Consider the following 115,343-nt stretch of genomic DNA (forward strand, 5'->3'; position numbering starts at 1 on the left):
GGACAATTTGATTAAAGAAGGTATTGCCGAACAGCGGATATGCTTTACCGGGAATGTGATGATCGACACGCTTCTGGCTAACTGCCAACAAGCCTCCTCTTTGGCGGAAACATTGCAGCGATACGGTTCTAGGCAGATTGTTTCGGAAAAAGCCTATGCCTTGTTAACACTGCACAGACCATCCAACGTTGACGACCCCGAAACACTGGCGCGCTTGGTTCGGGTGGTAGGGGATATCAGTGAAAAACTCCCGGTGATATTTCCGGTCCACCCACGTACACAGCAAAAAATTGTGGAAGCGGGTTTGCTGCAAATATTGCCGCAACAGAGGGTGATTATGTTGCCTCCGGTGGCATATTTGGAAATGCTCGGTTTGATGCAATCCGCCCAATTGGTTTTGACTGACTCCGGTGGTTTACAGGAAGAAACCACCGCATTGGGTGTACCTTGTGTGACTTTGCGGGAAAATACCGAAAGGCCGATCACGATCACCGAGGGTACTAATACTATTGTGGGAACTGATCGGGCTAAAATCATGCAATGCGTTGATGATATTTTGCTCACGGGTGGTAAAAGTGGCCGAGTCCCGGAATATTGGGATGGTAAAGCCGCTGGTCGCATCGTCGATGAAATTGTGCGTCGTTATGAGTTGGCAGGGTAAGGCTATATGAATTTGCCTGTACGGGTTAATGCCATGACGGTCGATGTCGAGGATTATTTTCAGGTCTCGGCTTTTGAGGCGAATATTCAGCGTAGTCAGTGGGATGCTCTGCCGCACCGGGTAGAACAGAATACCCAGAGGATTTTGGATTTGTTTGCGCAACATCAGGTAAAAGCCACTTTTTTTACCTTGGGCTGGGTGGCTGAGCGTTATCCGCAATTGGTGCGCCGGATTGTCGATGAAGGGCACGAACTTGCTTCCCACGGTTATCAGCACACTCGGGTAACCGAACAAACACCGGAGCAGTTCAGGCAAGACCTTAGAATTAGCCGGCAGATTCTGGAAGATATTGGCGGCCAGTCCGTTGTGGGTTATCGGGCGGCAAGTTATTCGATAGGTGCCAAAAATCTCTGGGCGTTGGAAGTGCTGGAAGACGAAGGCTTTCAATACAGTTCCAGCATTTACCCGGTAAAGCATGACTTATACGGCATGCCAGGAGCTCCTCGATTCGCTTACAGGCCGGATAACGCGCCCAAACTGCTGGAAATACCAATTACTACGTTGAAAATACTGGATCGCAATATCCCCTGCGGCGGCGGCGGGTTTTTTAGATTATATCCGTATCAGTTTTCAAAATGGGCTTACCGTCACCTCAACAATCACGAAAACCAGTCTGGAATTTTTTATTTTCACCCTTGGGAAATAGATCCCGAACAGCCGCGGCAGCATGATTTGTCGTTCAAGACCCGTTTCAGACATTATTTGAATCTCGATAGAATGCAAAATCGCCTTAACAGCTTACTGACCGATTTTGCTTGGGATACCATGCAGAGCGTGTTTCTAAGCAAACAAACAGACAAATCATCATAGTCAGTCATGATCAAATTACTTGAGCCAGCCCAAAGAGAGCGTTGGGATCACTATGTCATGGCTGCGGTCGATGGCAGCTTTTTTCATTTATCAGCATGGCAGCAGGTAATTAAACAAGCCTTCGGCCACGATACTTACTATTTCTACGCAGAACAAGATGGTGAAATCACCGGTATTTTACCCTTGACCCATGTCAATAGCTTGTTATTCGGCAATTCTCTGGTTTCAAACGCGTTTTGTGTATACGGCGGAATTGTTGCCAGTAACGATGAGGCTTTTGCAGCCTTGCAAACCAAAGCCCAAGAACTGGCCAGAGAATTGGGCGTGGATAGTCTGGAAATGAGAAATCGACAACAGAAGCATCCTGATTGGCCGCACAAGGAACTCTACGTCACGTTTAGAAAAGAACTCGATCCAGATGTCGAAAAAAATCTAAATGCGATCCCACGTAAGCAGCGGGCGATGGTGCGGGCGGGCATCAAAGCCGGTCTTACAAGTGTCATAGACGACAATGTCGAACGTTTATATCGCGCCTATTCTGAAAGTGTCAGGAACCTTGGCACCCCGGTATTTCCGAAAAAATATTTTCAAATTTTGCAGGATGTATTCGGCGAGAGTTGCGAGGTGTTAACGATAGAGCACGAAGGTCAGCTGGTCGCCAGTGTGATGAGTTTTTATTTTAAGGACGAGGTTTTGCCTTATTATGGCGGCGGCACCGACGCGGCCCGTGATTTGAAAGGCAACGATTTCATGTATTGGGAAGTGATGCGGCGTGCGGTGGAAAAGGGATGCCGAGTTTTCGATTACGGTCGCAGTAAAGTTGGCACAGGCTCTTATCGCTTTAAAAAGCACTGGGGTTTCGAACCGGAACCTCTCTATTACGAGGTTGATTTGGTTAAAGCGAAACAAATACCCGAAATCAATCCGCTCAATCCTAAATACCGCTTGTTTATTGCGGCTTGGAAGCGCTTGCCTTTGCCGGTTAGTCAGCTAGTTGGCCCTTGGCTTGCCAAGGACTTAGGCTAATGGAAAAGCCTAAATTACTTTACTTAGTCCATCGTATTCCTTATCCACCTAATAAGGGCGATAAAATTCGTTCTTTTCATTTTTTGCTCGCTTTGGCGGTCGAATACCGGATATTCCTCGGTACCTTTATCGATGACCCTGATGATAAGCAACATATCGACGCCTTAAAGTCTTTCAGTGCAGATACCCGCTGTATCGAATTAAATCCCCAGAGCGGTAAAATTAAAAGTTTGATAGGCTTGCTGAATGGAGAAGCCTTGAGTTTGCCGTATTACCGTAACTGCGAATTGCAGGAATGGGTAGATAAGACTATCCACGAACAGGGTATCGAGCGGGTAATGATCTTTTCGTCGCCAATGGCGCAATATGTTGAGAAATATACCAACTTGCATTGGGTGGCGGATTTTGTCGATGTTGATTCCGATAAATGGCGGCAATACGCGCTTAGCAAGCATTGGCCAGCAAATTGGATCTATCGGCGAGAAGCCGAGAAATTGTTGACTTATGAGCGCCGTATCGCCAGTAGGGCCGATGCAACAATATTCGTATCCGAACAAGAAGCAGGTTTGTTCAAAACGTTGGCGCCTGAATCGGCAAGCAAAATTGGTTTTGTAAACAACGGAGTGGATACGGATAGGTTCGATCCGGGTTTGTCATGGCAAACGCCGTTCCTGGCCGATCAGCAGGCTATTGTATTCACTGGCGCCATGGATTATTGGGCTAATGTTGATGCAGTCAAATGGTTTGCCGAGCAGGTATTTCCTGTTATTAAAAACCAATTGCCGGAAGTTCGTTTTTATATAGTGGGTTCCAAACCCGCCAAAGAAGTGTTGCAGCTGGCGGAAAACGAGCCTGCCGTAATTGTGACCGGTCGGGTTGACGATGTCAGGCCCTATGTTGCTCACGCGGATGTTGTCGTTGCGCCCTTACGCATTGCCAGAGGCATTCAAAACAAAGTCCTGGAAGCCATGGCGATGGCCAAGCCGATAGTGGCTACCTCGGCAGCTATGGAAGGCATTCCGGGTGGGGCAGATTTGCATGTGGCGATAGCCGACGCTCCGGAAGACTTTGCCAGCCAAGTTTTACGGTTTTTGGAGCAGCCGGTCGAATCCGCTAACGTCAATCGCCACTATGTAGAAAGCGATTTCAGTTGGGAGCAGAACGGCCAACGCTTGTGCCGATTGTTAGCGCGTGAGACTGCATAAATGTCCAGACCGTTGCCGCCCTTAATCGTGCACATCATTTATCGGCTAGGCATTGGCGGGCTGGAGAACGGTCTGGTCAATATCATTAACAATTTGCCGGAAAACAATTACCGGCATGCCATTATCTGTTTGGCGGATAGCACCGAATTCAGCCAACGTATCAAGCGGCAAGATGTGATCGTTCATCAGTTGCATAAGCGCCCAGGACAGGATTGGGCATCGTTTTATACAGTCTATCGCTTGTTGAAACAATGGCAACCCGCTATCGTGCATACCCGTAATTTAGCGGCAATCGAATATCAGGCTTGCGCGTTGTTAGCCGGCGTGCCTTATCGGGTGCATGGCGAGCATGGCTGGGATGTCTTCGATCCCGACGGTAGTAACGTCAAATATCAATGGCTAAGGCGGGGTTTAGGTTCAATCATCCATCGCTTCATTCCTTTGTCACAGCATTTGCAGGACTATTTGCTGAATCGAGTGGGCATTCCTTCGGCTAAAGTCACGCGCATCTGTAACGGCGTCGATACCAAAACATTTTATCCTCGTGCCGGAGTTAGACAAATACCGGAGGGTTGCTCGCTGAATTTGGATGAAAAGTTGGTGATTGGCACGGTCGGACGTATGCACGGCGTGAAAGATCAATTGACGCTGGTTAGGGCATTTATCGATGCCTGTGAAAACTCTCCGGAATTTGCCCAAATTGCCCGTTTGTTTTTGGTTGGTGACGGGCCTTTGCGAGCCGAAGCGATTGAATTGTTAAATACCGCCAGCCTGATCGATAAAGTCTGGTTACCCGGTGAGCGCAACGACATCCCGGAAATCCTGCGCAGTCTGGATATTTTCGTATTGCCGTCAAAGGCAGAAGGTATTTCCAACACTATACTGGAAGCGATGGCAAGTGGATTGCCGGTTATCGCTACTCGAGTCGGCGGCAACCCCGAGCTGGTGCTGGACGGAAAAACCGGGTGTCTGGTAGAAAAAGCGGATGTAAAGGGCATGTCATCCGCGATGCGCGAGTTGGTGCTGGGTGACGGCAAACGGAGGCAATTCGGCGAAGCTTCGCTTGAGCGGATTCAGGCGGAATTTTCAATCGATAGCATGGTGAACCGCTATCGGCAAGTTTATGACAAGCAGTAAATGATTCAGAGAGAACTCATATGTGCGGCATAGTCGGTATTTTCGATATTACAGGTGCTAGTGAAATAGACCGCAATTTGTTGTCGCGGATGAACGAATCCCAGTTTCACCGGGGGCCAGACGAAGGCGGTTTGCATACCGAGCCCGGTTTGGGTTTTGGGCATCGCAGACTGTCCATTATTGACTTGTCCAGCGGTCAGCAACCCATGCATAGTCAGGATGGCAATGTGGTGCTGACCTATAACGGCGAGGTCTATAATTTTCCGGAATTGCGAGAAGAATTGGAGGCATTGGGCTTTAGCTTCAGGACACATTGTGATACAGAAGTCATTCTCTATGCTTGGCAAGCTTGGGGTGAGTCTTGCGTGGAACGCTTGCGCGGCATGTTTGCATTTGGGATTTGGGATAGGCCACGGCAGACCTTATTTTTGGCCAGAGATCGTCTCGGTGTAAAACCACTGTTTTATGCCGAATTAAGTAACGGTCAGTTCATTTTCGGTTCCGAACTGAAAGCATTGAAACAACACCCTTTACTGCCTAAAAATGTTGACCCTACTGCGGTAGAAGACTATTTCGGCTTTGGATATATTCCCGATCCAAAAACCATATATAAAGGTGTTTATAAGCTTGAGCCCGGATATTGTCTAACGATTAAACGAGGGCAGAATGGCTTTCGACCTAATCAATATTGGGACGTTAAATTTCAGACAGCTTCTGCGGGCAACGTAGCCGAAGCCGGTGAAGAGTTAATCGAGCGCTTGCGAGAAGCCGTGAAAATTAGAATGGTCGCTGATGTGCCATTGGGGGCATTTCTGTCGGGCGGCGTTGACTCCAGTGGTGTCGTGGCATTGATGGCGGGACTATCCAAAGATCCGGTCAATACTTGTTCGATTTCCTTTGGCGATCCTAAATTTAACGAAGCGCAATTTGCTGCTCAGGTTGCGGACCGTTACCACACCGCACACCGAGTTGAACAAGTCGATCCCGAAGACTTTAGTTTGATTGATCAATTGTCCGGTTTGTATGACGAGCCATATGCGGACAGTTCTGCGTTACCTACTTACCGGGTTTGCGAATTGGCCAAGAAACAGGTGACGGTGGTGTTGTCCGGCGATGGCGGCGACGAAAATCTGGCCGGTTACAGACGCTATCGCTGGCATACCTATGAAGAGAGGATGAGGGCATTATTGCCTGATGCGTTGCGGATGCCTTTGTTCTCTACCTTAGGCAAGGTATATCCGAAGCTGGATTGGGCGCCAAAGGTATTGAGGGCGAAGACCACGCTCGAGTCTATCGGTAGAGACTCGATGGCGGGTTATTTTCATAGTGTGTCGGTACTCTCCAACGGCATGCGCAGCCAATTATTTAGCGATAGTCTAAAGAGCGAGTTGCAGGGTTATCAAGCTATTGAAGTATTCCGTCGGTATAGTCAGCAAGCCCCTGATCATCCATTGTCAATGGTGCAATATTTGGATTTAAAAACTTATCTGGCTGGCGATATTCTGACTAAAGTTGATCGGGCAAGTATGGCTCATGCCCTGGAAGTGCGAGTACCTCTGTTGGATCATAAACTAGTCGAATGGATGGCGACCTTGCCGCCCGATTTAAAGCTACATGGGCGAGAAGGTAAATATCTTTTTAAGAAAGCGTTGGAACCTTATTTGCCCAGTGATATTCTTTACCGGCCCAAAATGGGGTTTGCAGTGCCATTGAGTAGTTGGTTTAGAGGGCCGTTAAAGCTGCGTGTTCAGCAGGCCTTACTGGGGGAAACTCTGAAAAGCACTGGGTGGTTCGATGAAGCTTATTTGCATCATTTGGTTAGTCAGCACCAGTCCGGACTGCGCGATTACAGCGCGTCGATTTGGTCATTGCTGATGTTTGAAGCGTTTCTTCGAAATAGTTAAATGATCGACTTTCAAATTCTGGATCTGTACCTGTGTGCAATAGACAGATACAAGGTATTTTGCTAGAGTGCGAACCAATTCAAAGTTTAATTTAAGAGGGTTCCAGATGAACAGAATAGATGAACAGAAACGTACTGCAGAAGAATCCCAGAACGTTGGTAGATCACTTGATAAATCCAGAAGATCTTTCGCCAAAGCCGGGGTGGTCGCGCCAGTTTTAATGACGCTCACAAGTAAAACAGCTTTAGGCAGTGTGTATCAGTGTACTATCTCAGGAGTACAATCAGGCAATGTGTCGAGTCATTCCGAGGACATGTCGGTTTGTAGGGCCGGGCATACAGCGTTAGCCTGGAGGGGTAATGTCGATACCATTGATGTAAATACTCAGTCTGGCACCCATCCAAATATCAACGACTGGATCGCCGCGAGGATCAATCCTTTTTTGGTTAATAAATCGTGGCCGAAAAATACCACTAACTATACTTACAAGTATTATAAATCTAATAGTTGGGTAAACGCTTCAACACCCGCCCAAATCAAGATGTGTCAACTGATAGTCAATAACTTTCCTAAGACCGGCGTCAATGTAGATAGCTCAGGAAAGACCACTGAAACTTATAGTGCAACTACTTTTTCATCCGTATTTGGTTCGGCATCAGCTGCGACCACGTTTTTTGAAACATTGTTTTATAGTCCTAGTGTGGACATCCGGGGAGCCGCTAGTGTTGATTATCTCAACTCTAGCTTAGGTTTAATACCTGATGTAAGCGCCGAAGACATCAAAAAACTTTACCTTCTGGGAATTAATTCAGCAAACAGTTTTTATGACGGGAGTTTGTTAGTTTCTAATTCTGAAGCGGCTAAGGAGTTACTTAGAAGTCTGGTTCCTCTTTAATTTGTGGCTTGGACTCTTTCCTCAAGTTTTCCTGTTCAGATAGTATTGCTTGATAAGCAGGCCATAGTATTTCATCATGGTAGTGGAGAAACTCATCGTTTAGATGAGGAGGCAAGCTTAATTTTATTGACGATTATGGATTCCCAAGCACCGATTTGTGAATCAGCCTTGCTAGGTATGGCTATTGATGCAGGGTTACAGAGAGTTGATCAGCAATCTTTAGCGGGAATGTTAGGCGTATTGCAGAGCCTTCATGTTGTTGAAAATATATAAATATTTTGAGCGGACCTAATTCCACTTCATCTTTGATAGCGTCTGGGCAATTTGTCGTCAGGATTGGTCCTTTTTCAATTAGAATTCATTCTGCTATATCGTCAGTTCAGCAAGGTATCCTTGAGCTTTACTCTGACTATGCGATATTGCCCCCAGATACTTTTTGCGACTTTTATGTTCGCTTAATTCAGCCAGCCGGCGTAAGACGTTTCTTTCGCAAACAGGTGCTATTTGCCTTTGATCAATTTATTCCTTTCAAGCCTTTGCCTTATGCGCAGGCATTTCCATTTTTTGAATGGGGATTGAACTGGTGTATATCCGGCTACTCACACCGGTTTCTAATCGTTCACGCCGCCGTGGTGGAACGAAACGGTAAAGCATTAATTTTACCTGGTGCGCCGGGGTCAGGTAAGAGCACATTGTGCGCAGCATTAATCAACAATGGTTGGCGACTATTATCTGATGAATTGACTTTGGTGGATCGCGCAACCGGTTATGTTGTTCCCGTACCGCGTCCGGTTAGTTTGAAAAACGAATCTATATCGTTGGTAGCGGATACTTTTCCATTTTGCCAGTTCAGTCCTGTTGTTCACGATACTTTGAAAGGATCGGTTTGCCTGATGAAGCCACCCACCGACTCTGTGTCAGCAGCTGACCAAACCGCCCTGCCATGCTTGGTTGTATTTCCGAAATATCAGGCAGAATCATCCTTGAGTTTATCCGCGGTGCCAAAGGCCGAGGCGTTCATGCGGCTGGCGGACCTTTCATTCAATTACAGTGTACTAGGTGCTCAGGGTTTTGAAACCATGGGGGGTCTGGTAAACAGCTGTCAGGCGTATGATTTCATTTACGACGGCGATTTTAACCAAGCATCTGATTTATTTGTGCAATTATTGGATGATGTACGGTAGAGAGTCGCAAGATGCCTGATTTGTTGAATGAATACTTGATGATCAAGGCCAAGGATAGTATTGATTCGAATTCCGATTGGGAGCTGTTGTTAAGGCAAGCGAGGAGTGCCGGAGTATTGTCCAGACTGGCATTCTTCTGGAAAAAATTTCGATTGTTCAACCCTCCACAGCATTTTTCTTATCATCTCGAGTCAGCTGAGACTTATTGGTTGTCTCAAAAACGCATCGTCAATTGGGAGCTATATAATCTATCGCAGGTCTTTAAGCTTTTGAATATTCGGTTGATTTTGTTGAAAGGCACCGCTTATTCGGCATCGGAATTGAATGCTGGTATGGGACGCGTATTCAGCGACATCGACATATTGGTGCCTAAATATCAGCTGAAAACGGTTAAAGATGCCTTGAAATGGCATGGATGGCTTCCTGAGCCCATGGATAATTATGATCGGCGCTATTACGAGCGGTGGATGCATGAATTGCCGCCACTTAGGCATATCAAGCGTGGGACTTCGCTGGATATTCATCACAACATACTCCCGCAAACCTGCAATTTATATCCCGATGCCGAGTTGTTGCTAAAAGCCGCTGTAAAGATAACCGATACCGATTATTGGGTTTTGGCTCCTGAAGATATGGTTCTCCATAGCGCCAGCCATTTATTCTGGGGCGGAGAGTTTGAAAATGGTTTGCGCGATTTGAGCGATATAGATTTGCTTCTACGCGAGTTTAGTGGCAACGATCCAGGTTTTTGGGACAACCTGCATAATCGAGCAGAAATGTTGGGATTGGGTAAGCCTTTGTTTTACGCCCTCCGCTACGCCACTAAAATATTGGGAACCCCGATTCCTGATAGTGCCATTGAGGCTTCTACTATCTATGCGGGACGCGGAAAAAACCGAGTTATGGACTATCTTTTCTTGCAAGCCCTAAAGCCACACCATCGTAGCTGCGCGGATAGCCTGACCGGCTTTGCTCGTTGGCTGTTGTTTCTTCGCTCGCATTGGTTAAAAATGCCCTTGCATATACTAGTGCCGCATTTAATCAGAAAGGCTTGGTTTCGGCTGGCCGACAATACTAAAAAAACATAAATTATGGCAATCATGTCGAACCAGGCAAGTTGCCAATAGGAACATTCCTTAACCCGTTCTTGACATGAAGATATTACATATATTGGATCACTCCATTCCTTTGCACAGCGGATACACCTTCCGTACTCGTGCGATTCTCGAACAACAACGCAAACTGGGATGGGAGACGTTTCACGTCACATCCGCCAAACATCAAGTCGCGGAAGCTCCCGTTGAAACCGTTGATGGACTTACCTTTTATCGATCTGTTATCCCGCAAGGTTTGGCAGCGAAATTGCCGGTTTTAAATCAGTGGACCATCGTACAGTCGTTGGCGGAGCGGTTGGATGAAATTATTCCGCAGATCAAGCCGGACATTCTGCACGCCCATTCGCCCGCGTTGAACGGGCTTGCGGCATTAAAAGTAGCTAAGAAATATGGGCTGCCGTTGGTCTACGAATGCCGGGCATTTTGGGAAGATGCGGCCGTCGATCATGGCACCACCCGAGAAGGTAGTTTACGTTACCGATTGACTAAGGCTTTGGAGACGCATGTTTTTAAGCATGCCGATGCGGTGACGACTATTTGCGAGGGTCTGCGCCGGGATATTATCGGGCGCGGAGTCGCGGAGGAAAAAATTACCGTGATTCCCAACGCCGTCGATATCGATAAATTTACCTACGGCGAGGCAGCCGAGCCAGATTTGCAAGCAGAGTTGGGTTTGAACGGCAAAATTGTGCTCGGTTTTATCGGGTCTTTTTATGCTTATGAGGGGTTATTGCTATTGCTGGATGCATTGCCGGCGATTATTCAACAACAGCCTGATGTGCGCTTGTTGTTAGTGGGCGGAGGGCCGCAACAGCAACAAATCTTGCAGAAAATTGAGACGCTGGGCTTGCAGGATTGGGTCATTCTGCCCGGACGTGTCGCTCATGATCAAGTGCAGCGCTATTACAATCTGGTCGATATCTTTGTTTATCCGCGCTTGGCGATGCGTTTAACTGATTTGGTGACGCCTTTAAAACCTCTGGAAGCGATGGCGCAAGGCCGATTGTTGGTGGCGTCGGATGTCGGTGGGCATCATGAGTTAATTCGAGACAGGGAAACTGGCTATCTCTTCAAAGCTGGAGAAAAAACCGCTTTGGCGCAAGCGGTGTTGGCGGTCCTCGATCAGCAAGATCAATGGGAGCAAGTTCGGCGAGCCGGCAGGCGCTATGTCGAAGAAGAGCGTAATTGGCAGCGAAGTGTCAGTCATTATCAGGCTGTTTACGGCAGGATAATGGCGGGTAAAGATGGCAGATAACTCGCCAAGGCTGATTGTTTTCAGTTCTTTGTATCCCAGCCGTGTCAGACCTAACGCTGGCGTTTTTATTCGCGAGCGTATGTCCAAAGTGGCCCATCATTGTTCTTTGATTGTCATTTCCCCGGTGCCTTGGTTTCCACTGCAAAGCCTGATTCAATGGTTTAAACCGAATTACCGGCCGCAACCGGATAAGTACGAAAATCAAGACGGTATTTCCGTCTATTTTCCGCGCTTTTTGTCGATACCCGGAATCGGACGTTCTTGGGACGGTTTTTTTATGGCGCTGTGTAGTTTGGTGATTTGTCGTCAGTTAAAAAAGAGCTTCGCATTTAATTTGATCGATGCACACTTCGCATACCCTGACGGGTATGCTGCCACGTTACTCGGTAAATGGTTTAAGGTGCCGGTCACCATCACTTTACGCGGCACAGAAGTGCCGTTGTCTAACATTCCCAGTCGCCTCCAACGATTGTTGAGAGCCCTTAATGATGCCGCCCGAGTATTTTCGGTATCGGATTCTTTAAAGCGACACGTAGTGAATTTAGGCGCCGACGCGCAGAAAATATGGGTGGTGGGCAACGGTATCGATACCGCAAAATTTTTTCCTGTCGATAAGAAACAGGCGCGGCAAGCTTGGCAAATTCCTGAAGACGTTCAGGTCTTGATTTCGGTCGGCGGATTGGTTGATAGAAAAGGCTTCCATCGGGTGATCGAAATTTTGCCGGCATTAATCGAAAAATATCCGAGATTGCTATACTTGATCGTTGGAGGCGCTAGTCCGGAAGGCAATATTCGTAATCGCCTGGAGCAGCAGGTAGAAACGCTTAATCTTCGTCAGCATGTTCGTTTTCTGGGGGCGATGCCAGCCGAACAATTGCATGGTCCCTTATCGGCGGCTGACATATTCGTACTCGCAACCGCCAACGAAGGGTGGGCTAACGTGTTTTTGGAGGCCATGGCTTGTGGTTTGCCGGTGGTTAGCACCGATGTTGGCGGCAATCGCGAGGTGGTTGCTGATGAAACGCTGGGCACTATCGTGCCGTTTGGGGATGCTGAGGCATTATTGTTAGCGCTTGATGATGCTCTGCAGCGGCAGTGGGGCCGGCAAGCTATTGTAAATTATGCGGCTGATAACTCTTGGGATAAGCGGGTGGATATTTTGTTGGCGGAATTCAAAAAACTGGTGGAGTCATGAGCTTTTATACGTCTTTTTGTTCAACGGTGATCTTTCCGCTTCACGAAGCCTTAAAAAAGCACACTACCGTCCAGGTTAGGCGCGGCATGGAGCGCAGTCAGTGGCTAAAACCCGACGAGATTAGACAGTTGCAATTGCAACATTTACGCGTGTTTCTGCAAGATGTACAAGTTCATGTACCTTACTACAGGCAGTTGTTCGCTAACTTGGGGTTTGAGCCGGCGAACATCGATAGTGTGCAAAAATTAGCCGCGCTGCCGTTGTTGAGTAAGCCGGAAATCAGGCAACATCTTGATGAAATGAAAGCCAACGATGCTCTAAGGCTCGCGCGTTTCAATACTGGCGGTTCCAGTGGAGAGCCATTGATTTTTTACATCGGTAGCCGCCGAGTTAGTCACGATGTCGCAGCAAAATGGCGAGCCACTCGTTGGTGGGGTGTCGATATAGGCGATCCGGAAGCTGTAATCTGGGGGTCTCCAATTGAACTAGGTGCGCAGGATAAAATTCGCCTGTTACGCGATAAATTGTTGCGTACGCATCTGATTCCAGCGTTCGAAATGTCGTCGGAAAAGTTGGATGGCTTTGTTCGACAAATCCAGCAGATTCGCCCGAAAATGTTATTTGGTTATCCTTCTGCATTGGCCCACATTGCCAGTCATGCCGAGAAGAGGGGCGTAGCATTGAATAATTTGGGGATTAAAGTGGCTTTCGTGACATCGGAACGGCTTTACGATCACCAGCGGACAAAAATAGAAAGCGTGTTTGCTTGTCCGGTCGCGAATGGTTACGGTGGGCGTGATGCCGGCTTTATCGCGCATCAGTGTCCCGAAGGCAGTATGCATATTACCGCTGAAGACATTGTCGTCGAGATTGTAGACAAACAAGGCCAGCTTTTACCTAATGGGGAGCTCGGTGAAATTGTGGTTACGCATATGGCGACCAGAGATTTTCCATTTATTCGCTATCGTACCGGCGATATGGGAATATTGTCGGATAAAATTTGTGCCTGCGGGCGCGGACTACCAGTACTGGAGGAGATTCAAGGTCGAACCACCGACTTTGTAGTTGCTCAGGATGGAACGGTATTGCATGGGTTGGCATTGATTTATGTGCTGCGCGATTTAGAAGGCGTTGATTCATTTAAAATCACCCAGGATAGTTTGGATAAAACCACCGTGCAAATTGTTAAAACCCTTAAATATCAAGCTGCTTACGAACAAAAAATCATCGACGAATTTAAAAAACGTTTGGGACAAGCAGTTACTATCAAGATCGAATACACTGATTACATTCCCAAGGAACGCTCAGGAAAGTTCCGTTATGTGATCAGTCACGTCAAGGCTTAATTACACTTAACACTATGACAAAATTTGCGGGATGGATGGGGAGCGGTCTCCAGAAAGATGAATCTATCGCCTTGCTGGGGCAAATGACGGCGGCAGATTCGACATTTAGTGTTCGGCATGGTCAGAATTATGCCTTTTCAACCACCGCCACCGATATTGCGGACCGTAATGGGACGTTGTTGCTTGCCCCGCAATCCGGTTCGCGATTAGCTTGCTCACAGGGTTTGTTGGACGCCTATTTAAGTCGCGGCGTCGATTTTTTAGTCGGTTTGCCGGAAGCTGATACCTTGCTGCTTATTGATACCAATCAGCAGCTACTGATGTTGGCTACCGATCCGATCGGTCTCAGTAACATCTATTACGCAGAAATTGCCGACGGCCTAATATTTGGCTCAAGTGCTGATTTTGTAGTGCGTCATCCTCAGGTCAGTAACGGCATTGCGCCGCAAGCGGTATTTGATTACATCTATCTCAACCATTGTCCCAGCCCCACAACGATTTATCGGCAGGTTAAAAAGCTGGAAGGCGGGCAATGCCTGGTTTATCACAACGGACGAATCAGCTTAAAACGCTACTGGCTACCGGTATTTCATGAGCAATCCTGCGATTTGCAGCAAGCCGGCCTGGAATTGCAGCAGCAGTTGATCGAAGCGGTTAGAAGTATGGCCGATACCGAAGACAATACCGGTGCGTTTCTGAGTGGCGGGCTGGATAGTTCCAGTGTGGTGGGTGCCTTAGCTAAGGTATTTCCAGGCAAGGCTAAAACCTTTTCGATGGGTTTTGACGCTGACGGCTACGATGAAATTGAGTACGCCATTATTGCAGTGCAACGTTTCAATACGCGGCAACACCAGTATTACGTCACTCCCGAGGATACCGTTAATGCCGTGCCGGCAATAGCGGCTTACTACGATGAGCCGTTTGGGAATGCGTCGGCCTTGGCAGCGTATTATTGCGCGAAGTTGGCTAAGGATCACGGTGTTGACCGTTTGCTTGCGGGTGATGGTGGGGACGAGATTTTTGCGGGTAACGAGCGTTACGCCAAGCAAATGTTGTTTGAGAATTATCACCGCTTACCAAAATTTCTCAGCGCCGGCCTCGAAGCGACATTAAATGGCCTGCCAGACGTAATAGCTAAGCAGAAGTTGCCGTTTAAGGCAAAACGCTATATCGATCAAGCGAACGCAGCGATGCCAGACCGCTTACAGGACTACAATTTTTTGCATAGGCATGCTGCGGCAGACATTTTTCAAGCTGATTTTTTAGCGGAAATTGATACTTCTGCGCCCTTGCGCCAGTTTAGGGAAGACTATTGGCGGCCGGAGTCTGCTACTACCTTGAACCGTATGTTGTATCTGGATTGGAAAAATACGCTCCACGATAACGATTTGGTCAAAGTCAATAGAATGTGCGAAATGGCAGGTGTTGAAGTTTGCTACCCCTTGTTGGATCGACGCATTCTCGACTTATCTTGCCGAATTCCCTCGAATGACAAGTTGCGTGGACAAAAACTGCGCTGGTTTTACAAACAGGCCATGATGGATTTCCTTCCGGAGCGGATTATCAATAAGCCTAAGCACGGCTTTGGGTTGCCTTTCGGCGTTTGGCTGAAGGACCATCAGCCGCTTAAGCAACTGGCTTATGGCGCAATAAATGATTTGAAGCGGCGCGAGTTTTTTAAACCGGACTTTTTGGATCATGCTGTCGAGATGCATCAAAGCGTGCATGCCGCCTATTATGGTGATTTAGTGTGGATGTTGATGATGCTGGAGCTTTGGTTTGCCGGTAAGGGTTTGTAATAAACCGATTTGTATTGTTTAGTGAATCATCGGCGGTGACAAAAAACGTCAGTTATGAACAAAAACTACTTGCTTTATAGGGTTGTGGCTACAGGCGAGCTTCGCAGTTATCAGGGTTTTTGATAGAAAACATTTTAATCAAGATATTGAAAATCATAGGAAATATGCTCTATTCTGTCGTTTGATCTTGTTGTGTAAGTAATTGGCATACTAATTGTTTATAACTTTAAGAGTTTTAAATCCCGTTCATCATAAAAAAGAAGGTAGTTATGAATAAGCAAATGCAAAAAGTACAACAAGGTTTTACCTTGATCGAGTTAATGATCGTGGTCGCGATCATTGGTATTCTGGCTGCTATCGCGATTCCGGCTTATCAAGATTACACCGTCAAATCTAAAGTGTCTGAAGGTCCTAGTTTGGCTTCGCCAGCCCTAACTGCTGGTGGTGTGGCTTGTAGTGAGCAAACCTTAGCGGCAAGCCAAACTAACGCTACTTTCGGCCTTGCCACAGCTAATTCAATATTTGGCACTTACGTGAGATCAGTAACAATTACTGCATCTTCTGCATCAACTGCTCGAGTGACGATTGCTTACAATACCATCGGCACATCTGTTGCGGGGGGAGCTACTGTAGTGTATCAGGGTACCTGTACTCCAGCAGTCGGAATGAAGTGGGCTGTTCTTCCCACGGGCTCTGGAAGTACTGTTCTACAAAAATATTTGCCTAAGTCATAACTTGGCAGGTGTTCTTTGGATAGCGAAAGGGGCTTCGGCCCCTTTTGTTTTTTATGCGATTTTGATTAGAGAGTTTAATGGAAAAGTCGAGTAACGGAGGCACGCTAGCAAGACTGGCAGTTCTGCTGTTTTTGTCGGTTGTAATATACGGAATCTATTTTCCAGGCCGAAATGGTCCGTTCCTTGCCGATGATTATCCAAATATCGTCGATAACAACGGGGTCTTAATTGAAAGTCTTAGTTTTGAAGGTTTGGCTTCTGCTTGGAGTGCTAACACAAGCGGTCCTTTTAAGCGCCCTCTAGCCAGTCTCAGCTTTGCATTAAATTACTTTTACGCTGGTCAGCAATTTGATCCGATCCCTTTCAAGCTGACCAATATTGGCATCCACGCCATTAACAGCTATTTGGTATTTTTGCTTGCTTGCAGTTTGTTCAAGGCGGCTTTGCTAGATGCTCCCGTTCGAAAATTGGCTTTCCTTTCCGCTCTAATTTGGGCGGTTCACCCGCTGCAACTGACTTCGGTGCTGTATGTCGTACAGCGCATGAACAGCATGGCCTGTATGTTTATGCTGAGCGGATTTTTAGTATTTTTAAAAGGCAGGTTACAGCTAGAAAAGCCTGCTGGCGTTCTATTTATGGTGCTGGGCTGCGTGCTTGGCACTGGATTAGGGGTTTTATCCAAGGAAAATGCGTTGCTGTTGCCGCTATTGATGTTTGTCAGTGAAGTAACCTTGTTACCTCCGATCCCAATTGAGTCCCGTTTTAAATTGTATGGCTATTATCTAGTCAGCGTCATATTGCCGGTATTGTTTGGAGCGGCTTATTTGCTAACTCATCCGGAATATGTGTTGGGCGGTTATTTAACGCGCGAATTTACCCTGGTGGAACGCTTGATGTCCGAAGCCAGAATACTGTTCTATTACCTGGGATTGCTATTCTATCCAGATAATACTCAGCTCAGTTTGGCACACGATGATTTTGTTTTGAGCAAGGGCCTGTTTCAGCCTATTGGTACCTTGCTGTCGATTGCCGGTATTGTAGTGTTGATAGTGGTAGCGATTTATAACGCCTGTCAAAAAAAGGCTCGTTTTTTGAATTTTGCGATTCTTTGGTTTTTTGTCGGACATGCTATGGAGTCCACTATATTTCCGTTGGAATTGATATACGAGCATCGCAATTATCTGCCCAGTATCGGAATTACTTTAGCGCTAGTGGCTTTGTTGCACGAAGTACTAACGAAGCACATCAGCAATGGGCTGCTCAATGTTTTGTACGCCTGTATTATTGGCAGTCTGGCTTTGGCTACTCATACACGTGCCGCAATCTGGTCAAATCTCGACAGTTTTAGCTACTTTGAGGTGCGCAATCATCCGGGCTCGGTGCGGGCTAATAGCGCTTATGCCAATAGTCTCGAACTAAAGCGAGGCCCGAATGCAGAAACTTATCAGCATTATCTAACTGCCTCCAAACTGAACGTTTTTGAAGTGTCGACCTTGATTGAAATGTTCATGGAGCTTAACAGGTTAATAGGCTTTCAAGGTGTCGCTAAAGATCAAAAATACGCTGCGTTACCTATGCGATACGATGAGCCGTTGGTTCTCGATGTTAGGTATATGGAAGCATTGAGAGATTTGGTGCATAAGGAAATTCTGCACAGAATATCGGATAAGTCTCACCCATTACGCACTATGGATTCGATAAGGACTGCGGCCACTTGCTTGATCAATGGCGATTATGAGTGCAAAACGATTGCGGCAAACGTTTTGGAATGGTCAGACGCTGCGTTGATGCAGCCAAACTTCACCGACAAACCGATGATGCACCTGATCAAAGCAAAGGTCTATTTCACTCAGGGGCAAACCGAAAATACATTTGCGGAAATGGATAAAGCCATTGCACTGGACCCAAACAGAATGTATTTCCGTGCCGAAAAAGCCTATTTGTTTATCGAGTTAAACGAATACGTCAAGGCCGAGGATGTAATTCGCCAAGCTGAGCTGTTGGGTGTGGCAAATGGTTTTGATGCTAAGGAATTTCAAAAACTTAGGGATGCGATTGTTTATAAAAAATCAATTGCCCACACGCCAAAAATGATGATTTCGCCACCCTGATATTATTCAGCATCCCTAGGTCAAATTCACTAAAATACCCGCATAGATTTTCAATCTGTTTTGCTGGGATTAGCTTGACGCTATTCGAGGTCGAGCAAATTGCCACCAACAGCCCTCAAAGCCTGGGATTATGCGGATACTCAATATAGTCTTTAAAAATATCAATTCACTGGAAGGCGAGGGGCGAGTCGATTTCGACCAGGGGCCGATTGCCGATAGCGGTGTGTTTGCCATCACCGGGCCCAACGGTTCGGGCAAGACCAGTATCCTCGATGTCATCACGCTAGGCCTATACGGTGAAACATTTCGTTTCGACAAGCCTGCTGAGCATGTAATCACCAAGCAGGCAAACGATAGCTTCGCACAGGTTGAATTTGCTTTGGATGGCGAAAGGTTTCGTTCCTCTTGGCATGTAAAACGGCCTGCTGATGCTAATCACGATCAGGTCTTACAGCCGGAAATGAGCTTGACTAAGCTAAACGATGATTCGGAGTTACTAGCCAGGACACCAAATACAGTACGGACCAAAATTGCCGAATTGACGGGCATGGACTTTCATAAATTCAGCAAATCCATGGTCTTGCCGCAGGGCGACTTTGCTGCTTTTTTGAATGCGCTAGATAGCGAGCGCATGGACATTCTCGAAAAAATCAGCGGTACCCACATCTATGCCGAGTATCGCCAGCGGACTGAAGATAACTTTCATAAATCGCTTAAGCGTTTAACACAGCTGCAGCAGGATATTGATCTGATTCCTTTACTCAGTCCGGAAGCCTTGCAAGCCGGTGAGCAAGACTTGCAGGATTTCAAGGATCAAGTTGCTGAGTTAAAAATCCAACAAAAGCAGTTGCAACAGCAACTATTGACAATCGAAAACATTCATTCACTTGAAGGCCGCCAAAGACAACTTCTCGAAAAGTCAAAAAAAGTTGAAGCGCAAATTAAGCTGTTACAAGACGATTTTCAGAAAATTGCCGACTTTCAGCAAGCGACGCAGTTTCGCGAAGAAGTAATTTTATTGGATGGTAAGCAGGGGCAGATTGTCCAAAGTCAGGCGACCTTGGATGCTTATCGTCAGGAGCTGAATGCGCTACAGCGCCAACTCGGCGCAGATGTCAGTAACGCAATTGCCCCAAGCCTGAGCGGTAAAAGTATAGAGGAGCAAAAACAGGCTATTGACGCGCTGAAATTGAAAGTGGGTGATCTGAAGCTGGAGTTGCCGCGTGAAGCCGAACTGGTACAGACGCTACAACAGCAATTGGATGAAAGAAAGGCCAGTCTAGCGGAAATAGACGGCTGGTTGCAAGAACATCAGGTGGACGCTAGTTTGCAGTCTGACTTTCCCGACGTGGTGCAGTTACGTAATCTCCGGACAGAACTGGCGGAGTTGGCCGGTAAGCAGAAGACACAAGCCAATCGGACTAAAAACACGGCAGCGGCGTTGAAAAAAAACCAGACAGCTTTGCGCGATACTAAAACTGCGGTCGCCGAATTGAGTGAGCGTATTGAAGCTGCACGCAAAACCTTGCTGGAGTTGGCGCAAGGCAAAAGTTTCGAGGAGTTGAAGGAATTACTGGTAGAGCAGCAAACACGGGTCAATGATTTTCAGGAGCTACACTCGCTGGCTGCGGTTAACGCCAAATTTACCAAAAAAAGTTTTTTTAGTTGGTTCTCTCGTAGTAAAGCGCCGGAACTACCCGATGAGGCCCGCTTGCAAGCCAGATTGGATGTGTTGCGAGACGAGATGGATCGTGAAGAGAATATCGGCAAAGCACTGGAGCAAGCTGTCCTTAATGAAGCATTGCTGAAAAAATATAGCGGTGATCGCGGCAAGTTAGTTGACGGTAAACCGTGTTTTTTATGTGGTTCATTAGATCATCCTTATGTCTCTAAACCGCCAATCCAAACCAACTCTAAAAAGGCCTTAGTCGATCAGCGCGGCAAGATGCAGGCTTTAAAAGCTGCGATAGATAGTGTCTCCGGCCAGTTGGCAGTAGCAAAAAAGCAAGGCACACAATTGTCAGCGCGTCAGCAAAGACTACAGCAAATGCGCTCGCAATGGTTGGTTTTGAGTAACCGTTTAAATGTCGTCAGTGCAGAGTTGGATATAAACAATTTGTCTTTGCAAAAACGCTTGTGGGACGCAGAAACCCAGGAGTTGGAGAAAATCAAAAACCTGGTCAATGATCACGCGCAGTTGCAGCGTAATGTGGCTAAGTGGACTGCCGAGGTAGAAGCCAAGCAGGCTTTGGTGGAAAAATTAACGGCGTCGGTGGAACAGCTTGATGCGACCTGGCGTAATCGGCCGCAGGAATACATCGAATCGGAACAGCTTTTCGCTGGTCGTACCGCGGAACAAAAAGCGCTTCTAGATAAACTTGAAAAGCAGTTGGCTTTATTGGGTGAGAAGCTCCCTGGAAAAGGCAAAGAAAATATAGTCTTCGATAAGCTCAATACCCGGCGCCAGGATTACCAAATCAGAGAGTTACGTCAGAAAGGCTTGCTCGAGGAAATTGCTAGCTTGCAAGATAGACTGCACGCCAGCCAAGCAAAGATAGCCAGTTATCAAGAACAGATGGCAGGCGCTTTGAGTAGCTTGCAAACTGAAGAATCGCTGGGATTGCATCTGCTTATCTTGGAGAAGCAAAAACTCATTGTAGAACTGGAGCGACAAATAGCTACCCAGCAACTCGAACTGGATGCAATGCGGCGAGTACTGGCTAATAAAATTGCGGGTGGCGTTTTTGCTGATGTAGACAGGTTGCGCTCGGCTTTAGAGCTGATCGATAGACGGGCGGAAATAGAGCAGACACTGGAGCAGCATAATACGCAATTGGCAGCAATCGGCGAAGAAGTGGCTGAACTGGCAGTCGAGTTACAAAATGAATTGGCGGTTATGCCGCCCCACTTAAACGAAGCGGATATTTTAGCAATGCAACGTCAGCTATCCCAGAAAATCGATATTGCTGAACAAGAAGTGGCTACGTTGAATACTAAGCTGGATAAACAATCTTCTTATCAAGAAAAACATCAGAGCCTCCAGGCGCTTTTGGCTGAGCAATTGGTGATACACGCGCAAGCCGAAGCGGAAATGAAGTTGATTAACGACGAGCAGGGTGGTTTCCGGCGGCGTATTCAACAGTTGTTGGTAGATAATTTGTTGTCGCAAGCCAACCGAATTTTGGAAAAACTGAGCGGGCGTTACTATATTCGTAGTTTAGCCAGCAATAACGGGTTAGCGTTGGAGGTTGAAGACACCAAACAAAAAAACCTGCGTCGCTTGCCGAAAACCTTGTCTGGCGGCGAGAGCTTTGTGGTGAGTTTGGCCTTAGCCTTGGCTTTATCCGAGATTGCCAACAATGGCAAGGCTATCGATTCGTTGTTTCTGGATGAGGGCTTTGGCAATTTAGATGCGGAAGCCTTATATCTGGCCATGAGTGCCTTAGAAGGCTTGAAAACTCAAGGTAAAACGGTCGGCGTCATTTCTCATGTCGAAGCGGTCAAAAAGCGCATTAAAACGCAGATCGAATTGGTAAAAAAAGCTAACGGTATGAGCGAGTTGAAAATGGTTGCTTGATGAAATGGTGGAGTCGGCGAGCGCTCCACCACAAAATTATGCGATTAATTGCTGGGGCGGAAGGCTTTGCCGTACGTAGTTTCAGCGTTGAAATTGTCCCAAACATATAAAGGATGGACGATAGGCTGCGTGGGGATTGGCGAGGAAACCAAATCCAGCACACCGACGCCGATTCTCCCGCCCATGTTCAATAATCCTTTAAATGTACCGCCGATAAAGCCGTAAATAACATTGCTTTGATTGTTGATTAAAATAATGTTTTTCGGTATTTCCAGAGAAGATGTCGCTATGTTCGCCAAGCCGGTGGTCAATTTTCTCCCGAAGGTTGCGCCGTAGGTTTCGGCCTCTTCCGCCTGGGTTGGCAAGCTTGTCAATAGGAAAGCTGCCAATAAAACAGTGGCCAGGGTGCGGGTATTTCGTTTCATGACTTATCCTGTATATTAGAACGAATGTAAGCTCTGCTGGCCGAGCTGGATTAACCGGTGCGGCTAGCATTTAAAAAAAAGTATAGCAGAGCCCTGAACTGTTTACTTTTTCAATGCCTTGGCAAATGCATTGCTCATACTGTTTTGTAGCACGGGTTGCGGTTTAGGCTTATGAGCGGTTTTTTGCGGCTTTTCTTTTGGAACAACATCCCCGGCGTCGACGTTTTTCCGCATGCTCAGAGATATACGCTGGCGTGCCACATCGACTTCCAATACGCGTACTTTTACCATATCGCCGGTTTTTACCACGCTACGCGGGTCCTTGACAAAGTCGTCCGCCAAATGCGAGATATGCACTAAGCCGTCTTGGTGTACGCCAATATCGACAAAAGCACCGAAATTGGCGACGTTGGTCACGACGCCATCTAGTGTCATGCCGGGTTCTAGATCGGTAATTTTTTCGACCCCATCCTTGAATTGTACGCTTTTAAACTCCGGGCGCGGGTCACGGCCTGGCTTTTCCAACTCCTGCAAAATATCCGAGACGGTGGGAACGCCAAAATTTGCGTTGGCATAGTTTGCCGGATTCAGGCTGCGTAAAAATTGGCTTTGACCGATCAAGTCGGGGATAGACTTGCCGGTATCATCAAGGATTGCATTGACCACAGGGTAGGCTTCCGGATGAACGGACGAGGCGTCAAGCGGGTTGTCGCCGGTCATGATTCGGAGAAAGCCGGCGGCTTGTTCGAATGCTTTATCGCCTAGGCGTGGTACTTTTTTCAGCTGATTGCGGTTCGTAAACGGGCCATTGGCATCGCGAAACGCGACAATGTTTTCACTGATACTACTGCTTAGTCCGGATACTTGTTTCAGCAAGGCTACCGAAGCTGTATTGACGTCTACGCCGACAGCGTTCACGCAATCCTCTACCACGGTATCGAGCATACGAGCCAACTGCACCTGGTTGACATCATGTTGATATTGACCAACGCCTATCGATTTTGGATCGATTTTTACCAGCTCCGCTAGTGGGTCTTGTAGTCTACGGGCTATCGATACTGCACCGCGTAACGATACGTCGAGGTCAGGAAATTCCTTAGCAGCCAGTTCAGATGCCGAATAGACCGACGCGCCGGCTTCGGAAACTGTGATTTTTTGAAAATTCAGCTCTTTATGCTGCTTCATCAAGTCCGCAACCAATTGATCCGTTTCCCGAGAAGCAGTGCCATTGCCGATACTTACCAGCTGTACTTGGTGCTGCTTAATCAATTTAGCCAGAACCGCTATCGATTGATCCCACTGGTTTTTGGGTTGATGCGGGTAAATGGTTTCTGTGGTCAACAACTTACCGGTTGCGTCAACCACTGCAACTTTGACGCCTGTGCGAATGCCGGGATCCAGGCCCATGGTTGCTTTGGGACCGGCTGGTGCCGCCAGCATCAAGTCGCGCAAATTGCTGGCAAATACTCTAATGGCTTCTTGCTCGGCGGCTTCGCGCAGTCTTAGCTTTAGATCCATATCGATGCGGGTAAACAGCTTGATCTTCCAGGCAAAGCGGGCGGTCTCGGCTAGCCAGGCATCGGCGGGTTTTGTTATGTCTTTAATTTGCAGGCGTTGGCTGACGAACTGGGCACATAATTGATGCTCTTCTTGATCTAGTTCTGCCGGTTTTAGGGTTAAAGATAGTAAATCTTCGTTGCGGCCCCGGAACAAAGCTAATGCGCGATGCGATGGAATTTTGTTGATCGCTTCGCTGTAGTCGAAATAGTCCTTAAATTTTACCGCTTCTGCTTCTTTGCCGGCCACGACGCTAGCGTGCAGGATGCCCTTATTCCAAACGCGTTCACGCAATTCAGTTAGTAGTTCGGCATCTTCGGAAATACGCTCCATGATGATCTGACGGGCGCCCTCCAGGGCCGCCGTGACATCAGCGACACCTTTTTCAGCGTCGATATAGGTAGCTGCGATTTGTTCGGGGATTAGGCTGCGATTATCTAAGATGGTGTCGGCTAATGGTTCAAGGCCGGCTTCGCGAGCAATTTGCGCTTTGGTGCGGCGTTTGGGCTTATAGGGCAGGTATAGATCTTCCAAGATTGTCTTGGTGTCGGCGTCGAGTATCGCTAGTTCCAGTTCTGGGGTGAGCTTTCCTTGCGAGCGAATGGTGTCGAGAATTGAGTCGCGTCGGCTGTTAAGCTCCCGCAGATATATCAATCTTTCCTCGAGGTTTCGCAATTGCGTGTCGTCTAAGCCGCCAGTTACTTCTTTGCGATAACGAGCAATAAACGGTACAGTGGCCCCATCGTCCAGTAGGGCGGCGGCAGCGGCGACTTGTTGGGGCTTAACTGAAAGTTCTTCGGCAATGCGTTGGATAACGTCCATCTGTAGGTGAATTAGAATTGGTAAAAAGCTCAATTCTACAGTAGGGCGAGATGTTGAAAAAGCGAACTATCAGAAATGGAGTGAGAAACCGGTAGGCACAAAAAAGGCGCCAACCGATATTTCGGGTGGCGCCTAAGTTGCTAAGCAAAAATTATTTTGCTTGGCTTAATACGTCATTGTTAAAGTCTTTGTGCTTTGCCAAAACTTGAGCTTCAGCTTGGGCAGAAGTTTCGCCGCCGTATTGAAGATGTTTGGTTTCGTCTGCTTTCAGCATAACGACGCCGGCAATAGCAATTGCAGTAACGACAGCAACTACAGTAAAGGTATTGTCTTTTTCTTGTTCAGCCATTTTTATAATCCTCATCTTGTTGTTGTAATAATTAGCCCTAAAAGGGGCAACTCGAGTTGTATGTCGAAGTTAGTATTATTGTTGGTCGACGGTGCATTTTTTACACTCAAAACTGTTTTGTGTCAAAACAATATTTTTGCGATTAATCTTGCTGTTCTATGCTTATTTTTTATTTCTAATAAAATCAAATGATTACCGGATTCTTCTGATAGAAAGTCATCCTGTCTTCATGCGCTATAGTTGTTGATTATCTGATTCGGCGCGGCTTGTGACGCATAAAGTCAACAAACCCTAAGTCGATAATGCGGGGCATAAGTCGAGGAATGTCGTGGGGAATCCGCGTAGCTTGTCGGGGTGTTCGGCAATGCGATGAAGAAGGGGGGGGCTGTAAACTCGGTCATCGCGCAGGTTGCATGATAGGATTGAGCTTTAAATCTGACAGCCTGTTTGTTCTCGCCGAGTGTGTTGTTCGAGCGGGTGGAATGGGGAAAACAATTGTTAATTAACTAGGGGGTATTCATGCTTAAACATATACATCTTCTTTTCGTGGCAGTTTTGGTTATCAGTTTTATCGGTCGAGTGGCGCTCGCCGAGTTAAAGCCAGCTCTGTTGGAGCAGAAATGGCTAAAGATTAGTCCGCACATTATTGCGAGTTTGGTCTTGTTGACTGGATTTGCCTTGGTTTTTCAAGGGGGTTGGTTATCAAGCGAATTTGCTTGGATTGTCGCCAAATTATTGATGTTGGTGGTTTACATAGGCTTGGGGATTTTGGCGATTCGCCAATCGGGACGTACGCGCTGGTTGGCTTTCGGTGGCGCATTGTTTTGTCTGTATTACATCTCCAAGGTCGCTGTGACTAAGCAAGTTTTTTTCTTTTTTTAGGTGCTGGCCTAAAAGTTGAGATTTATGCTGGAGGCCCTGTTTTTAGCCGGTTTAAGATAGTTTTGGCTGGCGTAAAAATAGTTATTGACAGTTTGTAAAACCTGTAGACTAACGAAAAAAGCTTGTCAAAGCGTTTTTATTCGGATAACCTCAAACCTCCTGTCAATACTCAACGTAAGGAGGGTAGGATGCGAAAAACGAAATTGACGGCAATTTTATTGCTTTCAGCGAGTCTAGCGTCTTTTAGCTCTGTAGGTTTAGCGAAAACAGAAAGGAACGGTTTTCTTTCCCTTGAACAAAGCGGCGTCGCATCGTATTACAGCGACAAAATGCATGGTCAGCGGACAGCAAACGGTGAATTTTATGATAAAAACGCATTAACTGCGGCTCATGCGAGCCTGCCGTTTGGTTCTTTGGTGCGTGTCGTTAATCTAAGTAATAATCGTAGTGTCGAGTTGCGGATAAATAGCCGTGCTCACAAAGCCAATAAACGGTTGCTTGATGTATCCAAAAGGGCTGCAAGCCAGCTTGGTTTCATCCAAGCTGGCTTGGCAAAAGTCAAACTTGAAGTTCTGCGTGTAGGCGACGCCTAAGTTGCCTGCCGCGATGTAATCCGGTCTATCGGCCGGATTACATCTTCCCTACCTTATCCTGAAGCCTTGTTAAACGGTTTCTGATCTAATCGCTTTAAAACCAATATCCGTTCGAAAATACACATCCTGCCAGTCGATTTGTCGGCATAACTCGTAGGCTTTTTCTTGGGCTTGAGTAATGCTGTCGCCCAATGCGCAGGCGCATAGTACGCGGCCACCTGCGGTGACTACTTGGTCGCCGACTTGTTTGGTGCCTGCATGAAACACTTTGCAATCGCTACTGATATCACTTGGTAAACCATTAATCGGATTGCCTTTGGCATAGTCGTCGGGGTAGCCGCCCGCTGCCAGCACCACACCCAATGAGGGGCGTTCGTCCCACTCTGTAGTCGTATGATCAAGATTTTTGTCTATAGCGGCAAGACAAAGCTCAACCAAATCGCTTTTTAAGCGCATCATGATCGGTTGCGTTTCCGGGTCGCCAAAGCGGCAGTTATATTCCAATACTTTGATACTACCGTTCTTACCTATCATCAGGCCGGCGTAGAGAAAGCCGGTATATTCGTTACCATCTTCCCGCATGCCTTGTAGGGTGGGCAAAATTACCTCATCCATGACACGTTGGTGGATCTCCGGCGTCACGACAGGCGCGGGAGAATAAGCCCCCATGCCTCCGGTATTGGGGCCTTGATCGCCGTTATCGCGAGCCTTGTGATCCTGAGATGTGGCCATGGCCAAGGCATGCAAGCCGTCGGCGATGACGATGAAACTGGCTTCCTCTCCATCCAAAAATTCTTCAATCACCACCCGATGGCCAGCAGTGCCAAAGGTATTACCGGATAGCATATCTTGGACGGCATCTATCGCCTGTTGTTCAGACTGGGCGACGACCACACCTTTACCGGCAGCCAAGCCATCGGCTTTAACGACGATGGGGGCGCCATTTTCGCGGATATAAGCGATTGCCGGTTCGACTTCAGTGAAGCTTTTATATGCGGCTGTCGGGATGCTGTGGCGGATCATAAAATCCTTGCAGAACGATTTGGAGCCTTCCAATTGCGCGGCTTGAGCGGTCGGTCCAAAGCACTTCAAACCCGCTGCGGAAAATCGGTCGACTATGCCTTTGACTAAGGGTACCTCCGGTCCAATAATGGTTAGCTCTATGTCTCGGGCCTGGGCGAAACTCAGCAATCCTTCGATGTCGTCGGCTTGAATATCCACATTGTTTATACCCTGTTCCAGGGCAGTGCCGGCGTTGCCCGGCGCAACGTAGACGTTGTCGGCTTGTGCGGATTGCCTGACTTTCCAGGCCAAGGCATGTTCTCGGCCGCCACTACCTACGATCAAAATGTTCATATTAGGTTGTCCCGTATTAATGTCTGAAATGCCGCATGCCGGTCAATACCATTGCAATATTGTGCTCGTCAGCCGCTGCGATCACTTCTGCGTCGCGCATCGAGCCGCCTGGATGGATTACCGCAGTTATGCCTGCCGCCGCTGCCGCGTCGATGCCGTCGCGGAATGGGAAGAAGGCGTCGGAGGCCATGACCGAACCTGGTACCACTAAGCCTTCATCGGCGGCCTTGATGCCGGCGATTTTTGCCGAATAGACTCGGCTCATTTGTCCGGCGCCAATGCCGACGGTCTGGCCGTTTTTGCCGTAAACGATGGCATTGGATTTAACGAATTTAGCGACTTTCCAGACGAATAATAGATCTGCCAATTCTTGTTCGGTTGGGGCTCGCTTGCTGACTACTTTTAAGTCGGCGGCGCTGATAGCGCCCGTGTCCTTATCCTGAACTAATAAGCCGCCGGCGACGCGTTTTAAATCTAGGGTCGATTCACTTTTATCCGACCAGTAGCCCGTTTCGAGCACGCGGACATTTTGCTTTTTGGCCAACGCCGTTTTCGCCCCAGCGGATATTGCCGGCGCGATGATGACTTCGACGAACTGGCGTCGCGCAATTTCTGTCGCGGTTTGTTCGTCTAGTTCCCTGTTGAACGCGATGATGCCGCCAAATGCTGAAGTCGGGTCGGTCGCGTACGCCAGGTTGTAGGCGTCGAAAATGTCGCCGCTTACCGCGACACCGCAGGGATTGGCGTGTTTGACGATTACGCAGGCTGGTTGGTCGTTAAATGCTTTGACGCATTCCAATGCCGCATCGGCATCGGCAATATTATTGTAAGACAGTTCTTTGCCTTGCAATTGCTTGGCGCTAGCGATGCTGCCAGTCGGTGGATTTTTTTCACCATAAAAAGCTGCATTTTGATGCGGATTTTCTCCGTAACGCATGTTCTGTAGGCGATGGAATTGCAGATTTAGAGTTTCCGGGAAATCACCGCGATCGAGGACTTTACTGAGGTAAGCGGCAATCATCGTATCGTAACGCGCGGTATGCTCGAAGCTCTTTAGCGCCAATTTAAAACGGGTATCGTGGCTTAGGGCGCTTGCATTAGCTTGTAACTCGGCCAAAATTTTCGGGTAATCGATAGGATCGACAACGATAGCCACGTCGTTATGGTTCTTGGCTGCGCCCCGGATCATGCTTGGGCCGCCAATGTCGATATTTTCTATCGCGGTTTCCAGGTCGCAATCTGGTTTTGCGACGGTTTGCTCGAACGGATACAAGTTCACCACCACCATATCGATGGCTTTGATGCCGTTCTCGGCCATCACTCCGTCATCGATGCCGCGCCGACCTAGAATGCCGCCGTGAACTTTGGGATGCAGAGTTTTAACGCGGCCGTCCATCATTTCCGGGAAACCGGTGTAGTCGGATACTTCGGTAACGGCAATATTGTTTTCGGCTAGCAATTTAGCCGTGCCGCCGGTGGATAGTAGCTCGATGCCCAGGTGGTTTAGTTCTCGGCAAAACTCCAGAATACCTGTTTTGTCGGAGACGCTGACCAGAGCGCGGGTCACTTTTTTACTTATGCCCAAAGGGGGATTCATGCAAACCTCAAAAAAGGGTAAAGAGAAGGGGGTGGAAATTAACCTATGCCGTAATGTTCAAGCTTCTTGCGTAAGGTGCTGCGGCTGAGGCCCAGGATAATCGCGGCTTTGCTTTGATTGTAATCGCAGTGTTTCAGCGTGGTTTCCAACAAAGGTCTTTCCACTTCTGCTAACACCAAATGATATAAGCCGCTGGAATCGTGCCCGTTGAGGTGGGCGAAATAGTCTTCGACGCAATGACGGACATGGTCAGACAGCGTTTGCTCGCTGCCGGTGACTTTATGTGTAAGGTGTTTTCCCATCTAGGCGGCTCGTGGTGTCAGCAAATTGAAAGAGGCATTGACGAGCGCGAGTTGCCGCGCAGCGTGTTGGGCTTGGTTAATCGCAGTCTTTTGGTCGGCAGGCAGAGTGCCGAGATGATCGAAATACCAGCCGATGTGCTTGCGGGCGATTCTAACACCACTGTCGTTGCCATAAAAACTGTATAAATTTTCCAGATGTCGGTTAATGACGGCTTTGATGTCGGTCAAGCAAAGTGGTGAATATGTGGTGTTGCTGAGATGGGCGACTAGGTCGCTAAATATCCAGGGATTGCCTTGTGCAGCTCGCCCTATCATCACCGCATCGGCACCCGTATATGCCAAGACCTGCCTGGCTTTGGCGGCGCTATCGATATCGCCGTTGGCGACAATCGGAATGCTGACGCTTTTTTTGACCTGTTTGATCGTGTCGTACTCGGCATTTCCGGTAAATTTGCAGGCTCGGCTGCGTCCGTGGATGGTGAGCGCTTGAATGCCGCAGCTCTCAGCAATCTTGGCGATGCTTGGCGCGTTTCTATTGGCTAAGTCCCAGCCCGTGCGAATCTTGAGGGTTACCGGAATTTCCACTGCATTAATTACCGCATCTAAAATTTTAGCCACTAATGACTCATTTTTCAGCAGCGCTGAACCCGCCGCCACCGAGCAAACTTTTTTTGCCGGGCAGCCCATATTGATGTCGATAATCTGCGCGCCTCGGTCTTGGTTTAATTTGGCCGCTTCAGCCATTTGCCGAGGATCGGTACCCAAAATTTGTACCGAGCGCAGGCTAACGTCGCCGTTGTAATCGAGCTTTTTCAGAGTGCGCGGGTGATGTTGCAAGCTGCGATTAGAAATCACCATTTCCGACACAGTGAGGCCTGCTCCAAATTCGCTACAGATTTGCCGAAACGGCGCGTCTGTAATGCCCGCCATCGGTGCTAATAATACTTGGTTGGGAAGTTCGTAAGGGCCAATTCGCATGAAAAGCCAAGCTAGTCGAAAAAGGCGGCAAATGATACCCGAAAACGCGCGGATTAACGACGGTTAGAGGAATGTTCTTGAAAATCGTTGATGGCGTTGATTTGGGAGTAAGTCCTGATTGTTAATTTGGCTTTTAAATATTCTGTGACCATCCTTGCCGCGAAATCCGGGAATGAAGCAGAAGCTTAAGCAATCGGAGAGATTTCCGGATTTGTTGAAGAGGATTGCATCGTTTGCCTGCGATGAAGTAGTCTTGGTGGAACAATTATGGAGTTCAATTAAATGGATAAACAAAGCTCAAATACTGTTTGGCATCATGCCACGGTAACGCGTAGTCGCCGAGAGGCATTAAACGGGCATAAATCCGCTATTTTGTGGTTTACCGGCTTGTCAGGGGCCGGCAAGTCAACCTTGGCTCATGCCGTCGAAGAGCGTTTGCATCAATTGAAGTGTCGAACGTTTGTGTTGGATGGCGATAACGTTCGCCAAGGGTTATGTGGCGATCTGGGATTTAGTCATCAAGACCGGCAGGAGAATATCCGTAGAATTGCCGAAGTCGCCAAACTGATGCTGGAAGCCGGTACGATAACGTTAACTGCCTTTATTTCGCCCTTCCGAGCCGAACGGCAGTATGCGCGAAATTTGGTACCGCACGGCGATTTTATCGAAATTTACTGCAACTGCGATTTGTCTGTGTGCGAACAGCGGGATGTAAAAGGCCTATACAAAAAAGCGCGGCAAGGCGATATCAAGCTATTCACCGGTATATCTTCGCCGTATGAAGTGCCGGAAAAACCCGATTTGATAATAGATACCGGGATTTATGAGTTGGAAATGTGTGTCGATCAAGTGATGAACATGCTCGAACTGCGTGGTGTTATCGCTCCTACTCAAAGAGAAATGTAAAGTGAATATCGACGTATTTAATGGCGATGCGGATGGTATTTGTGCGTTGTTACAGTTGCGCCTGGCTTGTCCCTTGGAGTCGACACTTGTTACGGGGGTCAAGCGCGACATCGATTTGCTAAGTCGAGTTTGCGCTGAAGTAGGCGATCAGATAGTTGTGCTCGACATCTCTCTCGATAAGAATCGCTTGCCTCTGTGCGAGCTCCTTAACAATGGTGTCAGTATTTTTTACATGGATCACCATTATGCAGGTGAAATTCCAGTTCACCAGGGTCTAACCTCTTTAATAAACACTGATGCGAATGTTTGCACAAGCTTATTGATGAACATACATTTAAAGCAACGCTTTACAGAGTGGGCTGTGACAGGGGCTTTTGGTGATAATTTGGATGCTTCGGCAAGCGAAGCCGCTAAGTTACTTAATTTAACGGCCCAAGAATTGCTTCAACTAAAGCAACTGGGAATCGCTATCAATTACAACGCTTACGGTACGTGTATCGATGATCTATATTTTGCTCCGGATATGCTCTATAGGCAGCTGGAAGGTTATATATCGCCGTTTGACTTTATCAGAGATAAGGCGGAAGTTTGTCAGCAATTATTTAATGGTTATAACGAGGATATGCGTCTAGCTGCACAAGTTGACGCTGAATATAAGACAGACAGCATCTCGGTATATATTTTGCCCGATGAAAAATGGGCAAGGCGGGTATCTGGTGTGTGGGGGAATCAACTGGCTAATCAGTACCCGGATAGGGCTCACGCAATCGTTAGCAACAATCAAAGGGGAGGTTATCAAATTAGTGTGAGAGCTCCGTTGAATAATAAAGTCGGCGCCGATGTGTTATGTGCTTTATTTTCAGGTGGCGGCCGTAAGGCAGCGGCAGGTATTAATCATATTCCATACCAGCAGTTGAGCAATTTTGTAGCAGCTTTTCAAAGCCAATATCAATGAGCCAAGTTTTTTGTGAAAAATAGCTTATTAATTTCTTGTGTTGTTTATACGATTTTTGTCGTTTACGGCAGTTTGGTGCCATGGCAATTTAATAGTATTTCGTTAAGCGATGCTTGGTTTCGTTTTCAGAATATTGAATATTTGACCCTGGGAATTGCCTCAAGAGCAGATTGGGTTGCCAATATTCTGTTATTTATACCGCTTGCCTTTCTTTGGCTGGGTATGCTTTCCCTAAAGCAACAAATTTTTGGCAGGTGCCTGTCGTCAGTTTTTGTATTGATAGTCAGTTTTTTGCTTTGTTCGACTATCGAGTTTACTCAGTTATTTTTTCCTCCCAGAACAGTGTCGTTAAACGACATAATAGCCGAAACTTTGGGAGCCATAATTGGTGTTTTTGCTTGGTGGATTCTTGGTGAAAGATTTGTCAATTGGTTGGAAAATTGGCAAATAAATAAAACCAATTCAGTTCCCTATTTGCAAATATATTTAGGATGTATGTTTTTTTACAGCGTCATGCCGCTGGATTTAACCCTTAGTCCTGTTGAGTTTTATCATAAATGGCATGAAGGGAGAGTTATTTTACTGCCATTTTATGGGTTAAAGGGTGAGGTATTTCGAGATATATATGACTGCTTGTCTGATGTTATATTATGGCTGCCAATTCCTTGGTTATGGTATAAACTGAAACCTTTAGGTAAAGTCGATTTATTGAAAAGAGTTTTTTTTTCGGCAGCTATAATTGAATTTTTTCAACTGTTTGTATACAGCAGGGTTGCCGATGTTACCGACATTTTCCTTGCGTTGGTGGGTGGTTTTATTGGCGTGCAATTGATAGTTTTAGATTCAAATAGACTTGCTTTGGTTGGAAGCAGTAGTGGTTTGAAAACTTATCATAGATTCACTGTTTTATATGCGTGTTTGGCGTATTTTTTATGGGTATTGGTTGTCGGCTTTGTATTTTTGTACCCTTACGATTTTGAATGGAGTTATATAAGGCTTTCAACTTGGAGTGATAAGTTTCTTAGAGTACCTTTTTACGCTTATTATTATGGTACGGAATTCAGAGCTATTACAGAGGTTTTTCATAAAATTTTATTTTTTATGCCTTTTGGATTGATAGGGGGGTATGCTTTTCTGTCTGTTATTGGCCGTCATCAAGTAAATATCATTTTCTTAGTAGTAATAGTTTTGACGGCTCTGAACATTGAATTTGTGCAATTGTTTTTGCCAAATAAAAATGTTGATATCACAGATGTTATTTTAGAGTCTTTTGGAGGGTATCTCGGTTATTCGGTGGTCAAACTGCTGCAATTGAATAAACCTTCTTTGCCGGAGTCTAAAAACAAGCTGGAAAATGAGGTTTTGTTTACGATTTCAAGATCGCAGACTAATTTTACTGAAGGCTCGGCTCCCGTGAGTCGTCCAATAAATAAAACAAGCTATACCAATGGGAGTCTCCTATTTTTGCTGGCAGTGGTATCTGTATTTGTGACTTTTGGTGCGTTGATATTTGTCAGTGGCTCTGAGGCTATGCCTTACAATGTGAGGGAGTTATTTTCGAAAGAATACCGAATCGTCAGTGCTTTAGGCATAGCTATATTGATTTATTGGTGCTTTGCATATCCGCTATTTTCTTTGATGAATATATTGAAAAACGATAGGGGAGAAGTTTTTTTTTATGCTCGTTTTTTAGCAGTACATACGCTGATAGCATGGATATTGGTAAGGGTTATTGTTCCCCTAGAAAGTATACATGATGTGTTGGGATCCCCAATTTTGAGTGTCCCCGCAGAGCTAGAGCTAGCGTTTCGGTTTTTAGGTTTGTTTGGTGTTTATTCCTTAATCTCATTGATAGCCACTCATGCGGCGCTTTTTTGGGTGGTTTCAACCCGACAGTTGGTGCGGCTTTTTATTTTGGGTTTGTTTTGGATAGTTTTGTTACTGCCATTTGGGTATTGGGTCGTGGTTATTGAAGCTGCGACGGACAACCTAACAGAGTTAATGGCCAATGGTGGCTATTCTTTCTCGGTCATCTGTATTGGTATTTATTTTTTTCTGGTCGGCTGGCTAGGTTCGTCGATTTTATTTTTATCAGTTTTTAATAAAAATCCGCGCATTATTGTTATCGGATTATTATTTATAATTTCTTTTTGGTTAGGCTATCAGTTGTTAAGTTGGGGAACTGAACAGTTTATTTTAAAATATGATACTGTTTTTTCGGCTATGCAATTTTTGTTAAGTACTGATAGAACTCATTTAATTTCAGGCGATATATTGAGGGCGCGTTTTTTTGTGGCGCACTTTGGGCTGATTTCATTGGTTTTTATGGCTCAGGCTCCGCTGTGTATGATTTTTCGCAACGTAGTTGCGTCAAAATATTCACCGAAATTAAATAGTCAAAGAGGTGTGTAATGAAGTACTTAGTCGTTTTTTAGTTTGTCAAGTGGCAATTTTAATTTTTTATTCTGTTTTTTAAATTGATATGTATTTTTGCGATTGGGTAGTCTTGCATGATATTTAGAGGTTTTCCATTCGCACTTATGCTGATGGCATTGTTGAGCATATTCTTTACTAATGTGGTAGCGATGGGTGTTCAGGCTGATCTTGTCGTAGATAATGTTAAAGAAAAAGATGACAAAGGGAAGATTCAATCAACTCCAGATGGTGTTAAAGATATTCTAAGTTCGGTTGGTATTAAAAAAGATATTGCTAAAATCCATGATCATGAAATAGGCGTCGAAAACATCAGAGGCAAGGTTTCTCCGGGCGAACCCGCTGTTGATGCTTATTCGATTTCACGACCTATATTTCGTCAGCAGGAAAAAATTAATAAAACTACGCAGGATTCCTTTTTTATTCGAGATTTTTTTGATACCAATTTTGTTGGGGGTATAGAAAACTACAATTACTCCGAGGATGTATTTTCGTCTAAAAAATTCCTGGATGAAGTGCGAGATAGTCTTGGGGAAGGAATATATAGCAAATTAGTTTGGACGTATTACGACCTTAAAGATCTTGATGACAGAATATATGCCAGTATGGTCGGGTATGATTTAAGTAGTAGCAATTTTTTGGGAAAGCTACAACAGTTTATCGGGGTGGATGAGAATCTGAATGCTATGATGGTTTTCAAGAGCAGTCTTGGGATAACTGGGAAACCTGACGGCGTTGGGGATAGCAAAAATCAAGAATCTAATACTAGCTCTAAGGTTATACTTGACTTTTCTCAACATAATTTCGCCAGAAAAGAAGAGGTTGACACTGGGCGACTTCAATATATTTTAAAGCATTTAACTATAAAAAATATCATATACAGCTTGTTGAGTCTAATGGGGGGCGGTATGTTATGGCGGTTATTTAGATTTTTTATTAAGCAGGATCTAGGTTAATTAGTCGTCCCTGAAAAAACCGAAGTTTTTCAGGAGCGACGCCCCTCATGCGAACGATAAAATTTGCTCTGATGAAAATGCGCCCCAAAGCCGAGACAGCAGCTGCCAAACATGGGGCCAAAAAATCCTCAACCGCCTGAGGATCATACGGATGTTGTGGCCGGCACCGCGCACAGGATGGTATGCAACGCATCGCCCAGTTCGCCTTTCAGGTAGTTGCGCCCCAATAAGCCGTCGTTCTTCAGGTGGCCGATGATCGGTTCGATGGCGTTGCGACGTTTGAGTGCGCGTTTGAGCCGTCGGGTATCCACGCCGCGTTTTTGCCGGGCTTTGTAAATCGTGACCCCGGGTACCTCGACACCCCGATAACCCAAGTCCACAAACGCTTCTTTGGCGCGGGTACCGCTCAGTATTTCCGCCTGTTCCTGGCAGGATTCCAAGGTGTGTCCATCATAAGGGTTGCCCGGAAAGCTGCGAGCGCCGAGCACGAAATTGCTTTTATTGGTGACGGTGATCCCCACTTTGACGCCGAATTCATATTTCTTATGGGCTTTGCCCTTGGCAATGCATTCGACTTCCGTGGCGTGAAAACTGTACAGTTTGTTTTTATCCTGAGGTTGCTGAGTCAAAATCCGTTGGGTTTTCTCTAGCGTCTCTTTGAACGCCCCTTTGACGGCGTCGGATTGATGGTCCAGTTGACGCTCAATATCTCGATACACCCGGCCCACCAGGGTTTTCAATTGTTTAAGCATCTTGCGTTTACGCTTCATTTGCTTGGCATGACTATAACGATTCGCCATCATGAGTAAATACGGGGCTTTGCGATTGTACCCACAGGGCATAAATAGTTCTGCCTTAGCAGAATCCCATGTTGCTCAGCCAATCGCACCAGGTGTTGGCGGCAGCGTTCGTACAATTTGCCATCGGTTAGATACGTGATGGCTTTTTCTTGAACCGTGCTATCGACCGTCACTGATTCAAAGTCTTGCTGCTTCACGGTCTTGCTGTCGACGCCTGCTTGAATCGTCACCATTAACATCCACTCACAGCCTGCTTCACCGATCCGCTTCCGCCAATAGGTCAGTGAAGTGGGGTGACAAGGCATCTGGTGTTGGAAATATTCTTCGCCGCTTGCCGTTAGGCGGAGTTAATCAGAGGTTCCCAAATCGATCTATTCAACACACCTCTGGCCGATCTGTTAAACCCGAGGCATGAACTTTACCAACTGGCTAACCTGATTGATTGGAAAGTCCTGGATGACGCCTTTGGTGTTGACGCCGGTTGAAAATTGACCAAGTAAACCGGTAAATTCCGGCTGAAGATTGACCAGGGTTATTAACCTGTCCTGTCCAGAAATTAGACAGGAACCTAAAGGGTGATAACCATGATCCTATACGCCAAAATCCGGCGGATGTATTTCCGCGATAAGTTGTCCATTAATGAGATTGCCAGACGCACCAGTCTGTCTCGCAATACCGTCAAAAAATGGCTGAGAATGCCTAATGGCAGCGAACCTGCTTATCAACGTCGCTCGGTACCCACCAAGCTGACGCCTTACGAAGAGCAGCTCAAGCAAGCCCTGATAGCCGATAGCTATCGTCCCAAGCGCGACAGACGTACCGCATTGAGGTTGTTGGAAGAGTTGCGGAAAGCCGGCTATGACGGTGGCTATACGCAGTTGACCGATTACATTCGGGCGTGGCGCAAGGCCGGTACCAGCGACGCCGGCAAACACGCGTTCGTGCCGTTGAAATTCCGTTGGGGTGAGGCCTTTCAATTCGATTGGAGTGAAGAGTCCTTGGTGGTCGGCGGTATTTACCGGCGCTTACAAGTCGCTCATACCAAACTCTGCGCCAGTCGGGCTTTTTTGCTGGTGGCCTATCCCAGCCAAAGCCACGAAATGCTGTTCGATGCCCATAGCCGTGCCTTTCGGGTACTGGGTGGCGTACCGTTGCGCGGCATCTACGACAACATGAAAACGGCGGTCGATAAAGTGCAGAGCGGCAAGGAGCGCATTGTCAACGCGCGCTTTGCGGCGCTGACGGCTTATTACCTGTTTGATCCGGACTTTTGCAATGTGGCGTCCGGCTGGGAGAAAGGTATCGTCGAGAAAAATGTGCAGGATAGTCGGCGCCGTATCTGGCAGGATGCAGGGCAACAATGCTTTGGTAGCTTTGCAGAGTTGAACGTGTGGTTGGAAAGTCGCTGCCGGGCATTATGGGCTGAAATTCCTTGCCCGGATGCCAGCGGCATGACCGTGCAAGAGGCCGTGGAGATCGAGCAACCCCATCTGATGCCAATGCCCGGAATGTTTGACGGCTACATCGAGGTGGTGGCTCGCGTATCCAGTACTTGCCTGGTGACCGTGAAGCGCAATCGTTATTCAGTACCGTGTCGCTGGGCCAATCGTCGGGTCAGTGTCAGGCTATATCCGGAAAGGCTCGATCTGTATGCCGACGATGCCCTGATTGCCAGTCATGCACGGTTGTTCGACCGCGACCAGGTCAGCTATGACTGGCAACACTATATCCTGTTGTTAGAGCGCAAGCCGGGCGCGTTACGCAACGGTGCGCCGTTTGCCGAGATGCCGTCGCCATTGTTGTCTTTGCAGCGTGCATTGCGTAAGCGCCCCGGCGGCGACCGGGTGATGGCCGAGGTGTTGGCGTGCGTACCGGTTCACGGCCTGGACGTTGTCATCGCCGCTGTCAATCGATGCCTGGAATCCGGGCATACCAGCGTTGAACAGGTACGCCATCTGTTAACTCGCCTGCCAGAAAATCATGAGCCAGAGCCAGCCACCATCACCACACCGGATGCCTTAAAGCTAAACGAAGCCCCTATTGCCGATACCGGGCGTTATGATTTGTTGAGCGAAAACCTCAGCCCCATCCGTTTAGCTGAGGAGAGCGAAGATGCTTGATATTGAAGCCGAATTGAAATCGCTCAAACTCTATGGCATGGCCGCAGGCTATGCCGAGGTCGCCAGTCAAGCCGGCACTAGCCTGCACACGTCGGAATGGCTGCTCCGACACTTGTTACAAGCCGAGACAGAGGATCGGCATATCCGCTCCATTCGTTATCAGCTACAAACCGCGCGGTTCCCCGTGCATCGTGATTTAGCGGGCTTTGACTTTGAATCCGCCAACGTTGACCGCTCGCTGATCGATCAGCTTGCCAGAACCCAATTCACCGATGCTGCCCATAACGTGGTTTTGGTTGGCGGTACTGGCACAGGTAAAACACATCTGGCTACGGCTCTCGGTGTCAAAGCCATTACCGACTACGGCAAGCGAGTACGATTTTACTCGACGATTGATTTGGTCACCCAACTTGAACGAGAAAAAGCGACCGGCAATCAGGGCAAGTTGGCGTACAGACTGATGCAAGTGGACTTAGTCATTCTGGATGAACTGGGCTATCTGCCGTTCTCTCAGGTCGGCGGCGCCTTGTTGTTTCACCTGCTGTCGAAACTGTACGAGCGCACCAGTGTGGTCATTACCACCAATCTAACCTTTGCCGAATGGTCCAGCGTGTTCGGCGATGCCAAGATGACCACGGCGTTGCTGGATAGGTTGACTCACCATTGTCATATCATCGAAACCGGCAATGAGTCCTACCGCTTTCGGCACAGCACCGAGCAAGCCAAGGTAAGAATACAGGCCCGGGAGCAAGCTAAGCGAGGCGGTAGTAAAAATCCATCGAATGAGGAAATGTCAGAGGAGAATAACGTCTAAATAATCCATGGAAGCGGATAATGAAACTTCCTTCCCATTATCCGTTTCCGTTACACTTATCCACGGCCGGCCATTCAAAAAACCGGCTCCATCCCCTAGTCAAATTTCAACCGGTACGGGTGATCAAATTTCTCCCGGCGCCAACAATCGGGGCGCCGTAGGCATAAGCGGTCGCGTAATTTTTGCCGATTTTTTCCAGCAGGATGCCCGAAAAAATCTTTCGGCAAAAATAGCGACTCCCCGGTGTCTCGGCTTTGGGGCGCATTTTCATCAGAGCAAATTTTATCGTTCGTATGAGGGCGGTCATCCCTGAAAAATTTTGGCTTTTTCAGGGATGACTATTTATGCCCTGTGGGTACGATAATGCCGCCATGGAAAGTTGGAATCACAGCTTAAAAGTCGAGGCGATCCATGGTGAACGCTTTTTGACCCGTGCGGATGCCAAGCAACACGTCTTTGACTATATCGAAGTGTATTACAATCGGAAATGGCTTCATTCCAAATTGGGCTATCTGTCCCCTGAAGCTTTTGAACTTAAAAATATCACTTGATGAGGTGTCTGCGAAATGCGGGCAAGATCAAAGTGTCGGAATATTTTACATATGGGCTTGTGAATGATGTTGTGTACTACGCTAGAGTTTAGGCGATGATTTGGGGTGCTTAGATAGCCGCCCAACGAGAGATACAGCGGATTTATACGGCGGCCAAGAATGATGCTGTGTTTTTGGCATCGCTGTCGTAACCTTTGTCCGCCAACAGATGCTGAGCATCCAGGCCATCGATCAAGGTTGGAGCCTGTGAACAATCCGCAGTGGTACCTGCTGTAACAAGTATTCTGACCGGCATACCATGCGCATCCACGGCCAGATGTATCTTACTATTGAGCCCCCTTTTGTGAGCCCCATGTCCTGGTTGCCGCCTTTCGCACCCGCCGCATGCGGATGAACCTTGATGTGACTGGCATCGATCATCAGCCATTCATAATCGGGTTCGGTCACCAGTTGTTCCAGCAACGCTTCCCAGACGCCTTTATCTCGCCAGCGGCAAAAGCGGCGATGGGTGTTTTTCCAATCGCCGTAGTCGGACGGCAAGTCGCGCCACGGCGCGCCTGTGCGCAAAATCCAGAAAACGGCATTGATAAACAAGCGGTTATCACGCGCTTTACCGCCCCAAGCGCCTTCGCGCCCAGGCAGGCGGGGTTCCAATATTTGCCAGACTCGATCCGATATATCGTGTCGGCGATATGCTGATTCCACCATCTTTTTCCTTGAAAATTATTGAGATAGCGCAATTATCTCATAAACTTGTGACGATACTATCTAGCTTAAAACAAAAATTTACTAAGTAAGATTGGTGTTCTGGAGAGCCGTTATTTTGCGCAGGATTTTGTCAAGCATCCTTGAAAAAAATGGACATAAACCCTGATGAACTTGATGGCTGGAACCAAAATAGTATTTGGAGCAGACTCAAAGTATTGGCTAGAGGTTTACAGTTTTTTCTGATTAGCTAGGAAAAGTCTGGTCTATATTGTAGTTGTCGGAAGAGTACAAAATCGTTACCGTGTTTTCGAGACTTTCAATTTCGGGGAGTCGCTATTTTTGCCGAAAGATTTTTTGAGCTTCCCAGTAGGAAAACAATCGGCAAAAACCAAGTTACCGCTTATGCTTGCAGCGCCCCGATTCTCCCGCATCATCTAGTTCCGCCCAATAAGAGGTCGAAATTAGGCTCTCACATGACTTAACGCTGCGTCGAGATGCCGGGTGGATTTTCTCCGCTTCGCTGCGAAAACCCACCCGGCGCTACGGCTTTGGGGGCTAAAAATTTTCACTTCTTTAACGCTCCGTTTCCGATATTTTCAGTGGATCAGCTGATGTGTCGGAATTTTTTACATCGAGCATTTGATTCAAAAGGGTAATTTTATAAGCCATTGAATATAAAATATTTTTATTTATGGCGCGCTAATTGCTTTATGAATTTCGTACAAATTAACTTCAATATGGTGAAAAAAATGAACAAATTAAAAACATTAGGAATGGCGCTTGCGTTAGCAAGTGCCCCGGTAGTTACCAATGCGACAGCTATTCAACTGCTCAACACTGATGCCGGCGGAAGCTTCGTAACTTTCGACAAGCTCAATATTACGTCAACCACGCCAGTTTACACTACGACCGTTAACGTTGGCGCAGATAACATTCTTAGTAACGGTGACGTTTTCACTGAGTCTATTAATTTCGTTGTCAATTCTTCTTCACTTACTGGTTTTCCCCTCAACTTCGACTTGGCTGGAGATTATCTATTTAGCGCGTCTCTTACTGGTACAGTTCAAAATTTGACAGGAACTGGTATTACGCTTAATCCAGATAACTCCTTGAGCGGTGTTGCAACGACCTTCTTCGACGTTGCTTTTAATGCTGCTGTTAACAATATATTGCTTAAAAATTTGGATATTCCTGCAAATGTTGCTAACTTGAGTGTTGTAAGTGGCGGCTCTTCTTCTATTCAGTTGGTCGCTGGAACTTTGCTTGGCGACATCACGATTAACGCTCTGATTAATACCGCTGCGGGTGAATTATATCAAACTTCGGGCACACCCTATTTACGTGATTCTTTGGGGAATATACTTACTGCTGACCTCTTGACAATTACAACAGGTTCTGCTCGCGTGTGTAATACCTCTATTGCATCTTGTACAACTCAGACTGGCTTAACCGGTAATTTTGCGGCTAAAACGATTGACATTGAGTTTTTTGATAACCAAGCGGCCCAAACCTATTCTCAGGTGCCGGAGCCGGCTTCTTTAGCGCTGTTGGGTATTGGTTTGTTGGGTATGTCTGGATTTAAACGCAGCAAATTGAGTGCCTAGCTTATAATCTTTGAGCCAATTGACTATCCAAAACCGTGGCAGTAGCAATACTGCCACGGTTTTTTTATGTAATCAGTGCCCGTTTTCTAGTTAGATTTGTCCATTAGAGTGCAGAGATATAGTGTTGCGCAAAGCAACTGCGTGAATGTAATATAACTTTAAGGTTTACATTTTTTTTTTGGGGGGGGGCAGATGGAGATAGATTTAATACCCGTGCTATTGCGGGAGCATTTTGGAACGCGTCAATTGCCACGGGAGCCAGAGCCGCAATCTATGGATAGCTCTGAACAAGTGGATGCTTATTTCAGCTCTGGAAGTGACGAAAATGGAATCATGGCTGTGTCCAATTTGTTTCATGCTGCCCATGCCACACAGGTTCTGCATGGTTGCAAAAAGGTTCTCGATCTTGGTTGCGGGCCGGCGATCCAATTGGCACGTATCGCAGAGCTTAATCCCGATTGCCATTTTGTCGGAGTTGATTTATCTGTCGAAATGCTGGATAGAGCGCATACTTTGATTGCTAAAAATAGATTGTCAAATATCGAGGTTGTTAAAGGAGATATTACTAAATTAGAACAATTTTCAGATGCCAGTTTTGACGGCATAATTAGTACAGTAACTCTACATCACTTACCTCGCGCAGATGATCTTGCGAGAAGCTTTTATCAGATGAGTAGAGTGCTTAGGGCTAGGGGTGCTATTTATCTGGCAGACTTTAGCCGCTTAAAATCGTTAAAATCAGTTTTGTATTTTGCGTATAAGTACAGGCACAAGTTGCCTCATGTTCTTTGTCTTGACTATGAGAGGTCATTGCGAGCAGCCTTTTTAGCAAGCGATTTTCAGAAACAAATGCATCATTTAGCCTCTTATCAAGCTATATTGTATATTACAGGGGTTTTGCCATTCATGTTGGCGATCAAAACTAAAGATCGAGATGTGAATCCAGAGATAAAAGCAGCAATAAAAAACAAGAGACTTGCTTTGCCACAGCTATATCGTAATGAACTTGATGATTTGAGGCTGTTGTTCCGCATGAGTGGTTTGAATGATTCAATTTTTACCTGAACTGATTTTTTTGCCCAATTCACAGGTAATTCAATAAGCGACATATTTCAGTTGATAGGCGTTAGAAGGAGGGGGAATAACCCAATTTCGAATGAAGCCTTTTGCGATTACAGTACATCTCGATTTGTTGGTTGAGGTCAATCCCGCGCTTCAAAGTATTTTTTTAGAGCTATAACTAAGTAATTGGAGGGAATAGTTGAGCGTACGCCAATTATTTGAGTTGTAATTGAATTGTCGAAACTTTGTTTGTCGGCGAGATAATCGAGAAAAAAAGGGAATGTTTTGATCGCTCGTTGTGTTTTTTCGCTTAAATATGGTGCCGTTGTGTTTATAATAAAATTAAAAAACGTAATTGGAAGGGTGATAATGATTGGCAATTTAAATCCTTGATCTCTCATAATTTGGCGAACGATTTTGCATAACATGGTCAGTTTAATCGCTTCACGAGGGCCGGCACATAGGTGAAAAATTTTATATTTACTATCTTTTTGATCGGAGCTCCATTTCAAAACATTCGCAACATAGTCTACTGGTATTGTGTCGAGTTTAGCGTCACTGAGATTTGGTAATAATCCGAAAGTTCGTCGACCAGCTAAAAACTCACATATATGATAAAAAATTTGAAAGTGGATTATTTTTCCGGTTTTTGAGTCGCCCACAACCATGCTGGGCCTGTGAATGGTTACCGGCAAATCGTAAAGTTCAATTTGTTGGCGAAGATAGTCTTCGGCCTCGGCTTTGGATTGCTCATAGGTATTGTGAAAGCTCCGCGGTTGGGTGATCCAAGTTTCCGGGACGACACCTGGCATTTTGCCGGCAACGCCAACTGTACTGACATATTCAACTTTTTGTAAAGTTCCTGACGCTTGACAGGCTATGGCAAGTTCTACAATGTTTTTTGCGGAACCCAGCGCATGTTGTCTGGCTACTTGCAACGGCAAATTCATTCTGACAACGCCCGCACAGTGAATAATGTGGGTACACTGCCTAGCGATTTCAGCATAAATGTCTTCAGATAACGCAAATTTCTTTAGGTCGGCATCGCCCTGTAACGCGGTAATGCGATGCCTAGCATTTGTTTCTTGCTCTTGATCCAGATTCCAAAAAAGGAAAAGTTCTTTGAGGCGTTTTTCTAAATTTTCAGTGGATTCGGCGCGTATCAGCAGCCATAATGAGTTATCAGCCTCTTCTAGAAGCAGGGGTATTAATGCGCTACCTACAGCACCGGTTGCACCTGTAACAAAAATTTTTTTTGCCATTTGAGGAGGACCTTCTATGAGGGTGTAATTATTTTATTGAAACTAAAGTTTCAATAAGACGATGTCTTGATTGGCTAAAATTGGTTGGGAGTGAATTCTTGATTTTGGGTCTTCTAGCAAGTTATACAGTTGGTTTATCCATGTTTCATAATTGTGTTGGATATTTTTACGTCTAAGTTTCAGATTTGTCGTTAGCTCTTGCTCTGCAACTGAAAGGCTTTTGAGCGAAAAAATGACGCCAACGGGGCGTTTATATTCGGGTAAATCCGAAACGCTTTGCGTCAGATTGATAGCGACTTGCTGTACGAAAGCGATTGTAAATTGGTCTTTGGTGATATTTGAACTAACAACGGTCACTAATGCAATCAAGAATTTTCTATTTTCACCAAAGACAACGGCGTGCTCCACTGCAAAATTGTTTTGGAGTATCGACTCAATTGCAACCGGAGCTATTTTTCTACCAGTTGATGTTTTAAATACTTCAGATTTTCGTCCTGTTAAGCGTATGAAACCATCGGTATCAATTTCTGCATAGTCTCCAGTTCTAATGTAATAATTTTCAACGAAGCTTCTTTTAGAGTCTTCATCCCCAAGATAGCCATTAAAAATGCCAAGTCCTTTAACCAGTAATTCGTTGTCTTTCTCCAAGGTTATGGTGTTGCCGGGCAAAGCTTTGCCGACAGTGCCAAAACGGTATTCTGAAGACCTATTTGCCGCTATCGGCACCACGTTTTCACTTAGCCCATAAGCTTCTAAAATCAACAACCCCATAGCATGATAGCGGTGTAACAACCATAGTGGCATGGCTGCCGATCCGCTCACCATATACCTTATGTTTTTGCCAAAAAGGGCGGTAAATGATTTAAAAATTTGGCGATTGGCGGTTCGGAAGAGCAAGCCGATAGCAGTTTGGCTTTCACCCTTTTTAAGGGAATATCGTAGGCATTGAGAAATAAGCTGCGGTTGTTGATTTAGCTTAGTTTCAAATCCCTGATAAAGTTTTTCATAAAAACGCGGAACGGCAATAAATATGTGCGGATTGATTGTTGGCAGGTATTCGATGATTTTTTGCGGCTGTTCCACAAAGTAGACTTCGGCTCCGCCTGCTAAAGCACATAAATTTACAATACGTTGAAAAAGGTTGGAAAGCGGCAGCCAACAAGCTAAATGACACGGCTGATGGTTTAACTCAGGGTAAGTTTGCAATATTGCGTCGATAGCGGCAATGATTTGATCATGTCGATAGGCTATGCCTTTTGGGGTTCCCGTAGTGCCTGAAGTGAAAAGGATGGTGGCGATATCCGAAGGCTGAAGTATATCGGGTTGCGGAGTGTCGTTGAGTTTGCCGGTTGCGGTCAGGGAGAGATCTATAAATTTGAGATTATCTGGTTGCCCCTCCAATGGAGCGGAATTAAGCACAATAATGGTTTCGAATTGACTAAGATCCTGAAACTTATCCAGATATCTTACGTGGTCTATTGCAAGTGTTTTAGTGTTTGCAATTTTTACGATGGCGTTTAACTGTTCGGGATTCTCGTTCGGATCGATACCGACCACAATCCCACCCATTGCTAAAAAGGCATGATGGACTAGTTCCCAATCGTGCGAGGTGGTAGCCATAATCGCTGCCACTTGATTTTTTTTAACGCCAAGGTCTTTGAGTTTCCAGGATAAATCCATCGCCTTCCGATAAAACTCTAAGTTACTTATCGGATGCCAAGTACCATCAGTATTAAGAATCCAATGCGCTGTATCGTCCGGATGTTCGTTCGCTCTGAGTTTTAATAAATCGGGAAGTGTCTTATATCGACTCATACGGTCTCCTTTTAAGTCATACAGGCGGGTCGTAAGCACCTTTAGGCTCGGTAATAGCTAGTTCGCGTTCCGACATTCCCAACCAATTTAGACTAGTTCTGACATCCTTGCCCAAGAAGACTTTGTTTTTGATCATGAAGTCGACCAACGGGATTAAAATTTTCCACTCTTTCAGATTGGCTTTGCCTTCACGAATTAACGCGGCGAATTCCGGCAGATAAGGATTGTAGCCAAAGTGTTTTAAGTCGGAGTACATTAGCAACCAGTTAATCGGGTAGTTGCTAAAGATCGGACTGGCGTGCTTACTTGACTTGACCAAGCCCAATTCGACCACTTTTTGCATCACTTCTTCCTGATTATATTCCCAAGCATGATAAGGGGCTAAATAGCGTGGAAACAGAGTACCTTTGGGGAAGTTGTTGGGATTGAAGAAGCGGGACAATTCATATTCATCGAATTCGCCGCAGGTTTTCAATGCCGGCGGCGTCCAGTCAACTTCGCAAATCAGTTTTCTGGAGAATTCGTAGAGCATTCTTTCCGGTTCGGGTTGCCCGGGCGAATATCCGGCAAGAATTAGCGGTATGTTTTTTTGCATGGCGAGTTTGATTGCATCGCCTTCGAATAGCGGGGCATAGACATACGATACTGTGTAGACGGCGCCTCTCGGTTCTTGGTGTTTTAAGAGATAGCGAAAAGCCTTTTGGTAGAAGTTATCGGATGGGCGATATACCAGATGGTCAATGTCGAGTTTACCGAGCGTGCGCCGGATATTATCCCAGGCGATCGGAGGAATATTAATATCGGTGGTGAATGCCAGGATTTTTAGACCGTATTCGACCTTTAATTTGTAAAGCAAATAAAGGCTATCCTTACCGCCGCTGACCGGCACTAGGCAGTCATATTCCGCTTGACCCTTACAGTCTCGTAGCGCCTTTTCCAGGTCGAGCTCTCGCTCCTTGCGGTTCTCCTCCTCTTGTCTTTGGTCTTGAGGACTAAAATCTCGGCAAAGATTACAAACGCGATTCGCGTCCAGGGTTATTTCGGGTACTGCATCGGAAATCAAGCATTGCTTACAGGTGGCCATGTTCACCTCGCCGGAAATTGGTAAATTTTAAGGTTCAGAGGTTTTTGTAGGCCTCGAATGAATTCAGTTTTGCCAGTAATTAAAGTAGTAAATCCAGATAAATATGGAGTTTTAGATTGTAATGCTGATTGCTGCTTTCACTTACCGCAGAGTCAAGAAATTATCTCGCGCCTTTCCCCCACAAGATCACTTCTACTGTACTCATCATGATCGTCAAATCTAGAAACAGACTGTAGTTTTTGACGTAATACAAATCGAATTGTAGTTTTTGCCGGGTATCGTATTCGCTTGCGCCATAGGGATAACAGAGTTGTGCCCATCCGGTGATGCCGGGCTTTACTCTATGTCTTTCTTTATAATAAGGAATGTTCTCTTCGAAACCTTTAACGAATTCCGGTCTCTCCGGGCGCGGGCCAACAAAGCTCATATCGCCTTTTAATACGTTTAGCAGCTGAGGCAGCTCGTCTATCCGATATTTACGAATCACTTTGCCGACGCGAGTCACGCGATCATCGGTTTGGCTCGCCCATTGCGCGCCATTTTTTTCGGCGTCGATACGCATACTGCGAAACTTAATAACATCGAACGGTATATCTCGATAGCCGACACGTTTTTGCCGGTAGAAAACCGGTGCTCCAAAGCCGCTTTCGATATAGATTGCCAGCATAGTGAGGATCATTAGCCACCAGCTTACGGAGAGTAGCAACAGGCTGGCTAGAATATCGAAGCTGCGCTTGACGATAGGACGCAGTCCGCCGCTCACAAAACCATCGGAAAACATCAGCCAGCTAGGGCTCAGCGCCTCTAGAAAAACCAATCGTTGCTCTCTCTCGTAGAAGGTTTGCAAGTCCATGATTTGTACGCCGGACATTTTTATATCCAACAGTTCTTCAACGGGCAGCTTTTTTCTACGATCATCCACAGCGATAACTATTTCATCGACGTTAGCGGCTTCGACAATATCGGTTAGCCTGATTTTTTCATTGAGCGCAATCGCATGGGGCACGCTTATTGGTTCGTCCTCCAGCGTGATGTAACCGACTATTTCAAATCCTCTATAAATATAGCTGGAATTAACGACGCTGAGTTCTCCGGCTCTTTGGCCACAACCCACCACTAACACTCTGCGTTTTAAATTATCCAGATTGACGAAGCGATAAAATAAATAACGTGTTAACAGCAAGCCCACAAAAGAAAAAATAATTGCGGAAATCAAGACGCTGCGCGCCAGCATCAAATCCGGAATGATGTAATAAATGAAAGCCAGTATGAATACTGCAACGGCGAAGCTGAAACTGATACGCTGTAGAATGTTGTATTCTTCTTTATCCAGTGTTTTCCGATATAAGCCTAGGCCGGAGCAGCTAGCGATGAATACGATGGAATAAACCGTTGCTGAGGCGGCAAGCTCTGGTTGGGAGTACCAGGACGCTGTGTATAAAAATCTTAGGCCCGCGCCGCAATACATGGCTAAATAAAACACTAACGATTCCGCCATGAGCAACCACAGATAGGCAGTGGAAATGTAATGTCGAAAAATTCTTATCATATGCGGCTACCGTGTAACTCCTGAATAATAACTATTTGACGGCATTCTGGTTTAGAAGCGTCTTGATATGTTCAGCGGGAATAGCATAGGTGATGCCGCTGGGATTGGATATGGCATTTTCTTTGCTCCCCTGTACAAAGACTTTGTTAATGATACCAATAACTTTTCCGGAATTGATGTCGTATAAGGGGCTGCCGCTGTTGCCGGGGTAGGCAGTGGCGTCTAATTGGAACACATTGAAAGGTGTCTGTAGCCGCTTCAGCATATTGACATTTAACTGTCGCGTGGCAATTGCCGGTATGGCATTCGGCGAGATAGCCGCAATAATGCTTCGGTGGGTGACGGGATACAAACCCAGCACCATACCTATAGGATAACCGGTGAATGCATATTGCTCGCCCTCCCGCACTCTCAGGGAGTCACCGATTTCCAGCGCGGGTAATACTCCACCGTCTACCTTTAACAGTGCCAGATCGTGATCTTCGTCGGTCACGGTCAGTTCGGCAATTTGCATTTGTTCTTTTTGCTCGTGGCGATAAAAAACCGCATAACGCTCGAGGTGCTCTTCGTCTAGTTTTTTTGCCGTTACGTGAGCGTTGGTAACCACTTTTCTGCCGTCGGCAACGGCGAAGCCGGTGCCCAGGAAAACCGCACGCGGGTTTCGTGTTGGCATATAAGTACCTATAGCTACTATTCCGGGTTTGACTCGGGTAAGAATGTCGGGGAGGTTAATTTCATCGGCATGGCTGGGTGCGATGGCGGATAGTCCGATATATAGCGCCAAGAGATACAGTGTTTGGTTTTTCATGGCTAGAGGAGTTATGGGGCCTTAATTGGCACAGCTTGGAAAGTTTAGTCTAACTTAGCATGAATGCGGGCGTCGTCGTGAATTAACAGTTGTTTACACTTTGACAGACAGGTACCGGCATAATACATAGCGCTTAATTTCTGCCTGGAACAACGCGAGTGGGCATTGACCAAGTAAAATCATATACCGAGTGAACTAGTTGGTTTCTATTGAGTCCTACTTTTTGGAGATAGTAAGTCAATTCCCGGTAGTGTCTGGCAGTGACGTATCAGCGGGTTTGAGATTAAAAAACGCAGGTCGCTGGAATCTGTTAAATCGCTACCGGTTTTTTTGTGCTTAGATCAGACCGATTCTGTTTGAAAGTCGTTGTTCTTCCAGCACAAAATCTCCGCTCCATCCGGTTTCCAATCCGCCAGCACGTAACGTTTGGCCGGCAAACCGTCAAGCATAAATTCGTGTAGTTTCGGCCGGTGTGTGTGACCATGAATCAATGTATAACAGGCATATTTACGCAGCGATTCCAGCACCGACTCTTGATTGACATCCATAATGTCCAGCGTTTTGCCGCGTTTGTGATAAAAACTGCGGAACCTATACCAACGTGCCGCTATCAGCCGCAGCCATAAGGGTTTGGACAGCACATTTTGTTGCCATTCCGGGCTGTGTGATTTAATGCGAAAGGTCTGATACGCCAGGTCGTCGCTACACAGTAAATCGCCGTGGGTCAGCAAAATCCGCTGGTCGTTCAGCTCAATCGGCGCATATTCGTCCAGCAAACGGATGCCGGTTTCCTGGCAAAACTTTTGGCCCAGCAGGAAATCGCGGTTGCCTTGCAGCAGAAAAACTTCGGTGCCGGAGTCGGCAAGTTGTCTGAGCGCTTTTTTGATGGTCGGGATAGGCTGAGTATTGTCGTCGTCGCCGATCCAAGCATCGAATAAATCGCCAAGAATATAAAGCGATTTTGCTGCGACGGCGCGCTGCTGCAAAAAGCTTAAGAAACGCCGGGTGATCTCCGGTTTTTCCAAAGCCAGATGCAGGTCGGATATGAATAGTACGTCTTGTTTCACGTTTAGTAACAGCGGTTTCCGCCCACTTGCAGGCCGAAACCGCTAATTGTCATTCAATAACTTCAGCTTTATCGATAACGATGTCGGTTTTCGGTACATCCTGATGCGGACCGCGATTGCCGGTGGCTTGTTTGGCCATGGCGTCGACTACATCCATGCCTTCGACAACTTCACCGAATACTGCGTAACCCCAGCCGCTCGGACTTGGGCTGGTGTGGTCCAGAAACGAGTTATCTTTGTAATTGATAAAAAATTGCGCGGTAGCCGAATGCGGGTCGTTGGTGCGAGCCATCGCCAAAGTGCCACGTTTGTTTTTCAGGCCGTTGTCGGCTTCGTTTTTGATGGGCGCATTGGTTTCTTTTTGCTTAAAAGAGCTGTCAAAACCGCCGCCTTGGGCCATAAAGCCTGGGATTACCCGGTGGAAAATGGTGCCAGAATAAAAGCCCTGCTTTACATAGGCCAGAAAGTTGGCGGCGGAAACCGGCGCTTTTTCGTCTTCGAGTTGAATGACGACGTCGCCCAGTGAAGTGGATAATTTAACTTTGCTATGTGTGTTGGACATTTTATTTTCTGTTGCAAATGAAAGGGTTGAGAATAAAAACAGCATCAGGTAAACCAGGATAGCGCGCATTAAAAGCTCCGTAAATTCGCTGTAAGCGGCGAATTCTATGTGTTTTTATCTTGAAAGAGAAGCCGAAATCTTGATAGATTGCCAGATGTTTCGCTGCATCCATCTACCATCGACATGCTGAAAATCTACAACACGCTAACCCGAAGTAAACAAGAATTTATTCCCAAGCAGCCCGGCAAAGTCGGCATGTATGTTTGCGGCATGACGGTTTACGACTATTGCCATATCGGCCATGCGCGGGTCATGGTGGTGTTCGATACGGTCGCCCGTTATTTGCGGCATGCCGGTTATCAGCTTACCTATGTCAGAAATATTACTGACATCGACGACAAAATTATCCAGCGAGCCAACGAGAATGGCGAGGCGTTTACCGCATTGACCGAACGCTTTATCGAAGCGATGCACGAAGATGAGCGGGCTTTGTCGGTGTTGCCGCCGGATATCGAACCCAAAGCCACGCAATCCATCGCCGACATCGTGAAGATGATTTCGACATTAATAGAGCGTGATTTTGCCTATGTCGGTAGCAATGGCGATGTGTTTTACGCGGTAAACCGCTTTGACGGCTATGGCAAATTGTCCGGTAAAAATATCGAGGATTTGCAGGCCGGCGAGCGCGTGAATGTCGATACCGCCAAACACGACCCGTTGGATTTTGTGCTGTGGAAGATGGCCAAGCCGGGTGAGCCTTACTGGGATTCGCCGTGGGGGCAGGGCAGGCCGGGTTGGCATATCGAATGCTCGGCGATGTCTACCTGCTGCCTGGGCAACCATTTCGATATTCACGGTGGCGGCATGGATTTGCAATTCCCGCATCATGAAAACGAGATCGCCCAGTCGGAAGGCGCCACCGGCGAGCCTTTCGTCAATTACTGGATGCATAACGGTTTCGTGCGGGTCAATGAAGAAAAAATGTCCAAATCCCTGGGTAATTTTTTCACCGTGCGCGAGGTGTTAAAACAATACCGCCCGGAAGTGATCCGCTTCTTCATCCTCTCCAGCCATTACCGCAGCCCGTTGAATTATTCCGATGAACAGCTCGACGATGCTGGCGTGGCATTGACGCGGCTTTATACCGCTTTGAGAGGTGTCCAGATTATTGATGCAGCCATCGATGCCGACTACCGTTTTCGGTTCGAACAGGCGATGGATGACGATTTCAACACACCGGTGGCCTTGGCGGTGCTGTTTGATCTGGCACGCGAATTGAACAAAGCCGAAGATAAAACTGTGCTGGCCGCTACTTTGAAGCAGTTAGCGGCCATTTTGGGCTTGTTGCAAGAAAGCCCCGACAGTTTTCTGCAAGGCGGCGCAGCGGCCGATGGCCTGAGCGAAACCGAAATTGAACAGCTAATCGGCGCCAGAAAAGCAGCCAAAGCCAGTAAAGACTGGGCGCAAGCCGACCAAATTCGCGACCAACTAAAGGCGCAGGGCATTGTTTTGGAGGATGTGGCGGGCGGTAACACCATTTGGCGCCGAGAAAACTAAGGGATTGGCAATGAGCGAAATCAAAGATAAATCGGTAGAAACATTTCTGGACGAATTGGCCAGCAAGCAAGCTACCCCCGGTGGTGGTAGTGCGGCGGCGGTGATGGGCGCGCAAGCGGCCGCTTTAACCAGCATGGTCTGTAACCTGACCATCGGCAAACCCAAATACGCTGAGGTGGAAGCGAAAATGCAGGCCCTATTGACCGAAGCCGAAGCTTTACGCGCGATCTTGATTGGCATGATCAAAGCCGATGTCGATGTGTTCGACAAACTGATGGCGTGTTATGGGCTGTCTAAAAGCACCGATGAAGAAAAGGCTTTGCGCACCCAGCAAATCCAGGCCGTGTTGAAAGAGGCTACTATCGTACCTTTGGAATGCGCGAAAGCCTGTGCCAAGGCCATTGAATTGAGTCGGGTGGCTGCGGAACACGGCAATCTGGGGGTGATCAGCGATGCCGGCGTCGCGGTGATGGCGGGCTACGCTGGCTTAAAAAGCGCGGCGCTGAACGTGCAAATTAACGCCGCCAGTTTGAAAGACAGGGCGTTCGCCGAAGAACGGCTCGCCGAACTGGATACGCTTTTGCAAGCAGGCGAACTGGCCGCCGAGCAGATTTACCGGATAGTCAGCGAAAAGCTTTAAGAAAACCTCTAAAATCCCTTGTGCCTCCGTGAGAGGAATAGAGTGAGGGATGTAAATAATTTATTTTAATTCCCTCATCCCAACCTTCTCCCAGAGGGAGAAGGAGGTTTTTAAGTTTTATGCGGCCTCCTTTTTTGCGTAAGGGGCAATTTCAATTGCCCGCACGGCGTAGCTAAATCTGCTTCACGTTGATATTCAAAGTCTGAATCCGATAAGCAATCTGCCTAGGCGTCATATCCAGCAGTCTGGCAGCCTTGGCTTGCACCCAGCCGCTTTGCTCCAGCGCAGCGATCACTCGCTCCCGTTCGTCCATGTTCTCGTCGTGCAGATCGATGTGTTTGATCGATTGCGGGGTGCGGCTGATACCGATCTCGTTTTCCAGGCCGGTGCTGGCGATCACGTCGCGGTCGATAATCCCTTCCTGGCTCATAATCGCCGCCCGCTCCAGCCGATTTTCTAATTCGCGGACGTTGCCCGGCCAATCGTGTTTCATCAGAATCCGGATCGCACTTTCCTTAATTTCCAGAGGCCGGCCGCCTTGTTGGCGGGAAATCCGGTTTAAGAGAAAACTGGCCAGTTCCGGAATGTCTTCGATACGCTCACGGAGCGGCGGCATGTTAATGGGCATCACGTTCAAGCGGTAATACAAATCTTCCCGAAAATTGCCTTCCGCTACTTCCTGCTCCAGATTGCGGTTGGTAGCGGCAATGATGCGGACGTTTACTTTCAAAGTTCTGACGCCGCCGACCCGCTCGAACTCGCCTTCTTGCAGTACGCGCAGTAACTTGGCCTGAAAAGATGCGGAAATCTCGCCAATTTCGTCGAGAAACAGCGTGCCGTTGTCCGCTAGTTCAAAGCGGCCCTTGCGCTGGCCGATTGCGCCGCTGAAAGCGCCTTTTTCATGGCCGAATAACTCGGATTCCAGCAAGGTGTCGGGCAGCGCTGCGCAGTTCAACTTAAGAAACGGGCCGTTGGCGCAGGCCGAATTAAAGTGTATTGAGCTGGCGACTACTTCCTTACCGGTGCCGGATTCGCCGCGAATCAACACCGTGGTATGCCATTTGGCCACCTGGCGGATGATGTCGAACACTTTCAGCATCGGCTCGGAATGACCGATGATGTTTTCGAAGCGGTAATTTTTGACCAGGGTTTGTTTTAAGTAGTCGCGTTCGCTGGCCAGTTCGTTTTGCTTGCGCTCCATCACTCGCAACATGTTCACGCTTTGGGCGATCAGATTGGCGACCATTTCCATGAAGCGGGCGCGTTCGCCCAAAAATGTCGAGGTACAAGGCTGCGCGGCCAAAATGCCGACCACTTCGCCTTGCTCGATGGCTAATGGTGAACCGATAAACGGTAAATCCGGATTATAGACGCCTAAGCGGCTTAAAAAACGCGGTTCGTCGGCAATGCGTTCCACGACGATAGTACTGCCTTCGTCGAGGATTGCACCCACCAGCCCTTCGCCCGGCTGGTAACGCACCGAGCGGTCTATGCCGTCGCCGTAGATCTCGCAAATGCTCATGCTATCGTCATCGACATCGCGTAGGGTGATCATGCCGAAATGCAGACCGTTACGCTTGTGCAAAATCTCCAGAATACCCTTTAGTTTGGTGCGTAAGTCATGCGTGCTATTCAGCAATTGACTGACGAGAAACAGGGTATCCAGCTCGGATTCAACCAGTAATAAACGATCACTCATGGATGTTCACCATGGCTAGGTTTTTTTGACAGGGAAAGCGGATTTTAAAACTACAACCATTTTTATACTGCGGGTCGATTTCTATCATGCCGTTATGCTGATTGACGATTTCCTTACTCATGACCAGTCCCATGCCGGCCTGGACGCCGGCGGTGCTTTGATTTGTCGTAAAAAACGGTTCGAACACCTTACTCCGTTGATTGGCGGGTATGCCGGGGCCGGAATCGGCTACCGAGACGCACACCCAATCATGCTCGATAGTCGTACTGATTTTGATGATGCGTTCCTGGCTGCTGGCCCGGTTCATCGCATTGACCGCGTTGTCGATCAATTGCTTGAATAACATGCGTAACTTGTTCTCGGCGCCGAGAATATTCGGCAATACCGGGTTTGGCAACCAATCCACCACGATGCCGTTTGCCAGAAATTTGGTGCTATAGAGCAGCATGACTTCGTGCAACAGCTGATTCAAATTCACCGGTACCACCGCTGATTCCGGAATTTCCGGCACGCAACGCTGCAAGGTGGTGAGCGTTTCTTCCCCCATTTTTTGCACTTGGCCCAGCAGGTCGCGGATCGGACTGTTGTGGGCATCATTGCGTTGGGTCATGATTTGAATCGCCGCGTTGATCTGGTTTAAGGGCTGGCGAATCTGGTGCATTGCCCCCAGCAAGGTTTCGCGGATACTGCGGATATGCTCCTCTTCGGCCAGCATGGTGCGCAGAGTTTGGATTTGCAGCTTTTCCTGCTGGCGGCGCAAGGGACTGATGTCGTTAATGGTCAACAATAAATAGTCCTTGGATTGTCTGGCGAAGAAGGTGTCGGCGCAGACGTCGTTTTCGATAAACCAGTTACCGGAACAGGAAAACCAGCGCGTACCCTTGAGCCCGGAACTTTCAATCCGCACTTCGCGATTGGCGAAACCTAGTTGTCTGTCGATGTTTTCACCCCATAAATCGCCCATGTCTTGTTCCAGAGCCTCTAGGAAAAACAAGGCGGGTTCTTTCTTATCGAGTTCGCTGATCAACATTTTGTACATCTGATTGTCGAGGACGACGCGTTTGTCGCTATCCAGGACCACCATTGCTACCGGCGAGGCGTTCAACACCGATTCGATCAACTGTTTTTGGTTGCTGACCTGCTGCTCCGCGTAATGCGCTTGGGTGACATCACGGTGCATACCGATGTAGTGGCTAATGGCGCCGCGGTCGTCGAACATGGGCGCGATGATCAGATCAGCTAAATAGCGTTGGCCCATTTTTTGCCGATTGATCAGTTGACCGTGCCAAACCTGTTTACGGGAAATGGTGTGCCATAAATCGTAATAGATTTGCCTGGGAGTGGACTTGTCGGATAGTTCGGATTCGTTCTTACCAAGAATTTCAGCGGCGTTGTAGCCAGTTACATCGGTGAAGGCTTGGTTGATATAAAGGATGTTGGCTTTTTTATCGGTAATTGAAATGGCGACCGGTGCCTGCTCCACAGCCTTAACAAATAAGGAAAACGGCAGGGTTTTAGAGGCTTTACCGCCTTTGAGCGATTGCCCGAGAGCATTTAGGGCAGGCGATAGCATATCGGCCGTATCAATCTCAATCTGGCCTTGCAGGTAGTCAGGGGTGGATTTGGTCATGGCAAATGGTTCTCGCGTGTTTTTTCTAGGCTTAAGTTGGAAAACTACATGCAATTTGAGAGCCAAATGCGTTTCGGCTTAGCTGCTGTTGGAAAATCCAGGCTATTTGTATGGTTTACGACAAATTTTAGCGGACTTGTTTCAGCTCTGTGTTTTTTAGGACAGAGATGTTGGCGCTAAATCTCCTGGCTTTGCACTAAATCGGGGAGTTGTGGGCTTTTCGCAGCATTGGCATAAATGATGCTGTCTTGTTACAAAACACCGGGTCTAAAACGATGAGCGAATACTTACTACTGATATTGGGTACGGCCTTGGTCAACAATGTCGTGTTGGTCAAGTTTTTAGGTTTATGCCCGTTCATGGGGGTTTCCAACAAGCTGGATACCGCATTGGGCATGGGTTTGGCGACCACGTTTGTCTTGACCCTGGCTTCTGCGGCCAGTTGGGTGTTGGAACATCGCTTATTGATACCGTTCGATATCGGTTTTTTGCGAGTGCTGGGTTTTATTCTGGTGATCGCCGCAGTCGTGCAGTTTACCGAGATGGTGATACACAAAACCAGTCCGGTCATGTACCAGGTTTTAGGGATTTTTTTACCGCTGATTACGACTAATTGCGCGGTTTTGGGTGTGGCCCTGCTTAACATCCAAGAGAAATACAATTTCGTGCAAAGCCTGCTGTTCGGCTTTGGTTCGGCAATGGGTTTTACCCTGGTGATGGTGCTCTTCGCCGGTCTACGTGAACGCTTAGCGCTCATGGCAGTGCCGGCGCTTTTTTCCGGCACCCCCATCGCATTTATCACCGCCGGCATACTGTCGCTGGCGTTTATGGGATTCGCGGGGCTTTACAGCAAATAAGAGGCACATCATGTACGTTTTATCTGCCATTGTTATTTTGACATCGCTAGGATTGTTGCTGGGCGTGGCTTTGGGGATTGCCGCCAAATATCTAAAGGTGGAATCGGACCCTTTAATAGAAACCATCGAGGCCTTAATGCCCGGTTCGCAATGCGGGCAGTGCGGCTTTCCCGGCTGCCGACCAGCTGCGGAAGCTCTGGTATCGGGCGCTGCACCGGTGACATTGTGTCCGCCAGGCGGCACATCTCTCGTCGAACAGCTCGCCAAATTACTAGGCGTCGATGTCGATTTAAGCCAAACGCAAGATCAAGAAGCAATGGTGGCTAGGGTTAGCGAAGAAACCTGCACCGGCTGTACCCGCTGCTTCAAGGTTTGTCCTACCGACGCCATCGTCGGCGCACCAAAACAGATCCACGCCGTAGTAGCGGATGCCTGCATCGGTTGCAAAAAATGCGTGGAAGTATGCCCTACCGAATGTCTGCAAATGCACCCTGTTGAAGTGACCTTGCGCAACTGGCGCTGGCCGAAACCGCTGGCCGCCTGAGACGGAGACACCTATGTTCGCCTTGTTCGAGAATCCCCGCTTGCGCGGCGGCATCCACGCTGAAGAGCACAAAGCCGAAACCTCTCCGCTCAGCATTGTTACCGATTTTCCATTGCCTAAGAAGTTGTACATTCCGGTGCAACAGCATGTCGGCAAGCCTGCCGAGCCCGTAGTTAAAGTCGGCGAAAAAGTTTTGAAGGGACAATTGCTGGCATATAGCCAAGGCACCATTTCGGCGCCTGTTCATGCACCAACATCGGGCGTTATCGCCGATGTGAAGGATTTTCCGGCCCCGCATCCGTCCGCCTTGCCGATTCGTACCGTAGTGATTGAAAGCGACGGGAAAGAACAATGGGCCGAATTAGTGGTGCCGGAAGATCCGTTTCAACTAGAGCCGGAAGAAATTTGTCAACGCGTCGGCGCCGCCGGTGTGGTGGGTTTGGGAGGTGCGGTATTCCCGTCGGCGGTCAAACTAAGTTTGGGCCGCAAAAACAAGATTCACACCCTTTTGATCAACGCCGGCGAATGCGAGCCTTATCTGACTTGCGATGACCGCTTGATGCAGGAGCGCGCCGAACAAATCGTTGCCGGTATCAGGTTAATGTTACGCGGTATGGATGCTCCCAAGGCCTTGGTAGGTATCGAAGATAATAAGCCCGAGGCTTTTGCGGCCATGCAGCTGGCCAGCCGGGATTTTGCCAATATCGTCGTGGCACAAGTGCCGACTCGCTACCCGATGGGCTGGGATCGGCAAATGTTGCGCTACTTAACCGGCCAGGAAATTCCTGCCGATGGCCGGGCTACCGACATCGGCGTGGTGGTGCATAACGTCGCCACCGCCTTTGCTGTCTATCAAGCGATATGTCTGGGTCAGCCTTTGATTAGCCGAGTAGTCACCGTATCCGGCGCCGCCGTCGCCAAACCCAGAAATGTGGAAGTGCCGATCGGCACCTTGATGTCGGAAGTGCTGGCATTTTGCGGTTTGGAAAAATCGAAAATGGCCCGCTTGGTGATGGGCGGACCGATGATGGGCGACGCGCTGCCGCTGGCCGAAGTGCCGGTCGTCAAAGCCTGCAATGGCATTTTGGCCTTGTCCGCTGCCGATATTGACGAACCGCCGGTACAGCCCTGTATTCGTTGCTCCAGTTGCGTGACTGCTTGTCCGGTAGGCTTGTTGCCCTTGGAGATGGCCAGCCGCATCAAAGCCAATCAATTAGACTCGGCGGTTGATTTGGGCCTAAAAGACTGCATCAGTTGCGGCAGTTGTTCTTATGTCTGCCCGTCGAATATACCCTTGGTGCATTACTTTAAATTCGCTTCCGGCGAGTTAGTGAAGCGGCAACAAGCCGAGCACAAGGCTGAACAAACCAAGCGTTTAGTCGAGGATAGAAATAATCGGATGGAACGGGCTAGGTTGGAAGCTGAAGCGGAAGCCCTGCGCGCTCAGGAAGCCAGAGCCGCCCGTCTGGCTGCCGCACAACAGGCGCAAGCAGCGCCAGCAGAGGAAACCGTATGAGTAATAAACCGATTAGCGGGCCTCACGTTGCGGCTACCCGCCGCGTCGATCAAATCATGCGCTTGGTCATTATTGCCCTGGCGCCGGCCACGGCCTGCGGTGTGTTGTTGTTCGGCTGGCCAGCGCTGTATTTGCTGGCGGTAACTGTATTGTCGGCGATGGCTTTTGAAGGTTTGTGTTTGAAGATGAAAGGCGTGGCGGCGATGCCTTATCTGCGCGACGGCTCGGCGATAGTCACCGGTTTGCTGGTGGCAATGACCTTGCCGCCTTGGGCGCCTTGGTGGATAGGCGTAGTCGGTTCGGCGTTGGCGATTGTATTGGGCAAGCACGTCTACGGCGGCTTGGGGCAAAACCTGTTCAATCCGGCCATGCTGGCCAGGGTGGCTTTGCTGATTTCCTTTCCTATCGAGATGACTACCTGGGCCAACGTATCGCCTCTGTTCACCGGGCCCGGCGTGATCGATAGCTTGGCAATAACCTTTGGCGGTTTGGAAAATCCCGATGCGGTGACCGGCGCCACGACGTTGGGCTGGGTCAAGACCGAGTTTTCGCAAAACCGGCTGTTGCCCGGCAGTTTGATCGAGTATTCTGGATTTTTAGCGTTTCTTGGTTGGGAGCGCGGTAGTCTGGGGGAAACCTCTTCGTTATTGTTGTTGGCCGGCGGTATCTGGTTGATGCGGCAGGGTGTCATCAAATGGCACATTCCCGTCTCGCTGCTATTCAGTATTTTCCTGCTGTCGACGGTTTTTCATACCTGGGATAGTCAGCACTATATGGGGCCGTGGGTACATCTGAATTCCGGTGCGGTAATGCTGGTGGCGTTTTTTATCGCGACGGACTACGTCACTTCGCCTAACACACCTTTAGGCCAAGTGATTTTCGGCGCCGGCTGCGGTTTATTGATTTTCGTGATCCGTTCTTGGGGCGGTTATCCGGAAGGCACCGGTTTTGCGATTTTATTGATGAACGCAGTCACTCCTCTCATCGATCATTACATTCGTCCGAGAATTTATGGCCGCTACCGTAACGGCAAGCCGCTCGATATTTCCAATTCCTGAGACCGGCTATGAATTCCGAACCCGTTAAATCACCTCCTAAAGCGAACCAATACGTCGAGTATGCCTTGCGTACCTTGAGTAACTTTAGGCAAAAACTGGCCGTGTGGCTGGAGCCAGGAAATTTGGAACAACTGCGGCCGCTATTACAGTATCAGGCCGGCGTGTTGGGGGGATTTGCATTGCTGGCGGCGATTTTATTGGGTGTTGCCGATCTGGCGACGCGCGGCGTGATAGAGCTGCGCTTGCAGGAAGATCTACAGGCCAACTTGGAACAAGTGGTTCCGGCAGAACTTTACGATAACAATTTGCTGAATGACAGCGTGCTGCTGCCTTCTGCCGATGCCAATCTGGGCGCTGAGCAAACTGAGGTCTATCTGGCTAAAAAGTCTGGTTTGGTTAACGCGGTCTGTTTTAAATTCGTCGCACCTGACGGTTATGCCGGGCCGATCAGTTTGGTGATGGGTATCGACAGCAAAGGTGAAATCCTAGGAGTGCGGGTTATCGCTCATGTCGAAACACCGGGATTGGGCGATAAGATTGAAGTGACCAAGTCCAAATGGGTACTGTCCTTCAACGGCAAATCCTTAAATAACCTGACTGTCGAACAGTGGGCGGTAAAAAAAGACGGCGGCGTGTTCGATCAGTTTAGCGGAGCGACGATTACACCACGCAAAGTCGTACAGGCCATTAAGCGGGGATTGGAGTTTTATAAGGTGCATCAGGCGGAGTTGTTGGCTGAGAAATAACGCTTATTCAATGTATGGCAATTATTTTCGGTGGAGAAGGTTTTTTCCCGTATGCCGCGCCGAGCACCGGAGCTTTTGAACGGATCAGCCCGTAGGGGGGGCGGCATGGATGCCGCACGTTGCTGAAGGGGCAGGAAGCCCCTTTCGGCAACCACGTTCAAAAGCTTCGGAGCGCAGGGAATAAGCGGCATCCGGGTGTCTTTTCTTTTGGATACTTTTCTTTGGACAAGCAAAGAAAAGTATCTCGCTCGTCGGTGCGAGAACCGACTTCAAATATTCGTCGCGATAGCGACACAAAGTCAAACTTACGAACATCTCTGCAAGGAGGCCTTGCTATGAATCTTTCGATTCTGTTTTCAGAACAATATAGAAAAATCGCCCGCGACGGCCTGTGGGATAACAATGTAGTGCTGACACAGAATCTGGCCTTGTGCCCGTTGCTGGCGGTAACCGGGACGGCGACCAACGGCTTGGGCATGGGTCTAGCGACCATGGTGGTGATGGTGGCATCCAATGCCGCGGTATCGGCGAGCCGGCACCTGATTCCCTCGGAAATCCGTATCCCGATTTTCGTGTTGCTGATTGCCGCATTGGTGACCTTGGTGGATATTTTTCTGAACGCCTGGATGCACGAATTGCATAAGGTGCTCGGCTTGTTTATCCCGTTGATTGTTACCAACTGCGTCATTCTCGGCAGGGCCGAGGCTTTTGCCTCCAAACAACCGGTGATGCCGTCGATGTGGGACGGCTTGATGATGGGTGTGGGGTTTACCGCTGCGATGGTGGTGCTGGGAGCGATGCGGGAGATTAGTTCGGCTGGCACCTTGTTCGCCAATGCGTCTGTGTTGTTGGGCGAAAGTTTCCGGTTTTTGGAAACCACTTTGATTCCGGAATACAAAGGCTTTTTGCTGATGGCTTTGCCGCCGGGTGGTTTCATCATGCTGGGTTTCATGGTGGCGCTGAAGCGGCTGTTGGACCGGAAAGCGGCAGCCAAAATTACCGAACCTATCATTACTGATGCGATTGTCTTGGAAGAAGGAGCGTAAACTATGAATGTGGGTGTATGTTATGCGCAGGCCGACAGGCAAATCTGGTTGCGGCTGGAAGTGCCGGAGGGTAGTACCATCGCCGAAGCGATAGAATTGTCCGGCGTGTTGACGCAGTATCCGGAGATCGATCTGGAAAGCCAAAAGGTCGGGATTTTCGGTAAACTGGCAAAATTGGATGCGCCGGTCAAGGAAGGTGATCGCGTGGAGATTTATCGTAAAATCACCGCAGATCCCGCGCAAGTCCAGCGGAGGCGGGTGGCTTAGCCTATGTACGTTTGTGTCTGCAAAGCCGTAACCGATAGCCAACTTGATGCCGCTATAGACAGCGGTTTATGCTCGCGGAAACAGCTGGTTAAGTGTTTCGGTGTCGGTGGCGATTGCGGTAAATGTAACAAGGACATTGCGCAAATTTTGGATAGAAAAAATGCATGTCGGCTATTGCAGGCTGCCAATGATGCACAACTAATCACTAAAACCGGGGAGATTTGACATGCAAGGCGATAAAAAAGTTATCGAATTTTTAAATAAAGCACTAGAAAACGAATTAACGGCCATCAATCAATATTTTTTGCACGCCCGGATGTTCAAAAATTGGGGCTTTCAAAAGCTGAATGAAAAGGAATATCACGAATCGATCGACGAGATGAAACACGCCGATCAATTGATCGAGAGGATTTTGTTTCTGGAAGGCTTGCCTAATCTGCAAAGCCTGGGCCGTTTGATGATAGGCGAAAATCCCAAGGAAATGCTGGAATGCGACCTTAAGTTGGAGCACCTGGCCTTGCCGTTATTAAGAGATGCGATTGCTTATTGTGAAAGCATCAACGACTACGTCACCAGAGAGTTGTTCGAGCATATTCTGGAAAACGAAGAAGAGCATGTCGATTGGTTGGAAACCCAGATGGAGCTGATCGAAAAAATCGGTATTCAAAACTATCTGCAATCGCAGATGTAAAAAAGCGCGCCATTCAAAAAAACTTTGCGGGGCCGGTTGCCGGCCCTGTTCGGGTAGTAAGCCCCGGCACTTCAGTATTGGGTCAATGGTTGTAATATCGTTGTTGCCCATCGTCTTTTGTATTTTCTTGAAATTCTTGAACACCCCCTTTTCTTTAACGGATTGCGGTATGTAGCCGCGGTCCGAATACTGTGAGACTTGATCATTGCCGGATGAATGAGACGCTCATTCTCGCCATCGCGGTTTTGATGTACCCCTCCAAGTGGACACATCTCCGTCTATAGTTATGCTGCCTCTCTTGCCCTAGGGTTAAAACATAGGCGCATTCTTATCGGCAGGTGGCCAACTTTCATAGATGTTCCCTGATGATGAATGAGTTATCCTTAGCGGTATTACAACATCGATGCCAAGGGCTTTAGGCCTTGGTTTGGGCCGTTTTTGGTTAAAATGGCCCTTAATACGCTGACAACACCGAAAACATTGATAGGAATTTATGCCGCAAATTATGCCGCAAAGTGCTTTTACGCTGGAATCGTTGCTGGAAACTCATGATCTGCCGCTGATCATAATCGGCGCCGATTTACGCATCGTGGCAGTGAATCGCGCTTGGGAACATAGTTTTGGCGTCATGCGACAGAATCTGGTCGGTCAACCGTGCTGCGTCGAAAACCGCAATTGCCGCCATCAGCGCTTGTTTCAGACTCTGGAAGCCTACGCCGGTATCTTTGCCGACACCAGCGATACCAGTTCCCAGCGCTCATTCAGTGCGCGCGGTTTTCCGTTGCTGGATGCCGACGCAACTTTATATTTGGGCGAAACGTTAACCGTATTAAAAAGGTCCGCGGCTAAAGGCGACGAGGCACCGGCCATGATCGGGAAGTCAGCGGCGTTTGCACAATATAAAACCCGGTTGCAACAGGCGGCCGATACGCAAGCACCGGTATTATTGCTTGGTGAAACAGGCACCGGTAAAGAATTGGCCGCCGAATTTGTGCATAGCCATTCCAGGCAGGCGGATGGCGATTTTGTGATTGTCGATTGTACGATTCTTGGCGAAGAGTTATTTGAGAGCGAATTGTTTGGGCATGAAAAGGGCGCTTTTACCGGCGCGACATCTGCAAAAAAAGGCTTGTTCGAATTAGCCAATAATGGCACCTTGTTCTTCGATGAAATTGGCGATCTGCCGCTATCGCAACAACCCAAGTTATTGCGAGCATTGGAAAGTGGTCAATTTCGGCGAGTAGGCGGCACGGCGATGCAAAAAGCCAATGTCAGAGTGGTCTGCGCTACACATAGAAATTTAGCCGACATGGTCAAAGCCGGCCGGTTTCGCGAAGATTTGTTCTACCGCTTGTCGGTGTTTCCGGTCGAAGTGCCGCCACTGCGGCAGCGTAGACAGGATTTGCCCTTATTGATCGATCATTTTTTAGCGCAGTTAAACACGGACGCCGATGGCGGCTATGCGATTACGCAATCGGCTTTAATCAAGCTTATCCAATATGCCTGGCCCGGCAATATCCGTGAGCTGAGAAACTGTCTGCAATTGGCGGCCGGCTTGTGTAAGGACAAGAGTATTCAAGAAGCCGACATTCATTTCATGCAGCGCCAAGGGGGCGTTGAGTCGGCCGCCGCCAGCGAGGCAAGTGGCGATGCGCATCCCCTACCGATTAACAGCATGGCGCAATTCGAGGCGGAGTTTATCAATAGTTTGATCAGCAAGTATCAGGGGAATCGCAAGTTGATAGCGGCGGAAATGAATATCAGTGAACGAACGCTGTACCGTAAACTTAACCGACTCAATCTGAATTAAGCGGCGGAGCAATGATGGAATCTAACCTGATAAACTGGACGCTTGATAACATTGGTAGCCGGCAACGCAACGGTTTGACCCCGCCGCGCGATATGCGCGAGACTATCGCCCAGATTAAAGCCTTGCCGCCCTTGCCCGGCAGCGCGCTGCGCATATTGAACCTGATCGCCGATCCAAGTGCGGATGCTCGTAAATTAGCCGACATCATCGAACTCGACCCTTTATTAACAGCGCAAATTACCCGCTGGGCCAGTTCAGCTCTGTACGGTTATCGTGGTCAGATCACGACCGTGCATGATGCGATCACTCGCGTGTTGGGGTTTGATTTTGTATTGGATTTGGCTTTGGGGTTGGCGGTGCTGGCACCGTTGAAATCGCCCAAGGAAGGGCAGATAGGCACGCGGATGTTCTGGACCCATGCCTTGGCCAGCACCCGCTTGATGGCGCAGTTGGCCGCCGTTATGCCTGTCGCCGCACGGCCGGAGCCGCAAGCCTTGTTTTTATCCGGCTTGATGCACAATATCGGTTTCCCATTGCTGGGTCATCGTTTTCCTGACGAATTTAGTTATTTGAGCGGCTTGATCAACGCGAACCCTAGTCTGGCTATTTTCAATCTGGAAACTTTTGCCTTCGGCCTCAATCATGCCGAAATCGGCGCTTGGCTGATGAATGTCTGGTCGATGCCGCGCATGATTACCGATATTGTCTATCACCATCACAACCCCTACTATCGCGGCGAAAACCACCAACTGAATCTGTTGACGTTTTATAGCGATTGTCTGTTGGGACGTTTAGGCATAGGCGACGCATCGAACCAGGTGTGTCCGGAAGACGTGCCGGAATTGCTGGGTTTGGATGAGGCTGTTTGTCTGGAAATACTCGATAGCCAGAATGACGATTTAGTGAAAATTCTAGCGACTGCGGAACAACTTACCGATTAAATTTGCCGCCTGTTATCGTAAAGTGGGCGCTTAGAAATTCTTCGGCGCCCCATCAATCAACTCAGCACTTAATCGCGCAATATCGCATTGCGGCGGTCCGATTGCTTCAGTATGCCGCCTAGTATCCACATTTGATACATGGACACGGTCCACATAAACGCGAAGGAAACGCCCAAGCCTGCGCCGGCAAAAAGCACCAACAAGGCAAAGTGTGGATTGAGTTTAGTCAGCCACCATGAGGCGATATCTATCAGTAGAAACAAATAGGGCATCACGATAGCGGGATATTTGTACTTGCACGGTACCCCAGTACTAAAGCTGAAAATGATGCCGACAAACATAAAAATAAAACTGATGCCGAACAAATGGATATGCGATAGCCGTGTCAGCGATTGAAACGTTGCGCCTTCATTCGATTCCGTCAGCTTTTTTAAGTTTTCGAATTTGGTGAAATCGGGCAGCGAACCGGCATTGGCTCCATGGCAGCCAGTGCAAAATTGCTCGACGATGGGTTTAATTTCCTTGTTGTAAACCGCTTCGTCGCCGCCATCCCTGACCCATTGAATGATTTTGAAGCGCTCCTGTTCAGGCGCGTTGTATTTCATCGAACCGTTTAGTTTGGATTCCAATACCGAACCGGAGCGGTCGCCATAATAGCTGTAAACAATATCGTCCATCGACAAACCGAATTTGCCGTCGGCCATACCGTGGGTAAACAAAATCTGGATTAATGCCATCAAATAACCGGCGGCTATTGTGGTTAGATAACCGGTGAACAGCAGTTTGATCGAGAGGCCGAAACTGATCAGATTAGCGCCTTTGTAGGCATATTTAACGGGTGTTTCGTTGCGATCAGGCATAGTTGCAATCCGGGTTGTTGGGAAAGTTATCGCTTCGAGCAAGGCTTTAAGAGGGAGGCAAAAGCCTTGCCTCCCGTGCCAAGCATATTACTATTTTTTGATGTTTTGGTAGTAATAACCCAGTTCGCTGATTTCTTCGTCGGTTAAGGTTTGCGCGATGATGCGCATCCGGCTGTAGATGTCGTTGTGACGTGTACCATCCTTAAATGCATGCAGTGTGGCCGAGATGTAATCCGCATTTTGGCCGGACAGCGCTGGAATGTCGACCACTTGGCCCTTGCCGTCACCGCCGTGACACACTTCGCAAGGCGGCAACACCCGTTCGCTACTGCCGCCTTTAACCAGAGTTTCGGCTTTTTCATAGACCATGTCAGTCTTTGATTGGAACGCTGGCGTTTGCGAGCCGAACCATACCGCTAAATCGGCAGCGTCTTGTTTGCTGAGCGTTTTAGCCAAACCCGACATCATCGCGTTATCCCGGCTACCGTTAGCGTAGTCCTGCAATTGCTTATATAAATAAGTCGGCAATTGCCCGGCCAGTGACGGGAAAGCCGCTGAGGTACTGATGCCTTTTTCGCCGTGACAGGCGTTGCAAGTCTTGGCCAGTTCTTCGCCTTTTTGCGGGTTGCCGGCTTTCACGAAATTTAACTGATCGGCGGTCCAGGCGACTTGCGAAGACGGTTGTGCAAACGCGGTGCTTGGCAACAATAATGCTGCGCTTAAAATGAGTTTTTTCATGATCAGACCCCCCATCTGCCTGAACCAAAGGTTTCCATCAAGAAAAATTGCAGGATCGGATAGCCGAAGGCAATTAGCATGAATACGCCTATCACGATGTTCCATAAGGTGAAGCTGTTTAGGTAGCCGGGCAAGTAGTCAGGGCTGTCGAACTGTTCGGCATATTCGACTTCACCGCTGAATACTTCAGTGCCGGTTTGAGTTTTATAGAGGTTATACATCAACAATCCCGCAGAAAAGATCAGTATCAGGCCGCCGAATATCATGGTTACTTCATAAGGCTCCCAAGACAAGGTCAATAAATTATTGTAATTGACACTGTCGATGCGTCTTGGTTGGCCCAATAAGCCCAAGATGTGCCAAGGCGTAGTCATGATGACCATGCCGACGAACCAGGTCCACAATTGAGTAGTAGCCAGCGAATTGCTAAATAAGGGCTTGCCGGTCAAAACCGGCCAGAAGTAATAGGCAATGCCGAAATACATGATGATGGTCGTGCCGCCGAAGATCAGGTGAAAGTGACCGGAAATCCAGGCGGTGTTATGCACCATGGCATTCATCGCGTAGCTGGCGTTGACCAAGCCGCCAAAGCCGCCAAAGATCAGCATCAACAAGCCCAGGATAATCGCCAGTACCATCGGATTGTGCCAAGGCAAGGCGGCTATCCAACCGAACAGGCCCTTACCCCCGCGCAACCGACCGGCAATTTCCAGTGAGGCAATGACGGTAAAGCCGGTAACAAAGGTCGGTAAGGTCACCACGAAAGTACCGATGGCATGCAAAATCTTCCAGCCGTGATTTTGTTCCGGGTCCATGTACAAGTGATGGAAACCGATCGGCAGGCTGAAGACCACTAGCAAAATAAAGGCGGCGCGCGCCATGATGTCGCTGAACAGATAACCGCCAGCCTGCTTTGGCACCAAGGTATAAAAGGCGGTGTAAGTAGGGATCAACCAGAAATAGACGATGGGGTGCAGAGTCCAGGCGAAGAGCGTCCGGGCCAGACCGGGGTCTATGGTGTCAATCAAGCCCAAAGCCCAGGGAATCAATTGGAACAATACCTCAGCGGCAACCCCGGCGCTGGTCCACAGCCATAATATAGCGTTGGCAGTCGTCGCAAACATTGCTAGCGGCACCGGTTTACCAGGATTTGCTTTTTTCCATTGCATGTACATGACGATCATCGTCACGGCCCAAAACCAGGAGCCCACCACCAGTAAGGTTGCCCCTATGTAGAACAAAGGATGCGCTTGCAAGGGCGGGTAAAAGGTAAACATCACCGAGGCCGCGCCACCTAACAACGGCAATGCAGCTAGAACCACGCCGGTTAATGCCACACCGAAGCCGGTCCAGGCGAAGGTTTTATTCCAAACCGGCAATTTCAAACTGCTGGTGGCTACGTAATAGCCAAAACCCATGATAAAGAAGGTAGTCAGCACAAAGCCCATCAACACACCGTGAGTACTGACCGAGGCGTAATACACTTCCCGCGATTCCAGAATTTTGAAAAAGCCGCTACGTTCGATGACTTGATAGCCGCCCATAACACAGGCCAGCGCGAACGCGCCAAATGCCACCCAGAAATGGGTCAGCGCCAGTTTTTTTTCCGCTGCGTTATCCATGATTTACTCCCCCTTGTTTGTTGAGCGCTTCCCACTGCGCTTTGCCGACTACCTTAATATTGCTCCACATGTGGGCGTGGCCCATACCGCAATACTCGTTGCACAGCAGCGGATAGTCGCCAGTATGGTGTAACAGGGTTTTGACTTGCGCGACATAGCCGGGCACGATCATCGTGCTCATATTGGTCATAGGAATGTGGACGCCATGAATGACGTCAAGGCTGACCCAGCGGAAGGTAATGTTGGTTTCTGCGGGTAAAACCAGGTCTTTAGGGTAAAACCCGTAACGGCCGGCCACCATACGGACAGTGATGCTCCCGTCGGGATGCTCTTGAACCCCGAGCTTATCTTCGGCAAATTCTGCCGACAGATGCAGTTTGGCCGAATCGATGGCTTCAACATTACTCGGGGCATGAATGCCATGGAATAATGCGGAAGATAAAATGACTACTACAAATAGTCCCGCGATCATTAGGGCAATAGCTGCCCACTGTTTTTCCAGTTGATGAATATGCATTGGACCCCCTAACCGATATGGCCACGAGGTAAGAACACCCCGTAATACATCAGCAGCCAAGCTATCACCATGCCGCCGCTGACGATCAGCATTAATGCCCAGGTACCGATTGGGGCGCTTTGCAGAATTTCTTTACGTTCTTCTTCAGAGAGATTGTTCATATCCTTCCTTCTTGTATGCGTTTTGATAGGAATTATGTTGGCAACCAACGGCATGAACAGCACCGGTTTCGTCATTCTTACTGATGACTTTACCATCTGATTGCTGGGGTAATCATACCCTTAGCTTCGGACTAATCGAAAGCGATAAATCAGTGGTACGAATTGTTAGAGGAGGATTGGCTGAAAGCTCACAGAGAACGCACTCGGCGGTTGACGGGCGGGGAGAACGTTGGAGGACTGGGACTTTGTTGATGCACCAAGAAACACTGCGCGGCAGGAAATCTCTTATGCAGCTTTCAAAAAGCCAAAAAACTGGTATTGACGGAGTCGGCATGTCACTATTTGGTGCAAATAGATAGTTCGACCCTATAAAAATTACCAGGACCCGCAAGTATGAAATACCAGAAAAGTGCCTGCAAGAGTCCGTGCCGAATCACTAACCAGCGATAACCACAATGAATCAGCCGATCGATGAATTTCAAGAAACTCCGCCCCGCCATGTGAAATATCGATTGCTCGGGTTTTCGAATGCTGCGTTATTGCTGGCGGCTTGTAACTTTGTGATCTGGTTGTTTATTTTATTTCCCATCTATGCCGCTACCGATGGTGTATCCAACAGCGATGGCTTACGCTTTTTAATTGTGGCCTTTATCGTGATGGATCTGGTTGGCTTAGGATTAGCTTCCGTGGCGATGTTCAAGTCGAAACTCCGAAAAACCATGGCTAACTACGGATTTGTGCTTAATATCGCGATGATAGGTTTAAATCTTTCGGTATTTCCGTTTTAAATAGAGGTAACTGTTCAGCATCGGTTTATAACTAACCTCAATCCCCCTTTGAAAAAGGGGACAGGCACATCTGAAAGATCGATGAATAATTACAAATAAAGATTACCCCCATAAAGTAAAAAAGCCTGTAGCAATGTGCTACAGGCTTTTTTATGTTGCTGGCTAACTGAGCTTCAGGTCCCAACAAAGGAGGGTATCGCCCACACTTTGTTGGTTGAATTTCTTACCAGGTCATCGTAACCACCGACTTCACATTCTTGGTCGGATTGTAGGTATAACCCGCCGCAGTCACACTGTTCAACGTATAGGTAGCGGAACCACCAGTCAGTTTTGTTGTAGTAGCAGTTTGGATAACGGTGCCTGTAGCGTCGGTTTTACTGGTAATAGTACCGGCAACCGAACCACTAAATGTACCTACTACAGTAGCATTTGCTACTGGCTTGCCGTTGGAATCGATCAATTTAACCGACATTTTTGCCTGCACATTGGTGCTTTTAACGATAGACATGCCTATCGTGGATACCCACATGGTCGGCAGAGGCGGTGCGGTAACCGTAACCTGTACCGTTTTGGTGTCGGTTAATTGATATTGATTGGTAACCAGCAATTTAACGGTGTAGGTGCCAACTGTCGTAAAAGTATGAGCTGGATTCGACCCGGTCGCGCTGGTGTTATCCCCAAATGACCATTGATAGCTGGTGATATTGCCATTGCCCACCGTGTTATTCGCCGAGAAATTAACCGTTAACGGTGCTGGGCCTGACAAAGTTGAGGCGGATATGGCGCCAACTGGAGGTTTTGTCAGGACAGTGCCAGCCGGCACGTAGCTACCGGTGATCTGGTATTGCCCCAAGCTGCCGTAAACAGAGTAGCCCGCATCACCGCTTACTGCCGCGCGACCTGAGCCTTCTACTGCCAAATAATATGTGCCTGCCGGTACGGATTGGTTGATGGCTGCTGTTAAAGTGGTTTCTGGCGCGTTGCTAGCCACCACGGTACCGCTAGCGTTGTATAAGGTCAACTTAATGTCCAGGTTTGGACCTACTGCTGCAGGACTGGCTGTCAAGTTAATAAGCCCGCCACCAGTGCTGACCACAAACATATCAGTATCGGTTGATGTTTCGATGACGCCGAAAGTTTGAATATTCAGTGCAGTGGCAGTACCGATATTTTTCAGAGAGCTTGCTGTACTTGGTGTATTACCGTAATCGTCGCTTCGAGCCAGAATGCCGTAACTGGCTAGGGTCCCAATATCATCCTGTTGATTGTTGGCGTTTGGATAGCTGCCCGGGTTCCATTGCGTCAGATTTTTGTAATAGCCCACACCCATAATCGGAGCCCAACTGGTGACGCCGGTACCGTGGCCAGCGTAATAGCCGGTGCTGGGTTTTTGGCCGTCGTGTTGCAGGCCCAGGTTATGGCCGGCTTCGTGAGAGACTGCTTCAGCGATGTATTTTTCGTTGTTTGCCAAGCCGTCTTGGAACACCCAGGCCGGTTGGTAATAAGCGTTGTTGACGAAATTGACTACGCCGACATAGGCAACACCGCCGCAACCGCAGTTAAATACGGTTTTGGTGACCACTACGCGTATCCCGTAGTTGGTATCCGCCGCGCTGGTGCGGAATAAGGCATCGTTAGTCGGCAGTTGGGTGGTCACGTCCACATCGAAGGCGATGTAATCTTCCGCGACCCGATTCCACATGCTAATGATATTACTGCGCTCGGTATCGTCGAAAACGCTAGGGTTGCCGGTCAGATCGTAAGCTGGCGCGTTAATGGTGGAGGCGGACCAAGCGGTGCCCTGAGCAACATGACCATCGAAATCCAGGTAAATGGTTTTGCTTGCACCAGGCTTGCTGTGCAATACAAAGGCGTTAGCCAGCGCCGCTTTCGATGCTATAGGTACCGGCGGATTGCTGGTGCCTGTTGTGCCGGCGACATTATTGGGCGAGACCAGATTACCGGCTTGCGTTTGATTTTGCTGATCGGCTGTATTGTCCACATATAATACTCTGCCGTTACCGTCGACCCGCATCGTCTCGTCTTGAGTCAACATTTCCTTGAATTTTTTCGGGGTCAAACCATGATTTGACGCCACTTTGGGCAAATCGGCACCCAGCATATCGATAGCGTATTGGCCTTGATAATTGACCGGCAATTCGACCATCGCACCTGTGTTAGACAGCGTAGTAGAGGCGTTACTGGTGATGGAAAGCGGATCGCTGCCGTCGCCGTTGGCGCCAGTATCGATGACTTGTTTGATTTTTCCTTGATCGTCAATTTGTACCGTATAGTTGCGGCCCTGCATCACAGTCGCAACTAGATCGCGGTTTTGGTCGAGATCCTTGCCGATCAGGCGGGATGTATCTGCGGCAAACGCAAATGTGGAAAAAAGTAGTCCGGCGGAAATAGCGGATGCCAGAGTTTTGGATTTTCTTAGGATATGAGTATTCATATCGGTCACCTTTGGAGTTTAACTTCAGTAAGCACACCAACCGAGCCAACTTACTGAAGCGAGATCGCCTAGCGGCGTCTCGGGGTAAAAATAGTGGTACCGTTTTGGTACCGGTAATAAACGATTAAATTTTCTAATCGGGCGGCAATGTAACATCCAAAAATATGCTCGGTGAAATACAGTCCAATTTTTTAGTGTTCAGTCAAAAAACGTCTGCGAAAAGTCTGGGTTGGCGCACAAAAATGTCCCAGCCGATACTGGTAAAGCGCACGAATAGGTTTATTTTTTGGTGAGGGTATTGTACGGACGAGTGTTAACGAACGGTTTGCGCGCCGATTATTAGCTCTCTAGCGCAGTTGGCTGATTGCTTAATGGGGGGCTTTAGCGATATGAAATCAGTTAATCCTTTGCAGCTATGCCACAATAGGCGGTTGGAATCATCTGTGTTTGTAAGCGGGGCTTTATAGAGCAACTGTGTGCGTCGATCAGTTGATGAAGGTCGGTAAAAAAGATGCTCACTGGTTGTTAACAGGCCGTTTTTGCCTTGGCGGCTTTTCACGAATGAACGCCGGCGCACAAAAGATTTCCAGCGTGGTACCTACTCAATAATTATTATTAGCGACGGTTTGCTCAGGAGCAAATATGCGAACAGTTAAATCAAAATTAAAAAAAAATCTGGTCATTTTTCTGGTGATGGCTGCTTTTTCTGTATTTAATCCAGCGCTTGCCGAAACGGCTGGGGCTGATGATAAGGATGCTCATCACGAACACAAGAGTATGGATTGGCCAGGGATTTATACTGGCTTAACCCCTTGTGCCGACTGTATCGGCGTGAAAACCACACTGGCCTTGAACAAAAACGGCAGTTATCTGCTGATGACCCAGTTTTTGGGGAAATCGGAACGGGAGTTTACTGAAAAGGGTAAGTTTGCCCCGGGTGAGAAAGCCAATACTCTGGTTTTGACGCCAAAGAATGGCTCAACGTCGCAGCAATATCTGGTTGAAAAAGATGCGTTGATTCAGTTGGATAAAAGCGGCAACCGGTTCACCGGCAAACTTGCGGATCGCTATATTTTGCGTAGAACCAGCGTCACCGATAAGCAGCCTGAACATTCCGGGCATTGATTTAAACCTTAAGCCGGGTGGCCGCGTGCGCTGGCGGCCACCCGGAGATTAGAACTGTTATATCGATTTCTGCTGGTTTTTGCGCCGAAAATAGACAATGGCTAAAAGTACCGTCAAGGCCAACGCGCCAAGCATGAAACGCGGTTCCACGACCTTCACCGAATGATTTTCGTCTTTGAATTTGAACTTGGCGAGTACGCCCAAGGCGGGGTCGGTAATGTCGATGGTAATCGATTTGGCGGCAAGATTTAAAAATTGCACTTCGCTGCCATCGAATGGCTTGTTGTTACGGGTATCGTTGCTGACCATGCCAGGATAAAGCGGTGTTTCAGCAAGTTGCGAGATGCTCAACTGCTTGGCGATTTCTTGCTCAAGCTCGCGAGTGGTTTTGCCGTCGGTTTTGATATGAATCGGTTTTTGGTCGTCTATCTTAATCTCGATTTCGCCTTGCAAGGCGGTGAGGGCTTTTTTCGAGGAAAAGCCGTCCAAATATTCCACATCCGCGCTGAACACCAGATCAAAAGCCACTTGCACGCCATCGGCGTTGAAATTTTTATCGGCAAGATCGAAACGCAAGCCTTGGTTGCTGTAATCTCTCACTGTTATCGTTGTCAACGAATAGCCGGTTTTGTTGGCGATGATTAATTCTGCTTGTTCCGGCGGTTGGGTAATGGTGATGCCGCGCCAATTCGGATCCAGCTGAATCATGCCGTCCTTCATCGATGTGAGCAGTTTTTTTGTGACCGCGTGAGGCTGTGTCGCATCATCAAATTTGTGTGCATTGAGAAAGCTCAAGCCGGTAGAGCGATACAGCTCTCCATCGTCGATACGCCATTCCGCCGTGTATGAAAACAGCGAATCGCTGGTTCTGCGAGGCATGCTGGTATGAATGCGCAATTTATCCTGCTCTGCCGGCGTGGTGAGTGCAAAGGCTGATTGGACAAAAACACCCGACGAACAGAATGTCAGAATGATGGCGAGAGTCGTTCGTTTCATCGTGGTTCCAAGCAAAAAGAAAATTACGTTAGCATAATGCGGCGTAAATGACACAACCTTTGATTAGTCGGACCTTAACGCCACTAATTTGTAGTGTTTGCCAGTGCTGATAATTTGCGGAAAACTAGACTTTGCTTCCTGGTGTTTGATCCGAAAAGGAGGCGGTTTATGTGTTCGGGAACCAAAAAAATTCACCGCTTGAAATAAATTTTCAAGCAAAAAATAGGGATATTGAGGCCGGCAAACACCACGTAGCAAGCGCTCGAATATATGTTCTGTACTACAATCCCAGTGCGCTGGGCGGCTGGGTGCTGAATCAGGCTGTTTTAAGTCAATAAGTTGCCAGCAGGGTATCGGTAAAATCCGAAGAGGGTAGAAGTGGACGAATCGATAGGGAGTAGAAATAGTGGGAACTAGAATTTTTCCGCTAAATTGTTCAAAAAATTAATAGATTAATAAGGAAATGCCGTTATGACATTAGATTCTCATGCTGCTAAATTAAAAGAAATGGCGGAGAAAATTATAGATTTTACGCCTCAAGAAATCAGTAGTATTACGCCGGAAGAAATTCAACGTTTATTTTATGATTTACAAGTTTATCAAATTGAGTTGCAAATGCAGAATGAAGAGCTGCAAAAAGCGCAATTTGAATTGTCCCGCTTAAATAATAAATTAAATTTTACCTACCATTGTGTTCCGGTGGGTATTATAACCCTAGATTATCAAGGCTTCATAGAACAAGCGAATCATACCTTTGCAGATATGTTGGGCTATAAAGCCAGTAAATTGCAGAAAACGCATTTTTCCAAGCTGATTTTCGAAGAAGACAAGAATATATTTATTCACCGTTTTGACGCTTTTTTCAAAGCGCCAACCAATAAAAGTTTACAGTTGCGTTTGCAAGGGGATAAGAATTTTGCTTTCCCTGCTTTAATCAAAGGTAATGCGGATGACGGTAGCGATACGGCAGGGGAATCGTTTGATTTGAAAACGCGTAAATTAATCGTGACTATCACAAATATTAGCGACGTGATAACAGACACAAATAAGACTTGAGTGTACTGTCGCAGCGTGACGGGTAAAGTTGTCCAGAGGCTTTATTAATTTAAACGATTGATATTAAATAACATGGTTTTATGGATAATGAAAACACTGTAAAAGTGCCGCCGCAGTACATTGTCGGGATCGGCGCTTCCGCCGGAGGCTTGGAGGCGATTGAGGCATTTTTCAAGAATATGCCTGCCAATAGCGGCTTGTCGTTTGTAGTGATTCAGCACTTGTCACCGCAGTATAAAAGTTTGATGGCTGAACTATTGTCCAAACATACTGCTATGCCGGTAAAGCGCATCGAGGACGGTATGAAAATCGAGCGTAACACCGTCTACTTGATTCCACCCCGGAAAAACGTCACGGTGTTTCACAATCAGCTGTTGCTGGCCGAGCAAGACCCCAGCAAAGGGATTAATCTGCCGATCGATATATTTTTGCGCTCCTTGAGCGAGGACGCCAGAGAACTGGCTGTAGGCATTATTTTGTCCGGCACCGGCAGTGATGGCACGCGTGGTATTCGCGCCATCAAGGAATTTGGCGGCATGGTCATGGTGCAGGATGAAAACTCCGCCAAATTCGACGGTATGCCCAAGAATGCTTTTGCTACCGGTTTGGCGGATTTTAGTTTGCCGCCGGAGAAGATGCCCGATCAGTTGTTGGCTTTTGTTAAGCATCCCTATGCCACCTTGCAGGAAAAGCATATCGTTTCTTCCGACGATAGCGACATCACGCGGATTTTTTCGATTCTTAGGGAAAAGTGCAAAATCGATTTTACCTTTTATAAACCCAATACGGTGGTTAGACGCATTGAGCGGCGCATATCTATCAATCATTTAAAAGATATATCAGAATATTTAAACTTATTACAAACAAATCCTCACGAAGTTTTGGTTTTATTTCAGGAATTGTTGATAGGCGTTACCAGTTTTTTTCGCGACGAGCACGTATTTGATGATATTCGCGAGCATTGGTTGAAAAAAGTCGTCAAATTATTACAAGAAGATGAGTTGCGAGTTTGGGTGACCGCATGTTCCACCGGCGAGGAAGCTTATTCATTGGCGATGTTGTTGTCGGAATACCGGGAGTATTCCGGACATTATTTTCGCGTGAAGATTTTTGCGACGGATGTCGATCTTACGGCCATCGAGAAAGCCAGTAATGGCAAATATCCGGAAAGTATTATCGCGGATATTCCACCTAAGCTTTTGTCAAAATATTTTATTCGCCGGGAAGATTATTTTCAGGTCAGCCAGAAAATTCGGGAAATGGTGGTGTTTGCCCAGCATAACCTGATTAAAGATCCGCCGTTTACCAATATTCATATACTAAGCTGTCGAAATGTGTTGATTTATTTACAGCCGGTATTGCAGAAGAAAATATTGGAGTTATTCAATTTTTCTCTGGTAAAGGACGGCTTGTTGGTGTTGGGTACCAGTGAAACGATAGGCGATATGGGTGAGTATTTCGATGTGGCAAGTGCCAAATCAAAACTATATCGCTCTAAAGGAAAATATAAATCCTTGGGTTTTACTGCATCTCCCAGTGCTTTAATGACTTACTCGCCGTATCCGACTTCTGTGCGCTCATCGAATGCGCTTAGTGGCCAGGAAGAAAGAGTATTGGATAGGTTCATCAGGGCAATATCCAATGATGTATTGCCGTTTACGATGATAATCAACGAAAATATGGAAATATCCCATATTTTCGGCGACTCTAAGGATTATTTGAGTTATCCCAGCGGCAAACTGGTGAGTAATGTCAGTAAAATTGTTAAAAAAGATTTATCCATACCTATTTCCACAGGTATTCAAAAAGCCTTAAAAGCGAATAATGAAATTGTGTTGTCCAATATTCGGGTCAGAGAGCAGGACAGTTTGCGGACGTTTAGACTGCAATTTAAACCTCTGCCGGGTAAGAAGGGTCAAGAAATCTTAGTGGCGGCGATGATCACGGAAACGGTAGATCCTTCTTGCTTCAGCGAGACGGAAACCTTGGTCTACGATGTTAATTTAGATGCCAAACAACGCATCATCGATCTGGAGCAAGAATTACAATTTACCCGCGAAAACCTGCAAGCCACGGTGGAAGAGTTAGAAACCTCCAATGAGGAGCTCCAGGCCACCAACGAAGAATTGTTGGCGAGTAACGAGGAGTTACAGAGTACGAATGAGGAATTGCAGTCGGTTAACGAAGAGCTTTACACCGTCAATGCCGAACACCAGGGCAAGATAGTCGAACTGACCTTATTGAATAACGATTTGGATAATTTATTCAATAGTACCAATATCGCTACCTTGTTTTTAGACGAGAATCTGGATATCAGGCGTTTTACCCCGAAACTACAGTCGATATTCCATATTTTGGAAACCGATCTCGGGCGACCGTTTTACCATCTAACCCATACCATTAAAAATCTCGATGTGATTGCAGTGGTTAAAAGTGTCAATGATAGGCACAACTGTTTTGATCAGGAAATTCAGCTGGAAAATGGTACCTGGTATTTATTGCGGGTTATTCCCTATGTAGTTTCCGCTAAAGTCAATGCCGGTGTCATTCTGACATTTGTGGACATCAATCAGCTGAAAAGTGCGCAACTGGAATTGCATAAGCGTGAGGAGCAAGAAACGCTCAGGCTGGCCAAGTTTGTACAGTTTTCCAATGATGCGATCACCTTGCTCGATCCGGACGGTACCATCGTGACCTGGAATCACGCCGCAGAGAAACTCTATGGTTGGTCGGCGCACGATGCGTTGGGGATGAATTTCTATAATTTGATCCCGGAAGAAGAAAAATACTTTGCTAAACAAGGTTTGAATAACCTGAAGGTCGGTAACACCTTGCCGTCTTTTCAGGCCAGACGGCTAACCAAATCCGGAAAGGTGGTGCACGTTTCGGCGTCGGCTTGCATGTTTCAAGCGGAGAACTCCGCCAGAGAGTTAATCGCTTTGACTGAGCGCGACTACGTTCACCAACATCAAGTCGAAAAACAGGAATGTTTAAATTGTTTGCAAAAACTGGCAACGATAGTGATGGACACCGATGAGGCGATAATTCTATTTGAAGTGTCGGGTAAAATTACGGCTTGGAATAAGGGCGCCGAAACCTTATACGGCTGGGATAGCTTGGATGCCGCTAGTATGACGTTTACAGAGATCGTCTCGGAGGATGAACGAGCCATTACTCAACAGCTGATTCAGGAATTGATAGTCGGTGGCGGGGTGAAAAGTATTAAGACCAAGCGCATTACCAAAGACCAGAAAATCATCCCGGTGCGCATGCATGCCACCGTGCTGGGTAATCGTTCAGGAGAAGCGTTGTTAATCGTTAGCAGTGAAAAAGCGGTGCGCTGAGCAGCTAATATCAACTCGCTATTAAGGCAAGATTTCGGCTAACGATTGCTCCACCGCCAACAATTCCGCCGGCGTATTGATGTTGACGAAGATGTGCGGCGTGTCGCTGAAATCCACCTCGACCAGCGAATGCCGGTGAAACCAGGTTTGCAACTTACGCTCGCCGCTACGCAAGTAATTCTGTAAATCAGTTTGCAAGCTGGTTTTCATTGCGGCAAAAACCGGATGCAGGCGTTCGCCGTCAAACGCCACGGCGATGTCCGCATCCTGGCTAATTAATGCGTCGAGCAAGCGTTGCAAATGCATGCTTGCCACCAGCGGCGAATCGCACGGCGCTACCAGTAATATCCCATGTTGTGTGGCCTGCATCGCCGCCAAGATACCGGCTAGCGGGCCGTCGAAGCTTGGTTCGGCATCGCTGATAACCGGGTAAGCGAATTGCCGGTACTGGTCTTGATGGCGATTGGCGCTGATTAATAATTCATCCACCAACGGGGCCATGGCAGCAAGCGCATAGCTAACCAAGGGCCGGTTATTGCACAACATCAAGCCCTTGTCTTGCTCCTGCATGCGCCGGGCCATGCCGCCCGCCAACACTACGCCGCTCACTTTGTTTTGCCCGCTCATGATGGTAAGCTTTCCCGATGTTTAAAACAGCCGTCATTTTCGCAAGCCTGCCGTTGATTGCAAGTTGTGCCGCGCAGTCTCTGCATACCGAAGAAGTGACGTACTATCAGGTGGAAACCAACAAACCGTATGACGAAGTATTGGCGGAATTGGAAGTAGCGATTGCCGAACACAACTTTCGCATCACCGGCCATAGTCGGGTGGGGAAGGTAATCCGCGACAGAGGCGCCACGAATTTTCCGGAATACGATACGGTACAGTTTTGTAATCTGACGTTGGCAAAAGTGGTGCTGGAAATCACCCCGCACGCGATAGGCTATATGCCCTGCAATGTGGTGACCTACCAATTCGAAGGTAAAACCATCGTCAGGACGCATCTGTTGCCGGAAGATACCGGCAACCCGGCTTTGAATAAATTCGCCAAGGAAATGAACCCGCAATTGCGACAGATTGTCGACTTCGCCGCCGAACAATAAATATCCCTACAACGATAAAAACCGAGCATCATGAAAAAATCATTCTTCGCTACTCTCGCTGTTGTAACGCTGCTAAGCGGCTGTGCCACTACCCAGGAAAGCTCAAATCCCGACGCCGCCGCAGGCGAGCCGGCGGTATTGGTCAATGACTATCCCACCCGCGACCGCGTGGAATATGTGCTGGAATGCGTCGCCAAGCACGGCGGCCTGACTTATATCAGCCAATATGCCTGCGGTTGCAAAATCGATAAAATCGCTGAAAAACTCAGTTTTGAAGAATACGAGTCAGCCAAAACCTTTACCCAGATGCAAAAAACCCCTGGCGAAGCCGGTGCGGCGTTTCGCGATCCTAAACAATCCAAGGATTTGCGCACCAAGTTGAAAGATGCTGACGCCGAAGCCGAGAAAGCCTGCTTCGTTAAATAATCCCTGTCGACCATGATGGCCCCGGCCGGGTTGTCATCATGGTTCATGTCTTTTCCGTCAAACCATCGCTATACGAGCAGTTTGGCGTTTGCCGTCGGACTCACTTAATCTTACCGTTATGCCCAACGCCGAGTTTTTTCTTTCTTACCCCAAATTCAAACTGGCGATACTGGCCTTGTTGACGCTGAATATCGGTATTTACGCAGCGGTCGATACGCTGACCACTGCTGTTGATGCGCTGGTTTGGGTGATCTTATTGGTGATGTTCGAACTGGAAACCGTCAAGGCCGCGCCGTTTAATGAGACGACCTTGCACGCGGTGAGGAACGTGTTGATTGTGGTGATTGCCTTGGTATTCGGCAGCTACGTCCGCGATAACGAATGGCTGGATGTGCTCAACTCTCTGCTCTGGTTTGGGTTGATTGTGCTGCTCGAGTTGGAAGTGCGCTGGCCGACTTTGGTTGCTCGACACCGGCAGCTGTTTTGGTTGATCACTCTCGCTGTATTTGCGGGTTTAGTCGGTATGGTCGTGGCTTGGCTGATGCAGTCAGAGTGGCTGGATGCTTACGATGCGCTGCTGTGGATCGCCGCATTCGGCGTGATCGAAGTCGATATTTTTCATTTTCTGAAGTTGACGCGCGATTAATCCCAACGCCATTTTCAGCGGTTTCCCAAGCATGAGAAAGATTGTTTGGTTGCTTATTTTGGTGGCGCCGTTGCTGCTGAAAGGCTGGTATGTCGATAATTTCATTTATCACTATACCGGTACCCGTTTGCTGGGATTTACTCAGGTTTTATTTAACGATGCCGTGATTTATGGCGGTATTTTAATATTACTGTATTTATCGCTGCTGCCGACTATGATGCGTTGGCTGGCGGCATTATTACGCTTGGCGGCTGTGCTGTTGTTTGCGGTTTATATTATCGATTACGCCATTATCGTTAATTTCAATACCCATTTGGCTTTAGGTGATGCGGTAAAATACGCCGATTATTCAAGTAAATATATTCAGCAAATTTATGGGTTAAGCGATTTTGGTGTGCTTGCGCTTAGCGTATTAATCTTGGCTGTACCTTTATATTTTTCGTGGGTAAGGTTTAAATCCGTAAATCCTTATGTCAAAAAGTGGCCCATCTTCTTAATTCTTAGTTTGCCGTTGGCCGCCGCGTTTGCCGATAATGAAAAATACGCCCATGCCTGGGTTTATAAAAATGTCATTGATTATAATTTAACCATATTGTCTGAGGCTGCGCCGTATAGCGCGGCTTATGTCGATGCTTTTAGTTTTCAAGAGCATATAAACTGCCAAACTCAGCCGGCTCAACCTAAGAATATTATTATGTTGATGGTAGAGTCGCTATCCGCTTATCAAAGCCGGTATTTCTCCGGCATCCACGATTGGACGCCCAATCTGGACGAGATTGCTAGCCAACATCAAGCGTTCAAGAATTTTTACGCCAATGGTTTTATAACCGAAGACGGCGAAGTCGCCCTGCTGACTGGCTTGCAGCCGCTCTATCCGCCCTCCAGTTATACCGACGACGGCGGTACGTCGTTTTATAGTTTTTATAATATAAAAGATTCTCTGCCCAATATCCTTAAAAAGCACGGTTATAAAGCCGAGTTTTTAACCACCGCGGATTTGGAGTTTGGCAATACCGGAGTCTGGGCAAAAAGCGTAGGTTTTGATTATATCGAAGGCCACGATCAGCCGGAATACGATAAATGGGAACGGTTTCATTTTGAGGCCGCGCCGGATGAGGCGCTATATTTAAGAGCCTTGGACAGGATCGATAAAAATAAAAAAAATAATTTTTTGCTGTTTATCAAAACGGTTAGCAGTCATCATCCCTATATTAATCCGGAGACTATGGAAAAATCCGAATCGGCGGCCATTACCTATACGGACAAACAAATAGGCCGGTTTTATCGAGAACTACAAAATAACGGCTTTTTCAAGAATGGCCTCTTGATTATTGTCGGCGACCATCATTCGATGACGCCCTTAAAAAAAGCCGAGGTTGAGTTATATGGTCAGTATAAAGCTTCGGCAAAAGTGCCCTTAGTGATTGCCGATGGTTATCAGCCGGCAAGCGTGGAAAACAATCAATATCAACAAATTGATGTCTTTAATAGTTTGCAGGGTTTGATCGCCGGCAAGCAGTGTTATTCGGATTGGAACGGAGTATTGTTCGGCGCAGCGAAAGCCTCACCCAAATACATCATTCATCGTCGCGGCGACAATCGGGATATGGTTAGCGTGTTTGGCGAAAACGATGAATTTCTGGTGAAACTGGATGGCGATAATACCCGGGTAATCAGCAAGCTACCGGCGGCGCAGACTATCAGGCAGCTGTTGGTCGATAAGATTAACGCGCTGAGGATAGCGCGGGGGAAATGGGCGTTGACACAATCCGCCGAAAAGTCAGATTGATACGGGCTTGCTTGGCTTGGCGAGTTTTGGGCAATTCGTGGCGCCAGTGATGTTGCAACTCGCCGGCCATGATCAACAAATCGCCGTGACTTAACTCAATATCCAGCGGCGTGCGGCTGTGGGCATGGCGGAAGCGCAGCAAGCGCGTCTCGCCGAAGCTCAGCGAAGCGATCAGCGGATTGTGGCCTAACTCTTTTTCATTGTCGGCATGACAGCCCATCGAATCGCGGCCATCGCGATATAAATTGGCCAAAACACTGTTGAACGCTTGTCGGCAAACGGCTTCGATGTCGGTGCGTATGGTTTGTAGCTCGCTGGTCCAGGGATGCGGTTGGTGATTGACCCCGGAATAACGGTAGTCGGCGCCCGAGTCGCCATACCAGGCCATCAAGCGTGGTACCTGCACCCAACGCCCGAATATATGGATTTGCTCGGTTTGCCAAGCCAGGTTATGCAGTAGGCTTGTAAAATTATTGTCTGCGATGCTTGATGGGTAGAAACTTCGCAGCAGATACAACTCCCCATCGCAAGGGGCCAGATTTTGGTGAGCGTCGAGAGATGGGGGCCTGGATGACATCGGGATGTGAGATTGGGCTGGCTTGGGGGGTTTAATCACCGAGCCAGCCCGGACGAATGAATCGTTGCTAATTGACCAACAAAATTATCAGCTGGGCGGCAATGATCCGTAGAATCATGACCAAGGGATATACAGTTGCATAGGCCATCGACACTGCCGCCGCCGGACTGAGATTGTTGGCAAATGCCAAAGCTGGCGGATCGGTCATGCTGCCGGCCAGCAAGCCGCAAAGCGTCAGGAAATTGAGCTTATAGACTATCCGGCCTACGGCGGCGATGATCAGCAAGGGGAGAAGGGTGATCATCGCCGCGCAGGCCATCCAGTAAAAACCGTCGCCTTTTACCAGCGTCTCCACGAATTGATCGCCGGAGTGCAAACCGACGCAGGCCAGGAACAACACAATGCCGATGTCCTTTAAAATGATGTTGGAGCTTTTCGGTAAATGCCAGGTCATCGTGCCCCAATTACCCACTCTGCTCAGCATAATGGCTACCAGTAGCGGTCCGCCGGCCATGCCCAGTTTGACCGCAGAGGGGATGCCGGGCAAATACATGGGCACACTGCCCAATAATACCCCCAGCGAAATGCCGATAAAGATAGGCATGATTTGCGGGTGAGCGAGTTCCTCCAGTGAATTACCCAAGGCTTTTTCGATACTATTCAGCGCTTCCTGGTTGCCGACGACATTCAATTCATCGCCGAAATGCACATGCACGTTGCTGGTGGGGGAGAACTCAACATCGGGACGATGAATCCGGGAAATAGTGACGCCGTATGGCATGCATAGATTGCCGACGGTTTGGTTGATCGCTGATTTATTGGTGACTACCAGTCTTCGGCTTTGCAAATTAGTGGCAATTTGTTTTAAGTCAATATCCGATTCCGGACCGATCAGAATTTTCAGTTGTTCCAAGGGTTCGCGTTCGCCGACCAGCCGGATGGTGTCGCCCATTGCCAAGTGGCTTTCCTGACCGGCCACATCCACCGCGCCATTATGCAGAATTCGCGTCATCACCACGTTCATGCCTTCGAAAAACGGAATTTGGCTTAGCGTCAAACCGTTTAGATTGGGGTTTTCCACCCGTAAATCTTTCCAGATTGGGATGTGCGCATCTTGCTGCTGTCTGTCGGCAAAACTTTTGGCTTCCTCTGCAATATCTACCTTAAATAGGCGTTTGTTTAACAGCATGGCCAGAATGATGCCGGCGATACCGAATGGGTAGGCCACCGCATACCCCAGACCCGGCATTTTCAAGGTTTCGCTATCGATGCCGGCAATCCCGCTCAATACTTGCTGGGCGGCGGCCAGCGACGGGGTGTTGGTTGTGGCGCCGGAAAACAGGCCCACCGCTACGGGCATGGGAATATCACCTAAAATGCTGATCAATACCGTAATCAAGGCGCCCAGTATCACGATCGCTGCGGCCATGCCGTTCAGGCGCAAGCCGTAACGAAAAAACGAACTGACGAAACTGGGGCCGACCTGCAATCCGATTGCATAGACGAACAGCACCAAGCCGAATTCGCGCAAAAAATGCATGACTTCCGGATTGATAGTGAACTGGAAATGTCCGAACAGTAGTCCGGAAAACAATACGCCGGCAATACCCAGTTGGATGCCGGCCAGCGATACTCTGCCCAAAACCAGGCCGCTAGCCACTACCAAACTGATAATTAGTAGTGTGTGCGGTACGGAATCTTGATTAAAAAGTGATAGCAACCACGACATGGCCTATTCCTTTGGTTCGAGTAGGTTGAGGAAATTTTAGGTTTGCTTAGTCAATGTTGCCTGACTATGATGCAGAAGCCTGATAGCGCATTATGTCGCCAGGATTGTACAACAAGCCAACCAAGGGTGATCTCGATGAATAATAAATATCATAAAATCAAGTATATCGTCATGCTGGGGCTGTTTGCCGCCGGCGTCAACGCGTCGGATATCGAAGCGGGCAAGGCGAAAGCCGCTGCGTGCCAAGGTTGCCACGGTGCGGCCGGCGTCAGCAGCAGTCCGTTATGGCCCAGTCTGGCGGGGCAGAGCGCGGTGTATATCGAGAGCCAGCTGAATAAATTCCGCAACGGTCAGCGCGAAAACCCGGTAATGAAGCCGTTGGCGTCAGGTTTGAGCGATACCGACATTCAAAATATTTCCGCGTATTACGCCAGCTTGCACGGCAAATCGGCCGGTAGCAGCGACGCAAACTTGGTCAAATTGGGCAAAGACAAAGCTGCAATGTGTCTGGGTTGCCACGGCAATAATGCGCAAGGTATGGGTATGGTGCCGAAATTGGCCGGACAGCACCCGCAATATTTGGCCAAACAGCTGACCGATTTTAAAAAAGGCGCGCGCAAGGCGCCGCAAATGAATGCCCTGGCGCAGTCACTCAGTGATGATGACATCAAGGCTGTGGCGGCTTATTTGGGGTCTTTGTAGATTATTGTCATGTTCCGCATCGTTTAGAGTACCGGAGCGATGCGGTTGCTTTGTTGAATGTTTCGGCTAATCTAGTGCGCAGATTTGTCCGAATCCCACAATCCAAGCGCGTAGCAAATTAATAGTGCGATGAAATTAAATGGTCCAATGCGGATTGGGTTTTTGCTGGTTTGCGCCTCGGAGTCTTCGCTAGCCGATTCGTTGTCGTCCGACGTGACGTGGTCGGTGATTGGGCGCAACATCACCATTACTCAACCGTCCTTTGCCGGCGTGGGCAGGGGCAGTTTTGCCGGTAATTCGGCAACGGTAGGTTCGGGGTCCAGCGTCAATTTGGCTGGTAGTTACAACATCCAGGAAGGCGATACCAGTTATTGTCCAGGCTGCGTCATCCAGCTTTATAACGCTTGGATTGCCCCGGCTCAAGCCGGTTCCGCCGGCTTTTTCTCGGGAGTAATCTATCCCGGTTTTGGTAGCCAAAGCGGATCGTTCTCGAACCAACTCACTGCCCCTAAAACTCCTGGCACTTACTTTATTGGTCTTGGCGCAACGCTGGATTATGTTTACCAACCGAATACTGCCGGCGGGTTCGGAAAAGACCAGAATGGCATTTCCGGTTTCGCGCCGTTCCAGGTTACTGTTACACCCTTAGCGCTGAGTCCCATTGCATCCAGCGACAGCTTCAGCACGCTGCCTGGTTATTATTACAGCACCGGCGGCGATTTCAGCAACCACGGCACATTGATCAATAGCAGTGCCACGCTCAGTCATAGTTCAGGGGTTTTCTCCAACTTTGGCGCCATCAACAATCAAGGCGTACTTGAGAATGCTGGACAGATGGTCAATAGCGGCAGCATTGACAATGTTACCGGCAATACGCTGACAAACGTCGGCGAACTGGTTAATCAGGGTAGTTTCGGCAATGCCGGACAACTGAGTAATCAGGGTACTTTCAACAATCACGGCGTGCTTAACAATGCTGGGACCATCAGCAATAACGGCCAATTCAATCTGGCGCAAACCGGACTCATTACCGGGGCCGGCGATTTCTATAATAGTGCGCAAGGACGCGTCGATATTTCCGGTACCCATACGCATCGGTTTGATGGCAATGTCAGTAACGACGGTGTTTTTCGAACGGTTAACACCTCGGTGGCTTTTACCGGCAACTTTACGAATAACGGCCGCTATGAGAGCGATCCGTCGACCAATCAATTCAACAATCTTTCGATAGGTTCCAGCGGCTATTTGGTGGGCGGTGCCGGCGATGTTTTCATTGTGACCGGTGATTTCAATAATGCCAGTACGCAAAATACGCTATGGAATACCGCGAATGCCGATCTGGTTTTCAGCGGACCCAACGCCACGCAACACGCAATGAGCTTGACGGGCAGCGACCAAGGACAAACCACCAGCGGTGCGATCAATAATTTTGCCTGGGGGTCGGTGACAGTGGCGAGCGGCAACGGCTTGCAGTTAATCGATGGCAATAGCACGCCCGGTGCTGCGCTGTATGCCAGCCGACTGGTATTGGCGGATGGTGTAAACCAATTAAGCAACATCAGCAGCGATTACAATATCTACGTAGATCCGAATTTGCCCGAAAATCAGTATCTTTTGGGGGCGATACGCAGTTTTGGTGGCGGTAGGGGGCAATTGGCGCCCTGGAGCTTGCAGCCTTTTGCCGAAGAGACTACTACCGCGCCGGAATTAACCTTTAATCAACAGACCTTTGCACCGGCCTTGAATGAGGCGTGCGCTACCCCAAGTGGCATTTTGGCTACCCGTTGCCTGCAACTGCAAGCGCTCAGTCCGGAAGAGCAAACCAGTGCGGTTGCCGCTTTGACGCCTGATCAAGTGCCGAGCCAGATGGCCGGGCCGGTGAAATTGGGCGCGACGCGCATGGATGGCCCGCTCACCCGCTTGGCGAGCTTACGCGCTGGCGGTGGCAGTGCGCCTTTGTCGGTTAATTTTAACGGTATCCAATTATCCGCCAACACCTTGGGCGCTCAGGGGCTAGGCGGCGCGGCCGGAGATGACGAGTTATTCCGCGATTCGCCGTTGGGCCTGTTTTTGCAAACCCGGTTTAATTTTGCCAATCTGCAAGGTGACGCCTGGGATCGCGGCTTCGATTCGCAAGCGCGCACCGTGACGGGCGGAGCGGATTATCGGCTTAGCGATAAATTGGTGGTTGGCGCGGCTTTTAACTACACGCACTCTTCCACTCAGTATGCCGATTCAGCCGGTAATATGAGTAGCGATACCTATCTGGGTGCGATTTACGGTAGCTATTATCTGCCCGAGGATATTTATCTGGATTGGGTGGGAAATTACGGCGGCAATGACTATGCCTTTAATCGCCAATATGCCTATTCCGGATTCGCCGGCCAATCCACGTCTACAACCACCGGCAATCAATACGGTTTTGCCTTGAGCGGCGGCAAAGACTTTAATTGGGACGAATGGGCCATCGGCCCTTATCTGCGTTTGGAGTATTTGGGCATGAACATTGCCCGATATCAGGAGCAAAGCGGCAACGGCTTCGACATCATCACCGGGGAGCAGATCAATCATTCCTTCGTCAGTAATCTCGGTACCCAAATCAGTTATGCGCTCAGCACGCCATGGGGGGTGTTCACGCCGGCAGCTCGCGTGGAATGGGAGCATCAATACCTTAACGACAATCGTTTGATCCACATGCGTTTGGCGCAGGCCGAGCCAGGGCAGGGCAATTTTACGATTCAGACCGGCGAACCCGACCGCGATTACCTCAACCTCGGCGGTTCGGTTAGTGCAACATTACCCAATGGCGGATCCGGATTCGTGCGTTACGAAACCCGCTTAGGTCAAGCCAATATTTCTGACCATATCCTGGAAGCGGGCCTGCGGATGACTTTCTAGCTCCGCAAGCCGTTCTTGAGCGTTACCGATACGGTGGTGGGGGCGGCAAGCCGGGCGGTGGCGGTGGAATACTCGGTTGTGAGGTTTTGGGCGCTGGCGATTGGTAAGAAAACTGCCCGGATACCGGTACTCTGTGCCCCTTGGCATACATGCATTGCACATAAGCATTGTCGTAACCTTGTTGTGTGGCATAGCCGGAGCGTCTTGATTCGCCGCTGCCGACGATAGTCCCGGCTACCAAACCCGTGCCCGCGCCGATTGCCGCTCCGCCGCCCCCACCAATTGCGGCGCCGGCTGCTGCGCCTACTGCCGTGCCGACCGCTGCACTGCCAATTTGGCTATCGGCGCTGGCCTGATTTGGCGTGGCGCCGACTTGTCCAGACGCGTATTGCTGGCATTGAAAATCGTCCTGGCGAAATTGTTCGAACGATAGGCCGGTGCCGGGCAGCGCCATCACACTGGGGCCGGAAGGCATATGGGCGCAGCCGCTCAAGGCCAGTGCCGCGCAGATTCCCGCCATTTGGTTTTTAGTGTTCATGTATGCGGTCTCCTGCTAATTTTGCGGCGTTGGCTCGACTTGTTGCCAGCCATTCGCACACTCTTTTACGTAAGGATAATAGCCGGCCGGATCATTACAGTAATACCAATAGCCTTCGGCTAAGGGACTGTTCTGGGGCTGACTGCGCTCGCGTTCAATATAGACCGGGGGTTGCACTGGTACGGTGATAATTTCCCGCGGGTAATATGGATACGCCGGGTAGTAAGGATAAGTCGGGTAAAACGGTCCGGGATAGAGTGGCGCACCAAAGTAAAAGCCAAAACCCGGACGGAAATGGCCGCCAAAATGCCGACCGCCGTGATGGTGAAACGGGTCGGCGTTCGCGCTTAGTGCCCATGCCGACAGTAAAGCGATCAGCGGGGCTGTCATCCACTTTTTGAATTTAAACATACTTACCTCTGGTTTGCTTGCCGGGTTGGAAACGGGATCTCAATCAGCACGCTTAGGCCGCCTTGCGGCCGGTTGCTGGCGCTGATGCTGCCGCCATGCGCTTCGACGGCGCGATGCGCGATGGTGAGTCCCAGGCCGGTGCTGTGCGGCTTTTGTGCTTGTCCGCTACGGAAAAACGGCTGAAAAATAGCCGTCAAATCCTGATCGGGTACCCCCGGGCCGTCATCGTCCACCCGAATTCTTAAGCGACGATTATCGCTATCAAAATCGGTGGCAATTAATACCGTGCCTTCGGCTTTACAGTGCTGCACCGCATTACGCAGCACGTTTTCGATAGCGCGATGCAATAGTTCGCTTTGGCATTCGACCACCGCATCGATGTTGCCGTGATAACTCAAATCGATACTCTTTGGTTCCGTCTCGAAACGCACGTCGGCGACAATGTCGGCCATTAGGTCGTCGAGATTGATTAGATCAAGTTTTCCTGGCGCAACGCCCGCTTCCAGCTTAGATAACATCAATAATTCGCCGACCAAATCGCTGATGCGTTGCGATTCGCGTTCGATACGTTCCAGCGTAGCCGGCAATTTTTCCGGTTGTTGTTGGGCTAGACCAATAGCGGCTTGGATACGCGCCAACGGTGAGCGCAGTTCATGAGACACATCGTGCAGCAGATGTTGCTGGGCACTGATTAGCGAGCAGATTTTTTGCGCCATATGGTCAAAGTCGCGACCCAGGTCCGCCAATTCGTCGCTCCGTCTACCCATTACATTACCGATTCGCGTATTCAGCCGGCCTTGAGCCACAGCGCTAAACGCATCGCGCAGGTTGCGAATGGGTTTGGCGAAATACCAGGCCAACAGTCCGCTGAACAGCAGACTGGCCAAACAGCCGGAGATTATCGGTAAAATCGGCGCGGGCGGTTCATTACGCGGGCGGCGGCTGCGGTCATCGGGAGGTGGTGGGGGCCGATCTCCGGGGATAGGGCCGTCAAAGCCAAGTGGCGGTAGTCCCGGATTGCCACCCGGAAATGAGGGCCTGAATAAGTCGCCAAAACCGTGCTCGGGCAAGGGTACAAAAAGCAGATAATGGTGACCGTCGTCGGTCGCAACCATCTGGATGGCATCTGGATAGGCGTTTTTTCGATATAAGGCTCGGGCCTGTTGCAATACTTCTGCCGCTAACGGCCTGTCCAACAACTCCCGGTCAGTATCGTCTACCGCATATATCGGCGGGAAACGGGTGCTTTGCAAGGTCTGCATAAAGTCGTGCAAGCCCTTGACGCCGCCATGCGGCAACGTGCTGGCGGCCAGCTTGACCAGCGAAGCGCGTCTCACATCGACGACATCAGCTTGCTTGGACGACAGGTTTTGCTGCGCGGAGTGTCTGAGCCAAACGGCGGTACCCACACCAATGCCCGCCGTTAACAACGCCAGCCAGAACGCAAAGAAAAACTTCCAAAACAGTCGGCCCATCTTATTCCTTGATCATCTGGTAGCCTTGGCCGCGCACGGTCTGGATATAAGAGCGGCCGTCCGGCTGGTTGCCGAGTTTCTGGCGGATGCTGCTCATATGCACATCAATGCTACGGTCGAAACGCGCCAGTGGCCGGCCCAGGGCTTTTTCGGAGAGCTCGTTTTTGCTGACGACCCGGCCCACCTGACTGGCCAAGGTTTCCAGCAAATTGAACTCGGTGCTGGTTAGCTCCAGGTCTTGTTCGAACCAGGCAGCTTTGCGTTTTTCCGGCCACAGTTTCAACGGGCCGGCCACAATCGGTCCGGGCGAGAGATTGGCGGCGGGCTGGGTTCGGCGCAAAATTGCGCGGATTCTTGCGACCAGTTCTCTGGGCGTGCAAGGCTTGGGGACATAGTCGTCGGCGCCGGATTCCAGGCCAATGATTCGGTCCACGTCATCGCCCTTGGCTGTGAACATCAGTACCGGAACCCTGCTTTTCAGGCGGATGCGCGTCAATATCTCGGTGCCTTTGATATCCGGCAACATGATGTCCAAAATGACCAGTTGATATTCGCCGGATAGGGCATGTTGCAGTCCGGATGCGCCGGTATGGCTGACGTCCACCGCAAAACCTTCCTGCGCCAGATACTCCTGGAATAATGTGGCCAGTTCTACGTCGTCATCGATAATTAACACTTTGTGCATGATTGTCGCTCGTTGGCTGTGTGCTCATCATCATAGCCCCGGCTTCCGCCGACAACCAGCGGGATTTACCTGATTTTACACGGCACTAACAGCACTTAACCTCTGATTTGAAATACTGACTACGACGAAATCGAACAGGTTTTGTCCTTATGTTTACCATCATTTTTGAGGCATTTTTTATGAAAAAATTAGTATTGTTACTCGGCTTGTTACCCTTAATTGCAATGGCTAAACCGCCGCATGGCGAACACCACGGTGGCGACAAACCACCGATGCATATGTTCGGCGAAGCGGACGGCGAGCAACATTTGCCGCGGTATTTGAAGAAACTTGATCTCAGCGAAAAGCAGGAAGCCGATATCAAAAATTTAATGAAGACCCGATTCGGCGACGGGCAGGCCCGTTTTAAAGAAGAGCATGCATTGAGAGGCGAATTGCACGCTTTGAGCTTTTCCGCCGATTACGATGAGGGAAAGACCAAAGCCTTGCTTGAGAAATCTTCCGCTATGCATCAGCAGATGGCTTTGGAAAAATCCAAGCTCGATCATGAGATTTTTATGATATTAACGGCCGAGCAGCAAGAAAAACTGAAAGCTGAAATCGGCAAATTCGAACACTGAATGAACCTGTTGTCCCTGCATAGCCCGTTGCAGTGGCTGCTGGCACCTGGGCAGTCCGGCTAAGGTGGAATTGGCAATAAATACAGTGTCTTTGTGAACGATCAGAATCTTAGCGACGCACCAAGTTAGAAAATTGTTAATGACCAAACAGCCATAATTTCGTAAAATCACTCAAGTTTTTATCTATCAGGAACGGGATGAGTCGCAAGATTTATCCCGTTTTCTACATCTAAGGTGGCCAATCTTGAACAAACCTGCATTACTGGTACTAGAAGACGGGACGGTGTTTCACGGCATTTCGATCGGTGCCGACGGCTGTTCCGTGGGAGAAGTGGTTTTTAACACGGCACTGACCGGCTATCAGGAAATACTCAGCGACCCGTCATACGCACGGCAAATCGTCACATTGACCTATCCGCATATAGGCAATGTCGGTACCAACGCTGAAGACGACGAATCGGCAAAAGTATTTGCCAGTGGTCTGGTGATACGCGACTTGCCTTTGCTGGCCAGCAGCTGGCGTAACGCGAAAACCCTGCCGGAATATCTGCGCGAGCACAAAGTGGTGGCGATTGCCGACATCGATACCCGTAAGTTAACCCGTTTACTGCGGGATAAAGGCGCGCAGCGCGGTTGCATCATGGCCGGCGAGATCGTTGATTTAGATGCCGCGAAACAGGCGATCGAAGGTTTTCCTGGTCTGCAAGGTATGGATCTGGCTAAGGAAGTGACGACGGCCACCAGCTACGAATGGACCGAAAATGTCTGGAAATTGGGCGAAGGCCATACTCAAGCGGCTAATCTGACCAAGCATGTAGTGGCGTATGATTTTGGTGTCAAACGCAACATTCTGCGCTTGCTTGCTAATCGCGGCTGCCGGGTGACGGTCGTGCCGGCCACCACCCCAGCCGAAACAGTGTTGGCAATGAATCCCGACGGCGTGTTTCTCTCCAACGGCCCCGGTGACCCGGAGCCTTGCACCTATGCGATTGATGCTATCAAAGCCATCTTGGAGAAAAAAGTGCCGGTATTCGGCATTTGCTTAGGTCACCAATTGCTGGCTTTGGCTAGCGGTGCGAAAACCGAGAAAATGAAGTTCGGCCATCACGGCGCCAACCATCCGGTGCAGGAACTGGCGACCGGCCGGGTGATGATCAGCAGTCAAAACCACGGTTTTGCCGCCAGCGCCGATTCCTTGCCGGCCAATTTAAAGGCAACCTATGTGTCGCTGTTCGACGGTAGTTTGCAAGGCATCGCTCGCACCGACGTGCCGGCCTTCAGCTTTCAAGGGCATCCGGAAGCCAGCCCCGGTCCGCACGATGTCGAGTCCTTGTTCGACGATTTCATCGATTTGATGAACCAGCCTCGTTCCGCTTAAGTTTTTTACAGAGTGATATGCCAAAAAGAACCGACATAAAATCGATTTTATTACTGGGCGCCGGGCCGATTGTCATCGGTCAGGCCTGCGAGTTCGACTATTCCGGCACCCAAGCTTGCAAAGCCTTGCGAGAAGAGGGTTACCGGGTGATTCTGGTCAACTCCAATCCGGCGACGATCATGACCGACCCGGATATGGCCGATGCGATTTACATTGAGCCTATCGATTGGCAAACCGTCGAAAAAATCATTGAAAAGGAACGTCCCGACGCAGTTCTGCCGACCATGGGCGGCCAGACTGCGTTGAACTGCGCGCTGGCGCTGGACAAGCACGGCGTACTGGAAAAATATGGCGTGGAAATGATAGGCGCGACCAAGGAGGCCATCAATATGGCTGAGGATCGCGCGCTGTTCAATGAAGCAATGGCCCGCATTGGTCTGGAAGTGTCCAGAGCCAAAATCGCTCATAACATGGAAGAAGCGTTTGCGGCACAAGAAGAAGTCGGTTACCCCACGGTAGTCCGTCCTTCCTTCACGATGGGCGGCAGCGGCGGCGGTATAGCTTATAACCGTGAAGAGTTCATCGAGATTTGCGAGCGCGGCCTGTATTTATCGCCGACCAGCGAATTGTTGATCGAAGAATCCATTTTGGGCTGGAAAGAGTTCGAAATGGAAGTGGTGCGGGATTCCAAAGACAACTGCATCATCATTTGCTCGATCGAAAACTTCGATCCGATGGGCGTGCACACCGGCGACTCGATTACCGTCGCCCCGGCGCAAACCCTGACCGACAAGGAATATCAAATTCTGCGGAACGCTTCGTTGGCGGTATTGCGGGAAATCGGCGTCGATACCGGCGGTTCTAATGTGCAGTTTGCCATTAATCCCGACACTGGCCGGCTGATCGTTATCGAGATGAACCCCAGGGTGTCGCGCTCGTCGGCGTTGGCCTCCAAAGCTACCGGCTTTCCGATTGCCAAGGTCGCGGCTAAATTGGCGGTGGGCTATACGCTGGATGAATTGCGTAATGAGATCACCGGCGGTGCGACACCGGCGTCGTTCGAGCCTTCTATCGACTATGTGGTTACCAAGGTGCCGCGGTTTGCCTTCGAAAAATTCCCGCAAGCCAATGACCGTCTGACCACCCAAATGAAGTCGGTCGGCGAAGTGATGGCGATTGGTCGTACTTTTCAGGAGTCTTTACAAAAAGCTCTGCGCGGCTTGGAAGTGGGTGTGGATGGTTTGGATGAAATCTCCGATCTAAGCGATGCCAACAGCGAGGACATTATCCTCAGGGAGTTGCGTTATCCCGGTCCTGAGCGCTTGTGGTATCTGGCTGACGCCTTTCGCAGCGGTTTGAGCTTTGCAGACATTCACCAGGCCTCGAAAATTGATCCGTGGTTTTTGGCGCAGGTCGAGGATTTGATTAACACCGAGAAAACCTTGGCTACCAAAACCCTGGCAACCCTGGAGCCAGGCGAGTTGTTGCGTCTGAAACGCAAAGGTTTCTCCGATAGACGGCTGGCGAAATTGCTGGAAACCAAGGAATCCGAAGTGCGTAGTGTGCGCCACAAGAAAGGCGTGCGTCCGGTTTACAAGCGCATCGATTCTTGCGCGGCGGAATTTGCCTCCGATACCGCTTATCTGTATTCGACTTACGAGCAGGAATGCGAAGCTAATCCGACCAATAAAGAAAAAATCATCATTCTCGGCGGCGGTCCGAATCGGATTGGGCAGGGTATTGAATTTGATTATTGCTGCGTGCATGCCGCATTGGCGTTACGTGAAGACGGTTACGAAACCATCATGGTCAACTGTAATCCGGAAACCGTTTCTACTGACTTCGATACTTCGGACCGTTTGTATTTCGAGCCATTAACGCTGGAAGACGTGCTGGAAATCATCGAACTGGAAAAGCCGAAGGGTGTGATCGTCCAATACGGCGGACAAACACCGTTGAAACTGGCCCGGGCCTTGGAGGCCGCTGGTGCGCCGATTATCGGCACTTCGCCCGATTCCATAGACTTGGCCGAAGACCGCGAACGCTTCCAGAAATTGCTGGAGCGCCTGAATCTGTTGCAACCACCTAACGCCACTGCGCGTTCGGTCGAGCAAGCCGTTAATTCCGCTCGCGAGTTGGGTTATCCGTTGGTCGTACGTCCATCTTACGTATTGGGCGGCAGAGCAATGGAGATTGTGTTCAACGAGGAAGGCTTGCGCCGCTACATGAAAGAAGCGGTTAGCGTTTCCAACGATTCGCCGGTTCTGCTGGATCGTTTCCTCGACGATGCGGTGGAAATGGACGTCGATGCGATTTACGACGGTGAGACCGTGTTGATCGGCGGCTTGATGGAGCATATCGAGCAAGCCGGCGTGCATTCCGGCGACTCGGCGTGTTCGCTGCCGCCTTACGATTTGCCCGCGCATATGCAGGATCAATTGCGTGCGCAAGTGGCGAAAATGGCCGAAGCGCTGGGAGTGCGCGGTTTGATGAATACCCAGTTTGCGATTCAAGGCGAAACTATTTACGTGCTGGAAGTCAATCCGCGCGCCTCGCGTACCGCACCGTTCGTGTCCAAGGCTACCGGTTATCCGCTGGCGAAAATCGCCGCGCGGGTTATGGTCGGTAAATCCTTGAAAGAACAGGGCATTACCAAAGAACGTATCCCTGAGTATTTCTCGGTGAAAGAAGCAGTGTTCCCATTCATTAAGTTCCCCGGCGTCGATCCGTTGTTGGGGCCGGAAATGAAATCGACCGGTGAGGTCATGGGCGTCGGTAAGACATTCGGGGAAGCGTTTGCTAAATCTCAGCGCGCGTCGGGTGTAGATTTGAGCCACAGCGGCAAAGTTTTGATTAGTATCCGCGACGCCGACAAACCTAAGTTGCCGGAATTAGCCAAAATGCTGATTGCGAAAAACTATGAAATCGTCGCTACGCGCGGCACTGCCAGGGTGTTGAAAGAAGCCGGCATTCCGTGCAAGGAAATCTTCAAGGTCAACGAAGGTCGGCCCAACACCGTGGATATGATTAAAAACGGCGAGGTGCAGTTAATCGTCAATACCACCGAAGGCGTTAAAGCCGTGGCCGATTCGTTTACCATGCGTCGCGAAGCCTTGCAGCGCAAAGTAACCTATTACACGACGATGGCGGGTGCGCGTGCGGCTTGTTATGCCTTGGGTGAACTCGATGCGGGCGATGTGAATTGCCTGCAAGACTTGCATAAAACATTTTAACGGATGAATTTGAATTCAAGAGGGGAGCAGTAAATGCAAAAATTTCCACTAACAGTGGTGGGTGCCAATAAATTGCGCGCCGAATTGGAAGAACTTAAAACCGTGGTTAGACCGCGTATCATTCAGGCTATCTCTGAAGCGCGTGCACACGGCGATTTAAAAGAAAATGCCGAGTACCACGCGGCGCGCGAACAACAAAGCTTTGCCGAAGGCCGGATCGCCGAGATAGAAGGCAAGTTGTCCAATGCCAATATCATCGATGTCACCAAAACGGAGGCTAACGGCAAAGTGGTGTTCGGGGCGACGGTGGAAATCGAAGATCTCGATTCCGGTAAGACTGTAACGTATCAGATCGTCGGCGAAGATGAAGCCAATATCAAGGAAGGCCGCATTTCGGTGGGGTCGCCGATTGCCAGGGCATTAATCGGCAAGGAAGTGGAAGATGTAGTGACGGTAAAGGCGCCGGGCGGCAATATCGAATACGAGATTCTCTCGGTTCAATATATCTAGGCTGTTTTGTTGATGGGGAGGCGCTTCCTCCCCATTGGCTTTATTTTTTTGGGTTCAAACGATAAATAACGGTTACTTGGCCAATGGATTGCACCAGTTCGGCCTTGGTTTGTGCGCAGATTTGTTCTCTAATAGCGCCACGCTCGTCTCTTTCCGCGCGAATTTTGACCTTGATCAGCTCGTGAGCGTCCAGCGCTAAATTAATTTCTTTGATAACCGCGTCAGTCAAGCCGGCCTGGCCGATAATCACCACGGGATTTAGCGGGTGAGCTTGAGCTTTCAGCTTTTTCTTTTGAATAGGATTCACTCTGTTTCCTTGAACTTTAAAAACCCAGCAATTTTACACGAATAGAAAATATGGCACGCAGCAAAAGTAGCCAGCAATGGATGCAGGAACATTTCCAAGACGAGTATGTCAAGAAAGCACAGGCAATGGGTTATCGCTCTCGTGCTGTGTTCAAACTGATAGAAATCCAAGAAAAAGACAAAATCATAAAACCTGGTATTAATATAGTTGACCTAGGCGCCGCACCGGGCGGATGGTCGGAATATGTCAGCAAAATCGTCGGTAAAAAAAACAAGGTGATTGCGCTGGATTTGTTGGCTATCGATCCTATTGACGGCGTGGACTTTATTCAAGGCGACTTCCGGGAAGACGAAGTGCTTGAGCAGCTCTATAAAGTGCTTGATGGCGAACCGGTTCACTTGTTATTGTCGGACATGGCCCCCAATATGAGTGGTAGCCGGGAAATGGATCAGCCACGGGCCATTTACCTGGGCGAACTGGCTTTGGATGCCGCGCAACACATATTGGCTAAGGGTGGTACGTTTTTGATCAAGATGTTTCAGGGCGCCGGATTTGATGAATACTATAATCAAGTGCGTCAGCAGTTCAGTAGTGTGGTGATTAGAAAGCCGAAAGCTTCGCGGGCCAGAAGTAACGAAGTGTATATTTTGGCGAAAGGTTTTAAATAAATATGCGATAGTCGCCGTTCATAGGGCTATGATGGCGGTGGGATGCGAGTAGTCCTGATACAATTACTCGGTTTTTAAATTTTGAGGCCAATCCAGGCCGGAGCGCGTAACTTGAGCGATATGATTAAAAATTTAATTTTGTGGGTGGTCATCGCCGTAGTGTTGATGGCTGTATTCAACAGTTTCGGGTCGCGGGCGATTCGTAGCGACGCGACTTTTTCGTATTCGCAATTGATCGACGCTGTCAAAGCTGGACAAGTTCAGCAGGTTGCGATCTCCGATAATACTGTCAAAGGCAAAATGGTCTCCGGCGATAAGTTTAAGACTTATATGCCGAACGATCCGCATTTGATTGACGATCTGTTGGCTAACGGTGTGGAAATATCCGTTCAGCCACCCGAAGAACCTTCCATGCTGATGCAAATATTCGTGTCATTCGGCCCGATTTTGTTGCTGATCGCGGTTTGGGTATTCTTCATGCGGCAGATGCAAGGCGGTGGAGTCGGTGGTCGTGGCGGCGCGATGGGCTTTGGTAAAAGCAAAGCGCGGATGCTGGATCAGGATCAAAACAAGGTGACTTTTGCTGATGTCGCGGGTTGTGATGAGGCGAAGGAAGAGGTCGAAGAAATGGTCGACTTCCTTAAAGACCCTGCCAAATATCAAAAACTCGGCGGCAAGGTGCCGCGCGGCGCCTTGATGGTTGGTCCTCCAGGTACCGGTAAAACCTTGTTAGCCAGAGCAATTGCCGGCGAAGCGAAAGTACCGTTCTTCACTATTTCCGGTTCGGACTTTGTAGAAATGTTCGTTGGTGTCGGTGCCTCCAGGGTGCGTGACATGTTCGAACAAGCCAAAAAACATGCACCTTGCATCATCTTTATCGACGAGATCGATGCGGTCGGTCGTTCACGCGGCGCCGGATTAGGCGGCGGTAACGACGAGCGCGAACAAACCTTGAACCAATTATTGGTCGAGATGGACGGCTTTGAAGGTCACGAAGGCATTATTGTTATCGCGGCAACCAACCGTTCCGACGTGCTGGATAAAGCGTTGTTGCGTCCAGGTCGTTTCGACCGTCAAGTTGTGGTCGGATTGCCCGACGTCAGAGGTCGCGAGCAAATTCTTAACGTGCATCTGAAAAAAGTGCCGGCGGCGGATGATGTCAAAATCAAGTATATCGCTCAAGGTACGCCAGGTTTCTCCGGTGCCGATTTAGCCAACTTGGTTAACGAAGCTGCCTTGTTCGCTGCGCGCTATAACAAGCGTTTGGTCAGCATGGTGGACTTGGAAAAAGCCAAGGACAAACTGATCATGGGTGCGGAAAGACGCTCCATGGTGATGGACGAGAAAGAAAAGAAAATGACCGCTTACCACGAAGCCGGTCATGCCATCGTCGGTCGCTTGGTGCCTGAACACGATCCTGTCTACAAAGTCAGCATTATGCCGCGTGGCCGTGCGTTGGGTGTGACAATGTTCTTGCCGGAACGCGATCAATACAGCGCCAGCAAACGTAAACTGGACAGCATGATTTCCAGTCTATACGGCGGCCGGATTGCCGAGGAATTGATTTTCGGCTGGGAACAAGTATCTACCGGTGCTTCTAATGACATCGAACGTGCTACCGAGTTGGCCAGAAATATGGTGACCAAATGGGGCTTGTCTCAACGTCTTGGCCCGTTGGCGTATAGCGAAGAAGAAGGCGAAATTTTCTTGGGCCGCTCCGTTACTCAACATAAATCTGTTGCTGAAGAAACCTCGCACACCATCGACGAAGAAATCCGGTCTATTATTGATAGAAATTACGAAAGAGCGGAAACGATTCTGAAAGAAAACGAAGACATTCTGCATGCAATGGCTGATGCCTTGATGAAATACGAAACCATCGATAAATACCAAATCGATGATTTGATGGAAAGAAAGCCGGTGAGAGAGCCAAAAGGTTGGGACGACACCCCGTCTTCCAGCGGCGGTATCAAAAGTGATCATTGGGATCAGAAAGATACCGACCCATCGATCGGAGGCGCGGCAGAGCAGGGCTGATGCCTTAACGGCAAAAGCGAGAGAGGCTCCGGCCTCTCTTTTTTTTGGGATTTAGTTAAGAGAGTTTTGAGTATGGCAAAAAAATATTTCGGTACCGACGGTATTCGCGGCAAGGTCGGAGAATACCCCATCACTGCCGACTTTATGCTAAAGCTGGGCTGGGCGACAGGCAGAGTGTTTGCCAAGGAAGGCAGTGGCTTTGTATTGTTGGGCAAAGACACGCGGATTTCCGGCTATATGTTCGAATCAGCGCTTGAGGCGGGTTTGTCGGCGGCCGGTGTGGATACGCGCTTGTTGGGACCTATGCCCACCCCAGGCATCGCATACTTGACTCGAACCTTACGAGCCAAAGCCGGCATTGTGATCAGTGCCTCGCACAATCCGTATTACGACAACGGTATCAAGTTTTTTTCCGTGGACGGCGCCAAATTGCCGGACGACGTTGAGCACCAGATCGAACAGTATCTGGATACGCCTATGACCACAGTCGAATCGGCAAAATTAGGTAAAGCGAAAAGGGTGAGCGATGCCGCTGGCCGCTACATCGAATTTTGTAAAGCAACCGTGCCACCTCAATTGGACTTTAAAGGCATGCGGATCGTCATCGATTGCGCCAACGGCGCGACTTACCATATAGCGCCGCATGTATTCAGTGAAGTCGGGGCCGAGGTGGTTACGATTGGTGCTGAACCGGATGGTTTGAATATCAACGACGAATGCGGGGCGACCAAGCCGGAAAATCTGGCCGCTAAAGTACTCGAATTTCGCGCCGATCTGGGCATAGCGCTGGATGGCGATGGCGACCGGATTATCATGGTCGATCACAAAGGCGAGATAGTCGATGGTGACGAGTTGATTTACATCATCGCTAAATCCCGCCTGGAAGAAGGCAAGCTGTTCGGCCCCGTGATCGGCACCCTGATGTCGAATCTGGGCATGGAGCATGCGTTGAAAGCCGTCGGTGTGCCACTGCTGCGCGCTAAAGTGGGCGACCGTTATGTGATGGAAATGCTCACTGAGCATAAAGGCATGCTCGGTGGTGAAGGTTCCGGGCACATCATCTGTCTGGATAAAACCACCACCGGCGACGGTATTGTTTCCGCCTTGCAAGTACTCGCGGAAATGCAACGTACCGGCAAAAGTCTGAACGAACTTAAATCCGGTATGAGCAAATACCCGCAAGTATTGGTGAATGTCAAAACCGATAAAAAAGTCAAAATAGAAGAGATCGATAGCATCAAAAAAGCCTTGGAAGCAGTAGAGAAAAAACTGGGAGACCGGGGCAGGGTCTTGCTGAGATCCTCCGGCACCGAGCCTTTGATCAGAGTGATGGTGGAAGGCGTTGACCAAGACGAGGTGGTGAGGTTTGCAAACCAACTTGCTGCTGATGTCAAGAAAGCGATTCCGGCTTGAACTAAAAGGTTTAAATCGATATTATATGCGGTCTTATTTAGCTCGGAGGATGTAATGCGTCGGTCTTTGATTATGGGTAACTGGAAAATGAACGGCTCGCTGGAAGATGGGCAAAAACTTGCTCAAGCTTTAGCTGATGGTCTTGGTAATGTTCAGCAAGAAGTCGCGGTTTGCGTTCCATTCGTCTATTTGTCAGATATTCGTAGCGTATTGGCTGCATCCCCTATCGCACTTGGCGCGCAAAACGTTGCCGACCAAGCGTCCGGTGCTTATACCGGCGAAGTATCAGCGGCAATGCTGAGCGAAATCGGCTGCAAATATGCATTGGTTGGTCACTCCGAGCGTCGCAGCTATTACGGCGATACCAACGAATCAGTCGCCAAACGTTTTTGCCAAGCCTTGAGCAAAGGCGTAGTGCCTGTGCTGTGTGTCGGCGAAACGCTGGAAGAGCGCGAGCAAGACAGAACCTTCCAAGTGGTAGACGAGCAATTGGACGCAGTGATTGCCGCCGCAGGCATCGAAGCGTTCGAAACCGCCGTCATCGCCTACGAACCTGTTTGGGCTATCGGCACCGGTAAAGTGGCGACCGATGAGCAAGCGCAAGAAGTGCACAAGTACATTCGTCAACGGATTGCCGATAGAAATCCGGTAATCGCGGAAAAAGTACAAATTTTATACGGCGGTAGCGTCAAGCCAGATAACGCAAAAGGCTTGTTTGCGATGCCCGACATTGATGGTGGTTTGGTGGGTGGCGCATCCCTGGATGCAAAAGGCTTCCTGCAAATTTGCCATTCGGTTTAGTTTCATCCGATTAAGGTCTTTATGTTGTACCAAATTATAATAATTATTCATATATTCCTGGGTATAGGCATCGTTGGCTTAGTCCTGATGCAACAAGGAAAAGGCGCCGATGCCGGTGCGACTTTCGGCGGTGGCGCATCCGGTTCAGTATTCGGTGCTCAAGGTTCTGCCTCATTTTTATCCAGGACCACTGCTATTTTTGCCACCTTGTTTTTTATTACCAGCTTAGGCTTGGCAGTATTAAGCGGCTATCAAGGTAAAAAAACCGACGTCATATTGGATTCGACGCCAGCTGCTGAACCGGTTAAGTCTGATGTACCGCTGACACAAGGTATGCCCGCAGACGGCAGCTTGCCAATTCAGGACCTTACCCTACCTGAAGCGCCAGCTATCAAAGAAGTCGAAAAACCAGCGGCAAAGTAAGCTCGTAACAAATTAAGCCGACGTGGTGAAATTGGTAGACACGCCATCTTGAGGGGGTGGTGACGCAAGTCGTGGCGGTTCAAGTCCGCCCGTCGGTACCAAACAAGGGTTTTAAGAAACCCAAAGAAGTACAGAAACCCGCAAGCTGCAAGGCTTAGCGGGTTTTTTATTGTTTAATAAGGTTCAATAGGGTGTATTGACATACCGTCATGTTGAGCGGTACAAATGACGGTATATTGAAAATTACCGGAGTTGATACCGTCATGCCGCTATCTGATCCAGCCATTAAAAACGCTAAATCCACTGCAAAGCCTTACAAAATGCCTGATGAAAAAGGCATGTATTTGTTGGTTAATCCCAATGGTGGCAAATATTTTAGACTTGATTACCGATTTGGAGGCAAGCGCAAGACATTAGCGCTTGGTGTTTATCCCGACATTAGTTTGAAGCAGGCCAGAGAAAAAAGAGATACCGCCAAAAAGCAAATTTCTGACGGTATCGATCCATGCGCCATCAAGAAAGAAGACAAGATTACAAAAGACCATACATTCGAAAATGTGACTCGTAATTGGTTCGCGTCTGCGACTCATACCGTTAGGGAAATCACCCAGCAAAAGAAAATCAGAAGATTTGAGCGATTGGTTTTTCCAGCCATTGGCAATATGATTCATGCTGAAATCAAATCACCTGATATTTACAAGATCATTAAGCCAATAATTGCCAAACACCAACTGGAAACTGCGCACAGGGTACATAGTGAGATCAGCGCGGCATTTGCCTATGCAATTGCTCACGGTTTTACCGATTATGATCCTGCACAAGCGGTGGCCGGGCAAATACCTGCCCAAAAAGTTAAACATCGAGCGGCGCTTACCGAGCCTAAAGAGGTAGCGCAGCTGCTAAGGGATATTTGCAACTATCAAGGCACATTTGTTGTGCAATGTGCGTTCAGAGTATCCCCTTATTTATTTCAGCGACCTGGAGAAATCCGACAAATGGAGTGGAAGGATGTTGATCTTGGCGCTAAGGAATGGCGATATTTTGTTACCAAAACAGAAGTGCAGCACATAGTACCGCTATCTACTCAGGCTGTTGCAATACTGGAAGCGGTAAAACCGCTAACTGGGGCCGGGCGATATGTGTTTCCATCTAGAGCCGTGGCGATGGCCGGCCAATGTCGGATAACACCATAAGAACTGCGCTTAAATCGCTGGGCTATGACAGCGATGCTATGACCGCGCACGGCTTTACCATTTAGCCGCCGACCTGCTGCTACCGCCATTGGAACTACTCCGACCAATTCCGGCAGTGGCCTGGATTCCGCTGGCGATTCTGATGTTCCCATCCACCGAATTGTCGATGACCTACATCACCTTTACCGGCGCCTTATTCCCGATTTTGCTGAACACCATCCACGGCGTGGCCGGCGTCGATGCCCGTCTGCTGGCCTCGGCGCACAGCTTGGGCGCCAATCGAATCGCAATGTTTTATGAAGTGATATTGCCGGGCGCGGCGCCGAATATCTTCACCGGTTTATCGATAGGCATGGGCACCGCCTGGTTTTGCCTAGTCACAGCGGAGATGATCGCCGGGCAATTCGGCATCGGCTACTACACTTGGTCGGCCTACACCATTCAGAATTATGCCGGCATCGTGGTCGGCATGCTGCTGATCGGCGGTCTGGGCATGCTCAGCAGCCAATTGGTCAAAAAGCTCGGCCACGCCTTGACGCCCTGGCATCGGCCGCAGGCAAAAGCCTGATGAGCCATACCGAACCAGGCCGGGTCGACATCGAAAACTTGTCGATTACCTTAGGCAGCGGCAAGCAAGCCTTCGAAGCGGTTCAGAACGTCAGCGTCTCGATAGCCCCCGGCGAGTTTATTTGCCTATTGGGCCCGTCCGGTTGCGGAAAATCGACCTTGTTAAGCGCGCTGGCCGGACATTTGCCGGCCAGCAACGGTAGCATCTGGGTCGACGCCCAGGCGATCAACAGACCCGATTCGGAGCGCGGCATCGTCTTTCAGCAACACACGCTGTTCCCGTGGAAATCGGTGATCGACAACGTAGCATTTGGCTTGAAAATGAAAGGCATCCCGCGCGACGCCCGCCATGAGCAAGCGCGCGAGTTGTTAAAGCTGGTGGGGCTGGCCGGTTTCGAAGAGCACTATCCTGCCCAATTATCTGGCGGCATGCAGCAGCGGGTCGAGATCGCCAGGGTGCTGATCAATTCGCCCAAGGTGATACTGATGGACGAACCCTTCGGCGCGCTGGACGCGCAGACCCGAATCATGATGCAGCAGTTGCTGCTGCAGGTTTGGGAGCGCTTCAACACCACCATCGTGTTCGTCACCCACGATATCGACGAGGCCCTGTTTCTGGCCGATCGTATTTTGGTGATGAGTGCCCGGCCGGGCCGAATCGTCCAAGACCTTGCTTTGGACTTTCAACGTCCGCGCGCTGCCGAATTGATTACCTCGGAAACTTTCATGCACCTCAAGCGCCATTGCCTGCAGCTATTGCATCTGCAAGATTCCGAGTTGCAGTTGCCGTAATTTCGGTGATGGCCAATCAAGACAGGACAGTTTAAAGGTAACCTTGTTAGATCGAGCGTACCGATTAGCTCTTTACCACATAAGCCGGGGAATTATCTGGCCTTGTAGATCGAATTACGAGAGTTTCTAATTGACCTTGTGAATTTACCTTGTCATGCGCCTTAGCCATACTTACCGATAAACCTATCGATCCTCTGGAGACACGTGAGTTTGAACGCCTCGGACAGAGGTGAGATCAAAAACTCGAATTGACTAGTGAGGTCTACCAATTCAGCACGCTCTTTCCAGTCCTCTGGAAGCATCATCCCGCCCTCGCGGAGTCCCTGTTCGATTTCAGAATGAAAACTCTCATCGGTGTTTCTCAGGAGGTTTCCAATATCCATAAAAGGTGTTCCGGCTAGGGCATACTCCCAATCAAGAACACCACTAAGTTGCTCTTCGTGGATTAAGATATTCGTAGGATTGAAGTCACCATGCACAAAACATGCTTCGGAGTCCAATTCTTCTAAAATTTGGCACTTGTTTCGAAGTAGCGGTATCAGCCTCCCTTTTCGTTTCGCTCCGAGTCTTTCCAATACCTCGGCGTTACCAAGGGATTTATCGATATAGCCTTGTATTCCACCAAAATCAAAAGCCGAGATCGAGCCATCCTCTTCAATTCGCCCTGGAGAATCGAAAGTACGGCTGGAGAACTGAGCAATCGCAATTCCAGCAAGCCGAGAACGCTCAGGAACTTCTTCTAGAATCTGTCCACTTAGGAACTCCAAGATTGAGAGAGACGATCGCTCAAAAAAAACCTTCGGCACCTTTACCAGCTCCCTAGCCAAATCCATTACACGAAGCTCTCTCGAAATCGAATCTGAGCTTGATATCCTTGCGACAACCACAGTACCGTCGTCGAGCGTAAGCTTATAATTAGAGTTACATTTTCCCAAGGAAAACAGAATTGACGATACGAGTAAGCGCCCGTTCAAAAACTCTTGTAGATCGGTATCGTTCAGAGCTTGAATTGGATGTCTTCGGTTTTTACTCATATTTTTTTCTTACCGCGCATCTAACTTAGACTAGCGGTGCGCGGCACGGAAAGCTGAGTAAACAAAACCGCATAATAACCGCGCTCTAGTTGAGCATCATTTTATATCGGATGAGTGATTACCAGACTGGCCCCATGTTTTCCGTTCGGCTTTTCCTCAATTTCAAATGCCTCGAAAGTCCCCCATGGTCCTATCTTGTCCCAGTTTGTCTGCCATACCCTAAACAAGGAAAAGTCCTCGGTTTGCATTAGTTGAAAACATAGGTTCTCGTTTAGGACCCGCCAGCTGTCCAAATACTCCAAGCCATCAGGTAAAAGCCTGCCGTGCTCCTCAAAATGTGCATACACCTTTCCTTTCCATCCTGGTGAAAATTTCTCAATCACCATGTAGCGCTTCATCAGATACCCCCTCACCGTTCAGAGGCCTAACGTAGAAGTGAGCGATCAGCGCGGCTTTTTGCGCAGGTCCACCCGACTGCAGGGTTAACTCTTCTCGCTGAGTGCAAGGCGAACCCCAAGAAAGACAAAAACGGCACCAACACAGCGGCTGAGCCAAGCGGCGGTATTGCGCCCGACGCCAAATGAGCGAGCATTCCCCGTAACCCAGGCTAGGAAGAGACACCAGAGCGTGCCATTGAAATTGAAAATGACACCCAAAAAAACAAAGGCGAGCGGTTTGTTGTGGGCAGACGAATCGATAAACTGCGGCACGAAAGCCAAAAAGAACAGAGCGACCTTTGGGTTAAGGATGTTGGTGATGAGCCCTTGGGCGAAAATGGCTCGTAAGGGTGTGGCGGCAAAGGCGCCCAAGGACTGCGTCGGAGCCGAGCGAGTGCGGAGAAGCGATAGCCCGACATACAAGAGATAGGTGGCACCAGCAAACTTGACGACGGAGAACGCGACGGCGGAAGTGGCGATAATTGCCGATAGTCCTAAAGCGGCAGCAAAGATATGAACGTAACAACCAAGACCGATGCCGAGGGCGGCCGCAACACCAGCCCGAACGCCCTGAGTAATGCTACGGGTAGCAATGTATAGCGAGTCTGCGCCAGGCGAGATATTCAGCAGCAGACCGGAGACAACAAAGAGGAATAGATCGTGAGTGCCGAGTATGATAGGGCTAACAACTTATTAATCTGTTAACAGTGCGTCCACCCATGAATGCTCTTATATACGATATATATTTGATTTTCATGTAACTTTTCTTATGTATATCATCGGCGATAGTGAGTTACATCCGCTAATCTTCAACCAAGGCCCGATAATGATCCGCCTGAACTTTACCCTCCACCGAATAGGTGCGCACGTCGCTGGTGATGGGCAGCATAGTCGCATTCCAGGCCTCCCATTGTTGTTTGAGCCGGGTAAACACCTCGGGATTTTTTTCCGCCAGATTGGCGCGTTCGCGCTGATCGGCGGCGACGTCGAACAGAAATTCGTTGTCGGCGATTTTCAGATATTTCCAGTCGCCAGAGCGCACGGCATGTTGTTTGTTGGCCTTGTAACGCCAAAACAGGGTGCGCGGATGCGGATTCTCGTTGCCAAGGATCACCGGCAGCAGGTTTTCCCCATCGGGTTGATACGCGGCATCCGGCGCGCCAGCAGCGGCGGCCAGCAAGGTCGGCAGCCAATCCATGCTGATCGCCACTTGCTCCGTCACTTGGGCTGGTTTTATTTTTTCCGGCCAGCGTACGATCGCCGGCACGCGGATGCCGCCTTCGAGCAGCTCGGATTTCTGACCGGTAAAAGGCCAAGTTTTGGAGAAGCGCTCGCCGCCGTTATCGCTGGTGAACACCACAATGGTGTTTTGACCCAGCCCGCGTTGCTCCAGAGTTTGCAAAACCCGGCCAATAGCGGCATCCAACGTAGTGACCATCTTGGCGTAGGTCGCCAGATTGCCGCCGTCGTAATGAAACAAGCTTTTGATTTCCCTTGAAGCCGCTTCGTCTTGTGGCCCTTCCCATGGCCAGTGCGGCGCGGTGAAATGCAGGGACAGGAAAAACGGTTTGCCGGCGTCCTGTTTGCCGATGTAATCAACGGCGCGGTCGGCAAGCAGATCGGTGTAATAACCCACCTGATGCACCGGCACTTCGCCCTCGAACAAATCATCCCTGGCATTCTCGCCACTGCCCGATTTATGGGTGAAATAATCGATGGCACCGCCGTAGTTGCCGAAAAACACGTCGTAACCGCTTTTTAATGGGCCGAATTTCGGCAGGGAACCCAGATGCCATTTGCCGAATAAGGCTGTGGTGTAGCCGCTTTTCTTCAACAACGAGGGCAAGGTCGGATGTTCCGGTGGCAAGCCGATGGTCTCCGAGGCGCCGGCGATGGGCTCTTCCAAACCACCGCGCAACCGGTATTGATAGCGGCCGGTTATCAAGCCAAACCTCGTTGCCGAGCAGACCGCCGAGTTGGAATAAGCCTGGGTAAAGCGCAGTCCTTGCTGGGCAAGTGTGTCAAGCTGCGGGGTTTGAAAATCGGTTTGACCGTAGACGCTCAAATCGCCGTAACCCAAGTCGTCGGCCAAAATGAAAATGATATTGGGCTGGCTTTTTTTATCGGCGGCAAACGGAAAATTCCAGCTAGACGCTACTGATGCCAGCGAGAGCGCCGAGAGCCCTTTCAGCACTCGGCGGCGATTGTTGTTGAATGAACTCAAGGCTTCTTCCAATGTGAAATTTAAATAGTCGGCATGAAACTGTACGGCGCTAAAGTCAAGGATTGGCCGGAACGCGATACTGGGTGATGTCCTGCGCTTTTACCGGTTTCTCGGCGTGCGGCGTGCCGGCTGGCGTCCATTCATACGGCACCGGCTGCGCGCGATATACGGTGTTGCTGGATATTTGCTGCGGATCGTCGGCGCGCGGTTGGTTGAAATAGGGACTGATATATTCCCAGACGATTTCACCCTTGGCGGTTACCTGCAAAAAACGGCCATTCATACCTTCGTCGATCAGGGTATTGCCGTTTGGCAAACGACGGGCGCTGCTGATATAGGAGCTATAAAAGGCATAATTGGGGCGGCCGGAATCGGCGCCGGTATATTGCCAGACGATTTCTTTTTTGATCGGGTCGATCTCCAGCACCCGCGAACCGAGTTGACCACCTACGCCCAATTTAACGGGCGGGTAGCCGGCTTCGCCCTGGTTGTCGAACACCAATAAATTGCCTTCGCCGGGTAGGCCTTTGGGGATAATATGGGCATCATGTTGGCCGCTGATCTGGTCCACCGGTCGCGGCACCTTGTTCTCGAAACTGGCCGGCGTAAAATCCGGACCTATGCGCCAGACCACCTTGCCGGTTTTTTTGTCGATAATCGCGATGAAATTGGCTTCGCGCGAATCGATCAATAAATTATCGGGATGAAAACGCTGGTCGCCGGCATCGAACCATTTGTTGGGACCGACGACGGACATATTGTTGAAGTGCAGGTAGTCGAACGGCTTGGTCTTATCGTTGCCGCGGCCCAGGGTTTGATGCAGATATTTTAGCGAGGCCTTGCTAAAGCCAAACTCGTTTAAGTGATCGTAGGCATGCCATTTCCAGACCACCTGGCCTTTCGGATCGACTTCATAAATGCCGTCATCCAACAATTTTTCGGCCTTGAAGCCTTTGACCTGCTTTTCGTAGTTGATCAAAATCACGGTATTGCCGTTGGGCAGTCTGCGCCAATCGTGATGTTGCCTGATGGCCGTACCGTAACCGTTGCTGTCGTTGCTGTTGCCGGAGGCCCCGTAAGTATCTTGAGCTTTGGCTCCGCCCCACTGCCAGACCACCTTGCCGTCCCAATCCACTTCGCCTATGGATTGCGCTTCCTTATTATTGGCTCCGCCGCCGGTTGCGCCGGAAAACTGCAACAACACATGGCCCTGCTGGCCGTTGACCAATTGCGGATCGAGGAACAACGGCGGTTGACCGGAGTTGGCCCATTGATGTACCTCGTTACCGTTCAAGTCGATCAGATGGGTCTTCCGGTCGGCACCGGAAAACAGCACATAACTGTTATAGGCTTTGCCGGGATCGTAGCGAGTGACGCCGGTGGGATAAATGCTGGGCGCCGCGAATGCGTGATTCGCCGATACCGTGGCAATAGCCAGAGCTAACGCAGCTAGTTTGGGATGTTTGTTAAGCATCAAGCCAGTTCCTGTAAATTAAAATCGAAAAAACGTAAGGGATTCCGTCATCGGCCAATGATTTTGCAATCGCCGATACGATAGTGACGAAGGCAGCGCAACTTCCATACCAGCGTATGGATCGAGTGGCGAAATCGGTTTGCGGCCAACAAAGGCAGCTTGCAACCAGCTGATTACATGCGTTTTTTAGGACTTTTGATTTTATAAGCGGGCAGCAAACTCCCTTATCGGTGCCTGTGAAAGGCGTTAAATATGATGGTAAATCAACACCCATTCAGCAATGGGGTTCGGATATCAACAGGTGAAGCTTGCAGTTTGATGCTCGCGAAGCCGGCGTTCAAATTCAATGGCGCACTTGTCATCGGTTGCCGCAAATGACGGTATCGATGCGCGTCAGGGCGATGCGAGCTAGTTTACGGACTTCCGGGTCTGGGTCGGCTTCGGCGGCGGTCAACGCCGGTATCGCGGCCTCGGCGCCAATTTCGCCAAGCGCGATCGCGGCTTCCTTGCGCAGGTTGCTGACCGAATGCGCCAACGTTTCCAACAATGCCGGCACTGCATCAGCATGGCCGATTCTGCCGAGTGCGCGGGCCGCGCGCAGGCGTACCTGCCAGTAGTCGTCGTTTAGTGCGGCAATCAGCGCGGGCAGCGATTCAGCGAATCTCAGTTTGCTCAGGGTCGAGGCCGCCTCCTCCCGCACTACCCAGGAAGAGTCTGTTAAAACCACAAGCAGGGCCGGCAGTACGGTTTGATCGCTGGCCATGCCCAGCGCGCCGGTCGCGGCGCGCCTGACTTCGCTGTCGGGATCGTGTTCGGCCAAGTCCGCCAAATTGGGCAAGGCCTGCGCGTATTTTAACCAGCCTAGCACGCCCACCGCCTCGCGCCGCACCGAGGCATCGCTGTCGGCAAGCGCCGCCAATGCCGGTGGCGCTGCCTCAGGCAAACGCAGCTCTCGCAATGCCCGCAATGCGGCGGCGCGAACAAAGGTACCGCCATGTTCCAGCCGAGGCAGCAACTGTAATCCCGCCGCACTAGTTTTTATGCTCGACAGGCTTTGCGCGGCTGCCGCGCGCACCGCTTCGTCGGCGTCGAGCAGCAAATCGGCCAACGCGGTGATCACCGGGGCGTCTTCCCAGCCGGCCAGCAGCGCCGCTACTTCGGCGCGCACTTCCGCCTCCTGATCGTTGGCGGCCTGTATCAGCCAAGGTAAATGGCTTTCGTCCTCCGCATCTGCCAATTCGATCAACGCAAGCCTGCGTACCGTGGCATCCGTACTGGTAAGGCGCGGCATTACCGGGGCAAGGCTGGGATTGTCGGAAGAAATATCGGTCATGGTTAGTCGGGTATCCGTGGTTAAAGTGGGTTGAAACTCTATTGACCGGGAAAGTCTTGGGCCTGCTTTATCAAACCCAACTCGTGAAATTGTCCCCAGCGCGCCTGATAGAACTGGCGTAGTTCCGGTGTCAAAGCCAGCAGTTCGGCATTGGCCTGTTCGGCTTTGATAAAGGCCGGATCTTCGTTAGACGTTTGCCGGACGAATTTGGCGTCGATACGCAATTTCTCGGCAAACCAAAGGCTGGCTTGCTCGTGGTTTTGAGCGGTATAAACCACCGATTCCCGTAGCGCCGCCAGATAAAGCTCGCGGGCATTCGGCAACTTTTGCAAATATTCGCTACGCAAAACAGTCAGGAAATGAAACGGCCAGCTTTGAATCGAGCGTGCGCCGAATTGTTCCTTAACCCGAGTCGCCTGCGGTTCGCGGATCACTGCCGCATCGACCTGTCCCTGGGCGATCAGTGCCGGCAGTTCGGCGGGCGGGGTGTTAATCAGTTCCACCTCGTCCAGCTTCAGACCGTTTTGCCGCAGCGCGAGCAGCAGGTCCGCATAGGAATCCGAGCCAACGGACGCGGCAATTTTCTTGCCTTTTAACTCTTGGAGCGCGTTGGCGCTGCTGCCTGCCGGCACTAGCAAAGAATGGCTGGAAAACCCAAGCTGGCCGACAACCACCGCCTTGTTGGGCTGCTTATCCAGGAAGGTGGCAATCGGTAACGGACTGCTCACTACCGCGTCGAGCTGGCCGGCCGCCAGCGCTTCCATCATCGGCGGACCGTTTTGGAATACCTGGAACTCGGCATCCAGACCATGTTTGTTGGCGATACCGGCCATTTCCATCACCACCGGGTAAATGCCGTTCAGGCCGGATGGATAGCCGATTCTGATCTTGACACTTTCCTGGGCCGTTGCGCCCAAGGACGACGTGAACAGCAGAAAAGCGGAAAGCATACGCAGCGTATAAAAAGACATGATTCAAGTTTTATTTGGGTGATTAGCCTGCCAGGGCAAGACGATCCGCTCGATGCGGACCAGCGCGAAATTCATCACCGATCCCAAAACGCCGATGGTAACCATGCCCACCAGCACTGCGCCGGTATCGAGATTGATGCGATGAATTTGAATCATGTAGCCCAAGCCGGACTGGGCAGCGACTAGTTCGGCGGTCACCACGGCCATCCAGGACTGGCCCAGGCCGATCTTCAAGCCGGTCCAGATCTGCGGGAAGGCGGCCGGCAGGAAAACCCGCAGCAATAAATCGGCCTTGCCAGCGCCCATGAAACGAGCAGCATGGATGTATTGAGGCTCGACGCCGAGGCCGCCAGC

The 115,343-nt window shown here is 49.0% G+C and carries 102 protein-coding genes, 1 tRNA gene and 3 pseudogenes (2 of these 106 running past the window's edge); 64 read left to right on the top strand and 42 right to left on the bottom strand.

From position 1 onward, the window contains the following. The 17 genes from wecB to G006_RS0120280 all read left to right on the top strand — a co-directional run. On the top strand, nt 1-661 hold the 3' portion of the coding sequence (gene wecB, locus G006_RS0120205) for a non-hydrolyzing UDP-N-acetylglucosamine 2-epimerase (protein WP_020485039.1). 467 nt of this gene lie to the left of the window's left edge; only the last 661 of its 1,128 coding nucleotides appear in the window; its start codon lies beyond the left edge, outside the window; its stop codon occupies nt 659-661. 6 nt (nt 662-667) lie between these two features. Continuing rightward, a complete protein-coding gene (locus G006_RS0120210; protein ID WP_020485040.1) occupies nt 668-1,531 on the top strand; it encodes an XrtA system polysaccharide deacetylase in 864 nt (287 codons plus the stop codon). 6 nt (nt 1,532-1,537) lie between these two features. Continuing rightward, on the top strand, nt 1,538-2,557 hold the full coding sequence (locus G006_RS0120215) for a FemAB family XrtA/PEP-CTERM system-associated protein (protein WP_020485041.1): 1,020 nt from the start codon (nt 1,538-1,540) through the stop codon (nt 2,555-2,557). Continuing rightward, on the top strand, nt 2,557-3,762 hold the full coding sequence (locus tag G006_RS0120220) for a TIGR03087 family PEP-CTERM/XrtA system glycosyltransferase (RefSeq protein ID WP_020485042.1): 1,206 nt from the start codon (nt 2,557-2,559) through the stop codon (nt 3,760-3,762). The genes G006_RS0120215 and G006_RS0120220 overlap by 1 nt, the downstream gene beginning before the upstream one ends. Continuing rightward, entirely contained in the window at nt 3,763-4,899 is a 1,137-nt protein-coding gene (locus G006_RS0120225; protein ID WP_020485043.1) for a TIGR03088 family PEP-CTERM/XrtA system glycosyltransferase, read from the top strand. Nucleotides 4,900-4,919: 20 nt separating this feature from the next. Continuing rightward, on the top strand, nt 4,920-6,803 hold the full coding sequence (locus G006_RS0120230) for an XrtA/PEP-CTERM system amidotransferase (protein WP_020485044.1): 1,884 nt from the start codon (nt 4,920-4,922) through the stop codon (nt 6,801-6,803). A gap of 106 nt (nt 6,804-6,909) precedes the next feature. Beyond that, nucleotides 6,910-7,698 (top strand): hypothetical protein, encoded by a 789-nt coding sequence (locus tag G006_RS0120235; protein ID WP_152428986.1) that lies wholly within the window; start codon nt 6,910-6,912, stop codon nt 7,696-7,698. A 45-nt stretch (nt 7,699-7,743) separates the two neighbouring features. After that, nucleotides 7,744-7,971 carry a hypothetical protein gene (locus tag G006_RS28480; protein ID WP_152428987.1) on the top strand — a complete coding sequence of 76 codons (228 nt, stop codon included), beginning with the start codon at nt 7,744-7,746 and terminating at the stop codon, nt 7,969-7,971. 5 nt (nt 7,972-7,976) lie between these two features. Continuing rightward, entirely contained in the window at nt 7,977-8,882 is a 906-nt protein-coding gene (locus G006_RS26045; protein WP_160167687.1) for an HprK-related kinase A, read from the top strand. A gap of 11 nt (nt 8,883-8,893) precedes the next feature. Continuing rightward, on the top strand, nt 8,894-9,970 hold the full coding sequence (locus tag G006_RS0120245) for a nucleotidyltransferase domain-containing protein (RefSeq protein ID WP_020485047.1): 1,077 nt from the start codon (nt 8,894-8,896) through the stop codon (nt 9,968-9,970). A gap of 64 nt (nt 9,971-10,034) precedes the next feature. Next, nucleotides 10,035-11,252: a TIGR04063 family PEP-CTERM/XrtA system glycosyltransferase gene (locus G006_RS0120250; protein WP_020485048.1), complete on the top strand. Its 1,218-nt coding sequence runs from the start codon at nt 10,035-10,037 to the stop codon at nt 11,250-11,252. Continuing rightward, nucleotides 11,242-12,447: a glycosyltransferase gene (locus tag G006_RS0120255; RefSeq protein ID WP_020485049.1), complete on the top strand. Its 1,206-nt coding sequence runs from the start codon at nt 11,242-11,244 to the stop codon at nt 12,445-12,447. The genes G006_RS0120250 and G006_RS0120255 overlap by 11 nt, the downstream gene beginning before the upstream one ends. Further along, nucleotides 12,444-13,793, top strand: coding sequence for a phenylacetate--CoA ligase family protein (locus tag G006_RS0120260; RefSeq protein WP_020485050.1), 1,350 nt, complete (start codon nt 12,444-12,446; stop codon nt 13,791-13,793). The genes G006_RS0120255 and G006_RS0120260 overlap by 4 nt, the downstream gene beginning before the upstream one ends. Before the next feature lie 14 nt (nt 13,794-13,807). After that, a complete protein-coding gene (locus tag G006_RS0120265) occupies nt 13,808-15,592 on the top strand; it encodes an asparagine synthetase B family protein (protein WP_026147189.1) in 1,785 nt (594 codons plus the stop codon). 269 nt (nt 15,593-15,861) lie between these two features. Beyond that, entirely contained in the window at nt 15,862-16,326 is a 465-nt protein-coding gene (locus tag G006_RS29235) for a pilin (RefSeq protein WP_020485052.1), read from the top strand. Between the two features lie 77 nt (nt 16,327-16,403). Next, nucleotides 16,404-18,437: a tetratricopeptide repeat protein gene (locus tag G006_RS0120275; RefSeq protein ID WP_020485053.1), complete on the top strand. Its 2,034-nt coding sequence runs from the start codon at nt 16,404-16,406 to the stop codon at nt 18,435-18,437. Between the two features lie 130 nt (nt 18,438-18,567). Continuing rightward, the gene (locus G006_RS0120280; protein WP_020485054.1) at nt 18,568-22,014 is read left to right on the top strand and encodes an SbcC/MukB-like Walker B domain-containing protein; all 3,447 of its coding nucleotides are present in this window, start codon (nt 18,568-18,570) and stop codon (nt 22,012-22,014) included. A 44-nt stretch (nt 22,015-22,058) separates the two neighbouring features. Here G006_RS0120280 and G006_RS0120285 read toward each other — a convergent pair whose 3' ends face one another. The 3 genes from G006_RS0120285 to G006_RS0120295 form a co-directional block, all read right to left on the bottom strand. Continuing rightward, nucleotides 22,059-22,439, bottom strand: a complete 381-nt coding sequence (locus G006_RS0120285) for an exosortase system-associated protein, TIGR04073 family (protein ID WP_020485055.1) — start codon at nt 22,437-22,439, stop codon at nt 22,059-22,061. A gap of 102 nt (nt 22,440-22,541) precedes the next feature. Then, nucleotides 22,542-24,818 carry a Tex family protein gene (locus G006_RS0120290; protein ID WP_020485056.1) on the bottom strand — a complete coding sequence of 759 codons (2,277 nt, stop codon included), beginning with the start codon at nt 24,816-24,818 and terminating at the stop codon, nt 22,542-22,544. A 151-nt stretch (nt 24,819-24,969) separates the two neighbouring features. Next, nucleotides 24,970-25,167 carry a hypothetical protein gene (locus G006_RS0120295; protein ID WP_020485057.1) on the bottom strand — a complete coding sequence of 66 codons (198 nt, stop codon included), beginning with the start codon at nt 25,165-25,167 and terminating at the stop codon, nt 24,970-24,972. 519 nt (nt 25,168-25,686) lie between these two features. Between G006_RS0120295 and G006_RS0120305 the strand changes: the two genes are divergently transcribed. Together G006_RS0120305 and G006_RS0120310 are read left to right on the top strand one after the other, a co-directional pair. After that, nucleotides 25,687-26,049: a SirB2 family protein gene (locus G006_RS0120305; RefSeq protein WP_020485059.1), complete on the top strand. Its 363-nt coding sequence runs from the start codon at nt 25,687-25,689 to the stop codon at nt 26,047-26,049. A gap of 188 nt (nt 26,050-26,237) precedes the next feature. Next, complete coding sequence (locus G006_RS0120310; RefSeq protein WP_020485060.1) at nt 26,238-26,642, top strand: septal ring lytic transglycosylase RlpA family protein; 405 nt, start codon at nt 26,238-26,240, stop codon at nt 26,640-26,642. Between the two features lie 69 nt (nt 26,643-26,711). Here G006_RS0120310 and purD read toward each other — a convergent pair whose 3' ends face one another. The 4 genes from purD to dusB are packed head-to-tail and all read right to left on the bottom strand — an operon-like array spanning nt 26,712 to nt 30,875. Beyond that, on the bottom strand, nt 26,712-27,998 hold the full coding sequence (gene purD / locus G006_RS0120315) for a phosphoribosylamine--glycine ligase (protein WP_020485061.1): 1,287 nt from the start codon (nt 27,996-27,998) through the stop codon (nt 26,712-26,714). A 16-nt stretch (nt 27,999-28,014) separates the two neighbouring features. Further along, complete coding sequence (gene purH / locus G006_RS0120320) at nt 28,015-29,595, bottom strand: bifunctional phosphoribosylaminoimidazolecarboxamide formyltransferase/IMP cyclohydrolase (RefSeq protein WP_020485062.1); 1,581 nt, start codon at nt 29,593-29,595, stop codon at nt 28,015-28,017. Nucleotides 29,596-29,633: 38 nt separating this feature from the next. Beyond that, nucleotides 29,634-29,897, bottom strand: coding sequence for a helix-turn-helix domain-containing protein (locus G006_RS0120325; RefSeq protein WP_020485063.1), 264 nt, complete (start codon nt 29,895-29,897; stop codon nt 29,634-29,636). Continuing rightward, nucleotides 29,898-30,875, bottom strand: a complete 978-nt coding sequence (gene dusB / locus G006_RS0120330; protein ID WP_020485064.1) for a tRNA dihydrouridine synthase DusB — start codon at nt 30,873-30,875, stop codon at nt 29,898-29,900. Nucleotides 30,876-31,157: 282 nt separating this feature from the next. Between dusB and cysC the strand changes: the two genes are divergently transcribed. The 4 genes from cysC to G006_RS0120350 all read left to right on the top strand — a co-directional run bounded on the left by cysC (nt 31,158) and on the right by G006_RS0120350 (nt 36,125). Next, entirely contained in the window at nt 31,158-31,781 is a 624-nt protein-coding gene (gene cysC / locus G006_RS0120335; protein WP_020485065.1) for an adenylyl-sulfate kinase, read from the top strand. A gap of 1 nt (nt 31,782) precedes the next feature. Continuing rightward, complete coding sequence (locus G006_RS0120340) at nt 31,783-32,736, top strand: DHHA1 domain-containing protein (RefSeq protein WP_020485066.1); 954 nt, start codon at nt 31,783-31,785, stop codon at nt 32,734-32,736. 12 nt (nt 32,737-32,748) lie between these two features. Then, the gene (locus tag G006_RS0120345; protein ID WP_081607984.1) at nt 32,749-35,148 is read left to right on the top strand and encodes a VanZ family protein; all 2,400 of its coding nucleotides are present in this window, start codon (nt 32,749-32,751) and stop codon (nt 35,146-35,148) included. 98 nt (nt 35,149-35,246) lie between these two features. Next, complete coding sequence (locus tag G006_RS0120350; protein ID WP_020485068.1) at nt 35,247-36,125, top strand: hypothetical protein; 879 nt, start codon at nt 35,247-35,249, stop codon at nt 36,123-36,125. 45 nt (nt 36,126-36,170) lie between these two features. Here the strand turns inward: G006_RS0120350 and G006_RS28035 are convergent. Next, a pseudogene (locus tag G006_RS28035) lies at nt 36,171-37,254 on the bottom strand (IS5 family transposase); the annotation flags it as partial. A gap of 255 nt (nt 37,255-37,509) precedes the next feature. On the opposite strand from G006_RS28035, the gene istA reads away from it, so the two are divergent. After that, a complete protein-coding gene (istA, locus tag G006_RS26055) occupies nt 37,510-39,045 on the top strand; it encodes an IS21 family transposase (RefSeq protein WP_020483042.1) in 1,536 nt (511 codons plus the stop codon). Next, nucleotides 39,038-39,859, top strand: coding sequence for an IS21-like element helper ATPase IstB (gene istB / locus G006_RS0120365; RefSeq protein WP_020485069.1), 822 nt, complete (start codon nt 39,038-39,040; stop codon nt 39,857-39,859). Before istA ends, istB begins: the two co-directional genes overlap by 8 nt. Nucleotides 39,860-39,965: 106 nt before the next feature. Here istB and G006_RS28680 read toward each other — a convergent pair whose 3' ends face one another. Further along, the gene (locus G006_RS28680) at nt 39,966-40,130 is read right to left on the bottom strand and encodes a hypothetical protein (protein ID WP_020485070.1); all 165 of its coding nucleotides are present in this window, start codon (nt 40,128-40,130) and stop codon (nt 39,966-39,968) included. Nucleotides 40,131-40,215: 85 nt separating this feature from the next. Between G006_RS28680 and G006_RS0120375 the strand changes: the two are divergent. Further along, nucleotides 40,216-40,410 (top strand): annotated as a pseudogene (locus G006_RS0120375) (IS3 family transposase); the annotation flags it as partial. Nucleotides 40,411-40,585: 175 nt separating this feature from the next. Here G006_RS0120375 and G006_RS0120385 read toward each other — a convergent pair. Beyond that, a pseudogene (locus G006_RS0120385) lies at nt 40,586-41,118 on the bottom strand (IS5 family transposase); the annotation flags it as partial. A gap of 749 nt (nt 41,119-41,867) precedes the next feature. On the opposite strand from G006_RS0120385, the gene G006_RS0120390 reads away from it, so the two are divergent. Further along, the gene (locus G006_RS0120390; RefSeq protein ID WP_160167689.1) at nt 41,868-42,722 is read left to right on the top strand and encodes a PEP-CTERM sorting domain-containing protein; all 855 of its coding nucleotides are present in this window, start codon (nt 41,868-41,870) and stop codon (nt 42,720-42,722) included. A gap of 192 nt (nt 42,723-42,914) precedes the next feature. Continuing rightward, nucleotides 42,915-43,787 carry a class I SAM-dependent methyltransferase gene (locus G006_RS27280; protein ID WP_081607985.1) on the top strand — a complete coding sequence of 291 codons (873 nt, stop codon included), beginning with the start codon at nt 42,915-42,917 and terminating at the stop codon, nt 43,785-43,787. A 137-nt stretch (nt 43,788-43,924) separates the two neighbouring features. Here the strand turns inward: G006_RS27280 and G006_RS26065 are convergent, their stop codons facing one another. The 7 genes from G006_RS26065 to G006_RS0120430 form a co-directional block, all read right to left on the bottom strand. Further along, nucleotides 43,925-45,046 (bottom strand): SDR family oxidoreductase, encoded by a 1,122-nt coding sequence (locus G006_RS26065; protein ID WP_020485076.1) that lies wholly within the window; start codon nt 45,044-45,046, stop codon nt 43,925-43,927. Nucleotides 45,047-45,088: 42 nt separating this feature from the next. Further along, nucleotides 45,089-46,861, bottom strand: a complete 1,773-nt coding sequence (locus G006_RS0120405) for an AMP-dependent synthetase/ligase (RefSeq protein WP_020485077.1) — start codon at nt 46,859-46,861, stop codon at nt 45,089-45,091. Between the two features lie 16 nt (nt 46,862-46,877). Then, nucleotides 46,878-47,945: a hypothetical protein gene (locus G006_RS0120410; protein ID WP_020485078.1), complete on the bottom strand. Its 1,068-nt coding sequence runs from the start codon at nt 47,943-47,945 to the stop codon at nt 46,878-46,880. Nucleotides 47,946-48,105: 160 nt separating this feature from the next. Then, a complete protein-coding gene (locus G006_RS0120415; RefSeq protein ID WP_235048892.1) occupies nt 48,106-49,443 on the bottom strand; it encodes a TIGR03013 family XrtA/PEP-CTERM system glycosyltransferase in 1,338 nt (445 codons plus the stop codon). A gap of 82 nt (nt 49,444-49,525) precedes the next feature. Then, nucleotides 49,526-50,302 carry a S1 family peptidase gene (locus G006_RS0120420; RefSeq protein ID WP_020485080.1) on the bottom strand — a complete coding sequence of 259 codons (777 nt, stop codon included), beginning with the start codon at nt 50,300-50,302 and terminating at the stop codon, nt 49,526-49,528. Nucleotides 50,303-50,643: 341 nt separating this feature from the next. Then, nucleotides 50,644-51,369: a UDP-2,3-diacylglucosamine diphosphatase gene (locus G006_RS0120425; protein ID WP_020485081.1), complete on the bottom strand. Its 726-nt coding sequence runs from the start codon at nt 51,367-51,369 to the stop codon at nt 50,644-50,646. A 49-nt stretch (nt 51,370-51,418) separates the two neighbouring features. Then, nucleotides 51,419-52,000, bottom strand: a complete 582-nt coding sequence (locus G006_RS0120430) for a peptidylprolyl isomerase (protein WP_020485082.1) — start codon at nt 51,998-52,000, stop codon at nt 51,419-51,421. A 114-nt stretch (nt 52,001-52,114) separates the two neighbouring features. Between G006_RS0120430 and cysS the strand changes: the two genes are divergently transcribed. After that, on the top strand, nt 52,115-53,488 hold the full coding sequence (gene cysS, locus G006_RS0120435; RefSeq protein WP_020485083.1) for a cysteine--tRNA ligase: 1,374 nt from the start codon (nt 52,115-52,117) through the stop codon (nt 53,486-53,488). 10 nt (nt 53,489-53,498) lie between these two features. Next, a complete protein-coding gene (gene fchA, locus G006_RS0120440) occupies nt 53,499-54,128 on the top strand; it encodes a methenyltetrahydrofolate cyclohydrolase (protein WP_020485084.1) in 630 nt (209 codons plus the stop codon). A gap of 172 nt (nt 54,129-54,300) precedes the next feature. Here fchA and nifA read toward each other — a convergent pair whose 3' ends face one another. Together nifA and nifL are read right to left on the bottom strand one after the other, a co-directional pair. Further along, nucleotides 54,301-55,827 (bottom strand): nif-specific transcriptional activator NifA, encoded by a 1,527-nt coding sequence (gene nifA / locus G006_RS0120445; protein ID WP_020485085.1) that lies wholly within the window; start codon nt 55,825-55,827, stop codon nt 54,301-54,303. Continuing rightward, the gene (gene nifL, locus G006_RS0120450) at nt 55,820-57,457 is read right to left on the bottom strand and encodes a nitrogen fixation negative regulator NifL (protein WP_020485086.1); all 1,638 of its coding nucleotides are present in this window, start codon (nt 57,455-57,457) and stop codon (nt 55,820-55,822) included. The genes nifA and nifL overlap by 8 nt, the downstream gene beginning before the upstream one ends. A gap of 275 nt (nt 57,458-57,732) precedes the next feature. Here nifL and rsxA point away from each other — a divergent pair, with 275 nt between their 5' ends. The 11 genes from rsxA to G006_RS0120505 all read left to right on the top strand — a co-directional run bounded on the left by rsxA (nt 57,733) and on the right by G006_RS0120505 (nt 66,933). Next, complete coding sequence (rsxA, locus tag G006_RS0120455; RefSeq protein WP_026147191.1) at nt 57,733-58,314, top strand: electron transport complex subunit RsxA; 582 nt, start codon at nt 57,733-57,735, stop codon at nt 58,312-58,314. A 10-nt stretch (nt 58,315-58,324) separates the two neighbouring features. Beyond that, complete coding sequence (gene rsxB, locus G006_RS0120460; protein WP_020485088.1) at nt 58,325-58,858, top strand: electron transport complex subunit RsxB; 534 nt, start codon at nt 58,325-58,327, stop codon at nt 58,856-58,858. Between the two features lie 13 nt (nt 58,859-58,871). Next, on the top strand, nt 58,872-60,374 hold the full coding sequence (gene rsxC, locus G006_RS0120465; protein WP_020485089.1) for an electron transport complex subunit RsxC: 1,503 nt from the start codon (nt 58,872-58,874) through the stop codon (nt 60,372-60,374). Then, nucleotides 60,371-61,432 (top strand): RnfABCDGE type electron transport complex subunit D, encoded by a 1,062-nt coding sequence (locus tag G006_RS0120470; RefSeq protein ID WP_020485090.1) that lies wholly within the window; start codon nt 60,371-60,373, stop codon nt 61,430-61,432. The genes rsxC and G006_RS0120470 overlap by 4 nt, the downstream gene beginning before the upstream one ends. Before the next feature lie 8 nt (nt 61,433-61,440). Further along, nucleotides 61,441-62,178 carry an electron transport complex subunit RsxG gene (gene rsxG, locus G006_RS0120475; RefSeq protein ID WP_020485091.1) on the top strand — a complete coding sequence of 246 codons (738 nt, stop codon included), beginning with the start codon at nt 61,441-61,443 and terminating at the stop codon, nt 62,176-62,178. Nucleotides 62,179-62,513: 335 nt separating this feature from the next. Further along, nucleotides 62,514-63,224 carry an electron transport complex subunit E gene (locus G006_RS0120480; RefSeq protein WP_020485092.1) on the top strand — a complete coding sequence of 237 codons (711 nt, stop codon included), beginning with the start codon at nt 62,514-62,516 and terminating at the stop codon, nt 63,222-63,224. Nucleotides 63,225-63,227: 3 nt separating this feature from the next. Continuing rightward, entirely contained in the window at nt 63,228-63,491 is a 264-nt protein-coding gene (locus G006_RS0120485; protein ID WP_020485093.1) for an RnfH family protein, read from the top strand. Nucleotides 63,492-63,494: 3 nt separating this feature from the next. After that, nucleotides 63,495-63,716: a (2Fe-2S)-binding protein gene (locus G006_RS0120490; RefSeq protein WP_020485094.1), complete on the top strand. Its 222-nt coding sequence runs from the start codon at nt 63,495-63,497 to the stop codon at nt 63,714-63,716. A 1-nt stretch (nt 63,717) separates the two neighbouring features. Then, complete coding sequence (gene bfr / locus G006_RS0120495; RefSeq protein WP_020485095.1) at nt 63,718-64,182, top strand: bacterioferritin; 465 nt, start codon at nt 63,718-63,720, stop codon at nt 64,180-64,182. A 493-nt stretch (nt 64,183-64,675) separates the two neighbouring features. Further along, a complete protein-coding gene (locus G006_RS0120500) occupies nt 64,676-65,992 on the top strand; it encodes a sigma-54 interaction domain-containing protein (RefSeq protein WP_020485096.1) in 1,317 nt (438 codons plus the stop codon). Nucleotides 65,993-66,003: 11 nt separating this feature from the next. Next, a complete protein-coding gene (locus G006_RS0120505; protein WP_020485097.1) occupies nt 66,004-66,933 on the top strand; it encodes an HDOD domain-containing protein in 930 nt (309 codons plus the stop codon). Between the two features lie 68 nt (nt 66,934-67,001). Here the strand turns inward: G006_RS0120505 and G006_RS0120510 are convergent, their stop codons facing one another. The 5 genes from G006_RS0120510 to G006_RS28925 all read right to left on the bottom strand — a co-directional run bounded on the left by G006_RS0120510 (nt 67,002) and on the right by G006_RS28925 (nt 70,831). Beyond that, on the bottom strand, nt 67,002-67,793 hold the full coding sequence (locus G006_RS0120510) for a hypothetical protein (protein ID WP_020485098.1): 792 nt from the start codon (nt 67,791-67,793) through the stop codon (nt 67,002-67,004). 90 nt (nt 67,794-67,883) lie between these two features. Continuing rightward, a complete protein-coding gene (locus tag G006_RS0120515; protein ID WP_026147194.1) occupies nt 67,884-68,531 on the bottom strand; it encodes a c-type cytochrome in 648 nt (215 codons plus the stop codon). A gap of 2 nt (nt 68,532-68,533) precedes the next feature. Next, a complete protein-coding gene (locus G006_RS0120520; protein WP_020485100.1) occupies nt 68,534-70,153 on the bottom strand; it encodes a b(o/a)3-type cytochrome-c oxidase subunit 1 in 1,620 nt (539 codons plus the stop codon). Further along, nucleotides 70,146-70,670 (bottom strand): cytochrome c oxidase subunit II, encoded by a 525-nt coding sequence (locus G006_RS0120525; protein WP_020485101.1) that lies wholly within the window; start codon nt 70,668-70,670, stop codon nt 70,146-70,148. The genes G006_RS0120520 and G006_RS0120525 overlap by 8 nt, the downstream gene beginning before the upstream one ends. Nucleotides 70,671-70,678: 8 nt before the next feature. Next, nucleotides 70,679-70,831 (bottom strand): hypothetical protein, encoded by a 153-nt coding sequence (locus G006_RS28925; RefSeq protein ID WP_026147195.1) that lies wholly within the window; start codon nt 70,829-70,831, stop codon nt 70,679-70,681. Nucleotides 70,832-71,286: 455 nt separating this feature from the next. Between G006_RS28925 and G006_RS0120535 the strand changes: the two genes are divergently transcribed. Next, complete coding sequence (locus G006_RS0120535) at nt 71,287-71,619, top strand: hypothetical protein (protein ID WP_020485103.1); 333 nt, start codon at nt 71,287-71,289, stop codon at nt 71,617-71,619. A 223-nt stretch (nt 71,620-71,842) separates the two neighbouring features. Here G006_RS0120535 and G006_RS27285 read toward each other — a convergent pair whose 3' ends face one another. Next, nucleotides 71,843-74,074 carry a PKD domain-containing protein gene (locus tag G006_RS27285; RefSeq protein WP_020485104.1) on the bottom strand — a complete coding sequence of 744 codons (2,232 nt, stop codon included), beginning with the start codon at nt 74,072-74,074 and terminating at the stop codon, nt 71,843-71,845. 642 nt (nt 74,075-74,716) lie between these two features. Between G006_RS27285 and G006_RS0120545 the strand changes: the two genes are divergently transcribed. Further along, the gene (locus G006_RS0120545; protein WP_020485105.1) at nt 74,717-75,199 is read left to right on the top strand and encodes a copper resistance protein NlpE; all 483 of its coding nucleotides are present in this window, start codon (nt 74,717-74,719) and stop codon (nt 75,197-75,199) included. Between the two features lie 57 nt (nt 75,200-75,256). Here the strand turns inward: G006_RS0120545 and G006_RS0120550 are convergent, their stop codons facing one another. Continuing rightward, nucleotides 75,257-76,195 carry a hypothetical protein gene (locus G006_RS0120550; protein ID WP_020485106.1) on the bottom strand — a complete coding sequence of 313 codons (939 nt, stop codon included), beginning with the start codon at nt 76,193-76,195 and terminating at the stop codon, nt 75,257-75,259. 471 nt (nt 76,196-76,666) lie between these two features. Here G006_RS0120550 and G006_RS0120555 point away from each other — a divergent pair, with 471 nt between their 5' ends. Next, nucleotides 76,667-77,251: a PAS domain-containing protein gene (locus G006_RS0120555; protein WP_020485107.1), complete on the top strand. Its 585-nt coding sequence runs from the start codon at nt 76,667-76,669 to the stop codon at nt 77,249-77,251. Nucleotides 77,252-77,331: 80 nt separating this feature from the next. Next, nucleotides 77,332-80,595, top strand: coding sequence for a chemotaxis protein CheB (locus G006_RS0120560; RefSeq protein WP_020485108.1), 3,264 nt, complete (start codon nt 77,332-77,334; stop codon nt 80,593-80,595). A 21-nt stretch (nt 80,596-80,616) separates the two neighbouring features. Here the strand turns inward: G006_RS0120560 and mobA are convergent, their stop codons facing one another. After that, nucleotides 80,617-81,222 (bottom strand): molybdenum cofactor guanylyltransferase MobA, encoded by a 606-nt coding sequence (gene mobA / locus G006_RS0120565; protein WP_020485109.1) that lies wholly within the window; start codon nt 81,220-81,222, stop codon nt 80,617-80,619. Nucleotides 81,223-81,239: 17 nt separating this feature from the next. Between mobA and G006_RS0120570 the strand changes: the two genes are divergently transcribed. From G006_RS0120570 to G006_RS0120585, 4 genes are all read left to right on the top strand, one after another. Further along, entirely contained in the window at nt 81,240-81,698 is a 459-nt protein-coding gene (locus tag G006_RS0120570; protein ID WP_020485110.1) for a DUF302 domain-containing protein, read from the top strand. Nucleotides 81,699-81,728: 30 nt separating this feature from the next. After that, nucleotides 81,729-82,124 (top strand): hypothetical protein, encoded by a 396-nt coding sequence (locus G006_RS0120575; RefSeq protein WP_020485111.1) that lies wholly within the window; start codon nt 81,729-81,731, stop codon nt 82,122-82,124. 88 nt (nt 82,125-82,212) lie between these two features. Next, nucleotides 82,213-82,770, top strand: a complete 558-nt coding sequence (locus tag G006_RS0120580; RefSeq protein WP_235048893.1) for a hypothetical protein — start codon at nt 82,213-82,215, stop codon at nt 82,768-82,770. 31 nt (nt 82,771-82,801) lie between these two features. After that, nucleotides 82,802-84,559, top strand: coding sequence for an LTA synthase family protein (locus G006_RS0120585; RefSeq protein ID WP_020485113.1), 1,758 nt, complete (start codon nt 82,802-82,804; stop codon nt 84,557-84,559). Here the strand turns inward: G006_RS0120585 and G006_RS0120590 are convergent. Next, entirely contained in the window at nt 84,495-85,136 is a 642-nt protein-coding gene (locus tag G006_RS0120590; protein ID WP_051067729.1) for an alpha-ketoglutarate-dependent dioxygenase AlkB family protein, read from the bottom strand. The genes G006_RS0120585 and G006_RS0120590 overlap by 65 nt on opposite strands. 67 nt (nt 85,137-85,203) lie before the next feature. Continuing rightward, a complete protein-coding gene (locus tag G006_RS0120595) occupies nt 85,204-86,865 on the bottom strand; it encodes a putative transporter (RefSeq protein ID WP_020485115.1) in 1,662 nt (553 codons plus the stop codon). A gap of 135 nt (nt 86,866-87,000) precedes the next feature. On the opposite strand from G006_RS0120595, the gene G006_RS0120600 reads away from it, so the two are divergent. Together G006_RS0120600 and G006_RS0120605 are read left to right on the top strand one after the other, a co-directional pair. Then, nucleotides 87,001-87,567, top strand: a complete 567-nt coding sequence (locus G006_RS0120600; RefSeq protein ID WP_020485116.1) for a c-type cytochrome — start codon at nt 87,001-87,003, stop codon at nt 87,565-87,567. A 129-nt stretch (nt 87,568-87,696) separates the two neighbouring features. After that, nucleotides 87,697-90,465, top strand: a complete 2,769-nt coding sequence (locus tag G006_RS0120605; protein ID WP_081607986.1) for an autotransporter family protein — start codon at nt 87,697-87,699, stop codon at nt 90,463-90,465. Between the two features lie 22 nt (nt 90,466-90,487). Here G006_RS0120605 and G006_RS0120610 read toward each other — a convergent pair whose 3' ends face one another. From G006_RS0120610 to G006_RS0120625, 4 genes are read right to left on the bottom strand one after another with little or no spacing between them, the layout of a single operon-like run. Beyond that, nucleotides 90,488-91,003 (bottom strand): glycine zipper family protein, encoded by a 516-nt coding sequence (locus G006_RS0120610; RefSeq protein ID WP_020485118.1) that lies wholly within the window; start codon nt 91,001-91,003, stop codon nt 90,488-90,490. Nucleotides 91,004-91,018: 15 nt separating this feature from the next. Beyond that, on the bottom strand, nt 91,019-91,414 hold the full coding sequence (locus G006_RS0120615) for a hypothetical protein (RefSeq protein ID WP_020485119.1): 396 nt from the start codon (nt 91,412-91,414) through the stop codon (nt 91,019-91,021). 2 nt (nt 91,415-91,416) lie between these two features. Continuing rightward, complete coding sequence (locus G006_RS0120620) at nt 91,417-92,889, bottom strand: sensor histidine kinase (protein WP_020485120.1); 1,473 nt, start codon at nt 92,887-92,889, stop codon at nt 91,417-91,419. Between the two features lies 1 nt (nt 92,890). Next, the gene (locus tag G006_RS0120625) at nt 92,891-93,574 is read right to left on the bottom strand and encodes a response regulator transcription factor (protein WP_020485121.1); all 684 of its coding nucleotides are present in this window, start codon (nt 93,572-93,574) and stop codon (nt 92,891-92,893) included. A gap of 179 nt (nt 93,575-93,753) precedes the next feature. Between G006_RS0120625 and G006_RS0120630 the strand changes: the two genes are divergently transcribed. From G006_RS0120630 to greA, 4 genes are all read left to right on the top strand, one after another. After that, on the top strand, nt 93,754-94,194 hold the full coding sequence (locus G006_RS0120630) for a Spy/CpxP family protein refolding chaperone (RefSeq protein WP_160167690.1): 441 nt from the start codon (nt 93,754-93,756) through the stop codon (nt 94,192-94,194). Nucleotides 94,195-94,438: 244 nt separating this feature from the next. Next, nucleotides 94,439-95,572: a glutamine-hydrolyzing carbamoyl-phosphate synthase small subunit gene (carA, locus tag G006_RS0120635; protein ID WP_020485123.1), complete on the top strand. Its 1,134-nt coding sequence runs from the start codon at nt 94,439-94,441 to the stop codon at nt 95,570-95,572. A 17-nt stretch (nt 95,573-95,589) separates the two neighbouring features. Then, a complete protein-coding gene (carB, locus tag G006_RS0120640) occupies nt 95,590-98,805 on the top strand; it encodes a carbamoyl-phosphate synthase large subunit (RefSeq protein ID WP_020485124.1) in 3,216 nt (1,071 codons plus the stop codon). A 33-nt stretch (nt 98,806-98,838) separates the two neighbouring features. Next, nucleotides 98,839-99,315: a transcription elongation factor GreA gene (gene greA / locus G006_RS0120645; protein ID WP_020485125.1), complete on the top strand. Its 477-nt coding sequence runs from the start codon at nt 98,839-98,841 to the stop codon at nt 99,313-99,315. A gap of 40 nt (nt 99,316-99,355) precedes the next feature. Here greA and yhbY read toward each other — a convergent pair whose 3' ends face one another. Further along, complete coding sequence (gene yhbY, locus G006_RS0120650; protein WP_020485126.1) at nt 99,356-99,622, bottom strand: ribosome assembly RNA-binding protein YhbY; 267 nt, start codon at nt 99,620-99,622, stop codon at nt 99,356-99,358. Between the two features lie 50 nt (nt 99,623-99,672). Between yhbY and rlmE the strand changes: the two genes are divergently transcribed. The 9 genes from rlmE (at nt 99,673) to G006_RS26090 (ending at nt 107,516) form a co-directional block, all read left to right on the top strand. Next, complete coding sequence (gene rlmE, locus G006_RS0120655) at nt 99,673-100,290, top strand: 23S rRNA (uridine(2552)-2'-O)-methyltransferase RlmE (RefSeq protein WP_020485127.1); 618 nt, start codon at nt 99,673-99,675, stop codon at nt 100,288-100,290. Between the two features lie 120 nt (nt 100,291-100,410). Continuing rightward, complete coding sequence (gene ftsH / locus G006_RS0120660) at nt 100,411-102,327, top strand: ATP-dependent zinc metalloprotease FtsH (RefSeq protein WP_020485128.1); 1,917 nt, start codon at nt 100,411-100,413, stop codon at nt 102,325-102,327. Nucleotides 102,328-102,399: 72 nt separating this feature from the next. After that, nucleotides 102,400-103,740 carry a phosphoglucosamine mutase gene (gene glmM / locus G006_RS0120665; protein ID WP_020485129.1) on the top strand — a complete coding sequence of 447 codons (1,341 nt, stop codon included), beginning with the start codon at nt 102,400-102,402 and terminating at the stop codon, nt 103,738-103,740. Nucleotides 103,741-103,794: 54 nt separating this feature from the next. Beyond that, nucleotides 103,795-104,541 (top strand): triose-phosphate isomerase, encoded by a 747-nt coding sequence (tpiA, locus tag G006_RS0120670; RefSeq protein ID WP_020485130.1) that lies wholly within the window; start codon nt 103,795-103,797, stop codon nt 104,539-104,541. Between the two features lie 21 nt (nt 104,542-104,562). Then, nucleotides 104,563-104,964 carry a preprotein translocase subunit SecG gene (gene secG, locus G006_RS0120675; RefSeq protein ID WP_020485131.1) on the top strand — a complete coding sequence of 134 codons (402 nt, stop codon included), beginning with the start codon at nt 104,563-104,565 and terminating at the stop codon, nt 104,962-104,964. 16 nt (nt 104,965-104,980) lie between these two features. Next, a tRNA-Leu gene (locus tag G006_RS0120680) sits at nt 104,981-105,065 on the top strand. Between the two features lie 108 nt (nt 105,066-105,173). Then, nucleotides 105,174-106,157: a tyrosine-type recombinase/integrase gene (locus tag G006_RS26705; RefSeq protein ID WP_051067730.1), complete on the top strand. Its 984-nt coding sequence runs from the start codon at nt 105,174-105,176 to the stop codon at nt 106,155-106,157. A gap of 76 nt (nt 106,158-106,233) precedes the next feature. Beyond that, nucleotides 106,234-106,725 (top strand): ABC transporter permease, encoded by a 492-nt coding sequence (locus tag G006_RS26085; RefSeq protein ID WP_081607987.1) that lies wholly within the window; start codon nt 106,234-106,236, stop codon nt 106,723-106,725. Continuing rightward, nucleotides 106,725-107,516, top strand: a complete 792-nt coding sequence (locus G006_RS26090; protein ID WP_020485133.1) for an ABC transporter ATP-binding protein — start codon at nt 106,725-106,727, stop codon at nt 107,514-107,516. Before G006_RS26085 ends, G006_RS26090 begins: the two co-directional genes overlap by 1 nt. 161 nt (nt 107,517-107,677) lie before the next feature. Here G006_RS26090 and G006_RS0120700 read toward each other — a convergent pair whose 3' ends face one another. The 8 genes from G006_RS0120700 to G006_RS0120735 form a co-directional block, all read right to left on the bottom strand. Then, a complete protein-coding gene (locus G006_RS0120700) occupies nt 107,678-108,550 on the bottom strand; it encodes an aminoglycoside phosphotransferase family protein (protein ID WP_020485134.1) in 873 nt (290 codons plus the stop codon). 101 nt (nt 108,551-108,651) lie between these two features. Next, nucleotides 108,652-108,948, bottom strand: coding sequence for a DUF3303 domain-containing protein (locus tag G006_RS26095; RefSeq protein ID WP_020485135.1), 297 nt, complete (start codon nt 108,946-108,948; stop codon nt 108,652-108,654). Between the two features lie 84 nt (nt 108,949-109,032). Further along, entirely contained in the window at nt 109,033-109,665 is a 633-nt protein-coding gene (locus tag G006_RS0120710) for a LysE family translocator (protein ID WP_200860490.1), read from the bottom strand. Nucleotides 109,666-109,789: 124 nt separating this feature from the next. After that, nucleotides 109,790-111,211, bottom strand: coding sequence for a sulfatase family protein (locus G006_RS0120715; RefSeq protein WP_200860478.1), 1,422 nt, complete (start codon nt 111,209-111,211; stop codon nt 109,790-109,792). A gap of 55 nt (nt 111,212-111,266) precedes the next feature. Next, complete coding sequence (locus G006_RS0120720; protein ID WP_020485138.1) at nt 111,267-112,685, bottom strand: aryl-sulfate sulfotransferase; 1,419 nt, start codon at nt 112,683-112,685, stop codon at nt 111,267-111,269. Between the two features lie 358 nt (nt 112,686-113,043). Further along, the gene (locus tag G006_RS0120725; RefSeq protein ID WP_020485139.1) at nt 113,044-114,018 is read right to left on the bottom strand and encodes a HEAT repeat domain-containing protein; all 975 of its coding nucleotides are present in this window, start codon (nt 114,016-114,018) and stop codon (nt 113,044-113,046) included. A gap of 38 nt (nt 114,019-114,056) precedes the next feature. After that, nucleotides 114,057-114,989 carry an ABC transporter substrate-binding protein gene (locus G006_RS26100; RefSeq protein WP_020485140.1) on the bottom strand — a complete coding sequence of 311 codons (933 nt, stop codon included), beginning with the start codon at nt 114,987-114,989 and terminating at the stop codon, nt 114,057-114,059. Nucleotides 114,990-114,992: 3 nt separating this feature from the next. After that, nucleotides 114,993-115,343, bottom strand: partial view of an ABC transporter permease gene (locus tag G006_RS0120735; protein ID WP_020485141.1) — the final stretch only. It continues 471 nt past the right edge of the window; the window shows 351 of its 822 coding nt (coding positions 472-822); its start codon lies off the right edge, out of view; the stop codon is at nt 114,993-114,995.

This window comes from Methylomonas sp. MK1, from assembly GCF_000365425.1.
Lineage (GTDB): Bacteria > Pseudomonadota > Gammaproteobacteria > Methylococcales > Methylomonadaceae > Methylomonas.

Excerpts from the sequence above, each read along its gene's own strand:
- G006_RS0120210 (WP_020485040.1), top strand. The coding sequence starts at position 668 with ATGAATTTGCCTGTACGGGTTAATGCCATGACGGTCGATGTCGAGGAT.
- G006_RS0120215 (WP_020485041.1), top strand. The coding sequence starts at position 1,538 with ATGATCAAATTACTTGAGCCAGCCCAAAGAGAGCGTTGGGATCACTAT.
- G006_RS0120220 (WP_020485042.1), top strand. The coding sequence starts at position 2,557 with ATGGAAAAGCCTAAATTACTTTACTTAGTCCATCGTATTCCTTATCCA.
- G006_RS0120225 (WP_020485043.1), top strand. The coding sequence starts at position 3,763 with ATGTCCAGACCGTTGCCGCCCTTAATCGTGCACATCATTTATCGGCTA.
- G006_RS0120230 (WP_020485044.1), top strand. The coding sequence starts at position 4,920 with ATGTGCGGCATAGTCGGTATTTTCGATATTACAGGTGCTAGTGAAATA.
- G006_RS0120235 (WP_152428986.1), top strand. The coding sequence starts at position 6,910 with ATGAACAGAATAGATGAACAGAAACGTACTGCAGAAGAATCCCAGAAC.
- G006_RS0120245 (WP_020485047.1), top strand. The coding sequence starts at position 8,894 with ATGCCTGATTTGTTGAATGAATACTTGATGATCAAGGCCAAGGATAGT.
- G006_RS0120250 (WP_020485048.1), top strand. The coding sequence starts at position 10,035 with ATGAAGATATTACATATATTGGATCACTCCATTCCTTTGCACAGCGGA.
- G006_RS0120255 (WP_020485049.1), top strand. The coding sequence starts at position 11,242 with ATGGCAGATAACTCGCCAAGGCTGATTGTTTTCAGTTCTTTGTATCCC.
- G006_RS0120260 (WP_020485050.1), top strand. The coding sequence starts at position 12,444 with ATGAGCTTTTATACGTCTTTTTGTTCAACGGTGATCTTTCCGCTTCAC.
- G006_RS0120265 (WP_026147189.1), top strand. The coding sequence starts at position 13,808 with ATGACAAAATTTGCGGGATGGATGGGGAGCGGTCTCCAGAAAGATGAA.
- G006_RS29235 (WP_020485052.1), top strand. The coding sequence starts at position 15,862 with ATGAATAAGCAAATGCAAAAAGTACAACAAGGTTTTACCTTGATCGAG.
- G006_RS0120275 (WP_020485053.1), top strand. The coding sequence starts at position 16,404 with ATGGAAAAGTCGAGTAACGGAGGCACGCTAGCAAGACTGGCAGTTCTG.
- G006_RS0120280 (WP_020485054.1), top strand. The coding sequence starts at position 18,568 with ATGCGGATACTCAATATAGTCTTTAAAAATATCAATTCACTGGAAGGC.
- G006_RS0120285 (WP_020485055.1), bottom strand. The coding sequence starts at position 22,439 with ATGAAACGAAATACCCGCACCCTGGCCACTGTTTTATTGGCAGCTTTC.
- G006_RS0120290 (WP_020485056.1), bottom strand. The coding sequence starts at position 24,818 with ATGGACGTTATCCAACGCATTGCCGAAGAACTTTCAGTTAAGCCCCAA.
- G006_RS0120295 (WP_020485057.1), bottom strand. The coding sequence starts at position 25,167 with ATGGCTGAACAAGAAAAAGACAATACCTTTACTGTAGTTGCTGTCGTT.
- G006_RS0120305 (WP_020485059.1), top strand. The coding sequence starts at position 25,687 with ATGCTTAAACATATACATCTTCTTTTCGTGGCAGTTTTGGTTATCAGT.
- G006_RS0120310 (WP_020485060.1), top strand. The coding sequence starts at position 26,238 with ATGCGAAAAACGAAATTGACGGCAATTTTATTGCTTTCAGCGAGTCTA.
- purD (WP_020485061.1), bottom strand. The coding sequence starts at position 27,998 with ATGAACATTTTGATCGTAGGTAGTGGCGGCCGAGAACATGCCTTGGCC.
- purH (WP_020485062.1), bottom strand. The coding sequence starts at position 29,595 with ATGAATCCCCCTTTGGGCATAAGTAAAAAAGTGACCCGCGCTCTGGTC.
- G006_RS0120325 (WP_020485063.1), bottom strand. The coding sequence starts at position 29,897 with ATGGGAAAACACCTTACACATAAAGTCACCGGCAGCGAGCAAACGCTG.
- dusB (WP_020485064.1), bottom strand. The coding sequence starts at position 30,875 with ATGCGAATTGGCCCTTACGAACTTCCCAACCAAGTATTATTAGCACCG.
- cysC (WP_020485065.1), top strand. The coding sequence starts at position 31,158 with ATGGATAAACAAAGCTCAAATACTGTTTGGCATCATGCCACGGTAACG.
- G006_RS0120350 (WP_020485068.1), top strand. The coding sequence starts at position 35,247 with ATGATATTTAGAGGTTTTCCATTCGCACTTATGCTGATGGCATTGTTG.
- istA (WP_020483042.1), top strand. The coding sequence starts at position 37,510 with ATGATCCTATACGCCAAAATCCGGCGGATGTATTTCCGCGATAAGTTG.
- istB (WP_020485069.1), top strand. The coding sequence starts at position 39,038 with ATGCTTGATATTGAAGCCGAATTGAAATCGCTCAAACTCTATGGCATG.
- G006_RS28680 (WP_020485070.1), bottom strand. The coding sequence starts at position 40,130 with ATGAAAATGCGCCCCAAAGCCGAGACACCGGGGAGTCGCTATTTTTGC.
- G006_RS0120390 (WP_160167689.1), top strand. The coding sequence starts at position 41,868 with ATGAACAAATTAAAAACATTAGGAATGGCGCTTGCGTTAGCAAGTGCC.
- G006_RS27280 (WP_081607985.1), top strand. The coding sequence starts at position 42,915 with ATGGAGATAGATTTAATACCCGTGCTATTGCGGGAGCATTTTGGAACG.
- G006_RS26065 (WP_020485076.1), bottom strand. The coding sequence starts at position 45,046 with ATGGCAAAAAAAATTTTTGTTACAGGTGCAACCGGTGCTGTAGGTAGC.
- G006_RS0120405 (WP_020485077.1), bottom strand. The coding sequence starts at position 46,861 with ATGAGTCGATATAAGACACTTCCCGATTTATTAAAACTCAGAGCGAAC.
- G006_RS0120410 (WP_020485078.1), bottom strand. The coding sequence starts at position 47,945 with ATGGCCACCTGTAAGCAATGCTTGATTTCCGATGCAGTACCCGAAATA.
- G006_RS0120415 (WP_235048892.1), bottom strand. The coding sequence starts at position 49,443 with ATGGCGGAATCGTTAGTGTTTTATTTAGCCATGTATTGCGGCGCGGGC.
- G006_RS0120420 (WP_020485080.1), bottom strand. The coding sequence starts at position 50,302 with ATGAAAAACCAAACACTGTATCTCTTGGCGCTATATATCGGACTATCC.
- G006_RS0120430 (WP_020485082.1), bottom strand. The coding sequence starts at position 52,000 with ATGCGCGCTATCCTGGTTTACCTGATGCTGTTTTTATTCTCAACCCTT.
- cysS (WP_020485083.1), top strand. The coding sequence starts at position 52,115 with ATGCTGAAAATCTACAACACGCTAACCCGAAGTAAACAAGAATTTATT.
- fchA (WP_020485084.1), top strand. The coding sequence starts at position 53,499 with ATGAGCGAAATCAAAGATAAATCGGTAGAAACATTTCTGGACGAATTG.
- nifA (WP_020485085.1), bottom strand. The coding sequence starts at position 55,827 with ATGAGTGATCGTTTATTACTGGTTGAATCCGAGCTGGATACCCTGTTT.
- nifL (WP_020485086.1), bottom strand. The coding sequence starts at position 57,457 with ATGACCAAATCCACCCCTGACTACCTGCAAGGCCAGATTGAGATTGAT.
- rsxA (WP_026147191.1), top strand. The coding sequence starts at position 57,733 with ATGAGCGAATACTTACTACTGATATTGGGTACGGCCTTGGTCAACAAT.
- rsxB (WP_020485088.1), top strand. The coding sequence starts at position 58,325 with ATGTACGTTTTATCTGCCATTGTTATTTTGACATCGCTAGGATTGTTG.
- rsxC (WP_020485089.1), top strand. The coding sequence starts at position 58,872 with ATGTTCGCCTTGTTCGAGAATCCCCGCTTGCGCGGCGGCATCCACGCT.
- G006_RS0120470 (WP_020485090.1), top strand. The coding sequence starts at position 60,371 with ATGAGTAATAAACCGATTAGCGGGCCTCACGTTGCGGCTACCCGCCGC.
- rsxG (WP_020485091.1), top strand. The coding sequence starts at position 61,441 with ATGAATTCCGAACCCGTTAAATCACCTCCTAAAGCGAACCAATACGTC.
- G006_RS0120480 (WP_020485092.1), top strand. The coding sequence starts at position 62,514 with ATGAATCTTTCGATTCTGTTTTCAGAACAATATAGAAAAATCGCCCGC.
- G006_RS0120485 (WP_020485093.1), top strand. The coding sequence starts at position 63,228 with ATGAATGTGGGTGTATGTTATGCGCAGGCCGACAGGCAAATCTGGTTG.
- G006_RS0120490 (WP_020485094.1), top strand. The coding sequence starts at position 63,495 with ATGTACGTTTGTGTCTGCAAAGCCGTAACCGATAGCCAACTTGATGCC.
- bfr (WP_020485095.1), top strand. The coding sequence starts at position 63,718 with ATGCAAGGCGATAAAAAAGTTATCGAATTTTTAAATAAAGCACTAGAA.
- G006_RS0120500 (WP_020485096.1), top strand. The coding sequence starts at position 64,676 with ATGCCGCAAATTATGCCGCAAAGTGCTTTTACGCTGGAATCGTTGCTG.
- G006_RS0120505 (WP_020485097.1), top strand. The coding sequence starts at position 66,004 with ATGATGGAATCTAACCTGATAAACTGGACGCTTGATAACATTGGTAGC.
- G006_RS0120510 (WP_020485098.1), bottom strand. The coding sequence starts at position 67,793 with ATGCCTGATCGCAACGAAACACCCGTTAAATATGCCTACAAAGGCGCT.
- G006_RS0120515 (WP_026147194.1), bottom strand. The coding sequence starts at position 68,531 with ATGAAAAAACTCATTTTAAGCGCAGCATTATTGTTGCCAAGCACCGCG.
- G006_RS0120520 (WP_020485100.1), bottom strand. The coding sequence starts at position 70,153 with ATGGATAACGCAGCGGAAAAAAAACTGGCGCTGACCCATTTCTGGGTG.
- G006_RS0120525 (WP_020485101.1), bottom strand. The coding sequence starts at position 70,670 with ATGCATATTCATCAACTGGAAAAACAGTGGGCAGCTATTGCCCTAATG.
- G006_RS28925 (WP_026147195.1), bottom strand. The coding sequence starts at position 70,831 with ATGAACAATCTCTCTGAAGAAGAACGTAAAGAAATTCTGCAAAGCGCC.
- G006_RS0120535 (WP_020485103.1), top strand. The coding sequence starts at position 71,287 with ATGAATCAGCCGATCGATGAATTTCAAGAAACTCCGCCCCGCCATGTG.
- G006_RS27285 (WP_020485104.1), bottom strand. The coding sequence starts at position 74,074 with ATGAATACTCATATCCTAAGAAAATCCAAAACTCTGGCATCCGCTATT.
- G006_RS0120545 (WP_020485105.1), top strand. The coding sequence starts at position 74,717 with ATGCGAACAGTTAAATCAAAATTAAAAAAAAATCTGGTCATTTTTCTG.
- G006_RS0120550 (WP_020485106.1), bottom strand. The coding sequence starts at position 76,195 with ATGAAACGAACGACTCTCGCCATCATTCTGACATTCTGTTCGTCGGGT.
- G006_RS0120555 (WP_020485107.1), top strand. The coding sequence starts at position 76,667 with ATGACATTAGATTCTCATGCTGCTAAATTAAAAGAAATGGCGGAGAAA.
- G006_RS0120560 (WP_020485108.1), top strand. The coding sequence starts at position 77,332 with ATGGATAATGAAAACACTGTAAAAGTGCCGCCGCAGTACATTGTCGGG.
- mobA (WP_020485109.1), bottom strand. The coding sequence starts at position 81,222 with ATGAGCGGGCAAAACAAAGTGAGCGGCGTAGTGTTGGCGGGCGGCATG.
- G006_RS0120570 (WP_020485110.1), top strand. The coding sequence starts at position 81,240 with ATGTTTAAAACAGCCGTCATTTTCGCAAGCCTGCCGTTGATTGCAAGT.
- G006_RS0120575 (WP_020485111.1), top strand. The coding sequence starts at position 81,729 with ATGAAAAAATCATTCTTCGCTACTCTCGCTGTTGTAACGCTGCTAAGC.
- G006_RS0120585 (WP_020485113.1), top strand. The coding sequence starts at position 82,802 with ATGAGAAAGATTGTTTGGTTGCTTATTTTGGTGGCGCCGTTGCTGCTG.
- G006_RS0120590 (WP_051067729.1), bottom strand. The coding sequence starts at position 85,136 with ATGTCATCCAGGCCCCCATCTCTCGACGCTCACCAAAATCTGGCCCCT.
- G006_RS0120595 (WP_020485115.1), bottom strand. The coding sequence starts at position 86,865 with ATGTCGTGGTTGCTATCACTTTTTAATCAAGATTCCGTACCGCACACA.
- G006_RS0120600 (WP_020485116.1), top strand. The coding sequence starts at position 87,001 with ATGAATAATAAATATCATAAAATCAAGTATATCGTCATGCTGGGGCTG.
- G006_RS0120605 (WP_081607986.1), top strand. The coding sequence starts at position 87,697 with ATGAAATTAAATGGTCCAATGCGGATTGGGTTTTTGCTGGTTTGCGCC.
- G006_RS0120610 (WP_020485118.1), bottom strand. The coding sequence starts at position 91,003 with ATGAACACTAAAAACCAAATGGCGGGAATCTGCGCGGCACTGGCCTTG.
- G006_RS0120615 (WP_020485119.1), bottom strand. The coding sequence starts at position 91,414 with ATGTTTAAATTCAAAAAGTGGATGACAGCCCCGCTGATCGCTTTACTG.
- G006_RS0120620 (WP_020485120.1), bottom strand. The coding sequence starts at position 92,889 with ATGGGCCGACTGTTTTGGAAGTTTTTCTTTGCGTTCTGGCTGGCGTTG.
- G006_RS0120625 (WP_020485121.1), bottom strand. The coding sequence starts at position 93,574 with ATGCACAAAGTGTTAATTATCGATGACGACGTAGAACTGGCCACATTA.
- G006_RS0120630 (WP_160167690.1), top strand. The coding sequence starts at position 93,754 with ATGAAAAAATTAGTATTGTTACTCGGCTTGTTACCCTTAATTGCAATG.
- carB (WP_020485124.1), top strand. The coding sequence starts at position 95,590 with ATGCCAAAAAGAACCGACATAAAATCGATTTTATTACTGGGCGCCGGG.
- greA (WP_020485125.1), top strand. The coding sequence starts at position 98,839 with ATGCAAAAATTTCCACTAACAGTGGTGGGTGCCAATAAATTGCGCGCC.
- rlmE (WP_020485127.1), top strand. The coding sequence starts at position 99,673 with ATGGCACGCAGCAAAAGTAGCCAGCAATGGATGCAGGAACATTTCCAA.
- ftsH (WP_020485128.1), top strand. The coding sequence starts at position 100,411 with ATGATTAAAAATTTAATTTTGTGGGTGGTCATCGCCGTAGTGTTGATG.
- glmM (WP_020485129.1), top strand. The coding sequence starts at position 102,400 with ATGGCAAAAAAATATTTCGGTACCGACGGTATTCGCGGCAAGGTCGGA.
- tpiA (WP_020485130.1), top strand. The coding sequence starts at position 103,795 with ATGCGTCGGTCTTTGATTATGGGTAACTGGAAAATGAACGGCTCGCTG.
- secG (WP_020485131.1), top strand. The coding sequence starts at position 104,563 with ATGTTGTACCAAATTATAATAATTATTCATATATTCCTGGGTATAGGC.
- G006_RS26705 (WP_051067730.1), top strand. The coding sequence starts at position 105,174 with ATGTTGAGCGGTACAAATGACGGTATATTGAAAATTACCGGAGTTGAT.
- G006_RS26090 (WP_020485133.1), top strand. The coding sequence starts at position 106,725 with ATGAGCCATACCGAACCAGGCCGGGTCGACATCGAAAACTTGTCGATT.
- G006_RS0120700 (WP_020485134.1), bottom strand. The coding sequence starts at position 108,550 with ATGAGTAAAAACCGAAGACATCCAATTCAAGCTCTGAACGATACCGAT.
- G006_RS26095 (WP_020485135.1), bottom strand. The coding sequence starts at position 108,948 with ATGAAGCGCTACATGGTGATTGAGAAATTTTCACCAGGATGGAAAGGA.
- G006_RS0120720 (WP_020485138.1), bottom strand. The coding sequence starts at position 112,685 with ATGCTTAACAAACATCCCAAACTAGCTGCGTTAGCTCTGGCTATTGCC.
- G006_RS0120725 (WP_020485139.1), bottom strand. The coding sequence starts at position 114,018 with ATGACCGATATTTCTTCCGACAATCCCAGCCTTGCCCCGGTAATGCCG.
- G006_RS26100 (WP_020485140.1), bottom strand. The coding sequence starts at position 114,989 with ATGTCTTTTTATACGCTGCGTATGCTTTCCGCTTTTCTGCTGTTCACG.